Here is a 103,511-nt window from a genome sequence, read left to right as displayed (position 1 = left end):
GTGAATGATCGGCGCTTGCGGGGTGGCATATGGACATCCTTCCAGCGAGACCGGAATCCCGCCAATTCGGTGTCCACATTCCGGGGGAAACCTCAACTCGCGCCATCGCTTCTTTGAACAGTTGTGCGTCCATTGTTTCCTCTGCCTCCATGTGTGGTCCTCGTCCAGGCCGTCCGTGCCCCGGCTCGGGGGCCGGTATGGGCTCGGCGACTGGCGTGGACGCTAGTGAACGGTGACGAGCGGCAGGTTGTGGGTTCCGGAGAACACCACGCACTCGGTGTGATTCATCATTCGGGTGGGATCGGCCATCCCGACCAAGTCGGCGAACAGGGCGCCGGGCGGCAGTCCCGTTCGCCGGGTCAGATCCAGCGCGATTGCCGCCGCACTGTCCCGCATATCGGTATCGCGGTGGTCGACGCAGACCGGGACGAGGTGGCCGGGCCGGGTGAGATCCCCCGGCCCGGTTACCGGATCCACCAGGGCGCGGGCAGTGGTGGCCCGGTCGGCGGCGGAGATACCGGTACCTGTCCCTCGTACGGCGTCCACCCCGACGCACATCCGGGCTCCGCCGGTGTCGAACGGGTTCATCGGCGGCAACAGCAACTCCTCACAGCGCCGGCGTGGGAGTGCGATCTGAACGAATCCCGACGAGTGACGGATCACGAAGGCCGCCGCAGTTGTCGACGCATCGTGTGCGGCGACGACGACGAATCCGTGCCGGTGGGGGCGGGACACGACGACGGGTCGTCCCGCCGCAAGATGCCGGGTCACATCGCTGCCCGAATACCCTTGCTGCTCAGGGCCGGACAGGGAGTCCGGCCACGCCAACCGTGTGTCGTCGATGTCGCGCTCCGGGGCTGTCACTGTCATGGGAGTTGCTCCTGCCGTCTCGCTGTTTGTCGTCCGCGCGGGCGCTCAGACGAAGGGGGAGACCTGCTCCTCGATTTCGAGCAGGGCGCGGCCGTAGATCTCCTGGTTGATGTTCACGTTGACGAACGCGTGCCGGGAACTGGTCTCGAGGTCGCGCCAGATCCGCTGCAGCGGGTTGACTTGCGCGAAACTGCCCGCGCCTCCCACATTGAGCAGGGTCTCGACCGCCTCGCGGCAACGCTGGGCCGCGTGGGCGGAATCCATCCTCGCCCGCGCCCGTTCGATCATCGGCATCTGGACAGGGTGGTCACCCAGGCCGTGGAGGCGCAGGAGCGGCCGATTTCCAGCGCCACCTCGAGGAAGGTGCGGAAACCCTCCTCGGAGCCACCGAAGCGGGCCGGTTTGATAATGTCGAACAGGCTGGCATTCCGCAGGGCATCGATGTTTTCCTGCGGAACGCGGCGGTCCTCCTCGGCGCGCGCGGCGTTCGACCGCAGCGGAGGTGAGAGGTCGCGGGCAGCCGCGACGAGGCGTTCGCGTTCGGTGACCGCCGAGGTCGAGAGGGCGGCCGTGTCGGTGAGGGTCATGGTGAATCCTTCGGTCGATGATCCGGATGGGAAAGCCGGCGAACCCGAGTGCACCAGGTCGCGAATAAATCATGCGCCGAGAAGGCCACCGGCCCTCCCCTCCGCCCTGCACAAGCCCAACCACCGACATCCCCAGCATTCCGCGGCCTCACCATTCACACCGGCAGACAATGTCAGAACCTATTAATTAGTGTTAGATATATCGACAACAGTTGAAAGCCTTCGCGCAGTTGATCTGGGAGGTGCGCCGCACCCGCAACTCCCAGGCGGTGTCGGACTTCGTCTGGGCCTGCTGGGAACTGCACGCCTACTTGGCCGGGATCGGTAAGGGACTGCTGCTCGACACCCTGTACCTGAGCATCATGGACGTCGGGGTGTCCTACCTGCGGGCGGTGCTCGAAGCGACGGCACCCGCCGTGCATCTGAACCCCCTCGCGCCGCACCGACCCGGCCATGATCCTCCGCGAGCCCACCGCCCCCTGACACGGATCACCGTGATGTGCGGAGGCGGTCGTCGCCACCTTCAAAGAAAATCGATTTTTATTGCGATAATCGTCGTTATCTGCAATGCTTGTGACGTGGCCCACTCCCCGGCCCTGTTGATGCGAGACCCGGTCGTGACCGAGAAGTTGGAGCGAAATCATGAGTGACGTGCAGGTACCTGTGTTGATCGTCGGCGGCGGCGGCGCCGGTTTGACCTCGTCCATGCTGTTGTCGCGGCTGGGGGTGGACTCACTCCTGGTCTCGGCCTATCCCACGACGTCGGTGCTGCCCAAGGCGCATGTACTCAACCAGAGGACGATGGAGATCTTCCGGGAGGTCGGTGTCGCGGATGCGGTCTACGACCGCGGGACGCCGCCGGAAAACATGCAGGCAACCGGGTGGTACACGGGTTTGACCGGACCGCATGACGGTTACGGCCGTGAGCTCGGCCGCCTCGAGGTGTGGGGTGCCGGCTACACCGATCCCGACTATGTCGCGGCCAGCTCGTGCCGTACCAGCAACCTTCCGCAGATCCGGCTCGAACCCATTCTCCGCGCGCACGCCGAGTCCCTCGCGGGAGCGGAGAAGATCCGGTTCAATCACGAATTCGTCTCTCTGGAACAGGATTCCGACGGTGTGGAGGCCCGGATCCTGAACAAGGACACCGGTGAGCATTACACCGTGCATGCCCAGTACGTGCTCGGGTGCGACGGCGGACGCGCCGTCGGCAAGCAGCTCGGGGTGCAGATGGAGGGCACCCGCGATGTGATGCGGATGGTGTCGGTGCACATGACTGCCGACCTGTCGCAATGGGCTCGCGATCCCGAGGTGCTGATCCGGTGGCTGGTCAACCCCGACTTCGGGGGTTCCTTCAGTGGCGTTCTGGTGCCGATGGGCCCGGATCATTGGGGCCCGGCATCGGAGGAATGGGTCTTCCACATGCAGTACGCGGTCGACGACGCCGCCGCACTCGATCGCACCAAAGTCCTCGACCGGATGCGCGCCACCCTGGGTCTGCCCGACTGCGAGCCCGAGGTCCACAACATCAGCCAATGGATCATGGAGGCCCTGGTGGCCGATAAGTTCCGGGTCGGCCGGGTATTCCTGATCGGCGACGCCGCGCACCGTCACCCACCGACCGGCGGACTGGGGCTCAACAGCGCGGTGCACGATGCACACAACCTGGCCTGGAAGATCGCCGCCGTCCTCACCGGCGCGGCCGGCGAGACGCTGCTCGACACCTACGAGAGCGAACGCAAGCCCGTCGACGCCTACAACGCCCAACGCGCGATGGAAAACGCGTTGAACCACTTCACCATCGATCAGGCGATCGGGTTGTCGCCGGACTTGACGGCCGAGGAGAACTGGGCGCTGCTGCGTCCGATGTGGACGGACATGCCGGGCTCGGCCGAGAAGCGGCACGCTCTCAATACCGCCATCGGTTCGCAGACCGTGGAATTCCGGCATCACCACGTCGAATTCGGTTACACCTACCCCGTCGGGGCGATCGTCTCGGACGGCACCGCCGAACCGGAACCGCTCGACGCGATCCGGCTCTACGAGCCCTCCACCCGGGCCGGGCATCCGCTGCCGCACGCCTTCGTCGAACGCGAAGGTGACCGCCTCTCCCTCGCCGAACTGGCCGGCGACGGCAAATTCCTCCTGATCGCCGGCGAAGACGGACAGGCGTGGTGCGAGGCCGCCGCCAAACTGGCCCTCGAACGCGACATTCCGCTCGACGCGATCCGGGTCGGTGTGCTCACCGGGGACTACATCGACATTCGCTGCGCATGGTTGAAGAACCGCGCCATCGGGTCCCATGGCGCCGTGCTGGTGCGCCCCGACCGCTTCATCGCCTGGCGTTCGCTCGGCGCCGGCGAGGATCCGTACACCGATTTGCAGCGGGTATTCGATCAGCTCCTCACCCCGACACCCTGACAGGTGCCGCGCATCCCACCCTCTACGAGTCGACAGGAGACCGAGATGGCTCAGCCGATCTGGGAACCGACCCCCGGTGACGTCCACGCCGCGCAGATCACGCGTTTCACCAGGTTCGCCGAACAACGCCATCACCTGACGTTGCCGACCTACGGTGACCTGCATCGCTGGTCCGTCGAGAACCTCGGCGATTTCTGGCAGGCGGTCTGGGACCATTTCGATGTCCATTCGACGACCACGCCGGGCCCCGCCTTGACCACATCGGCCATGCCGGGTGCAACCTGGTTCGCCGGATCACAACTCAACTACGCCGAACACCTCCTGCGACAGGGCAACCCGGACTCGGTGGCGATCATCGATGCCGCCGAGCCCGGCGCCCACACCACGACCCTCACCCGGCGGGAGTTGCGCAGGCAGGTAGGAGCGCTGGCACACACCCTGCGCAGCAACGGAATCGGACCCGGTGACCGGGTGGTCGGCTATCTGCCCAACATCGCCGAGGCGGTCGTCGCGTTCCTGGCCACCGCGACGCTCGGCGCGATCTGGGCATCGTGTGGGCAGGACTACGCGGTACCCGCGGCGCACGCCCGGCTCGGGCAACTCGAGCCGGCGGCCTTGATCACCGCCGACGGGTACCGCTTCAACGGACAAGTCCGCGACCGGGCCGACGCCGCAGCCGAGTTGCGGTCCCTGCTCCCGACCGTTCGACTGGCGATCGCGGTCGACCGCGTCGGCGCCGGCGTGGCAGGGATGACCGCGTGGTCGGACGCGACCGACGGAGAGTACCCCCTCGAACCACTGCCGGTTCCGTTCGATCACCCGCTGTGGGTGGTGTTCTCCTCGGGCACCACCGGGGTGCCGAAAGGCATCGTCCACGGCCATGGCGGGGTGCTGCTCGAACAACTCAAAATCACTGCGCTGCACTTCGATCTGGGCGAGCGAGATACCTTCTTCTGGTTCACCACACCGAGCTGGATGATGTGGAACAGCCTCGTCGGTGGCTTGCTGGTGGGGGCGACCATCGTGTGTTACGACGGCAGCCCCACCTTCCCCGCGGTGGACGCGTTGTGGGACATGGCCGACCGGTTCGGTGTCACCCTTCTCGGCACAAGTCCCGGCTACCTCCTCGGGTGCATGAAGGACTCCCCTTCCGATCTACGCGGGCCACGTGCCCTCGACATGCTGCGGGGCGTCGGAGTGACCGGAGCCGCGCTACCGGCCAGCACAGCCGAATGGTTGGCCCACCAACTCGGGCCCCGGGTTCGCATCGCCTCCACGAGCGGCGGCACCGACGTGGTCACCGGATTCGTCGGCAGTGCACCCACCCTGGCGGTCTGGTCCGGAGAGATCTCCGGACCGTGTCTCGCGGTGGCCGTCGATGCCTTCGACCCCGGCGGCCACTCGGTGACCGGGGACGTGGGCGAACTGGTCATCACCGAACCGATGCCCTCGATGCCGATCCGGTTCTGGAACGATCCCGACGGGGACCGATATCGGGAGACGTACTACTCGATGTATCCCGGGGTGTGGCGCCAGGGAGACTGGATCACCATCACCGACCGCGGCAGCGTCGTGATCCACGGTCGCTCGGACTCGACGTTGAACCGGCACGGTGTGCGTATGGGCAGCGCCGACATCTACGACGCCGTCGAGCAGTTGCCCGAGATACAGGAAGCGCTCGTCCTCGGTGTCGAAGACTCCGACGGCGGGTACTGGATGCCGCTGTTCGTCGTCCTCGTCCCGGGGATCCACCTCGACGACGAACTCCGGCACCGGATCGTCGACACCATCCGGGCCAGCGCCTCCCCCCGGCACGTGCCGGACGACATCATCGCCGCACCCGGGGTCCCGCACACGCGGACGGGAAAGAAGCTCGAGATCCCTCTCAAACGGCTCATGCAGGGCGCTTCGCCTGCGGCAGTGGTCGATCCGGCGACCGTCGATGCGCCCGAACTCCTCGACTGGTACATCCAGTTCGCCGCCGCACGCACCGCCCCCGACAACCCGCACCGGGACGCCACCGCAGCCCGGTCCACGACCCCCGCATAGGAGAAACGATGAGTCTGCATCGATTGACCACCATCACCATCGGAGTCCCCGACCCCGGGGCCACCGCCGACTACTACCGCGACTTCGGCCTCACCGACCTGGGCGAGCACCGATTCGGCACCGTCGACGGCGGGGAACAACTGCGCCTGGCGTCGGCGCCGCAACGACGGCTGCTCGAACTCGGCATCGGAGTGCACGACAGCGACGACCTCGCCCGCATCGGATCCCAACTCGACCGCCTCGCCATCGCCTACAAGGCAGAGGAAGGCTCACTCACCGTCGAGGACCCGAACTCCTCCCTGACCGTCGTCGTCGAGATCGCCCCCGAGGTGAAGCAGAAGCCCGCCCCGGCACCACTCACCAACGGACCGGGCCGCCACGACCGGACCGACGAGCGCGCCTCCGCGATCAGCCGCACCGGACCGGTACGACCGCGCAAACTCGGGCACATCGTCATCGGCTCCCTCGACCAGGACGCCAGCCAACGGTTCTTCGCCGAAGGTCTCGGTTTCAAGACGAGCGACCGGGTGCCGGGACTGGCCAGTTTCATGCGCTGCTCGGAAGATCACCACAACGTGTTGATCCAGCAGGCACCGCTGAACTTCCTGCACCACACCGCGTGGGAAGTCGAGGATGTCGACGAGGTCGGACGGGGAGCGACGGCCATGCTCGAAGGCCACCCCGACCGGCATGTCTGGGGCCTCGGCCGCCACCACATCGGGTCCAACTTCTTCTGGTACCTCAAGGACCCGGCCGGCAATTTCGCCGAGTACTACAGCGACCTCGACTGCATCGTCGACGAACAGCTGTGGAAACCGGAGGTCATCGAAGGCGCGAAAGGCCTCTACAACTGGGGCCCGCCACCCCCGCCCTCGTTCCTGGCACCCGAAGACCTCGCCGCACTCATGACCGGCTCCCATTCCGCCGGCTAACCCACGCTTACTCATCTCCACACCGAAACTAGGACGCCACATGCGCATCAGCAGCGTGAACAACCGTTTTCACGTCATCGACGGCGACGTCGCACTCGACATCGAACACGCCAGCAATGGCCGCTTCGCCGCCTCCGGATTCGACATCTACGAACGCTGGAACGAGCTCACCGACTGGGCGCACTCCCTTTCCGCGGACAACTACCGGCCGTTCGACCGTGCGGCAATCGGCGCACCGGTCGCGATGCCCCGGCAGGTGTTCGCGATCGGATTGAACTACCGCGATCACGCCGCCGAATCAGGTCTCGACGAACCGGACGCGCCGCTGGTGTTCACCAAATTCCCCACCTGCATCACCGGCCCGACGGCGCCGATCGCGCTGCCCTCCGACAACGTCGACTGGGAAGTCGAACTGGTCGCCGTCATCGGCAAGAAGGCCGAGCGCGTCTCCGAGGACCGCGGGTGGGAACACATCGCCGGATTGACTGTCGGTCAGGACATTTCCGAACGAGCGATCCAGCTCGCCGGGCCGGCACCGCAATTCGGGTTGGGGAAGTCCTTTCCCGGATTCGGGCCGATCGGTCCCGCCGTCGTCTCGGTCGACGAACTGCCCAACGTCGACGACCTCGAGATCGGATGCTCCCTCGACGACGAAGTGCTGCAGAAGGGCCGCACCAGCGACCTGATCTTTTCCATCCCCGAACTGGTAGCGCGAATCTCCGCGATCTGTCCGCTGCTGCCCGGCGACATCATCTTCACCGGAACACCCGCCGGCGTCGGCGGCGCACGCTCACCGAAGCGGTTCCTCCCCCGCGGGGGGACCCTGGTCAGCTACATCGAAGGCATCGGGGAGCTGCGCAACCCGCTGATCTGATCCGACAGCCGACATCACGGCAGAATCAAGTGTTTTCGGGAGGCGGCGCCCACCCGGGCCGCCTCCCGACAGCACGTACCCGCACAGCCACGGTACGCGCTTTTCGCGGACGAGATCTGCACACTACTCGGACGGCACCCCGAGCTGCGAACAGCCGAGCAACGCGTCGGTTGTTCGGGCGATGTGTTCGGTGAGCAGACGTTGAGCATTCTCCACATCGCCCGACAGCGCAGCCTCCATGATGGCTCGGTGCTCCCCCGCGAGATCCCTCCGGTCGTGGGCGAGAGTGTCCGACCAGACCCGGTACAGCTCGGCACCGTCCCGAAGCGAATTGGCAATCGACTGCAACCGGGGGCTGCCGCAGCCCGCGAGGAGGGCCTGATGGAAGTCGCGGTGCACCTGCAGCCACTGACAATTGATACGGCCATCGGGCAGATGCACCGGTGTCCGCTCGAGGGTGTGATGGGTCGACACCACCAGCGACTCCCACGCCAGCCCGCCGTGCTCGATGGAATCCTTCAGGGCCATCGTCTCGATCTGAATCCGCACATACGTGATGTCCTTCAGATCTTCCGGAGACACGTCCACGACGTTGAATCCTCGCTGCGGATTCGCCACCACCAGCCCCTGCTCACCCAGCCGTGTCAACGCCTCCCGGACCACGGACAGGCTGACCCCGAAACGTGCGCCGAGATCAGCGATCTTCAGCCGAACCCCGGGGCTGACCTCGCCATTGAGGATCTCGGCCCGAACTTCGTCATACACCACCTCGGTCCGCGTGGTCTTCACCCGATCAGCCATATTCCAAACATTACGCTATTTTGACGATTTTTTGCTGAAAGATCGACTTTACTGACGGCCAACGGGGCCCGACGGGCAGAGACCAGGGCGACCGCACGCACGCTTGCTCGAGGGAGCGCATCCCCGTAATCCAGCCTAGGTGACCCATGCGCCGAATCGGTCGGCCGTTCAACAGGGCTACTGAGCCGAGCTGCTTGATACGGCAGGATCAGACAACAGTGAACGGTGTACGAGCCGAACGAGACACCGGCGCGGGCAACCTCGTCGAACACGATGCTGCTGAACCAGAAGCTCTCTTCGATGACGGGGTGACCGTCGGGGCTTGCCGTCGGTCTGCGTCAATACGCCAAGCTTCGGTCCTTACGAGCGTGCTTCATTTCTCGCCCGGTGCGATCCGGACGAGCGACGCGGAATCAGGGTGGGCATCGCACGCCGGATCGGTTCGTCGACGGGGCTGGTGGCGAGCATCAGATCGAGCGCGGTGGCCGCAATCTGGTCGAACGGGGTGCGCACCGAGGTGAGAGGGACCGGAAGACGTTGCGACAGTGGGATGTCGTTGTAGCCGACCAGGGCGACGTCGTCGCCGACGGTCAACAAGCATCGGTGCGCGGCGGCGACGACTCCGAGTGCGAGGTTGTCGTTGGCGGCGAAGACGGCCGTCGGACGGGACGCGGAGCGGAAGAGCCGGTTCCCGGCCTCCTCGCCGTCCTCGATGCCGAACGTCGTTTCGACGATCCACTCGGGCACTTCCGCGATTCCCGCTTCCCGGAGCGCCTTTCGCGCCCCGGCCAGACGACCGACGGCGGTGGACGCGAACAACGGGCCCGACAGGACGGCGATGTCGGTGTGCCCGAGGTCGATCAGATGGCGGGTGGCGAGATAGCCACCGGCCTCGTCGTCGCCGACCGAGGACGGACTGATGCCGTCCGTACGAAGCACAAGCGCGTGGGGCACGCCGCGCTCCCGCAGTTCACCCGGCAAGGGATCGTCTCGCCGGCTCGAGGCGACGATCAGGCCGTCGACGTTCCGGGCGAGCAGCGTCCTCGCCGCGTCGGACTCGTCGGCGGGGTTGTCCCCCGTGGTGGCGACGACCGTGAAGTAGCCGAGGCGGGTCGCGGCCCGGCTGATCGCCTCGTACATCAAGGCCATGACGGTGTCGCTCAACCGTGGGACGAGGACGCCGATCGTCGCGGTCTGCCCGCGGCGCAGGCTCGATGCGAAGGTGTTGCGCCGGTAGCCCAATTGATCGGCGACCGCCCGCACTCGTTCGGCGGTCGCGGAGCGGGACGGCGGCACGCGGTCGTCGAGCACGCGGCTGACGGTCGAGGTGCTCACACCTGCCGCCTCCGCCACTTCACGCAGCGTCACGACGTGCTTACCGTCCCGCGCCCGCTGGGGCGCGCTCCCATTGGCTTCCATGGTCTTCCTCTCTACCGCCTCGGCCCGGTCCTCAGCGCGTGAGGAAGGCCTGATCACATCCGATTCAGCACGTGACCCTTGACACAGCCCCGATCGTATCGCACGATGAAAACGTTCACGGGAACGTTCCCGGGAACGTTTGCACAACGCAGATCCTCCGATGGAAAAGAGCAACCATGAGCACACTCGACCTCCGCGGCCTCACACCGGCGCCGGTGACACCCTTCACCCGTGACGGCGCCGTCGACTACGACGCCATCCAGCGCCTCGGCTCGTGGCTCGGCAGTGTCGACGGTGTCAAAGGCCTGGTCGTACTCGGCCACGCCGGCGAGGGCACCTTCCTCACCCAGGACGAGCAGGTTCGCGTCATCGCCGCTTTCAAGGACTCCGTCGACGGCCGGCTGCCGATCATTGCCGGCATCACTGGCGAAGGCACCGCCGTCTCCGTTGAGGAGGCCCGCCGCGCAGTCGACGCCGGCGCCTCGGCCGGCCTGGTCTACCCCTCCCACGGATGGCTGCGGTTCGGTTACCAGGACGGCGCCCCGCAGGATCGGTACAAGGCGATTCACGAAGGGTCCGGCCTGCCGTTGATCCTGTTCCAGTACCCCGACGCCACCAAGGCCACGTACAACCTGGACACCCAGCTCGAGATCGCCGCCCAGCCCGGTGTGTTCGCCACAAAGAACGGTGTGCGGAACATGCGCCGCTGGGACCGTGAGATCCCGGTCCTGCGCCGCGAGAACCCCGACCTGCAGATCCTGAGCTGCCATGACGAGTATCTGCTGCACACCATGTTCGACGTCGACGGCCTGCTGGTCGGCTACGGCGGACTCGCGCCCGAGCCGCTGGTCGAACTCATCGCAGCAGGCAAGGCCAAGGACTACCCCGCGGCACGGGCCATCCACGACCGCCTCCTGCCGGTGACGGCGAACGTCTACCACCGCGGCTCGCACATGGAAGGCACCGTCGCCCTCAAGGAAGGCCTCGTCGCCCGCGGAATCCTCGAACACGCCACCGTGCGCTCACCGTTGTTGCCGCTGGCCGAGGGCGCAGGTGCCGAAATCGCCGCCGCGCTGCAGTCGGCCGGGCTGACCTCGGTCGTCGCCCACGCCTGACCTCGCTCGAACCGTCACTTCGGATTCACGGAATCCGCCGCACGCGGTGCCACCGCGCCACGTGCCGGTACCGCCGCCCGGCCCGGACACCCCGGGCCGGCCGACACCGCCCGCAACAGACCCGGCCCACTTCTGGCCGCAGGTTCCGTTCGCCCCTTCCGAGCCGGCAGCGTCGGATGACCATCGTCAGTTGCGCCACACTCCTCGTCTGCGGTTCGAACACCAGAAAGTAGGCTCATCGATGAGTCAGCCATCTCGCACATCAGCCGATCCCGTCGGAGGCGATTCAGTGGTCGCAGACACCCCTCCGCCGCCCGGAGGTCGCGTCCGGCCGCAGCGGCGGTACTGGGTTCGGACTCTGGCCATGGCCGGTCCCGCATTCATCGCCGGAGCGTGGCAGTTCGGGCCCGGCAACCTCGCCAGTGCCGTCCAAGCCGGCAGTGAATACAGCTACTCCCTGATCTGGGTGATCGCCGTCTCGACGATCTTCATGCTGGTCTACGCCGACATGAGTGTCCGCCTCGGCATCCGTACCCCAGTATCGATGATCAGCTCGGTCAAAGACGTCCTGGGCCGACGCGTCGGCGTCGGCGCCGGCATCGGCGTCTTCATCATCACCCTGTGTTTCTCCGTGGGCAACGCCGTCGGATCCGGACTGGGACTGTCGATGGTCTTCGGCGGGTCCCCGATAGTGTGGTCCGCCGTCTGCACAGTCTTCGTCGGACTGATCCTGTTGTTCCGCAACGTCTACCGCACCGTCGAACGCGTCCTGCTGGTGATCGTCGCCCTCCTCGCGGCCACCTTCGTCTTCAGTGCCATCATCGCCAAACCGGACTGGTACGAGGCACTCAACGGGGTGGTTCCCAGCATTCCGCCGGGAGGGCAGCTCCTCGTCGTGGCCCTCGTCGGCACAAACTTCTCCCTCAACGCAGCTTTCTTCACCTCGTACGGCACCCACGAACGCAAGCGCACTGCAGCCGAATACCGGCAAACCACCATCGCCGACACCATCCCGGGCATCGTGGCACCCGGCATCATGACTTCCCTCGTGATCATCGTCGCCGCGGCGGTCCTCGGCCAACAGAACACCGAAGCAACCACCCTCGCAGGCCTGGCCAAGATCTTCGAACCCATCGCCGGCCCGATCGGATCGACAATCTTCGCGCTCGGTCTCTCCGGTGCCGCGTTCTCCGCCATGGTCGCCAACGCCACCGCCGGAGGCACCATGCTCTCCGACGCGCTCGGCAAAGGACCGTCGCCCAGCACGCTGACAGCCAAACGCACCAGCGCCGTAATCCTCGCCTTCGGACTCCTGATCACGATCCTGTTCACGAAATCCCCTGTCCAGCTGATCATCTTCGCCCAGGCATTGACCGTCCTGATCGCACCGTTCCTCGGGCTCCTGCTCCTCGTGATGAGCAACAACTCCCAGCTGATGGGCAATCTCCGCAACACCTGGTGGAAAAACATCATCGGCGCCCTGGGATTCATCTCGATCCTGTCCCTGTCCGGCCTGCTGATCTACGAACTGCTCGGCTGACACCGACATGGGGCGGCACACTGCCCACCGCAGTGTGCCGCCTTCGTCCCGTGCAAGGAGACTCAGGTCCTGCGCACCGACTGCTGCATCCACCCCCGAGGAATCAGAAACCATGCCACACTTCGTCGTCGACTACACCTACTCAGCCGAAACCGCGGCTGGCCGTGACACGTACCGATCCGCACACCGAGCATGGCTCGCCGAATTGGTCGTGCACCGGACCGTCATCACCTGCGGCCCCTACGCCGATGACAGCGGTGCCTTCATCCTCGTGGAGTCCGACACAACCGACGCGGTCGCACAACTCTTCACGCACGATCCCTTCGTCATCCACGGCCTCGTACCCGAACATCGAATCGTCGAATGGACGCCGGTGATGGGTCGTCTGTAGAACGACGATTGGCGGCCAGCGGCGACGGGGCACAATCCTGACCGCGCCCCGCCTGATTCAGCGAAATATAGTGCACAGCAATGCCGGACGCTGCGATGAGGCCATCGAGAGCAGGCCGCAGTCGGCGCGGGTCCGGCGTGAGTGCCGATGCAAGCGGGCAACGCCATGCCGCACGTCTCCGATCGGAGCCACCACGCTCATCGCCCCACGACGCAGTCCACGGAACAGCAACAACATGCCCACTCCGGTACCGATCCCCGACCAGACCGGTGGGGCAAGTGAGCGCAATGGTCAACTCACCCCGCCGGCGCGTCGTCTCAGTCTCGCGTGTACACCTCCACGCCCCCGACAAACGTTGATTGGACACCGATCTTCGAGATCTGGTCGTGCGGGACTTCCAGCGGATCCTCTTCCAGAACAACGAAGTCAGCGAGCCGGCCGGCGGCGAGTGTGCCCTTGCGGTCTTCCTCGCCGGTGGCAACCGCTGATCCTGCTGTGTAAATCGCGAGGGCTTCGGTCGGCGAGACACGTTGCGATGACCCGACGAGGGCACCGTCCCACCCGGTTCGAGTCACCATGCTCTGCATCGCCAGGAGGGGTTCGACTGCTCCACAGGGGAAGTCGGAGGACCCCGCCACGGCTACTCCGGCATCGAGGAACGCCCGGTGTGCAAACATCCGCTCTACCCGGTCCTCGCCGTACCAGTCGATGAGATGGCCGCCATGTTGGTGGACGTAGTTGCCGAAGGGGACCGCGATCGCGGAAAGCTCGTTCATGCGTCGCAAGATGTCCTCGTCCACCACACTGCAGTGTTCGATGCGGTGCCGCAGTCCGGGTCGCGGCATTTTCTTTTGCGCGGTTTCTAATTCGTCGAGGACGAGCCGGATGGCGCGGTCGCCGTTGGCGTGGACGCAGACTCGGTTGCCGTCACCGTGCACCTTCTGGACCACCTCGGCGAGCTCCTCACGGGTGAGCACCTGGATGCCGTGATGCCCGGTGTCGTGGTCCGGCTCTTCCAGAAGGAGGGTTCGTCCGCCGACAGCACCGTCGACGAGCGCCTTCACTCCGACAAAGCGCAGGTGGTCGTCGCCGAACCCCGAGCGTAGGCCGAGCCGGTGTACCGAGTCGTAGTGCTCGGCGGCGAGAAGGAATCCGACACGCATCGTCAGCAGGCCCTGCTCGCGAGCTGCCTCGAACAGACGAATGTCCGCGGGCCCGGAAAATGCGTCGCAGACCGATGTCAACCCTGCTGCGTGCCAACGCCGAATCACATTCCCTAGCGCTGTTATCCGTTCGTCGAATCCTAACTCTGGTACGACCGTCCTCCCGTCCACATCACCCTGGGCGTAGGCGAAATCGGTGAGAGCACGCTCATAGAGAATGCCGTTGAGCCGACCAGTTCCGTCCCGTCCGAAGTCACCTCCGCTGGGCGGCTCCGAGTTGTCCGTGATGCCTCCCGCGGCAAGCGCTGCGGAGTTGACCACTCCCCAATGACAGGCGACGTGGAGGACGATCGTGGGAACGTTCCCGGTGACGGTGTCCAGGTCCCAGCGGGTCAGAACGCGCCCTTCGGGCATCTTTGCATCGTCGTAGCCCACCGCGCGGACCCAGCCTTGTGCAGGGTCGTCCTTGGCCGCAGCACCGACTTTATCGAGTAGCTGCGTGAGCGTGGATGCCTGCGAGGGTGACACGTCGAGCTTCAGTTCGTTCTCGGCGGCCATAGCGAGGTGCAGGTGTGCGTCGTGAAATCCGGGTGAGATTACGGTGTCTCCCCTGTCATCGACCCAGGCGGTGGGGAATTGTCGGAGCAGTTCATTGGTGTCGCCGAGCGCAACGATGCGGTCACCGATCATCGCGATCGCGTTGGCGGATTCCGCAGCGGAGGTGAGGATTCGACGTCCGCGAACGATGCGCGGTCGTGCGGGTGTGTCCATGAGATGGTCCTTAGCTCGTGATGGTGATGGTGGTGTTCAGTCGACTTCCGCAACGACATGACGGTCGGCCGAGACGTTGAGGCTGACATCTGTGCGCTCCGAGTGAGGGGCCGGCCGAGTTCGCATTCGCCGGGCGAGCAGGACCACACACGCCAAGGTGAGCAAGGTGAGGGCCACGTGGTACCCCGCCACCATGGCGATGCCACTGCCGGCGAGGAGCCACTGAGCGATGAACGGCACCATTCCGCCGATCAACGTTGCCGACAATTGGTAGGCCAACGAGATACCGGTATAGCGGATCCGGGCGTCGAACGCTTGCGCGAGGAAGCCGGCCAACACCGCAAAGTAGGCCGGACTCGTCAGAGCACCGAGGGCGAGGCCGACGTAGATCAGAGCAATCTCCCCTGTGCTGACCAGCGCATAGACAAGTGGAGTCAAAATCACCGTGGCGACCAGCGCCGTCACCATGATTCGAGTACCCCCGAAGCGATCCGCCAGGAGTGCGCCGATGGGTTGGACGAAGAACTGCACGATCGTTGCCAGCAGCAAGGCCGACAAGATCGTCGATCGGCTGACACCCAGGTCCGTGGTCGTCCACGCAACCATGAACGTGCCCATGAAGTAGGCCCCACCGACACCGATCGCCGCGGCTCCGATTCCGAGAAGGAGCGGGACGGGAGCGGTTCGGATGGTTTCCAGTGCCGGCGCCTCGGAAATCTCCCCATTTTCCCTCGCCGCAAGGAACTCCGGCGATTCCTCCACACCGATTCGAATGATCAACCCGACCAGAAGCAGTACAGCCGAGAAGAGGAATGGGATCCGCCAACCCCAGGCGGCGAAATCGTCCGCCGGGAGTGTGCTGACGCCCAGAAAGGCCAGGGTCGCCAAGATGTTGCCGACGGGCGATCCCTGCTGCGCGAAAGCACCGAACAGCATGCGTCGGCCGGGCGGCGCGTGCTCGGCGGCGATCAACACCGCACCACCCCACTCGCCGCCCAACGCGAGTCCTTGAACCATCCGGAGCAGGATGAGCAGAACGGGGGCGGCGATGCCGATCGACGCATAGCCGGGCAATAGTCCGATGGCGGTACTGGACAGACCCATCAGGACGAGGGTGGTGATCAGCGTCTTCTTCCGGCCGATCCGATCGCCGAGATGGCCGAAGATCACACCCCCGAGGGGGCGAGCCAGAAAACCCGACCAGAACGTCGCGAACGAGGCGAGCAGTCCCACGGTCGGCGATGCCGACGGGAAGAACACATGCCCGAAAGCGAGTGCGGCCGCGGTACCGAAGATGAAGAAGTCGTACCACTCCACCGTGGTGCCGATCAACGCGCCGAAGCCTGCTCTCCGAGCCCCGCGAAGGTTCGGGACGGCCTCGGAACCCGGGCCGGATGTAGCGTTCATGCCTTCTCCTCGAAAGAAATGGAGCCATGAGCCGGCTCACAATCACGTGCGTGGAGATAAGTGTGAAGAGTGCTGCTATAACCGTCCAATATCCATTTCGCAGCAGGCCAATGCCTAGGAGGCATGGTGGAGATTCGTGTACTTCGATATTTCCTTGCCGTCGTCGACCACGGGTCGGTTACGGCGGCCGCCCGCGCGGTGAGAGTGGCGCAACCCTCGCTCTCCCGGCAACTCCACAATTTGCAGCAGAAGCTGGGTGTCGAGTTGTTTCGCCGCGGACCGGGCGCTTTGCGTCTGAGTGTCGCAGGCGAACGTTTCCTGCCGCTCGCGCGCGACCTCGTGGCACGGGCCGACCAAGCGAGCTCGGTACTCAGGCACCTCGCCCGAGGCGACGACATCCCGCTGACGATCGCTGCGCCGGCGACCACCATCGCCGACGTCCTGGGACCGTATCTCGCTGGTCGATACCTGCGGTCAGGACTGAACGACATCATCGAGCGGGATACCCGCACCGTGTACGACGTGGTCCAGCGCGGAGATGCCGATATCGGCATCTCGACGTTCCCTCCACCCGGGTCGATGGAGACCCGTGTCATCGGCCGCGCCCCGGTGTGCGCGCTGGCATCACCGGAACACCCCCTGGCCGGACAGACCCAAGTCCCCTTAGCCGACCTCGTTCAACAATCGCTCATCCTGATGCACCGCAACAACGCCGCCCGACTCGCATTCGATACCGCCACCGCCCGCCAAGGCCTCGCCTACGTCGACCCCCGAGTTGTATCGGTGACATCTGTGGCCAGAGCACTCGCCGCATCGGGCCAGGGGGTTGCCGTACTGACCGACCAACCCCTCTTCAACCTCATCCGTGTGCCGATCCGAGTCCCCGAAGGCATCCTCGCCGTCACCCTCTATGCGGGCTGGGATCCCGAACACTTCGCCGCGCCCGCAGTGTCGGCACTCGTCGATTCGATCTCCGACTATCACCGAAACGTCCTGACGCCGACGGCGGAAATCACCATCGCCGACCTACTGCACACTCCCGACCGACCATGACACCGGCTCTCACAGCGCGAGAAAGTCAGCGAGAGCCTGCGCCACGAGGGCGGGCTCGTCCTCGGTGGGGAAGTGCCCGGTGCCGGGAACGAGCGTCGCTCGCGCGCGGGGATGCGGCGCGCGAGATCGTCGGCGAACGAACGGTGAGGAAGTCGATGTCGATCCGACGAAGGGGCCCCTGGCTAACCTGGCCGTTCGGCCGACCGGTGGTGGCGGTCAGCAGCTGACCACCACCACTGGCGCCGCGGCCATCGTGTGGGAACAGACAGGAGCTGCCTGGGCTCGGGCCGCCGCGCGAGATGCGGTGAATCCGTCGCTCGGCGCGAACCGTTCCAGCACGTCCTCCGCAGGTTCTCCGGCCACGGCGGCGATGAACGCGAGAATGTCCTCCCGGGTGTCGATACCGATCAGCGTGTCGGGTTCGGAGAGGAAACCGAACAGGGCCGCGGCGACGGGTTCGCTGACGGTCGCCGCCGGGAACAGCAATTCGGCGTGGACCGCGTATTTCGGGTCGCCGAGGAACAGGCGGGTGACCTCTGCAGCAGCGTGACCCCTTGTGTGCCAGTGCTTCTCGAACTGCTCGGACAGCCAGCCGGCGGTGAACTCGCCGTCGTGCCCGCGTGCCGCGTCGACGAGCGCGGCCACCTGCACGGCGGTGTTCTGGGCCCCCTGCCCGGCGAGGGGATCGAACGCGATCGCGGTGTCGCCGATCGCCGCGACCACGTGGCCGCTCCTGGTCGTCCCGACCGCGCGCCGCACCGTCGGGGTGACCGCCCCTTTCAGCCACGAATGCGGGTCGGACTCGATCACCTGCAACTGCTCGATCTCGGGGGCGTCGTGCGGGAAATAGTCGCGGTAGAAGTCGACGACGGTCTGCCGCGCGGAGTGCACGTCGGTGACCGCGGCGAACCGCTCCTCCCACGGACTGCCCGGCTTCGCGAAGCCGAGGAAGCTCCACGTGGCGCCGGCGTCCTTGTGCAGGTACGGGCCGAGCCAGGCCTCACCGAAATCGGTGTGCAGGTTGAAGAGATTGTGCGCGCCGCCCGCAGCGGACCGGTAGCCGAAGGTGTCCGGGCCGTGTCCCAGGCCCTGCAACGTCACCAGCAGCAGTCGGCGCTGCGGTTCGCTGTACACGGTCCGTTCGGTGTCGACCGGGAACAACGTGGACAGCCCGCCCTTTCCGGTCGCCACGAGTGTCAGGTCGTGGTCGGCGGCAATCGCATCGAGGTCGTCGGGGTTCACCGCCCGGACCTCGAAGCGGCCGCCGCGGTCCAGGAACCGGCCGAGCCGGTCGTCGGCCCGCAACCGCACGTCGACGCCCTGCGCGACGTACCGGAAGTCGGGGTCGAACTCGAGGACATCGGCGCGGGTGTCGCCCTCCCCCGTGTGCAGACGGGTGCTCATCCCGGTCGAGTGCGGACCGTCGGCGTAGAGGTCCTCGATGATGCGGGCGTCGGCCTCGCGGGACTTGCCGAAGTAGACGGCGGTGCCGGTGGCCGGGACGTCGTTGCGCAAGGCGTCGCGGTCGCGGTCACTGTAGAGGGTGACGGTGAAACCGGCGTCGACGAGGCCGAGCGCGGCGGTGGTGCCGGCCAGTCCGGCTCCGACGACGGCGGCGGCGGTGCGGGGTGTGCTCATGGGTGCTCCCGGTGGTTGTGGTGGTCGTTCAGGAGTTCGTGTACGCGCGGTAGCGGTCGGTCCGCGTCGAGAGGTCGCCGCCGAGGCGGTACCGCGCACCCCGGTGGTCGGTGGGAAGCCGGTCGCCCTTTCCGAACAGCTTGTGGCGCAGGGTCCCGTCGGTGTAACCGGTCGGGTAGGCACCGCGGGCCTGCAGCGCCGGCACGACGTGGGTGACGACGTCCTCGAACGATCCCGGCGTGATCGCGTACGCCAGGTTGAACCCGTCGACGTCGGTGTCGGCCACCCACTCCTGCAACTGCGTCGCGACGGTCTCGCCGGAGCCGACGAACCGCGGCCCGAGGCCGCCGATGCTCGCCCACTCCGCGATGTCGCGGACGGTCCACTCGCGGCCGTCGTCCGCGGCCTCCTGGAATGCGGCAACGGCCGACTGTATGGCATTGCTCTCGACGTTTCCGATCGGGTCGTCGAGGTCGTACCGCGACAGGTCGATCCCCATCCAGCCGGACGTGAAGACCAGCGCGCCCTCGAGGTCGGCGTATCGCCGGTACTCCTCCTGCTTCGCGGCCGCGGCCGCGTCGGTGCTGTCTGTGATGACGGTGGACAGCGCGTAGATCCGCGCCGAATAGGGGTCGCGGCCGGCGTCCACGAGTGCCTGCCGGATCCGTGCGACGGTGTCCTTCAGCACCCGCTTCGACGGCGGCCCCACGAAGATCGCCTCGGCGTTCTCGGCGGCGAACCGGATACCGCGCGGCGATGCCCCCGCCTGGTAGATCACCGGCGACCGCTGCGGCGACGGTTCCGACAGGTGGATGCCCGGGACCGTGAAATGCGTTCCGCGGTGGCCGATGTGGTGCACCTTCTCCGGATCGACGTACACGCCGCGCTCGGTGTCGCGCACAACGGCGTCATCCTCCCACGAGCCTTCCCACAGCTTGTAGAGCACCTCGAGGTACTCGTCGGCCTGGTCGTACCGGGTGTCGTGGTCGAGTTGGTCGGCGTCACCGAAGTTCCGGGCCGCGGACGGCAGGTAGCCCGTCACGACGTTCCACCCGATCCGTCCCCGGGTGAGGTGGTCGAGGGTGGAGAGCCGGCGCGCGAACGGATACGGGTGCTCGAATCCCGTCCCCGTGGTGATGCCGAAACCAAGGTGTTCGGTGACCGCTGCCATGGCCGAGACGAGCAGCAACGGGTCTGCGACCGGGATCTGGGCGCCCTGCCGTAGCGCGGCCTCGTCGGTGCCGCCGTAGACGTCGTAGGTGCCGAGCACGTCGGCGATGAACAGGCCGTCGAACAGCCCGCGTTCGAGGAGCCGGGCGAGGTCGGTCCAGTAGCCGAGGTCGGTGTAGCGGTGCGACTGGTCGGCCGGGTGCCGCCACAGTCCCGGCGACTGGTGGGCGACGCAGTTCATGTCGAACGCGTTGAAGCGGATCTGCCGGGTCATGCCGGCGCGTCCGCGTCGCGCACGCTATGCCGCTGCCCGGCGCTCCAGGCGTACGGCAGCGGATCACCGTTCAGGACGTACGCCCCCACCGACTGCTGCTTGTAGATCAGAGGGTTGTGTGCCGAAATCGTGCGTGCGTTGCGCCAGTGCCGGTCGAGACCGAGTTCCGACGAGGTGACGGACGCGCCCCCCACCTCAAACAACTGCGCGGTCGCGTCGAGGACGAGGCCGATCACCACGGACTGCGCGCGGGCTGCGGCGGCCTCGGCGCGGTCCAGGAGTTCAGGGTCCTCACCGCCGGCGTCGAGCAGGCGGTCGAGTTCGTCGGCGACGGCGAGCACGGTCGCGCGGGCGCCGTAGGCGGCGGCGGACAGCTTGCCGATCACCTGCTGCACGAGCGGGTCGTGCCGAGGCAGGTCGGCAGCCGCGTGGGTGAACGTGCGGGTGCGGGCCCGAACCCACTCCGCCGTGTCCGTCTCCGCGCGGCGGGCGATCCCGGCGAGAACGGCCAATTGCACGAGTTGCAGGTAGGACGTCGCGTAGGTGCGGCCGGGCGCGCCGTATCCGGGCCCGAGGATCCGTTCCTCGGGCACCACGACCCCCGAGAACGTGGTCGTACCGCTTGCGGTGAGCCGCTGTCCGAAACCATCCCAGTCGTCGGTCTGGGTCACGCCCGGAGCGTCCGCGTCCACCAGCACCGACACCCGCTCGCCGTCGCGGTCGGCCGCGACGAGGATGTGATCGGCGTAAAGACTGCCCGTGCTGTAGTACTTCACGCCGTCCAGGACCCAGGTGCCGTCGTCGCCGCGGCGCAGCGTCGTCTGGTACCGGTCGGCGGCTCCTACCCCGGGTTCGGTAATGGCGTTGCCGACCAGTGTTCCCTCCGCGGCCGCACGCAGCCACCGCTCGCGGTTGTCAGTCGGGGCGACGAGACGCTGGTCCTCGACGAAGCTCCAGTGCACCCGAAGCGCCTGGGGCAGATTGGATTCCGCGGCAGCCAGATCGACCAGCAGGCCGAACAGCTGTCGGACCGACGCGCCGAACCCGCCGAACTCGACGGGGACGCGCAGGGCACCGAACCGCGCGTCGCGAAGGAGACCCACCTCGTCGAACGGCAACCGGCGATCCCGTTCCCGCCCCAGCGCGCCCTCGGCGATCCGGTCGAAGATCGGATGGAACCGATCTTCGAGTTCGCGGTCGGTCACTGCCTCGGCCTCGATCGTTGAACTGCTCACGTGCCTGCTCCTCGGTGCGTCGACGATGTCGACACCACGATGGGCGATCCAACCGCATGGGGGCACTACTTACGATCGCGCAGAGTCGAACGCTCGGCACGCGAGGTCTACGGTGCCGCTCTACCCGCACCGCGCACTTCGAGCCAACCGATCATCGAAAGAGGAATCGGTACTCCCGGTGAAATCGGCTGGAGCAGAGGCAATATCCGCAGCTTCGCTAGCTTCCCGACCCGACGTCGATCGGCACACGAGGTGCCGAACGGTGATCACTGGCGATGGTTACCACGCATTCCACTCGCGTGCCGAGAAGTGAACGAACGACGGTGGGCTCTTCCATACTCTCTTCGTCGAGAGTCTCCTCGTCGATGCTCTGCTCGTCGAGCGAACCGTCCTCTTCGGGAACTCCGACGGTTGCCTTCGGTTCGCGCGTCGCCAACCAGCACAGGATTGCCCCGAGGCACACCACAGCAGTTCCCACCCAGAACGTGAGACCGAGTGCCGTGGCCAACATCAACGATGAGAATGCGGCGGACAGTACAGGCGTGAAGTACGAGGCAGCGGCGAGCAAGGTTATGTTTCCGCGCAGGATTCCGACATTCCACAGGGCGTAGCCGAAGCCGATCGCACACGCCGCCACCAACGTCGCCGCGATCGCGGTGAAGCTGAGGTGCATCGGCTCGCGACCGGACAACAGGTACATGCACCAGAACGACACGGCCGTCAGCACGAAGAACGGAGTAATGCCGTTGTTCCCGTTTGCGAACAGCTTGGTGACCGTGCAGTAGCCCGCCCAGATCACTGCGCCGGCGAACGCGAGCGCGTAGCTCAGAGGATTCGAGCGCACGTTGTCGACAGTGCCTGCGACGTCCAGTCCGGCGTCACCGCCGAGAACGACGGCAATGCCGACTACCGATAGCACGATGCCTGGCAGGATCAGGCGCGAAGCCTTCTGTCCGGCGAACACGATCGCGAACACCACCGTCAGGCTCGGCCACAGGTAGTTCACGATTCCGACTTCGATTGCCTGCCTCGGAGTGTCCGCCAGTCCGATTGCGAGGGCAAAGCACACCTCATACGCGGCGAACATCACGGCACCGGTGACGAGATACGTCCGACTGAAGTCTTTGAACTTGGGCCATCCGACAGTCACCGACAGCAGAATCGCACAGCACGAGTAGATCATCGCCGCGCCCCCGATCGCCCCCAGGCTATCGGTGACCAGTCGGATCATTCCGACCATCGAACTCCACAACACAATCGCCAACAGCCCCGCCGCGGTGGCACTTCGGCTCGACTTGGTCACTCTCACAACAACACTCCCCCTTTTCCGTGCTCGTGAACTTTCGGTGAAACCATCGAGTTTCGGGCGTTTTCGCCAGCCGCCGGGACATGAACCACCACCGCAACCGCAGGTCGTGGTGGCACTTCAACGGCACCCGCCCGCCCAACACTGCGGTAACACAAATGTAATCTGTGATCACATATCGGACAAGGTCTTCGTCGAGTGAGACATACCACTGTCGGGGATACGGAACGTTCAGACCGCTTGAACTCGCACAGATTTCACCCTCGAGTGCCCGAAAACCACTGGTCGAGATCCGATCTCACGCGGTGCGCAGTGGACCCCACCTGCCCGACTGCCCTGTCGACCGCTTGGCGGTGCGGCCTGGCGCCCTTGAATCCGGGCGGGCAAGAGTGGCGATTGCCGAAGGCGCGTCCGCGCAGCCGGCGGCAGGCGTCATGGACTGGGCCTTCATATAGGCCCGGCTCATCTCGATCCTCAAATGTTGATATATCAGTCGCATCGTACATGAGTACCAGCATCGTGCGAGGTAGAGAGGTCAAGAGCGGCGGACCCCGAGTACAAATATCACATCAGGGGTTGTGTGATCTGTGATCTCATCCTATTCTGTGTGACGAGACGCACATCGCATCGGTGTGTAATTCCGAACCACGATCGCAGGCTTGGAGGGAGTTCGATCCTCATCGCGTCTCGCGGTGCAGACGCCGCCAGCGCAGGACCGCCGCGTTCGAGGCTCGACTCATCTCTTCTCACACCGAACACCCCGAACACAGCTGTCCTACAGGGGTCTCACGTCAAGCCAGGACCGACTAGAAACGTCAACGAGGAGCTCGATATGGCCACCAATCCACTGGACGACGCGCCACTGTCCAGGTTTCACAAGAAGCTTGCCGTGTTCTCGTCGGGAGGACCGTTCCTGGACGGATTCGTCTTGTCCATCATCGGTGTCGCGATGATCCAGATCGCGGATCAGTGGGGCCTGTCAGCCGTGGAGCAGGGACTGGTCGGCGCATCGTCGCTGATCGGTATTCTCCTCGGTGCATTCGCCGGCGGTTGGTTGACCGACCGTTTCGGGCGAGAAGTCTTGTTCACCGTCGATTTGATCGCGATCGCCGCGTTTTCGGTCGCACAGTTCTTCGTCCAGGACGTGATCTGGCTGATCGTGCTTCGCCTTCTCATCGGCATGGCCGTCGGCGCGGACTACCCGATCGCCACGTCGCTGCTGACGGAGTTCACCCCTCGCAAGTACCGCGGCCCGTTCCTCGGCGCATTCGTCGCCATGTGGTTCGTCGGCGCTGCAGCAGCGTACGTAGTGGGCCAGATACTTGCCGAAACAGGAAACGACAACGCCTGGCGCTGGATGCTTGCCAGCGCCACGGTGCCCGCAGTGCTGATCGTCGTGGCCCGCGTAGGTACTCCCGAGTCGCCGCGTTGGTTGGTGGGCAAGGGCAGGATCGACGAAGCCAACAAGGTGCTGCGTAAGGTGTTCGGCCCCGGCGTCTCCGTCGCCGACCTCCCCGCGGAGGACGAGAACAGCGTCAGCGTCAAGGAGCTCGTCCGTTCCGGATACGGAAAGCGGATGGCGTTCATCACGCTGTTCTGGACCTGCTCGATCGTCCCCCTGTTTGCCGTCTACGCTTTTGCACCTGCCATTCTCGGCGCTCTCAAACTGGAAGAGGACGCGGCGCATATCGGTTCCGCCGTCATCACGATCCTGTTCCTGGTCGGATGCATCATCGCCCTGTTCCTCGTCAACCGCATGGGACGCCGTCCCCTTCTCATTCACAGCTTCCTGTGGGCCGGTCTGGCACTGCTGCTGATGGGAGCGTTCCCCGAGGCACCTACCACGATCATCATGGTTCTCTTCGCCGCGTACGCCGTACTGATCGGCGGCACGCAGATCCTGCAGTGGGTCTACCCGAACGAGCTCTTCCCCACCGAGATCCGTGGCACCGCGGTAGGCATGGCCTCATCTCTGAGTCGCATCGGTGCAGCTGTCGGAACATTCCTCGTACCACTGTCCCTCAGCGGCCTGGGCATCGGCGCGACCATGCTCATCGCAGCCGTGATCACCTTGCTCGGAGCGGTTCTGTCCCACTTCTGGGCACCGGAGACCCGAGGACTGTCCTTGACCGAGAGCGCCTCGCTCGGGATCACCAGCTCACCGGTATCGCCCGCACGAGCGTCCCAGTCGTAACCTCTACCCCTGCTCTCGGTGCTGCGCTTCGAGGAGAGCCCGGATTCGATCCGTCGCATTGACGAGCGAATCGTGGTTGACGCTCGCAGCCGCGACGTCGTCCCCTCGAAGCGCAGCCTCGACCAAGCGCTCTTGGAAGACCGACAACGACTCGACGTTCCCTGAGTCCAGGGTGCCCCGGGCACCGACGATCTTGTATGCCCTGCAGTGGTGCCACAGATTGCGAATCGTGTTGACGAGCACCGGGTTATCACTCGCACGATAGAGAATCGACAGCAGTTCCTCGTCGTGTTCCAACAATTCGACGACGCGGCCCTCGACGATCGCGACCCTCATCGCCTCGAATTCGGTTTTCATTCGCTCGGCGTCGGCGCGGGTGATTCGAGTGGCCCCGAGTCGGGCAGCCTCGACCTCCAACAACAGTCGGACGTCGTAGACATGGACCAGCTCTGCGAAGCTCAGTCCCTTCACGACAGCACCCCGGTGCGGGACCCGCTCCGCGAGACCTGCCTCCTCGAGCCGGCGGATGGCCTCTCGAACCGGCATGACACTCGTGCCGACCTGGGCCGCGAGGTCGCGGATGCGCAATCTCGTCCCGGCAGGCATATCGCCATTCATGATCGATTGATGGATCATCGAGTACACCTGATCCGTCAGGAGAGTCGGCTCGACTTTCTGCGGAACGGTCACGGCTGCGATCCTAGCGGGGCCTGAGCAGGGCTCTCCCGAATGCTGGGTGGAACGGATCGCAGCGCGGTCGCCCTCACGAGTAGCCGGTTCCATCCCAGTCATATGGCTCTCGCCCTTCGCCCTGATCTCGACGTAGCCCCCGACCACTGCTGTCGGGCTCCCGAACAAGATGCGCCTCCGATCACATCAGCGCTTGTGTGATCTGTGATCACATTTTATCCTCATTGGAGCGGGTATGACCGGCATCACTGTTTTATCCCTGACAACGACGCGTCCGGACTGCGTGTTTCCCACGCAACCACTGCACGGCAGGAGTGCGCGTCCCGAATCACGAACTTGCCACGAACCGCCACCACTCCCGGCGAGAGACATGGCCCCAGTGAAGGAGATATCGAAGTGCGAGATGTAGTTGTAGTCGGTGCCGGCCTGGCCGGTCTGTCGGCGGGCTGGCGGTTGCGTCACTGGGACACACTTGTCTTGGAGTCCGATGAGCGCGTCGGTGGACGTATCCGTTCCGAACGTCGCGGGTCGTATTGGCTGAACTGGGGTGGCCACGTCTTCGCCGGCGGTGGATCGTCCACCGAAGCCCTGCTCAACGAGGCCGGGGTGATGTCGGTCGACATCCCCGGGTCGCTGCAGGCCCTCTCGATGAACGGGAAGTTCCTTCGCAAGGGACACATCGCCACCTATCCGTTCCGGATCCCGATGTCGCTATCGGCTCGGGTGGCGACCATGCGCGCCGGTGTGAAGGTCGTTGCGGGCGTCGGAAAGTACACCGGAGTGGTACGCAAGCGCGCCGGTGAGTCCGGAGCGATGCGCCAGCAGCGGATCTACGACTTCGCGAACGACGAATCCTTCCTCGACTTCGTCGGGGACCTGCCGGAGGACGCGGCCGCGCTGTTCAAGACCACCGTCACCCGGTCCGCTGGAAACATGGACCAGATCTCGGCGGGCGCAGGCATCGGATACTTCAGCCTGGTGCTCGGCTTCGGACAGGGCCTCAGCCGCGGCATCGTCGGCGGGCCGTCCACCCTCACCGAAGCCCTAGCCGCGTCGCTGGGCGACCGCGTCCAGCTGGGTGCCGCGGTGCAGGAGGTCGTGCACAAGAAGGACTCGGTGATCGTTCGTTACCGCCAGAACGGACACGACCACGAAGTCGAGGCGCGAACGGTCGTGCTGGCCACGACCGCGGACGTGTCCCACCGGGTCGGTGTCGATCTGCCGCAGGACCTGCGCGATGCGCTCGCTCAGATCAAGTACGGCCCCCACGTCAGCTCGGCGTTTCTCACCGACGAAACGACGAAGCGTCCGTGGGACGACATCTATGCCATCGCCGCCCCCAAGCGTTCGTTCGCCATCGCGCTCAACCAGGGAAGTATCGTCCGCGGCACCGAGTCCGTCCGGCAGCCCGGCGGCAGCTTCATGACGTTCTCGCCTGCGGCGCTGGGCAGCGCACTGCTCGACAAGAGCGACGACGAAGTGGTGAACACTCACCTCGCCGACCTCGAGCAGATCCTCGGGCCCGGGTTCTCCGACACCGTCGTGGAAGCCAAGGCCGCACGGTGGAGGAACGCGTCACCGTACAGCTTCCCCGGTCGCGCAAAGCTTCAGCCCACGCTGACACGCGGAGCCGGCCGAGTCTTCCTGGCCGGCGACTATCTCGGAACGCTCTACACGGAAACCTCGGTCACCTCAGGGTTCTCCGCCGCTCAAGAGGTCGTCAGCGTGCTTGCCACCCACCGTCAGACTCGTCAACCCGAGCTGCTCACCGTGCACCCCGCCAGCGCCTGACATTCCTACCACCAGAACACTTGTCAACGATCTAGGAGTCATTTCATGTCCAAGCAACTCAGCGGTGTCCTCACAGCATTGACCACCCCGTTCGACGCCGACGAGCTCATCGACACGGACAAGCTGAAACTCGTGGTGGACCGCTCGATCAAGGCAGGCGTCGACGGAGTCGTCGCGGCAGGATCGACCGGTGAGGTCGGGGCGCTGTCGTCGGACGAGCGCCGGCGTCTCGTCGACACGGTCATCGAGCACACCGACGGCCGAGTACCCGTCATCGCCCAGACCGGTGCCACGACGACCGCAGAGGCCATCCGGCTCTCTCGCGCCGCCGAAAAGTCGGGCGCCGACGTGCTCATGCTGATCACACCGTTCTACGAGCCGCTCTCGACCGAAGAGACGGTGGCGTACATCAAGGACGTCGCGTCCGCAGTGGAGCTGCCGGTCATGCTGTACAACATCCCCGCGGTCACAGGTGTGAACCTCGACCCGAGCACTGTTCGCTCCCTGGCCGAAGAGGTCGACAACATTCGGTACATCAAGGACTCGAGCGCGAACTGGGAACAGGCACTGCAGCTGATCCACCACCACAGCGACGTGATCGGCACCTTCATCGGCTGGGACTCCTACATCTACAGCGCCCTGGTCGAGGGCGCTGCCGGGGTCATGGCGGGTGCCGCAAATGTCGTTCCGGACGAGATCGTCGCAGTGAACCGGCTCATCGGCGAGGGCGACCTGCACGGGGCGCTCGCCAAGTGGCGCGACCTGTACCCGGTGATCGACGCGATGATCGCCGTTCCCTTCATCTCCGCCGTCAAGGCTGGTCTCGCTCTGCAGGGAGAACCGGTAGGAGCGCCCCGCCGGCCCACCGCAGAACTCCCCGCAGAGCAGGTCGAGAAGATCGGACAGGCACTGAAGGGGCTCGCAGAGGGGACTGCGTAAATCATGGCAGGCCTGGACTGGGCCGAGATGCTCACGACTGTGGCGGACGCCATCTGGGGACCGATGGCCTACGTGGTCCTCGGCCTCGGGGTGGCGTACACCGTCGCCACCAGAGGCATTCAGTTCCGACGCATCCCGGACATGATCCGGCAGCTGAGGGAAACCAGCGAAGGCGAAGGCGGACTGTCCTCCTTCCAGGCGCTTGTCCTCGCGCTCGCCAGCCGTGTGGGTGTCGGGAGCATCGCCGGTGTCGCAACAGCAGTCGGCGGTGGTGGACCGGGTGCCCTGCTGTGGATGGCCGTGACAGGTCTGGTCGGCTGCACCGTCGGGTACGCCGAGGCAACCCTCGCGCAGGTGTTCAAACGTCAGGTCGAGGACGAGGACCGGAAGAAGGCCAACGAGGACATCGGCGGCATGCCGTACTACATCAAGTACGGACTGAAGCTTCCCAAGGTCGCGGGCCTCGTCGCGTTCCTCGGCCTGGTCGGCTACGGCTTCATGTTCCCCGGATTCCAGGTCAGCACCATTGCCTCGAGCGCGGAGCTGGCATTCGGAACACCGACGTGGGTGCCGGCAGTGCTCATCACCGTGCTGATCGCTCTGGTGATCTTCGGAGGCACCACACGCATCGTCAAGGTCACACAGACTCTCGTACCGATTCTCGCAATCGGATACCTGACGTTGGCGTTGGCGGTGATCGCCGCGAACATCGAAAACGTGCCGGAGGCGATCACGCTCATCGTGAACTCGGCGTTCGGTCTCGACCCCGTGCTGGGCGGCATCGCGGGCGCTGCAGTTGCATGGGGCGTGCGCCGGGCAGTCTTCGCATCGGCGAACGGAATCGGTGAGGCGACGTTCGCCGCGGCGGCGGCACGGACGTCTCACCCCGGCAAGCAGGGTCTCGTCCAGACGTTCAGCATCTACATCGACGTGCTGCTGATCTGCATGGCAACAGGGCTGATGATGGTGGTGTCCGGGCAGTACAACGTCTCCGATGGTTCGGGCGGTTACCTCGTCCAGAATCTTCCGGGCGTGCAGGCCGGTCCGAACTGGGTCCAGAAGGCCATCGACACCTTGGTGCCCGGGTGGGGCGCGGCGTTCATCGCAGTAGCCGTGTTCCTGTTCGGTTTCACCTGCCTCATCGTGTACTTCTACGTGGCCAACTCGAACCTGTTGTTCCTGTTGAACGGGCGGAAGGGCCCCGTATCCAAGCTGGTCCTCAAACTCGGCACGCTCGCGATCGTGTTCGTCGGCTCCGTCGTGAACGCAGGACTTGTCTGGGCGATCGGCGATATCGGGCTCGGGCTCATCGCCTGGGTCAACCTCACGTGCCTGGTATTGCTCTTCCCGCTCGTCTACCGGGTCTACCGCGATTACGAACAACAGAAGAAGCGTGGACTCGACCCCACCTTCGATCCCACAGCGCTCGGCATCGACGGAGCCGAGTTCTGGGAATCCAACACCGTCACCGGACATAGAGTCTCTCGTTGAGGCGGTTCCGCAACTGTCCGTCACGCGAAAGCTGACTACCCAGCGCAACCCCGGTGCGGGCCGGCGCTTCTCGCGCCGCCCCGCTACTACCCAGTCGATTTTGGAGGATCATCCAGATGCCCAACACCACCCTCACCGGACATGTCGCCGTCAGCCGAGCACCCGGTGGTTCCCTGAACGTCCGGGACGACCTGCCCCCGACCCAGCACTACATCGCAGGAGCGTTCGACGCCGTCGACAACTTCGGTGCCCGCACCGACATCGTCGACCCGAGTACCGAACAGGTCATCGCCGCGGTACCCCAAGGGACCGCGGCCGACGTCGACCGAGCAGTCGCAGTCGCGGTTGCAGCCAAGAACGACTGGGCCAGACTCGTTCCCAAGGAACGCTCCCTTCTGCTTCACCGCATCGCGGACAGAATCGAGCAGAACGCCGAGGTGCTTGCGCGGCTCGAATCCTCCAACACCGGAAAACCTTTCGAAGTCTCGAACGACGACGTCGCAGGCACCGTCGACACCTTCCGGTTCATGGCAGGCGCACTGCGTGCGACCACGTCGATGGCTGCCGGAGACTACGCCGAAAACCACCTGTCGGTCATCCTGCGTGAACCGATCGGTGTGGTCGGCGTCGTTACCCCGTGGAACTATCCACTGCTGATGGCGGCGTGGAAGATCGCTCCGATCCTCGCGGCCGGAAACACGGTGGTGATCAAGCCGTCCGAGCAGACCCCCTTGACGACACTGAAATTCGCCGAGCTCGTCGGCGACCTGCTTCCCGCGGGCGTGTTCAATGTGGTGTCCGGACTCGGACCGACCGTGGGAGCGCGGCTGACCGAGCATCCCGACGTCGACATGATCGCCCTGACCGGATCCGTCAGCAGCGGCAAAGCCGTCGCACGCGGGGCCGCAGACACGCTCAAGCGCGTCCATCTCGAACTGGGCGGCAAAGCACCCGTGGTGATCTTCGCCGACGCCGATCTCGACGACGCCGCGATTTCGCTGCGTGCGGCGAGCTACTGGAACTCGGGCCAGGAATGTGGCGCAGCATGCCGGATCCTCGTACACGAGTCGGTCGCCGAGGAGTTCACCCGGAAGCTGGTCGAACAGGTGAGCACGTTCGTGGTCGGCGAGCCAGGAGCAGGCGACAACGTGGAAATCGGGCCCCTGGTATCGAAGGCGCACTTCGAGCGGGTCACCGCATATCTGGAACGTGCTGCGCAGCAGGGAATCACCGCCGCAATCGGTGGAGCTGCACTGGACGGACCCGGGTACTTCGTCGCACCGACCGTGCTCGTCAACGTCCCCGATGGCGCCGAATGCGCTCGCGAGGAGATCTTCGGGCCGGTGGTCACCGTCGAGACGTTCACCGACGAGGACGAGGCGATCCGCCGCGCGAACGACGTCCCGTTCGGCCTCTCGGCATCGGTCTGGACCGAGAACGCCAGGCGCAGCCACGAAGTCGCCGCGCGGATCGACGCCGGAACGGTGTGGGTCAACTCCCATCTCGTGCTGGCCAACGAAGTTCCGTGGGGTGGGTTCAAGGGATCCGGTTACGGACGCGACCTGTCGATCTATGCACTCGACGACTACTCGCGAACCAAGCACGTCATGCACAACCACGGTCGATAATTCACACTGTGGCCCGTCCTGCCCGGCGTCGATCGTCCTGCGGCGCCCGCCCTGTTCTCTCCGTGGGGCGGGCGCCGCAGCCGTATGCCCGGCGTAGTCCACCAAGAGGGGGCCGAAGACCATCCGTCGACATTGCTGCCGCTCACACCATCTGGACAAAATCGGAGTAGTCATGAAAACCACCGCTCTGACCACACACCTCTACGCGCCGTCGACCGATCTGTGGGATTGGCAGATGAACGCCACGTGCCGGAGCATGGGAACCGATCTGTTCTTCTCCCCTGAGGGCGAGACGCGGCAGGCCCGCAGATACCGGGAAGACTTCGCTACCCGTATCTGCCAGACCTGCCCGGTCCTCGAAGAATGCCGCACTCACGCGCAGACAGTGCGCGAGCCGTTCGGGATCTGGGGTGGCACCACGGAGTCCGAGCGCCGGTACGGTGGCGACCTCAGGCCTGGATCGGTGAAGGCGGACGCCGCCGCTGGTGGGCGCACAACCCGCCCGGCCGCAGGGCGGCTGACGGTCTCTGGCAGGCACCCCGGGCCGGGAAGACGTCACCCGCAGGCGTCGACGGTCCGATGACCTCTCCGCGCGATCGGAACTGCACTCCCTGAACGCAACGGACAGTCAGGATTCATGCCTCGGTGAGGAGGCGTCAGACGCTGGGGAACAGTCCGAGGAATCTGCCGAGCACCAGACCGATGTGCAGTTCGAGACGATGCGGTAGTTCCTGTGGCAGTGCTGTCCTGCCTCAACACCGGTCTCTACATGTCGTCCAGCATGTTGTTCGCGCTGGCGCGGCAAGGCGACGCTCCACGCGGAGTAGCCCTCCTCGATCGGCGAGGAGTTCCTCGCAATTCGCTCCTGGTCGCACTCGTCGTAGGGTTTGCCTGTGTTGCGCTGGACTACTTCTCTCCCGAATCCGCATTCGCCTTCCTCGTCAATTCCTTGGGTGCCACGATCTTGATGGTCTACTTCATGATTGCCGTCACGCGGATACAGGCTCCGCTCGGGAATGGGATGGGAGCAAGCCGGGAGACTTCGCTTCAAGATGTGGCTATTTCCCTACTGCCGCTCGTTGCTGCCACCGACATCATCGCGGTGCTGGTGTCGATGTTCTCCGTCGACTCCACGCGATCGCAGATCATCTCGAGCCTCGACGCTCTCGGCGTGACTCATCAGGTTTCAGCACGAACGGCATTCCGTCGGGAACAAAAGTGCACTGCAACAGCGTAAGCCCGATTCGTACCAAGATCCTCACCCTCGCGGATGGGCAGCGCGAGCGCGTCGGCGTCAGTGAAGACGATCTCCATGCGGCGGACGTTACTGGCCGCTGAGACAGTGAGACACAATCACCCTGAGCGGATAAGCGTGGCCGATAGAGAGCACACGAGTGGTGGGCGCCACCCCAGCCTGAAGGGTCGCCGATTCGACGCCGATGATCGATGGTGCGTGCGGAGGGCGGGTAGGCAGTCCAGAGGAAAGCCGCCGACACCTTCCCCGGCATCAGCGGCTCCTCATCCCCTCCGAGAACGCTACGCAATTTGGGCCGTAACCGGTCAGGGTGACCGCGCCGCGATATCGCCTCTCGCGGCAGCGGTGCGCAGAATGGCTGATGTGAACACGACCGGGCGGCACGGGATCCACGCATTGCCCAGGCAGGTATGGACCAAATAACTTGGAAGTCATTTGCTTTCGAAATAACGATAACGAATCTTATGCGAACTCATAGATCCGCGAACGGAGGCTTCGCGCTGCAGAAGCCGTCGGAATACAACCCCTCACCGGTGGTGGTTACGCCGCTGTGATGTCAAGCGTTGTAGCGCTCTCACCCTGCGACGGCGACCAGACTGGTCAGGCGCAGAATTCCTTCGGCCCTGCAGACCTACGCCGGCCGCTTTCGCGGAGAGACCAGGCGGTGTCTGGGCATTTCCGTAGGCGCGGTTATGACGTAGCTTCTATCCGGACTGCCTGATAGCCAAGCTCCGGCATCCGGGTAGGTACCGGCTCGCTAATGAGCGTGAGCGCTGTGGAGCCATCGAGGATGGCGTCGAGGCCGACACTGATGATCCCGCGGGCAAGATGCATTCCGACGCACTGATGCCGGCCGACTCCGAAGCCGAGGTGTTGAGCGATGTTGTCTCTATCCAGCGCGAACTCGTGTGGGTTGTCGAACACCGCCGGGTCCCGATTGGCTGCCGCATAGACGAGGGTGACGGGTTCGGCCGGTGTGATCGTTGTCCCCCGGATCGTGGTCTCGCGGCTGACTGTCCGGGCGAAACCGCGATAGGGAGTGAAGAGTCGGATGTATTCCTCCGCTGCTGACGACCTGATTCGGCGGTTGCGGCGAAGTTGTTCCTGCAGTGCGGGTTCGGTGGCCAGGTGTTTAGCCATGGAGCCGATGAGCAGTGGCGGTGCGACCATGCCTACTACCAGCGATTGGCGGATAGCGCCGATGACGAGGTCTGTCTCGAGAGGCTGACCGTCGACGCGTTCGCTCAACAGCGAGCTGGCCGGGTCCGACGTGACGTCCCGGGGGTTGTTGGTTCGGTCGTCGACCAGCCAGCGGGCGACCTGGTACATCTCCTCACTGAATCGGGTGACCCGGTCGGAGTCCTGGTTCCGCCATGCGTCGACCCAGGCCGTCGCTGTTGTGGCAAGCCATTCGACACGCTGCTCGTCGAGGTTCAGCCACGTTGCTGCGGCGTACGCGGGAAGCAGGGTTCCGAAAGATCGGACGATGTCCAGGTCTTGGCCATCGACAAAGTCGGCGAACAGCGCTGCGGCGCGGGGACGAAGGGCCTCGACGATCTGTTCGACCCTCGTGGTGGACAGGGTCCTGAGAAGTGCACGTCGAAACGGGGTGTGTCTGGGTGCGTCGAAGTTGAGGGGTGGTCGTCGGATCCCGCGTGGATCGCTGGGGACGACGGCCTTCACGGAGGAGATGAAGAGATCCGAGTTGACCGCCGCATCGCGTACGTCCTCGTATCGTGTCAGGGCCCAGTATCCGCCGTAATCGGAGGTGTGTGCGACGGGGCAGTTGGCTTGCAGATCCTGATACACCTTGAATACGTGGTCGGGATCATCGTTGCCCTCAATGCTGAAATCGCTCGTGGTTGTGGTTCCCATCCGTTGGTTCCTTAGAGTCCGATGAATTCCAGTGGGACCGAGCGGGTGCCCCACTCCGCCCACATGGCCATGCCAGGTGAGTCCGTGAGGAGGAATTCGGCGCGGGAGAGGGCTTCTTCCAGAGTCACTGTGAGCATGATCCGCGCGAGTGGGGCGCCGGGGCAACTATGGGTTCCTCTGCCAAAGCTGATGTGGTCTTTGATGTTGGAACGGTCGAGGATGAACTCGTCGGGGCGTTCGAAGACACGGGGGTCTCGGTTGGCGGCCGTGTACACCAGGGCTATCGGGTCGTCTTTGAGAATTACTTGGCCGCCGACGGTGGTGGTGTCGCGGGCTGTGCGTGCCATGCCGCGGTACGGGTTGTACAGACGAAGGAATTCTTCGACCGCGGCGGGGATCTTATCCGGGTTGGCACGCAGGAACGACTGCAGGTTGGTATCGCGGCCGAGATGTACGAACATGTTGCCGATGAAGACGCTGGGCGCGACCATTCCAGTCACGATGAGTTGCCTGACGCATCCGAGGATCATCGCGGGCGGGAGGGGTTCGCCGTCGTGGCTGCCGCCGAGGAGGGCTGCGGTGAGGTCTTCATCGGGACTGTACGTCCCACTCGCGCGGTCGTCGATGATGGCCTGGGCGACGTCGTACAGTTCGCGGCTCAGTCGGCGGACGGTGTCGTGATCGAGGATCTGGATGGCGTCGACGTAGGTTCCGCTGATGCGCTTGATCTCGGAGCTCAATTCCACTGAGAGATTGAAGAACTCGGCGAAGACGTGCGCGGGGAGCTTCTGGGAGTATTCGAGTGCTACATCGACTTTTCCCTTGTGGATGAGGGGGTCGAGGAGTTCGGTCGAACAGCGGCGGACCTTCGGTTCGATGTCTCGCATCTTCGGTGGGGTGAAGAACTGGTTGATGATTCTGCGATATGCCATGTGTTCGGGGGGATCCAGGTGGAGCGGTGGGCGGACGCCGGTGAATGCGAAGGACGGGATTGCGTTCTGTTTGGTGGTGGTGAACCGGGAGATGTCGGTGATGACCTCGAGCAGTTCGGGATATCCCAGCATGGCCCAGAAGCCGCCGAATTCTTGGCTGCGGGCGACGGGGCAGCGATTGCGGAGTTCCCGGAACTGCGTGTGCGCGGTGTCGAAGGCCTCGGGCACTTGCGGGTCGAAGTCGTGGTCGTCTCGTCGTGAGTGGCTGGTTGGGGTCGATTCGATGGTCATTAGTTGACTCCCAGTAGTGCGTTGATCTGAGCCGCGTCGGCCAGCTTGATGTTTTCCACCCGCGTGAATCGCTTCGTTCCCTCGGGGTCGTATGGTGAGATGCCGTCGGAGTCGTCGTTGAGCAGATTGTTGCCGGCCTCCGACATCAGGTAGCTGGCGAGAAGCTTGGCGCCGGCGGGGTTGGGCGAGTTCTTGGACAGCGCGAGTGTGGCTTCGGGGCCGGTGGTGGGCGCCAGGCTCACCAATTGAACGGGAGCTCCTTGTTTGGTCAGGTTGTTGACGATCGCGGCGACTCCGGGGAAGCCGACTTGCGCTTCGCCGGCGGCGATTCCCTGTGTGAGCGGGACGGCGCTATTCATGAATTGTGGCTGGTTGGCTGCAATCTGCTCGAGGAAGTCGTCGCCGTACTGCTGTTTCATCAGGCTCCAGAACGCGATGTTGGCGGGTGAGGAGTCCGGCTTCGTCAGCATCAGCTTGCCTTTGAACTGGTTGTCGGCGTAGGCCTTCCAGTCCGATGGAGTTTCCGAGGTCTCGTCGGAGTTGATGACCATCTCGCTGGGGATGAGGGAGACCACCGCGGCGGATCCGTCGTGGGTGAGGTAGTCCTTGGGGAAGGTGTCGGCGGCCGGCGGCAGGTCTTGTTGGGCGATGGGGGTGATCCAGTCCTTGGCGAGGGCATCTGCGAAGAAGCCGGAGTCGGTCAGCAACATGATGTCCGCGGCGCTCTTGCCCGATGAGGCTTCGGCCGAGTAGCGCTGGATGAGATCGGCGGTCACCAGCCGGACGGGTTCGACGCGGACTCCGTAGTTCTTGCCGAAGTCTTCGGAGAGCGCGCGCAAGGTGCTTTCGTCGAGCATGCTGTAGAAGGTGACCGGTCCGGCGTTCTTCGCCTCCGTGACCAGGGCTTGGGTTTCTGCGTCGAGGTTGGCTGCGGTGCCCCCGCTTGCGGAGTCGGTGCCGCCTCCGCCACAGGCGGCCAGCACGGAGGTTGCGCACGCGAGTGCGAGGAGAGTGAGTTTCTTCATGGTCGTTCCCCGTTCACGAGTTGAGGGTCAGTGAGTAGATCGGGATTTGGCGACACCGAATCGTTTCGATGTCCAGATCACCAGCAGCAGAACTGTCCCGGTTACCAGGACGAGGACGGCGGACAGGGCGGCGAGTGTGGCGTACGAGCCCCCGTTGAAAACTTCGAGGATCCGGAAGCCGAGGACGACGTTGTTCGTTCCGGACAAGATCGCCGAAGCCGTGAGGTCACCGACGATGCGGATGAACAGCAGTGCCCATCCACCGACCAGTCCGGGCAGCATGAGGGGTGCGTAGATGCGTAGGAACGTTTTCCAGTCCCTGCCGCCGCTGATCCTGGAGGCCTCGGCGAGTTCGCGGCCGACGACGGCGACTGCCGCGTCGGAGGCGATGGATGCCTGTGGGAGATATATCGCCAGGTATCCCAATAGCAGGATCAGCCAGGTGCCACCGAGGTGGAAGGGTGGGCCACCGAGGAGGAGCAGGATTCCCACGGCGATGACCATGTGGGAGATCGACGAGGGAAGTTTGATGGCGGCGTCCAGGATTTGGGTCGCGCGAGTGCGGCGCTGAGCGATGTAGATGGAAACGATTGCGGCAGCACAGATGCCGATCAGTCCGCCGACGATGCCCAGTCCGAGGCTGTTGGTGAAGGCCTGCTGTGTCTTGGGATCGGCGAACAGCGCGGTGTGGAAGGCTTCGAAGCCGAGCGAGTCCCATTTGATCTTGGGAGTCCAATAGCCGTTGAGGGCTACGAGAAACAGTCCTGCCATCGGCAGTACGGTCGACAGGGTGACGTAGAGCAGAACGACGCCGCGAACGACGGGCCGCCATTTGCCCAGGCGAGTGATCTTGTGGGTGGCGCTCTTGCCGGTCATGCTGCTGAAGCGTGAAGTCTTGAGAATTCTGTACTGGACGAAGTACGAGATCCCGACGAACACCATCACGATTGCGCTCAGCCCGAGTGCGAGGTCTTCTTCCGGGGGGTACGAGAAGGTCAGTAATTGGACGATGCGCACCGCGATGACGTCGATATGTGCGGGGGTTCCGATGATGGCGGCGATCGAGAACATGCCGAATCCGAACCATGTGCAGAGCAGGAAACCGGCACCGATCGAAGGAGCCAGGGCGGGGATGGTGACGCGACGCAAGGTGGTGAGGTAACTGGCGCCGCTCAGTCGCGAGGCTTCCTCGAGGCTGGAGTCGAACGTGGTCATCGCCGCGGAGACGTTCATGTAGACATAGGGCACTGCATAGATGGTGTAGACCATGACCAGTCCGTACCAGGTGTTGATATCGAACGGTCCGCTGTCCAGGTGAATCCCGATGATTTCCAGGCCGTCCCGTATCCATGCGTTGATCAGCCCGGCCTTGGGTGAAAGAAGCATCGTCCATCCCACCGCTCCGGCGATGGGAGGCAGCAGGAACGGCAGGTACGGGAGAACGTCGTTGAGGATTCCCATGCGGGCGTCGGTGCGTTCGTTGGCCCATGCGATGAGGGTGCCGATGATGACGGCCATCAGGCTGCTGGCGGCGACGACGGCGACCGTGTTCAAGATCAATTTTCCGAGGTCGGGAATCGCCAGGGTGCGTCGAATGGCCCCGAAGCTGAGAGTGCCGTTCTGCGAGAACATGTCCACCACCACGTTCATCAGCGGAACGCACACGATGACGATCAGCGCCGCGGCGATCAGGATGGCGACGAGGTTGAAGCTCGAGGGTGCATTGAGTTTGCGTGAATGCGGGTTCTTTGCCGGCAGGTCGTCAGTGGGTGGGAGGGTCTGAGTGGTCGTCACGAGGCGGCCTTCTCGAGCTCGCGTGTATCGGTGGTGGTAGTGCCCGACGTGTTCGGGAAGACCATGACGTCCTCGGGGCGGATACCGATCCAGACGGTGTCGTCGACCTGGAAGCGTCCAGGTTGGCTCGTCCAGACCCTGGATCGCATCTGAGCGGACCGAATGATGTACTCGGTGTGTGTTCCCATGAACAAAGACGCGACGATCCGGCCCTCGAACCCGTTCATGTGGGTCGGCGGCTCGTGAAAGAGGTGACCGGCTTCTGGTCGCCAGAGCAGGGTCGCCTGCTCGGGTGAGCCGGATTCCGGGCCGGTGTGTACCTCCCCGACCTCGGTCGCATACACGGCGGCGGCGCTACCTGTGACCCGGCGACCGGACAGCTCGTTGGTGTTCCCGATGAATTTCGCGACGTATTCGGTCGATGGGTGACTGTAGATTTCGGCCGGCGTGCCGAGCTGCTGCACTCTTCCCTTGTCGAGAACTGCTATTCGAGTCGCCAGCTCCATAGCCTCGGCCTGGTCATGGGTGACGAAGAGGGCGGTGAATCCGAGCCGCCGCTGGGTGGCGAGCAGTTCGATACGTAGTTGCTCACGAACTTTGGCGTCGACGTTGGACAATGGTTCGTCGAAAAGCACGACATCGGAGTCGTTGACAAGCGCGCGGGCAAGTGCGACCCGCTGCTGTTGTCCACCGCTGAGCTGGGCGGGATATTGGTCGCCGAGGTCACCGATACCCACCAGGGTGAGCGCGGCGTCGACCTTGTCCTTCATCGCCGTCCGGGAGGGGCGTCGAGTGCGCTGATTCTCGAGCGGGTATTGGACGTTCTTGCGGGCCGTCATGTGCGGCCAGAGGGCGTACGACTGGAACATCATGCTCAATTGGCGTCGTTCGGGCGGTACGTAGATCCCGTCTGCACCGTTGAAGACGGTTTGGCCGTTTACCTGAATTGTTCCCGAGTCGGGTGTCTCGAGCCCTGCTACCGAGCGCAGCAGGGTGGTCTTGCCGCATCCACTCGGTCCGAGAAGGACGATGAACTCGCCGCGGTCGATGTGGATGGTGGCGTTGTCGATCGCACTGACAACGGCGCCGTCTCGGCGTCGGAACCGTTTCGACAGATTTTCGATGGCCACGGAGTGATTCATGCTTCCTCTTTCCCAGTCCACGCCTGAGTTCGAACCTCCCCTGCCCAACAGGATGAGATCGGCGTCACTGTCCGATGATTGTCGGCGTTTTTGTGACGATCGTCAATCTTTTTCGTTTTATTTGTGCGTCTACGCTAGATTCACAACACCCTCTCCCAAAGGAGTCGCATGGTCAGCCCAGGTCAGCACCACTTTCTCGAGCACATGCGAGTCCGCACCGCCGAAGGGACACGTGCGCGCCAGATGTTGATCACCTTGATGGCCGACTACTGGCTGACGGAGGGAGCGCTTGCGCCGTCCGGTGTATTGGTGGATCTGATGTGCGATTTCGGTGTGTCCGAATCAGGCTGCCGCACCCTGTTGAGCCGACTGACCAAAGAGGGGCGCCTGGTTGTAGTCAAGGAAGGCCGGCGAACGTTCTACTGCCTGTCCGAGCAAGCCAGAGTCCGCCTGGCGTCGGGATTGCGGCGAATTGCCGACTTCGGCCACGCCCGACGTGAGGGCCCGGACCAATGGACGTGCGTCGGCTTCTCGGTCCCCGAGCAACAACGGGCGCTGCGGCAACAACTCCGCAAGGGACTGTCCTGGTTGGGTTTCGCCCCCCTCTACGATGGCCTCTGGATTACACCGAGGCCGGTGGCCCGTGATGCGGCGGCGCTGATCACGAAGTTGGGCATCGAATCCGCCTCGCTTTTCGAAGGAAAAATCGGCGGTATCGGGCTCGGCCACGGTAACCCGACCGACGCCTGGGACCTCACCGTCATCGAGGGGTTGTACCGGGAGTTTCTCAACGGTGCGGAACCGCTGCTCGGGGGACTCGAGGAGGTGAGCCTCGACCCGGCCTCGGCGCTGGTCCTTCGTACCGAACTCGTCAATGTCTGGCGGTCGTTTCCGCGGATCGATCCCGATCTGCCACCGGATCTGCTTCCGGAGGATTGGCCGCGGTCGGACGCCCAAGGCGTGTTCGTCCGTCTCTACGACTCACTCGCCCCAGCCGCGATGCGCCGGGTTCGGGGCGTGCTGGATCGCAACGCCCCGGACTACGGACAGCATGTCTCGGCCCACATCATCGGAACGCGGACCAGCACCTGGCTCGATTAGCGACGGCGGAACCTCTTTGATGTATCGCGAAAAAACGACGTTCGTCTTTATACTGAGATACTTGCGCCACCTCTGGGGAGACGCGCTGGAGGGACGTAGCCGGCCCGTCCTTCATTACTCGGGCCCCGGAAGAAGCTGGGATACCGGTCCTCGAGATTCGGGCAGCAATGCAGGTCCGCGCGCGTTGTCCCCAGGCGTGATCGAACGGCGGATCGAGGAGTTCATCGCGTCTCGTTTCCCGAGGTAGCGTCACGGGGTCGTCGATACCCCGCGGTGGGGCACTTCGATATCCATCAGTTCCACACGGTCTGCCGTGGCGGGATTTTCTTCTGCCAGAAGGGTTCTGAGCCTGGTCAGTGCCAGCGGGCCCAAGCCCCTCCATAGAACTTCGAAAACCTGGCGCGCCTCGCCCTGGGGCCAGTCCGCCGGTAGTAGCTGTTGTGGCAGCGCGGGGTCCAACGCGGCGATTTTGCGCCAGTCTCGCAGCACGGTCGTTCGTAGCACCAACGCCTGGTCCGCGCTCAGTTGTCCGCGGATGATCGCGGCTGCCTCGTCGGCGTGGGTGCCGAGGAAGTTGTCGTACTCCCTACGCACTCCCCGGAGGTCGAAGGCTCGGCTCGGCGCCATCTCGGAGTTGTCGCAAGCGGAGAACTCCCCGCGAAAGAGTGCCAAGTACACACCGAGATCGGACCCGATCCGGGAGGCCGTGCCTCGCCGGTCCCAGGGGCAGACCCAGAGTGCATCTGCAAACATCGCAAACCCGTTGCTCTCGAGCAATGTTCGAAGGCGTTGGCGAAGTATCCGCTGGGTCTCGGGGACCGAGAACACGACCACGGTCCATTGTCCGTCCCAAGGTGGCGCGGGGTTTCCGAACCGCACTACGGCACCGAGCTTCTCGCGGTGGGTCAGCCGGGCCGTGTCGCTGATGTCGTAGGTCACCGTCCGTCCCCGACGATGTGGGACGAGGAGTCCCCGCTTCACGATGCGGCTCAGCGCCGATCGGGCTCCGGAGGAGGATATGCCGAACTCGGCGAGCAACCGCACGACCGCTTCGGACGTCAGCCCGCCCGCGTCCTCGAAGGTGTAGTCCGCCAGTAAGGCTCCCAACAACGCCTGTGAGCTGGACCCGGCCTGTTGCCGTGGCAAATCGACGATCTCCGGGTCGGGCCACCCGCCCTCGTTGACATTCGTCATCTGGGCTTCCTCCTTCTGCTATGCACCATCTTCACAGCCTCCCTCATTGTATTGCACTTAAAAGGACGGTCACATATTGTTGTGCAAACATTTGTCCGGTCATCTACGCGAAAGAGGCCACTCGATGGCAGCAGAGACAATGTGTCACGGCGATTGGGACCCGCTCGCCGCCACCCACGAGACCGATCCCACGGCTGAGCACGCCAGACTCCGGGAACAGTGTCCGGTCGCGCATACAGACCGATTCGGCGGGTTCTGGACCCTCAGCCGATACGAGGACGTGGTCGCGGCGGCGCGGGACACCGAACTTTTCGCCAGCCGTTACAAGACCACCATTCCGGATTCGACGGGGCCCACCCGGCCTCCTCGACCGCCACTGGAATCGGATCCACCCGAGCACCGCCAGTACCGCGACCTATTGAACAAATACTTCTCCCCCCAACGTATTCGAGCCATCGAGCCGACCATTCGGCGAATTGCACGGGATCTATTGGGCTCGGCAGTTGCGGCAGGACGGGCGGAGGTCGTCGAGTCAATCGCCCATCCCCTGCCCGCGCAGGTGTTGTGCACCTTTCTCGGGATCCCCACCGCGGATGCCGCCGGAATCAAGGAGATGGCGAACGCGGTGCTGACCGCGGGCACCCAAGGAGACGCCGCTCGACACAGCCAGGCCAACGACCGGCTCTACGCCTACGTTGAGGCACTCGTGGAGCGGCGCCGACGGCAACCACTCGCCCCGGAGACCGACGTGGCCACCGGCCTTCTGATCGGCGAGATCAACGGCCGTCTGCTGAGCAATGACGAAGTGGTCGCAGTTCTGCGCCTGCTCCTTCAGGCCGGGCACGGCACTACTACGAACGGCATCGGCAGCGTGATCGCCTTCCTCGCCAGCCATCCCGAGGAGCAGCGACATCTGCGGGAGAACCGGGATGCGATCCCGACAGCCATGGAAGAGATCCTGCGCGTGTGGTCACCGGCCAGACTCCTGGCCAGGACTGCCACCCGAGATGTCGATCTCCACGGGCACACCATTCGAGCGGGCGACAAGGTAGCCCTCATGTGGTCCTCTGCGAATCGGGATGCGACGATATTCCAGGACGCCGACCGTTGCGTGATCGACCGCCGCCCGAACCGTCACGTTGCCTTCGGCAACGGTATTCATACCTGCCTGGGCGCACCGTTGGCGCGGGCCGAGTTGCGGATCGTGGTCGAGGAACTGTTTGCGTTGACCGACGAAATTGTTCTCGACGGCGAGCCGGTACAGGCCGGTTGGCCCCATATCGGCCTGTCCACCTTGCCGGTCCGGTTCACCCCGGCATCTCGTCACCGAACACTCGACTATGGGCTCGGTCTCCGTTCGGGCGAACGCATCACCGTCGTCTCGAAGGTGCGAGACGTTGCCGATCGCGTAGTGGAACTGACACTGGCTGATCCCGGCGGGAGAGCACTACCTCGGTGGGAACCTGGCGCGCACATAGAACTGCGCCTGCCCACCGGACTCGCCCGCCAGTACTCGCTGTGCGGAAACCCCGACGAGTCCGACGCATGGACCATCACCGTCCTTCGTGAGGACGACAGCCGCGGCGGTTCGGCGTTCATCCACGAGATGATCAAGGCCGGCGATTCGCTCACCGTGGCAGGCCCGACAAATCATTTTCCGCTGGTCGACGCCGATCGGTACCTGTTCGTTGCCGGAGGGATTGGGGTGACTCCCATGCTCGCCATGGCGCGGCAGGTCCTCGACCGGCGCCGTCCGTTCGAGTTCCATTACATCGGCAAGCAACGCATGTCGATGGCGTATGCCGATGTCGTCGCCGACCTCCCCGCCGCTCGCCTGCACGATTCCGCCGTGTCCGGCCGTCCCAACTTGCTTGCGCTCATTACCGCACAAGAGCCCGGTACGGTCGTATACTCTTGCGGTCCTGCATCTTTGCTTTCCGAACTCGAAGAGGCCTGTACGGCGGCCGGCCTGGAACTGCACGTGGAGTGGTTCTCCCCGAAGCCCGGCTCGAATGTTGCCGGCGACAGCGCGCTCGAATCGTTCAGGGTGCATCTGGAGCGGTCTGACGTACAGGTGACGGTGCTTCCGGGTCAGTCGATCATCGACGCGTGCGCCGAGTCGGGTGTGGTCATTCCTGGATCATGCTTCGAAGGAACATGTGGTTCCTGCGAGACTCGTGTGATTGAAGGAACACCAGATCATCGCGATTCGGTACTCGATCAGTCTCAGCGTGAGTCCGGGCAGGTGATGATGCCGTGTGTGTCCCGTTCATGCACCGAAGCTCTGACTCTCGACGCGTGACCGAGGCTGCAGGATCAGACACGTGCGCAACGACCCTGGCGATCCGACCCGGGGTCGTTGCTGGACTACATCGGCGGCGATTGCGTGGATCCCACAGAGCTCGTGATGATCTCGGCAGAAGCGTTGCCGGCAGTCTCGGCGCGACGCCGCCCGACGCGGTGATGAATGAACCGCCATCAAGGAACTGCGGACACCGGTCTCGGGTGGTGAGCGGCTGCCGTACACTGCGACGTCTACCCGACGCGACCTGCGCTTCAGTGACGCCCGAGTTGCCTTTTGCAGCTTGGAATTCCACGGGAGTCCTAGGTCCTTCTCGAGGGCGTTGACGAGTGGTGCGAACGAAGATCCGAACTCCTCCTAGCCCTCGGACGGAATCGCGGCGAACACGAGTTTGGTGGCGACTCGGCACTGCGTTGGAAGGCGGGCCCGGTCCCGCGGTCGGTCATCAGCGCCACGTCTTCAGCTATTTCCTGGTCCGCAACGTCGCCGATGTCGAACCAGTTGCTGTTCCCGTGCAGACGGCCGCGGCTGCTCCCAGAGTTCATTCCTGCGGCCTCACCCAGCGGTGCACGAGGAAATCGGAATGTCGGTGACGGTATTCCGAGCGACGTGCGTGTCGCCGGCACATCCCCTCACGGTCGCGACCGAAGCGTTCGACCTGCGGGCTCTGGGCGGTTGGTAGAGAAGAATCTGTCGACACCTACCAGCCACTCCGCGAGAGTCTCCGCGGCACGCAGCCCTCCCCCGCTCAGGCTCTCAAACTTCACACCGCCGCCATGGCGGACCGGCGCAACTTCCCCCGACCTGAACCCGAACCTGCCCACTGAGCTGCTGCCACAGGACTGGCCCGGTCATGACACCTGGAATGCCGCTCCAGCATCGATGACAGCCTCGAACCGTTGGCAGAAGAGTGTTCCGCAGCACTATCGCGGAGTTCGATCCTCGTTTGGCGCTGTTGTCCAGCCACCACACGTTCGCGCGGGTGTGCGAGTTGGTCACCCCAAGGTCGCGGTGGGCGCAATGTATTTGACGCAGACCCGTTGGTTACCAGGGCATCACATGCGGGCGAGGGAATCGCACTGATTGCCGGCCTCATGAGCCTGGTCGGCGTCGTTGGGCCCGTGCAGGTCGTCCACATCATGGACGGTCGAGGTCAGGTTCGGGCAGGACGCTTTTCCTCAGTACGGATGCCCGGACGGGTAGTGCGCGGTGCGCGCGCGAGGACCGCGCCACATACCAGACAGGCAAGCGCTCCCGCGGTCATCGCCCAGCGCGCGGAGGCACCGTCGACGATTGACCCGGCGATGATTGCCCCGATGGGCGCGACGCCGACGCTGCTCATCGTGAGCAGAGCCGAGGAACGGCCCAGCAGATGAGAGGGGCTCAGAGTCTGCACAGCATTGCCCAGCGAGCTTTGGAACGCACCCAATCCCAAACCAATCAGGGGTGAAACAACGAGGAATACAGCAACATTCGGTGATATCGCCGCACAGGCCAGTGCAACGCCGAGGACCATGATGGCGAGCGCGACCACGCGCAGACGCACCTCGGCCAGCATCGAGACGACGAGTCCACCCACGACCGCGCCGACCGCGTTGAGTGCGTGCGCGGCACCGAGCTGCGGGGCGCCGGCGTCGAGGCTGATGGTCACCATCGCCGTGACGACCACCATGAAGTTCATCGCCAGCACTGTCGCCGCGACGTTGGTCGCGAACAGTCTCCGCAGCGTCCGGTCGGCCAGCAACGTGCCGACGGCACTCCGCGCTCCGTCCGCATCGGCAGGTCGAACGGGACGCGCCACGAACCGCTTCGCGTTCATCGAACACAACGCCACGATCACGAAGCCGTAGGTCGCGGCGTTGATGCCGAAACACGTGGCCGGCCCGACCACTGCGTACGCGATGCCGGCGATGCCCGGCCCGATCGATCGGGCCGCCGACAGGGCAACGGTATTGAGCGATACCGCCGCCCCGAGTTCGCGTGCTCCGACGAGTTCGAACAGGAATGCATGGCCCGCCGTGCGGTCGAACGCCTGCACCACCCCGGAGAACGCGACGATCGCGAGCAGGACGGGAAGGTGGTCGATACCGGAACTCGCCGCAAGAGCGAGCATCGCCGCGGCGAGCGCCGACAGTGCCGCGGTGACGAACAGGATTGATCGGGGACGGAACGTGTCCGCGGCAGCACCAGCGACGGTGGACAGCAGCAGGATCGGTGCGAACTGGCATACCGTGACGAGGGCGAGTGCGCGGGCGCTCTCGGTTTCCTCGACAATCCACAGGCTCAATGCCAGGTTCTGGAACCAGACACCGGTGTTGGAGGCGATCTGGCCGGTGAAATAGAGGGCGAAGTTGCGCCGACGGAGTGGTGGCGGGACGAGGGAAGGCATCGGGGTCTCAGCCGAGGACTCTCCTCTCGAGAAAGTCGCCGATCGCGTTCTCGACTACCGTGGCCGTGTCGCCGCGCGAATCCGCGTTGCTGGCATTGATTTCGAGGACGGGAATTCCGGCTTGCTCGAGTGCCGCGGTGGTGAAGGTTCCCCCGGGCACGTCGTCGGCCACGAGGTGGACGACCGCGTCGACTCCGTGGGCGAGCGCCTCCTTCACGTACCACTGCGACGACCACGGCGGTGTGTAGAGCTGGTCGGTGAACCCGACGAACCGGGCGGCGAGGGTCCGCATCGGGTCGTCCCCGTAGCGGGGGTAGCCGTCGGCGGCGATGGCCAGGTACATCGACCATACGAAGACGGCCCCGTACTTTTCCTGGAACCGCTGGTACAGACCGAGATCGAACCAGAGACCGCGTCCGATCCACATGAGGCGGAGCTGCTCGTCCGGGCAGACGACCCGGCGATCGTGCACTGCTTGCTCGACCTCGTCGTAGAGGGCGCGCGCCGCGTCGCGGGCCCACACGCTGCCGCGGTGCCACTGCGGGATCATCACGGCCGGGATGCTGTCGTTGATCGATACTGGTGTGGGGCGGGACGACGCGATCAGGTCCCGTGTCCGCCTGTTCCACTCGGCTTGCTCGTTGACCAGGTCCATCACGGCAGCGAGGCGGTCGAGGTCGAACGTCCGCTTCGTGCGTTCGGTGAGGAATTCGACGAGTTGCCAATTCTCGTCGGTCATCAGGTCCAGACGGTCGGCGGCGTACGCCTGATCCCACCGATGCGGGACGAGGTCCCACCAGTTGTCGGGTGCAGTGGTCGCCGAAGATCGCTCGAACGCGAAGAACTCGGTTTTCGGATGCTGCGCCCACAAGTCGAACACCTTCCGGGTAGCGTCCCCACTGCTCTCGGCGATGACGAAGTCCGGTCGGGGCAGCCCACCCCAGGGTGCCTGCTCGGGCGGGAGGTTCATCGAGCCCAGTCCGATCGCGTCGTACTGGTACGAGTCGTCCGGATAGCCCAGCTCGGCGATGGTGTTCAGGCTCGCCGGGCCCAACCGTTTGGCGGCCACGACGGACGCCCACCATTGGTTGACCACGTAGGGGATCCCCATCGCGCGCAGGACCTCCTGGGGTGCGTCCGCGTTGACCAGCGCGAGCGGGGCGCCGGCCGCCACCTCGGCCCGCATCTGCGCGAACCACTCCTTCTGGTAGGCGGTGGCCGCGGTCGCCGCAGCCAGTCGCTCCGGTGAAGCAGCGTGTACTGCGCTCATCGTGCGGATACCTCGCAATCTTTCCTGCTCAGCCTTTGGAGGGCTGCCATCAGTTCCTCATCCGGCCAGGTACGAGCGCCACCGGCCACTTTCGCCGTGCGCACGGCGTCACCGAGTTCCCGGACCAGTACGGGAAAGTCCCAGTCCGGTGCGGGATCGTTGCAGCGGACGAGGGACAGAACCGCATCCGCATCGGCGCGCCGCACACCCTCGGCGCTATAGCCGGCCCGGTCGGCCAACCCCGACGTCTGCGCCATCTCCCCGCAGTACAGGCGATGCGACGCGATTGCGCTGTGGGCGCAGTCGAGGTCGTCACCTGTCGCCGGCACCGGCCACAGGTCCGCCACCGGATCACCCCAGCTGTGGTCGTCACCCACCAACCGCGCGCCCGCCGACTCGAGGGCGCTGTAGGCACGGTCGTGGTCATGTGCGCTGCCCGTGACGAACACACGCGGCCCGGCCGGAATCGGTGACGGGTCCGCGAGCAACGCCTCCGCCAGTGCGATGCACTCGGCGGGTTCCGCGGTCTGGCTGAGTGCGTACAACCGGAGCGCGTCGACACCCGACACGGTCGGAGTGTCCGATCGTCGACGTTCGCGGACCTCGACCAGTCGGCCCCCGACGCGTGCTCGGACATATTGTGCTGCAAACAGATTCGCGAGGGTGTACGACCGACCCGTCCATTGCTCGATGGTCACGGCCAGCGCTCCGATCTGACTCGTGTTGTACCTGCGCGTCGAGTCGCGGCGCAGGTGCAGGGCGTCGAGCAGCTGGACGGGCGGCACCGGACGTCCCTGCGCCGCCAGCGCGCGCAGCACGTAGAACAACCGCAGCGACGCCTGGCTGTCCCGTGACACGACCAGTCCACGCAGGAAGTCGACGTCCCCGGCGAGGATCTGGTCGAGGATCGAGTACACAGTCGCGTCGACGGCGCCCCCGAGCAGTGTGATGGCTTCGGGGCTAGGCGACCGGTCGATGCTGGACAGTCGGTATGCGAGCGCACCGCAGGACTCGAGGATTTCGGGCGGCACGTCGGATCCGACGACCCCGATCACCACGGTCCCGTCGGCCGCGGCCGTACGCGCTCGATCGAGTCGGCTGTCGTAGTGGCTGCGCAGCCGCTCCGATGCGGACGGTGTCGAAGACGCGGAGGACGTCGTCACAGCGCTTTGCTCTCGACGAGGTCGGCGATGTGCGGCTCGTCGTACCCGAGCAGATCTGCCAGGACCTGGGTCGTGTGTTCACCGAGCGCGGGCGCGGGACGGTCGAGCGTGGTGTCGCTGCCGGACATCGTGATCGGCAGTCCGCTTCCGAACAACTCGACCACGTTTCCGTAGGTCGGGTGTGTCAGAGGTACCACCTCACCGCGTTCGACGACGATGGGGTCGCGCACTGCGTCGCGGGGCGAGCGAACCTCCGCGCATGGCGCACCGTGACTTTCGAGGTCCGTGATCACCTTTGCAAGTGGCTTGTCGGCCGCCCACTGTCCGATCATCGCGTGGAGTTCGTCGGCGTTGTGGACGCGGCCGTCGCGCCGGGCGAATTTGGGATCGGTGATCAGGTCGGGGCGCCCGATCGCCGTCAGGACTCCGTGCGCGAATCCGTCTGTAGGAGCGCAGATGGCGAAGTAGCCGTCCTCCGCCTCGAAGGTGCCGAAGGGGGCGAGCCGCGGCACGAGTGCGCCGGTGCGGGTGGGCAGCCCGATCATCTCGAAGGCGTCGAAGGGTTCCGCGGCCACCATGGAGGTCAGCGCACCGAGCATCGAGACGTCGACGTGCTGTCCACGGCCGGTGCTCTCGGCCTGGATGACGGCGGAGAGGGTGCCGATGACGGCGAACAGGGGCGCGACGAGGTCGCCGATGGGCAGGCCGAAGCGGATGGGGGCGTCGCCGGGGCTGCCTGCGGTCATCATCACGCCGCTGAGCGCCTGGATGATGGTGTCCATGGCTTTGCCGGTGCCGGGGCCGCCCTGACTGCCGAACCCGCTGATGGAGGTGTAGACCAGTCTCGGGTTGGCGGCGGAGACGGCCGCGTAGTCGATTCCCAGTCGAGCGGTGACACCGGCACTGTAGTTCTCGACGACGATGTCCGCCTGCGTTGCGAGGTCGAGGAAGACCTGCTTGCCGTGAGGGTTCTTGAGGTCGAGGGTCATCGACTCCTTGTTGCGTCCCCGAGACAGCATCGACACCGACATGTCGTCCGCGCCGGTGCGTTGCACCGACAGCCCGTCCGGCGTGACGTATGGCGAATTGTTGCGCGCGGCATCCCCACCGCGCTCGGGGTTCTCGATCTTGATCACACGGGCACCGAGACCGGCGAGGAGCAGAGTCGCGTACGGCCCGGCCAGTGCGGTGGTGAGGTCGAGGACGACCTTTCCTTCGAGGGGTCGCTGAGCCATTATCGGATCCTTTGCTGTGCAGTGGGTGCGGTGACCATCACGAGGTCACCGTCGCGGCAGAAGTCGGTGTCGAAACCGGCTGCGCGGGTGATCGTCTCGATGTATTCGACGACGCCCTCGGTGCGGGAATCGTCGGCGGTGAGTGGCACCGGTCGCGCGTCGTCGTCGATCCAGCACGGAACGAGGCCGGCGGCGACCAGGCCGTCGGCGTCGAAGGTGCACGTCGCGACGGCGGTGTTGCGGCTCTCGGGGTGGAAGGGATAGGACGGCATCGCCGGATCGGGGCTGAAACCGAACATTTCCTGTCGGCGGGCGGCCCACGCGCGGCGTTCGGCGGAGTCTCCGCCGACCGGGGTGAGCGCATGGGTGACTGTGACGAAGTTGCCGAGCCCGTGGAAGATCGGCTTTCCGCGGTAGAACTCGATGCCGCGCATGATGTGGGCGTGATGCCCGATCACCAGGTCGGCGCCTGCGTCGATCGCTGCGTAGGACACCGGGGACTCGTAGTCGGCGAGGACCGCCGGGGTATGCCCGATTCCCTTGTGCAGTGCGACGACGAGGACGTCGACCTGGGGTCGCAACGCGGAGATGCCCGCCTTCATCTGGGCGAGACTGTCCGGTGCCGCGAACGTGTAGACGGTCGGTGGTCCACCCGGGGTGGCGGAGTCGAGTTCGTAGTGGGTGAGCACCTTCACGTACGCGGCACCCGCCTTCTGGGACGCCGCCCAGGACTCGCGCTGTCCGACGCAGTTGTAGCTGAGTACCCCGACGCGCAGTCCGGCCGCCTCGATGATGGCCGGTTCCCGCGCCTCGGCGAGGTTCGCTCCCCCACCCGCGGTCCGCAATCCGGCCTTGCGCGAGTAGGCGATGGTGTCGAGCACACCTTCGGTACCGACGTCGTAGAAGTGGTTCCCCGCGAGGGTGGCGACATCGAAACCCGCCTCTGCCACCGCCTCGAGCGCCTGCGGGTCTGCCGGCGGTGCCGGCACGTCGGTGCTCGCCTGCACGGTGCTGGTCGAGTGCGGCACCTCGATGTGCCCGATGGCCACGTCTGCCGACCGGAACAGGTGTGCGCTCGGCGCGAAGTAGAAGGCGGGGTCGGGCTCGTCGAGGACGAGGTCACCGACCGCCATGACGGTGCAGGTCTGGCTCACTGCGATTCCTTCACGAGTTCACGCTCACGGCTTGCTGTCAGCGACTGGGTGAATCGGCTCAGGAATCGCTGCAGGCGTTCGGTTTGCGGGCGTTCGAAGAACTCGTCGGTGGTGTTTTGCTCCACCACCTTGCCCGCGACCATGAACACGCAGCGGTCAGCGACCTGGCGAGCAAATTCCATCTCGTGGGTGACAACGATCATCGTCAGCCCGCCTCGGGCGAGATCCTTGATGACACCGAGCACTTCGTCGACCAGCTCGGGATCGAGTGCGCTGGTCGGCTCGTCGAACAGCAACACTCGCGGACGGGTGGCCACCGCCCGCGCGATCGCGACCCGCTGCTGCTGCCCGCCCGACAGTTGCCGAGGGTGGGCCTGCGCCTTGTCGGGCAGTCCGACCTTCTCGAGCAACGTCTCGGCACGGACCCGGGCGTCCTCACGCGAGAATCCGTGGACCGCGACGGCCGCCTCGGTGATGTTGCGCAGCACGGTCCAGTGCGGGAAGAGGTTGAACTGTTGGAACACCATTCCCATGCGTCGTCGTTGCTGGGCGACCTGTTCGTCGGTGAGTGGGCGCAGGGCTCCGTGCCGCTGCGCGAAACCCAGCAGTTCGCCGTCGAGGTACATGGCGCCGCCGTCGATCTTCTCGAGTTGGTCGATGCAGCGGACCAGGGTCGACTTACCGGAGCCGGAGGGGCCGAGGATCACCACGACCTCACCTTCGGCTACCTCGAGGTCCACTCCGTCGAGCGCGGTCGTGCCGTGATAGGTCTTGCGTAGGTTTGTCACCCGGACGACGGGGGTAGTTCGGTCGGTCATCGCGAGGCCCTTCCTCGAAGAAACGTGGTGCGCCAGGGGGTGGTACCGCCCTCGTCACGGCGCTGCCCCTTGCCGTACCGGCGTTCGAGTCGGCGTTGCACGAAAGTGAGCAGCGAGACGACGACCAGGTACCAGATGCAGGCCACCAGTAGCAGCGGAACCACCTGGTACGTGCGGTTGTAGATCAGCTGCACGGAGAAGAGGAGGTCGGTCATGGCGATCACCGAGACCAGGGACGTGCCTTTGAGTAGCGAGATGAACTGGTTGCCGGTCGGGGGAACGATGACGCGCATGGCCTGCGGAAGGATGATGCGAGAGAAGGTCCGCCACTGGGTGAAGCCCATGGCGCGTGCGGCGTCGCGCTGGCCGGCATCGACCGCGCCGAGCCCTGACCGGATGATCTCGGACATGTACGCGGCCTCGTGCAGGCTCAGGCCGATCAGGGCTGCGGTGAGCGGACTGATCAGTGCGGTCGACGACCACGACCCGAACGTGGGTCCGAACGGGATTCCCAGGGAAATTTCCGGCAGAAGATAGGCCAGGTTGAACCAGAAGATCAACTGCACCAGCGGCGGAATGCCGCGGAAGACGCCGACATAGGCCTGGCACACGATTCGTACGGGCCAGAAGTCACTGGCATGGCCGGCCGCGAGGGCGATGCCCAACAGCGATCCGACCGTCATGCCGACGATGGTGATGAACACCGACATCGCGAGACCCTGCAGCACCGTCGGGTAGAACAGGTAGCCCCAGACAATGTCCCAGGCGAACCGTTCGTTGGTCACCACGAAGTTGACGAATTGTGCGGCCAGAACCAGGAGGATCACCGAGATGATCCACCGGGCGGGGCGCAGGCGTGGCCGGGCCCGGGCGACGTCGGTCTCGTCGGGTCTCGGTCCGGTGTGAGGTTCCGCGGAAACTGGGGCGGTCATCGAGTTTCCCTGCTCTTCGGACATGACGGGGGCAGACAGGCGCGGGTTCATGCGGCCGGCGTGGGGTTGAGAACCGGAGCGGGAATGGCGATGTCCTCGAGCTGCCACTTCTTCACCAGCTCCTGGTACTGACCGTCCTCGAACAACAACTTGAACGCCTCGTAGAAGACCGGCCCGAGCTCGTTGGTCTTCGGCGCCAGGAGAACGAGCTGGTCGGCGAGTGCGCCCTGCTCCTCGGTCTGAGCGACGGTACGCCAGGTGTTCGGTTGTGCTGCGGCGGTATCGATCGCGCCGCTCTGTGTCAGTGCCGCCGAATCGGCCCGGCCGGATTGCACCGCCAGCAGCGTCGCGTTGGTGTCGGCAAGACCGACGAATTCCACCCCCGGCTGCCGCTTGGCAGCGCACCAATCGGACAGCTTGTGGACCTGTTCCTCGGTGATGGATCCGACGACCCCTGCGGACCGGGTTCCGCAGAGCGCGTCGGCGTTCTCGGCATCGATGCCCCCATTCATCGGGATGAGGTAGGAGGTGCGGCTGGTCAGCCACTGGACACCGTCGAATTGTGCGAGCCGGTCCGGTGTCGCCTTCACAGGGCCGTTGAAGGCGTCATACCGGCCGGCGAGCATCCCGGACAGCATGGCGGGAAGACCGCTGGTGATCTCCGTCCGGACGGGAATTCCCAGCACTCCCGACAGCGCCTGCTGGACGTCGGGGTCCATCCCGGTGACTGTCTTGCCGTCCGGTCCGACGGTCCGGTACGGCGGGTGCGAGTCGCCGGCGAAGACGATTTCGCCCTTGTTCTTGATCGATTGCGGCAGTTGGTCGTACAGGACGCCGGCGTTGGCGCCCGGTCCCGACAGCTTCTCGGTGTCGGCGGTCTTCTGATCGATCGACGTACAACCGGCCAGCGCCAGCACCGACAACGCGGCGGCAGCGCAGAAGGTCTTCGAACGAGTGAGCCTCATTGGTCCCTCACTTGATGGTCGAGAGGCCCCGAGACCCAACAGTCCCTGAAGCCGAAAAGTGATGCGTGCAACAGGGATGAAGTTAGTTCAATACTAGACTTCCGTCAATAATCTGACGAAAGTTCTCACACCGCGATGTTTGCGGTCCGCAGATCGAGGCGTTCTCCGGCCTCCACCCGGGCTACCGGGTCGAGCTGGTCGTGCAACGCACGGAACAGACGCTGCGCCGGCGCCGCGGGCCAGTCCGTGGGCAGGTGCGCGAGCGGCAACCGCGGGTCCTGACGAATCACCTCGAGCCACTCGGTGACCAGCAGCAACTGTGTGGCCAGCGCGCCGTCCACACGACTGCCCGGATCGTCCCACCGGTTGAGGAACTGCGCATAGCGATCCGCGATTCCTGCTATGTCCCATGCGTCACGCAGCATCGCGGGCACATCCATTCCGGACTCGGCGCGGCTGTAGAACACGCGCACCTTGTCGCCACCCTCGACCCCGTCGAGAACGTCGGTGACGTCACGCGTGGAAGGCGAAATCCACAGCCCCCCTTGAAGGAAGCCAAACCCTGCCCATTGCAGGCGCGCCCGAAGCTCGTGGCGCTGCTTCTGCCAGGAATCGGGGAAACTGAAGCTGAGGAGGGTCCATGTTCCGTCCCAATCATTTCCGACGGCCCCGGTGCGCCAGATCCGGATGTGACCGTCCTGCAGGATCACTTCCGCGCGCGAGGTGAGTCCGACATACGTGCGCCGTCCGTGGCGATGCTTTGTCAGGAGACCGCGTTTGACCATCCGGTCGAGCGCGGAGCGGGTGGCATGTTCGCCGACGCCCACTGAGGACAGGACATCGAGGACGCTCGACGTACCGACGAGGACGTCGCGGCCGAGCACGTAGCGGCCGAGGACCGTCAGCAGGACGCTCTGCGCCTTCACTCCAGCGGCAGAGTCATCATGCAGATTCGTTGCGCTCGTCATTGAAATGACAATACTCCGCATCGCCACGGAAAGTCATCACGGCGCGCGGAAGAACGCCATGCGCTCCACCCATCGGGCTCATGGGTTGGGTCAATCCCACCAAGCGGTAGCTGTGCGGTCGACTCCTTCTTCTCGATGTGCGACAAACCATACACCGAACGGACATTGTTTTGCATTCCTTTTCTCCAGGCCGTTATTGCGCTGACCGGAGTCCCTGAAGCCCACCGCTACTCTGTGACAGTGAGTGACAGCTCTACGCGGCCGCAGTACCAGAATTCCCAGCGACTCCTGACCGCCCTGCTCGGCGACTACTGGTTCTGGCGCCGCGAGCCGCTGCCGTCGCGCGTGTTGGTCGACCTGCTCGCCGAATTCGGGCTGGCCGAACCTGCTGCTCGCGCCGCGATCCGCCGACTTGCCGCTCGCGACCTCGTCACCGTCTCGAAAGTCGGCCGGACCACCTTCTACGGCGTCCCACCCAAGACCGAGGATCTGGCGATGCGTCGGCTCACCCGCATCTTCCGGTTCGGTTCGGGTGACCGCGCGTGGGACGGCCTCTGGACCTTCGTCATGTTCTCGGTGCCGGAGGAACAGCGTGAGCTCCGACGCATCCTCCGCACACGGCTGCGAACCCTCGGCCTCGGCCCCCTCTACGACGGTGTCTGGGTGTCACCGTGGGACCTCACCGAGGAGGCGTGCACTTCCCTGGCAGCCGTCGGCGTCGAGCGTGCGACCGTCAGTCGCGCCCGGATCACCGAGTGCGACACCCTGGACGGAAACCCCGTGACCGCGTGGGATCTCCCCGACCTCGCGCGCGAATACACCAGCTTCGTCGAGGACGCCACGCAGTTGCGCGCGCGTATCGCGGAGCACCGGACCACCCCCGCCGACGCATTGATCATCAGAACGAAGGTGATGGCGCGGTGGCGAAGCTTCCTCGACATCGATCCCGATCTACCGGCCGAAGTGCTTCCCGGTCCGTGGCCGCGGGACGAGGCTCGGCGCAACTTCGTAGACATCTACGACAAGCTCGGTCCCCTGGCTGAGACACGGATGCGGGAGATCGTCAAGCGACATGCGCCGGAACTCGCCGATCTTGCTGTGCACCGCACGAGTACCAATTTGCAGCGTGGCGCGCGGATCGCTGAACGGACGAATGGCGAAGATTCGCACCGACGTATCCAGTGATGCCGGTACTGAGCGAAGGAGTGTCGGCTCTGCGCTCCCTCACAGACGCCGACGACGAGACGTGGAGGCAAGATCAGGGTGATGCCACGCCTCATCCTGTGGGCTGACACGGGTACCTGGAGAAACAATCTCGTCGATGAGGTTGAGGAGTTCTTCCGGCACGGTCAGATCGGCGGCGCGGATGTAGCCGTGCAGTTGCTCACATAAAAATGCACCGGGTACGACAACCACCAGCCGAACAGGCCGGTACACACCAAGCCCGCCCCGAGCCCGAGAGCCGTTCCGACCAGTATCAGTGTCCGCACAAGATCAACTTTCGCGATCACCAGCTGTTCCGTTACCGCGGCCTACCCGTCCGGACGTCGCCCGGTGCCGTCTCATCAGGCCTTTTCCTCGCCATGTGCATGAACCCGTAGGTCGAAGCAATCGATCGCCATCTGCAGAGCAAGATCGGCTTGTCGGGATGTCGATAGATCGCGTCACCGAATGTCGGTGCACAGAAACCAAGCCGTTGCACACCCTCATATGTCGAACGATGATGGAACCGTGATCATCGAACGCAGCTCGGTCGTCGGCGCACCGATCGGAGAGGTGTGGGCGAGGGTCGTCGATCCGGAGGGAATCAACGACGAAATGCGTCCGTGGATGACGATGAGCATCCCGCGGGGTCGGGAGTCGATCACCATCGACTCCGTTCCGGTCGGTGAACCGCTCGGGCGGGCGTGGCTGCGGCTGTTCGGGCTCGTCCCGTTCGACTACGACGATCTGACCATCGCCGAACTCGAACCGTGCCGGCGGTTCCACGAGAAGTCGACGATGCTCAGCATGCGCCGGTGGGAGCACGAACGCACGCTCAGGCCCTTCGACGACGGGAGCACCGGCGTCCACGACCGGATCACGTTCGAGCCGCGGCTCCCGCTGGTGCCGCTGACGCCGGTGCTCGCCCGCGTCCTCGGCGCGTTCTTCGCGCACCGGCATCGCCGGCTGGTGCGGCACTTCGGCTGACGGCACTCGCCCAATGTCACACCGGTACAGTCAGACTGAACCAGTGCGACATTGGGCGCGGCGAAGCGAGGAAAGACAGCTCAGTGCGCCGTGTACCCACCGTCGACGACGAGTTCGGTGCCGGTGGTGAAGCCGGACTCGTCCGAGGCGAGGTAGAGCACCCCGTAGGCGATCTCGTCGGGTTCCCCCTGCCGCGGGAGGGGGTTGCCCGACACGAGCTGGCGGTAATACTCCTCCGGTCCGATCGCGCTGCCCTCGGCCGACCGTTGACTCATCGCCGTCCGCATCGACCCGGGGTGGATCGAGTTGACGCGAATTCCGTGCGGCCCGTAGGTGACGGCGTCCGCCTTGCTGAGCAGCCGCACAGCACCTTTCGACGCGTGGTACAGCGGGACGTTGGAGCCTCCGGTCAGCCCGTGGATCGACGAGAAGTTCACGATGCTGCCCTTCTTCCGGCCGATCATGTGGGGCACGACGTGCTTGGTCGTCAACCAGACACCCTTGACGTTGACGTCGAAGATCTGGTCGAACTCGGCGACCGACGCCTCGTGCGACGGCGCGGGCCGCCCGATGATGCCGGCGCAGTTGACCAGGATGTCGGGAACACCCACGGTCTCCACCACTGCCGCGACGGCCTCGGCGACGCTGGTCTCGTCGGTGACGTCGACCGCGAACGACGTGATCGCCGTCGAATCCCACGGCGCATCCGGCACTTTGAGGTCGAGGGCCGCGACCAGCGCCCCCTCTTGTGCGAGCATCCGCGCGGTCGCGCCGCCCAGGTCACCGTTCGCCCCCGTGACGACGGCGACCTTCCCTGCCACTCGACCCGTCATGACCTACCTCCCACTGCTGCGACCGCCCACGGGCCGATCATCGGAATCCATTCGGTGATGTCGTGCGACGCGACGAACCCGCGCGTCAGGAACGGGTCGCCCTCGACGACGTCGACGACGTCCTGCCTGTCCGCGGCCTCGTAGATCATCGCCGCGCCGGGTGCTTCTCCTGCCGCGAACGGTCCGGACCCGAGGATCAGTCCGCGGTCGGCGGCGGCCTGCAGGTGGCTTTTGTGTTCGGGACGGTGCTGGTCCCGGCCGGCCGTGTCGCCGGTGTATGTGTAGCGGACGAGGAAGAACGGCACGTCAGACCTCTTCCAGGACGGTCGGCTCGACGGATTCGCTGCGCAGCGACGCAAGGATCTCGGCGTCCCGGCCGATGGTGTACCCGAAGACGAGGGCGGGCCCGATGTTGGCGCCGTAGCCCGGGTAGCCGCCGCCGAAGATGCTGACGGCCGCGGAACCGGCGGCGAAGAGACCGGGGATCGGCTGGTTGTCGTCGTCGAGTACCTGGCTGTGCCGGTCGACGGCGAGGCCGGAGTAGGCGCCGAGGTCGCCCATCTCGATCTTCGCGGCGTAGTACGGTCCCTTGTCGAGCGGCTCGAGGTTCGGGTTGGGCTGGTGTTCCATGTCGCCCTTGAAGTGGTGGAACCAGTTGGACCCACGATTGAACTTCGGGTCCTCCCCCTTGGCGGCTCCCGCGTTGAACTCGGACAGGGTCTTCTTCAGCCCGGCGGCGTCGACACCGATCCTGCGGGCGAGTTCGTCGACCGTGTCGGCCTTGTGGAGGAATCCGGTCTTCTTGAAGTATCCCTGCGGAATCGGCCACGGCTTGGCGTAGCCGATTCCATACTTGTTCATGGCTTTCGAGTCGGCGATGATGTAGCCGAAGGTCTCGTCCTGGCCGGCGTTCTCCTGAATCATCGCCATGCCGAAGTCGTGGTACGAGCTCGACTCGTTGGCGAATCGTTCGCCCTTGCGGTTCACGGCGATCAATCCGGGGAGCCCGAACGCCCGCAAGTGCGGGAAGATCCGCTGCTGCCCGCGCAGACCGGTGAACACCGTCACGGGGGCCCACGCGGCCGGCTCGTGGACGTCCGTGTCGACGTGCCCGCCGAGCGGCGAGGCCAGGCGCACGTTGTCGCCGTCGTGCCCGACCGTGGGAGTGAAGTGGTTGTCGCCGTGCGGATCATGACCCCAGTACTCGGCTCGCAGTGCCGGATCCGAGGAGTAGCCGCCGGCCGCGATGACGACACCGAGCCGCGCCTCCACCGTTCCCGCGTGCACACCCCCGAGTACCGCCCCGGTGACGATGCCGTTCTCCGACTGCAGAATCTTCGTCACCGGCGTCTCGGTCCACATCCTGATGCCGAGTTTCGCGGCGGACGACACCATCCGAACCATCAGCGAATTGCCGTTGGTCCGGTCGAACGATCGGCGGCAAAGCACCGTCTCGACCCACGTCTTGAGGAGCTTCTTCGACACGTAAGCAAACGATTTCAACGACTGGTTGGCGTGGAGGAACTGCGCGATGTCGGGTCCGACCTCCGGCATGTAACCGAACACGGTGTAGGTGTCGAGGTAGGGGCGCAACCGCAACCGGTTCTCGCCGAGGGTGCGGGCGTCGACGACCTTGCCCGAGATCGCGCGTCCCGACGGCTTCGCGCCCGGCGCGTCCATCTGGTAGTCCGGAGCCATTTCCGGGTAGACGAATTCGACGTCGGTGTCGCGCTCGAGCCAGTCGATGGCCTCGGGCACCTCGTCGAGGAACGTGTCGACCATCTCGGCCTTGTAGCAGTCCTTGGCGAGTGCGCGGATGTAGGTTTCGATCTCCTGACGGGTGTCACCCTGCGCAAGGCCCTGCTTGTTGCCCGGCACCCACGCCCAGCCGCCCGAGATCGCGGTGGTGCCGCCGAGCCACTGCGACTTCTCGGCGACGATGACGCTGTGCCCCTCGCTCGCCGCCTTGAGTGCCGCGGCCATGCCTGCGGCCCCGGATCCGATGACCAACAGGTCGCATTTGACAGTTTTCGAGCTCATGCTTGGACCTTCCCTGGAGTGTCGGCACTCGATCGGACATCGGCGAAAGCACTGGTGTGTAGTGTTTTTCGGCTCGCAATGCGTGATCGGTGACGGTGTGTTCGTGACAACCACTCTGACCGATCCGAGAGCCGAGTCACAGCGCGACTTCAATGGATGGAAAGGGACTCTGTCAGTGCCGCGATCCGCGCGTCATCGCCCGGGTGATGCCGCGCGACGCCGTCGTCAGCGCCGCGACCACCGACTGCGGGTTGGCCTGATCGTGCGGTATGACGACGGACAGGGCGGCGATCACCCTGCCACCGTCGCTGTCGCGCACGGGCACAGCGACTCCCGTCGCACCCGGGGTGATGAGACCGGCGGCCACCGCGAAGTGCTGGTGCCGGACCTCGGCGAGGAGACGTCGCATCTGGTCGGGATCGGTGACGGTGGCGTCGGTGTAGCGTTCGAGCGGCTGCGACAGCAAATTGTCCTGCACGTCGCGGGAGGCGTTGGCCATCAGGACCAGACCGGACGAGCAGGCGTGCACCGGAAGACGTCCGGCGATCTTGGTGACGTTGACGACGGACCCGCGGGTGGAGAGCCGTTCGACGAACAGCACCTCGTTGCCGTCGAGGATGCCCAACTGGGTGTGTTGCTTGATCGCGGCGTTCACGTCCTCCATGAACGGCATCGCGGCTTCGCGCAGGCTCAGGGTGTGTGAGCCGCGGGAGCCCAGTTCCCACATCCGCACGCCAATGCTGATACGGGTGTCGTTGCGTTCGAGGAGGCGGTACTTCACGAGTTCCCCGACGATACGGTGCGCCGTCGCGACGGGAAGGTCGGACCGACGCGCGATATCGGACACCGACAGGGACGGTGTGTCCGCGTCGAAGGAGGACAGAACCCTCACGACGCGGGCAGTGACCGATTCTCCTGTCGGTGTCCGTGACATCGCCCTATTGTCCTCCGGCTACTCCTGAGGAGTAGCCGGACGCCCGAGTTCGGCCAGCGGCACCCGGTACGTCTCGCGGGCGGTGAAGGCGGCGACGGATGAGACCAGCATGCAGAGCGCCGTGAACACTGCGACGGGGATCCACGCGTTCACTCCGGTGCCCAGCAGTGCCCAGCCGATCGCCGGGGCGAAGCCGGCGATGAGGAAGCCGATCTGCGTACCGACCGCGAAACCGGAGTAGCGCACCGGCGCCGCGAACATCTCGGTGAAGAAGCTGGGCCACAGGCCGTTCACCATCGAGTAGAACAGCGTCATCGTGAACAGCGCGGCGACGAAGATCAGCGGAATGGAGCCGACCGAGATGGCCCAGAAGTACCCGAAGATCGTCACGGCGCACCCGAGGGCACCGGTGATCCAGACGGGGCGGCGTCCGACGCGGTCCGACAGTTTGGCGAGCAGCGGGATCGCGACGATGGAGCCCGCGATCGACACCGACGACGCCCACAGCATCGTGGTGCGGTCGATGCCGACGTCGGGTCCGGTGGCGTAGGCGAGCCCGAAGACCGTGAACACGGTCTGCCCGACCGCGAACAGCGAACACAGCGCGATCCGCAGGACGTCACGCCACTGGGTGGTCAGGACGGCGACGACGGGCAGCTTCTGAACTTCTTCCTGCTCGCGTGACTCCTCGAACACCGGAGTTTCGTCGAGCTTGGTGCGGACGAAGTAGGCCACCACGAGCATCACCGCGCTGCACCAGAACGGAATTCGCCAGCCCCAGCTGTCGAGTTGGTCTTTCGGCAAGGCGGCAACGGGGATGAAGACGAGGGTCGCGAGGACCATCCCGGCGGCGTATCCGGTCATCGTGAAGCTGGTGAAGAACGCCCGTCGTCCCTCCGGTGAGTGCTCGAGCGTGAGGGTGCTGGCGCCGGCGGCCTCACCACCCGCGGAGAATCCCTGCGCGAGGCGGCACAGCACGAGGAGGATCGGGGCGGCGATGCCGATCTGCTCGTACGTGGGCAGGAATCCGATCGCGAGACTGGACAGGCCCATGATGAGCAGGGTCAGCAGCAGAATCTTCTTGCGGCCCAGCTTGTCTCCGAAGTGGCCGAGCACGATTCCGCCGACGGGCCGGGCCACGTAGCCCACGCCGAACGTCGCGAGCGCGGCGACCGTGCCGATCGCGTCGTTGCCGGCCGGGAAGAACGTGTGCCCGAAGACGAGGGCGGCGGCGGATCCGTAGATGAAGAAGTCGTAGTACTCGAGCGCACTTCCGAGGAACGACGCGAGCGCCGCCTTCTTCGGCGTCTTCGCGACCTCGGTGGGTGTCGCGGTCGTCGGGCTGTCGTGCGTGACGGCGGATACGTTCATCGACTCTCCTGCGATCGGGCCTGGCGTGGTGTGACACAACGTGCCAACCGCGCCCACGCGTGCGCAACGTCACATCCATCCATTGGAAAGTCGGCATCGTGCCCCGCCTACGGCTGCGCCGGGGACAACTCCCAGCCGGCGCTCATGTCGCGGGCGAGGTCGGGTACCCGCCGCAGCACCCGCTGGCTCTCCACGAAGTCGCGGAACGGGATCGCGAGCAGGGCCCGCAACTCTCCCGGACGGCCCTCGGCGAGCCGCTGGTAGGACGACGCGATGTCACCGACGATGTACTGCCAGCGCGGTTCGCGATCGGCCCAGTTGAAGCCGGGCAGGGGCGTGCGGAGACGATAGGCCGAGCCGTTCACGTCGCCCGCCACCGACATCGGCGAAACCTGTCCCGGTGCGCGCGAACCGGGAACCGAGGGTTGCGCCGCGAGGGTGGTGGCGTAGGTGAGTGCGCGGCCGACGCCGTCGCGGGCTGCCGCGGTGACGTCCCACTGATCGGCGATGATCTGATTCTGCTCACGCGACGCCATCCGGAACAGGGCGTCCGCGTAGCCCGCCGGAGAGCCGGAGAAGATGCCGTTCCAGGCGATCTCGGCGTTCTCGTCGAGCAGTCCGGCGGCGGCCATCTCCTCGACGGCGGCCCGGCCCTCGTTCAGGTACGCCTCGTGCATGGGCACCATGTCGAAGTAGATGTGCTTCTGCATCATCAGCAGGCGCTTCTGGTACCAGTCCATGTCGTCGGCGGTCATCGCCGGGCCGACGGTGGCGAGCGTTCTCGGGTCCGTCGGCAGGAGTGTCATCGCCTCGCCGGGCAACCCACGGACCGTGGACGCGAAGGCGTTGCCCAGGGTGTGGACGGCGTCGACTCCGAGCACGCTGCGGCCGAGGTCGAGGTCCCAGAAGCCCGCGGCGAACGACCCTCCCGCCAGCCCGGCCATCCCGGACCAGTAGAGCTCGGCGCGTTGAAGTTGGTACCGGCCGTAGTTCTCGTACACCCGGTCGACCACCGCAGCATTGGCAATCAGTCCGGCGTTCGGATCCCACGCGGCCAGGTCGATGCCGGACGCCTCGGATCCGCGGGACAACCAATACTGTTGCAGCAAAGACGAATACCGCGCCGGCGCGACGCCGTCGGAGCGGGCGGCCGCCAGCGCGGCACCGAGTACGGCGGAGTCGGTGGGCAGCCGGGGGTCGAGTCCGCCGATCGACTCCGCCGCCGCGTTCGCCGGCGTGATGTCGAGCAGGCCGTCGTAGCCGGCGGCGTGCGCGACGATCGGAGTCGGCGTAGCGAGCGCGACCACCCCGAGCAACGCGATGAGCACCGCGCGGATCGTCGTATTGCGGACCCACCGTGATTGGCAGTGCACAGCACCGGACATGTCAGGTATTTAACAACATATATGTGATGCCGTCAGGGGTTTGCCCGGATTCCCACCGGCGCACGCAATCCCAGGTCAGCGCACGTGAGTGGCAAAGCGTGCGCCCGGACGCCGCGCCACTCACATGGGCGGGGTACCGAGTTGCCCCAGGACGGCCGAGAGGATGGTGTGCGCGCTGCCGATGACGGACTCGATCGGCTGCGGGTTCTCCGCCAGCACCCACTGCTGGGCGATCATCAGCACGGCTCCCACCAGGCCGGTCGCGAGGGTGCGCAGGTGGAAGTCGGGAAATGCGGTCCGGTCGACGGCCGGACCGATGACGACGAGAACGGCGTCCACGAACGACAGGGTGACGCGGCGGTAGGCGTTGTCGACCTCAGGCCCGACGCCGAGGACTTCCTGGAATGCGATCCGCGGGATCCGCGGGTCGTCGGCGACGGATCGGAAGAAGGCGGTGAGTGCACCGCGAACCCGCGCGTCGAGATCGGCGCCGCCGGCCCCCGCTCCGTGCAGGACGCTGTCCCGCAGGCGGTCGGTCACGCTTGCGTACGCGGCCAGGAGGAGGGCCTCGCTGTCGTCGAAGGACTCGTAGAAGTAGCGCTTGGTGAGCCCGGCGGTCGAACAGATCTTCTCCACCGTCGCGGACCGGTATCCGCTGGTCCCGAACACTTCGACGGCCGCGTCGACGAGGCGCACGCGACGCTCTTCCTGACGCTGGCGCGGACCCGCACCGCGGTAGGTGCGGCCCGTTTCGTCGAGCTTGGGCGAACTCACGCCCCCATATTGACACCGCACAGTTCCAGATACAAACTGACACCAAACGGTGCCAGATCACACGCCAGGAGATCCCATGCCCACGCTCAGGAACAAAGTCGCTCTCGTCACCGGGGCAGCGCGTGGCATCGGAGCCGAGACGTCCCGCGCCCTCGCCCGCAAGGGCGTCAAACTGGTTCTGATCGATCTGGACGCCGAGCCGCTGAACGCCCTCGCCGCCGAACTCGGTGACGACGTCGCGATCGCCGTAGCCGCGGACGTCTGCGACCTTGCCGCCGTACAGAAGGCCGTCGACGACGGTGTTGCGAAGTTCGGCGGCATCGACCTCGTTGTCGCGAATGCCGGCATCGCAAGCTACGGCTCGGTGATGCAGGTCGATCCAGCCAGGTTCAAACGGGTCATCGACGTCAACATCCTCGGCGTCTTCTACACCGTCCGCGCTGCGCTTCCGTCCGTGATCGAGCGCAAGGGCTACATACTGATCGTCTCGTCGCTCGCCGCGTTCGCACCCGCGCCCGGTCTGGCCGCGTACTGCGCGAGCAAGGCCGGCGTCGAGCATTTCGCCAACGTCCTGCGTCTCGAAGTCGCGCACCGCGGTGTCGCCGTGGGCTCGGCCCACATGTCGTGGATCGACACCCCGCTCGTCCAGGACGCGAAAGCCGACCTCACGGCGTTCAACCAACTTCTCGCGGTCCTGCCGGGACCGGTCGGCAAGACGTCGTCGGTGGGTCCCTGCGTCGACGCATTCGTCGATGCCCTGGCCAAGCGGAAACGCCGGGTCTATGCGCCGCGGTGGGTCGCGCTCGCCGGCTGGCTGAAGTCGGTGGTGACCTCGCGCGTCGGCGATCGCAACACGCTGCCCCACGTCCCCCGCATTCTTCCGCTGATGGACGAGGAGGTCGCGAAACTCGGCCGGTCCACCAGCGCACGTAATGTCGCTCTCGACGACGTCGCCGTAGACCCGAAGTAACCCCCCTTCCCAGCCAGCGAGAGAGTGTTCATGTCACACACCGAGACCGCCGCCGAGACCACCGCGGCCAAGGCGCCCGTCGAACACGTCGACGTGCTGATCATCGGGGCCGGACTGTCCGGGATCGGTGCCGCGTACCACCTGCAGGACAACTTTCCCCGCCGGACGTACGCAATCCTGGAGAGCCGCGAATCGATCGGTGGCACGTGGGACCTGTTCCGCTACCCCGGCATTCGCTCCGATTCCGACATGTACACCCTCGGCTACCGGTTCCGCCCGTGGGAGAACGACAAGTCGATCGCCGACGGGCCGTCGATCCTCGAGTACGTCAAGGACACGGCGGCTGAGCACGGGATCGACCGGAACATCCGGTTCCGGCATCGGGTGATCCGCTCCGAGTGGTCCACCGCCGACTCGCACTGGACCGTCGACGCCGAGCGCACCGACAGCGGTGAGAAGGTCCGGTTCACCGCCGATTTCCTGATGTCCTGCAGCGGCTACTACCGCTACGACGAGGGCTACACTCCCGAGTTCCCCGGAATCGACCGGTTCGGTGGTCGCGTCGTCCACCCGCAGCAGTGGCCCGAGGACCTCGACTACGGGGGCAAGCGGGTCGTCATCATCGGCAGCGGAGCCACCGCGGTGACGCTGGCGCCGTCCATGGCTGCCGACGCCGCACACGTGACCATGCTGCAGCGCTCGCCCACCTACATCATCTCGATGCCGGCCAAGGACAAGCTGGCCAACAAGCTGCGGCGGCACCTGCCCGCCAAGCTCGCCTACGGCCTCACCCGCCTGAAGAACGCATCGGTGGCAACCGCGATCTATCAACTGTGCCAGCGATACCCGGAATTCATGAAGGGTCGCATCCGGCAACTCCAGGAGAAGTGGCTGCCGAAGGGGTACGACATCGACACCCACTTCACGCCCCGCTACAACCCGTGGGATCAGCGACTATGCCTGGTGCCCAACGGGGATCTGTTCCGCTCCATTCGGAACGACGAGGTGTCGATCGTGACCGATCACATCGACACCTTCACCGAAACCGGTATCACGCTGAAGTCCGGCGACGAGCTGCGCGCCGATGTCGTCGTCACCGCAACAGGTTTGAACCTGCTCGCGTTCGGCGGGATGACGCTCGCCGTCGACGGCCACGACATCGACCTCACCGAAACCATGGCGTACAAGGGGATGATGCTCAGCGGGGTGCCCAACTTCGCGTTCGTCATCGGGTACACCAACGCGTCGTGGACGCTCAAGGCCGACCTGGTGTGCGAGTACGTCTGCCGTCTGCTCGCGCACATGGACGCGAACGGGTTCGCGCAGTGCGCCCCGGAGCGCGACAGTTCGGTCGAGGAGGAGCCGTTCCTCGACTTCGCCGCCGGGTACGTGTTGCGGTCGGTGGAGTCGTTCCCGAAGCAGGGTTCGAAAGCGCCGTGGCGGCTGCGGATGAACTACTTCCGCGACCTGGTGACACTGCGGCACGGCAAGATCGTGGACGATGCCATGACGTTCAGCGGGTTGCGGCTCCGCCGCCCGTGAGTACTTGTTAACCACGGGCGGTTAATAAGTACTCACGGGCCCGGAGGGCACACGGCTTCGACGTCGGACGTATCGCCGTCACTCTCGCGTAGCGCCTTGCCCTGCTGCACGTACTGCTCGTACTTCTCCGCGTTCTTGTCGGAGACCCGTGTATCGCGAGGCGGCAATTGCAGTTCGTCTTCGGCCGGCATGCCGGCCTGCAACTCCCGTCCGCGTTCGAGTTCGGCATCCAGTTCCGCGCCGAAGAGCAACGCCAGATTGGTGATCCAGAGCCAGAGCAGGAACACGATCACGCCGGCCAGGGAGCCGTAGGTCTTGTTGTAGCTGCCGAAGTTGGCGACGTACAGACCGAACAAGACCGACGCCAGGATCCACGTGACGATGGCGAGGAACGCGCCGGCGCTGATCCAGCGAAACTTCGGTTGCTTCACGTTGGGCGTGACGTAGTAGAGGATGGCCACGGCTACCACGACGATGCCGAGGACGAACGGCCAACGCGCGATGTTCCAGACGGTCAGGGCGGTATCGCCGAATCCGATCGCGTCACCCAGCGAGCGGGCGACGGGGCCGCTCAGAGCGAGCATCGCCGCTGCGGCGGCCACCAGCACCAGACCGACGACGGTGACGGCCAGCATCAGGGGCCGGAGCTTCCACACGGGACGCCCCTCCTCGACTTCGTACATGCGGTTCATCGCGCGTCCGAACGCCCCGATGTAGCCGGACGCCGACCACACCGCACCCAGCAGGCCGAGAACGAGGGCCATTCCCGCGGTCGGCGTCGCGACCAGTTGCGCGATGGGGTCGCGCAACGTGTCCACGGCGGAGGACGGCCCGAGATCGTCGACCATCTGCAGGACCGCATCGGTGGTGCGCTGCCCTTGACCGAACACACCCAGCAACGAGACCAGCGCCAGCAGCGCAGGGAACAGGGAGAGGACCGCGTAGTACGTCAGTGCGGCGGCCAGGTCGGTGCACTGATCGCGCGTGAACTCGTGCGCCGTCTTCCTGATGACGTACCACCAGGAAGGCTTAGTCAGGTCCGCAGGCGAATCCGGCTTACGCGGATCGTCGGGTTCCGGTTCGGCGTGCTGATGATCGTCGTTCATCGGTCACGCCTACCCGAAACGCGCCTCAGGGAAACTGCGGCTCTATTTGCGGTCGGTGCCCGCGGCGAAGTTCGCGACCACCTCCGCCGCGATTTCCCGAAGTTTGACGTTGCGATTCTGCGAATACGACGAGAGCTTGTCGAAGGCGGTGTCGGCGTCGCACTGGAAGGCGGCCATGGTCAGCCCGACCGCTTGGCTGAGGGTTGTCCGCGTATCCAGCGCCGTGCGCAGTTGTTTCGACTCGAGCTCACTGTCCGTGATCAGAGTTTCACGAAGCCACGACATTTCGAGATGAACACGCACCCGCGCGACGAGTTCGTTCGGCTGAAACGGTTTGACGATGTAGTCGTCGGCTCCGTGGTTCAGCCCGTCGACGGTCGACTCCGTTCCCGCCCGGGCGGTGAGCAGAACGACCGGTAGCCGTGCCGTCGACTGCTCCGATCGCAGCTCCCGCAGGAAGTCGATGCCGTCGCGACCGGGCAGCATGATGTCGCTGAGCACGAGATGCGGCGGACGGGCGGCGACGTGCTTCAGCGCGGACTCCGCGTCGGCGACGGGGTCGACGTCCCAGCCCTGCTCCTGCAGCAATCGGGTGAGGTACGCCCGCAGGTCCGGGTGGTCTTCGACGAGCAGGATGCGGCGGCGGTCCGCCCCACGTTCGTTCGATACCGCGACCTCGGCGGACGGTTCCCGCTGGTCGACGTCGCCGAAGGGCGTCACCGCGCCGACGGGTCGGTCGGTCGCGCGCGGGGTCACGCCGTCGGGCGCCGGGATCCGCGGTATGCGGACGGTGAAGGTGCTGCCCCGGCCCGGTGCGCTGTCGAGATCGACGGAACCGCCGAGCGCAGCGGCGAAATCGGCCACCAGGGAAAGTCCGATGCCGACGCCGCCACTGCCCGACCCGCGGGCCTCGACGCGATAGAACCTGTGGAATACGCGTTCCTGTTCCTCGGCCGGAATTCCGACACCCGTGTCGGTCACGCTCAGCACCAGCCGGCCGGTGTCCTGGCGGAGCGCGACGGACACGGATCCGGACCGGGTGTACTTGACCGCGTTCGACACGAGGTTCAGCACGATCCTCACCCACATCTCGCGGTCCAATTCGACCGGACCGGAGCCTTCGTCGATATCGGCCCGGAGTGCGAGTCCGGCCTGCACGGCGGCGGAATCGAACATGCTCACGCAGTCGGCCGTCAACCGGCCGACATCGGTCGGCTCCGCGCGCGGCAGAAGCTGGCCGGCTTCCGCCTTCGACAGATCGAGCAGGTCGTCGACGAGCTGCTGCAGCCGGACCGCTGCCCGGTAGGCGGCCGCGATCGCGTCGCGCTGATCTGCGGGCGACTCGTCCCCGGTCCGCTCGCGCAATGCCTCGAGGGGTCCGAGCAACAGGGTCAGCGGGGTACGGAACTCGTGACTGACGTTCTCGAAGAACCGCGTCTTCGCCGCGTCGAGTTCCGCCAGCGCAGCGGCGCGGTCGCGTTCGAACTCGTAGGCCAGGGCGTCCGAGATCAGGGTCGACACCTTCGCCGTGACCAACTCGGCGAAGCCCCGATATGCGTCGTCGAACGCGCGATACGGACTGATCCCGAGCACCAGCACACCCACCGGTTCCGCGTGACCCGTCACGATCAACGGGCACAGCCTCACCTCCGTCACCGCCTTGGTCGCGGCGGGCTCGAGCTCACCCGGCGCCCGGCCACGGTGGCGGGTGACGTCGGTCGCTGGGATCCGGGCGGGCCTGAACTCGCCGTCGTCGTCCACCCCCACGGCACCGACGAGCACGAGGTCTTCGGCGGCGTCGTCACCCGAGCCGCCGACGACCTCGCGACGGAGATAGATCGCGGCCAGCGGAACGTCTCGTCCGCTGTCGCCGAGTACCCGCACGACCGCACGGCAGGCATCGACGAGCGGATCGTCGCCGCCTGCGGTGGAAACGGTGCCCAGTTGCCGCAGAGTCTCCAGTCGACGCTCGCCGAGCACGGTCGCGGTCACGTCGGTCGTCGCCACGAAGACCCCGGCGACATTCCCGTCCTCGTCCTGCACGGGACTGTAGGAGAACGTCCAGTACGTCTCCTCGAGGTACCCGTGCCGCAGCAGGTACAGCGGCTGATTCTCCGTATAGGTCGCCGCACCACCCGACATCACCTGCTCGGCGAGCGGACCCACCTCGTCCCAGATCTCCGCCCAGCACTGCGCACCGGGTTCACCGATCGCGGCCGGGTACTTGGCGCCGAGGACCCGGGTGTACGAGTCGTTGAAGATCTGCACGAGCTCAGGCCCCCACCAGAGCAACATCGGAACCTCGGAGGGCAGCACGGTCCGTACTGCCGCCCGCAACTCGACAGACCAGGTCTCGACGGGCCCCAGCGGCGTGGCCGCCCAATCGGTGCGGCGTAGCCGCTCCCGTGTCTCGCCCGGCCCGGCGAACAACCGATCCGCCGACCAGGAATTACCGAAACCCGAGCCAGTCACATCCATGGACCTTTCGCCCACTGCCGGTCGCCCGGAGTCTTCCAGTTGTCAACAGGGAAATCATGGCCCAGTACCGCATCCAACCGCTACTTCTCGTATTCCGACATTCGGAAGCGAAGTTGGAAACGAGTGACCTGTCCGCCACGGTAGGTGAGTCGTGAGCCACATCACAGCCCACCTCCGAGGAAGAGCAGGTCCAGCGCATGCAATTCGACCTTCGCGAACGCATCGACAGCAGCCCGATGACGCGCTACCAATGGGGCGCCATCGCCATCTGCGGTCTACTCAACGTGCTCGACGGTTTCGACGTCCTCGTCATGGCGTTCACCGCGCAGTCGGTGTCGCAGGAGTGGGATCTGTCCGGCTCGGTCGTCGGCCTCCTGCTCAGCGCCGGACTGTTCGGCATGGCAGCGGGGTCGCTGTTCCTGGCGCCATGGGCTGACACCATCGGACGCCGCGCGATGATCCTGCTGTGTCTGGCACTCGCGTCGACGGGCATGCTGCTGTCGGCGGTCAGCCAGAACGCAATGCAGCTCGGCCTGCTCCGGGCCCTCACCGGCGTCGGCATCGGCGGAATCCTCGCCAGCAGCAACGTCATCGCCAGTGAGTACGCGTCGAACCGCTGGCGCGGGCTCGCCGTGAGCCTCAATTCCACCGGTTACGCCGTCGGCGCCACCCTCGGCGGAATCATCGCGGTCGTCCTGCAGAACTCGCTCGGCTGGCGCTCGGTGTTCCTGTTCGGCGGGCTGTGCACGGCGGTGATCATCCCCGTCGTCTACGCCCGGCTCCCCGAATCGATCGACTTCCTGCTCGTCCGGCGGCCGGCCAACGCACTCGACCGGATCAACGCCTTCGCCCAGCGGGTCGGTCAGCCGCGACTCGACGAACTGCCCGCACCGCGCGCCGCCGCCACCGGGGACGCCGGATTCGCGATGCGCGTCCTGCTGTCCCCGCAGCGCCGCCGCAGCACGCTTCTGGTCTGGTTCGCGTTCTTCATGGCGATGTTCGGCTTCTACTTCGTCACCAGTTGGACCCCGAAACTGCTGGTCGAGGCCGGCATGTCCGCGAACCAGGGCGTCACCGGCGGAGTGCTCCTCAACCTCGGCGGCATCTTCGGCGCCACCCTGCTCGGGGCGCTGTCCGCGCGCTTCGCCCTGAAGCGGGTGCTCATCGCCTACATGGCGATCGCGGGCGTGCTGCTCGTCGTCTTCGTCCCCGCCACCGCGTCCATCGTCATCGCGTTCGGGCTCGGCGCCCTGATCGGCGTCTTCGCAAACGGCTGCATCGCCGGGCTGTACGCAATCACGCCGTCGGTCTACTCGCCTGCCGTCCGGGCCACCGGTGTCGGCTGGGGAATCGGCATCGGCCGCGTCGGGGCCATCGCGTCCCCGATCGTCGCGGGCGCCCTCCTGGACCGCGACTGGTCGCCCACCCAGCTGTACATCCTCGTGGCCGCGTCCTTCGTCCTCGCCGGAATCGCCGTGTCGCGACTGCGATTCGAGAAGACCAGCGTGGACGCCACCGCGGACGCACCGCTGTCTACCCACTGAGGCGGCTCCGCCACCCGTGCGCCTTTGTGGTTGCTGGAACAACCAGAAAGGCGCACGGGCCCGGAGGGCCTAGGCTCAGCCGTGGACGTGGAGTGGCTTGCCGGCCACTGCCATCAGCGCCTCACCGAGCGCCTCACCCTGCGTGGGGTGGGCGTGCACGAACTTCGCGGCCTGCGCGGCGCCGACCTCGAAGTTGTAGAGCAGCTGCGCCTCGCCGATCAGCTCGCCGACTCGGTCGCCGACCATGTGCACGCCGACGACCACCCCGGTCGGCGCCACCACGAGTTTGACCGCCCCCGACGTCTTCAGGATCTGACTCTTGCCGTTGCCGGCGAGGTCGTAGGTGACGGTCTCGACGTTCTCGCCGAACTTCTCCCGCGCCGCGGTCTCGGTCAACCCGACGGACGCGACCTCGGGGTGGGAGTACGTGACGCGGGGGATGCCGGTCTCGTCGATGACGTCCGGACGGAGCCCGGCGATCTCCTCGGCCACGAAGATGCCCTGCTGGAAGCCGCGGTGGGCCAACTGGAGCCCGGGGACGATGTCGCCGACCGCGAAGACATTGGGCACCGTGGTGCGCAGTCGATCGCTGGTCACCACGAATCCCCTCTCCAGCATCACCCCGGTCTCCTCGAACCCCATGGACGCGGTGTTGGGGCCGCGCCCCACCGCGACCAGCACGACGTCGGCGTCGAGCACGTCGCCGGAGTCGAGGGTGACGGACACCGCATCCTCGTCCTGCGTCACCTCCGTCACCCGCACACCTGTCTTCGCGGCGATCTTGCGGCGACGGAAAGCCCGTTCGAGGTACTTGGAGATCGTCTCGTCCTCGTTCGGCACCAGCCGCGGCATCGCCTCGACGATCGTCACCGACGCACCGAACGAGGCCCAGACACTGGCGAATTCGACGCCGATGACACCGCCGCCCAGGATGATCGCCTTCTTCGGGACCGACGGCAGCACGAGCGCCTCATCGCTGGTGACGACCCGGCCGCCGATGCTGATGCCGGGCAGCGTCTTCGGCGACGACCCCGTCGCCAGGACGACGGCGCCGCCCGTGATCAACTCGCCGTCGACCTCCACCCCGTTGGGTCCGACCAACCGTCCGCGCCCGTTGACGATGGTGATGCCGTACGAGTCGACGAGTCCCTGCAGCCCCTTGTGCAGTCGGGTGACGATGGTGTTCTTGTAGCTCAGGACCTTCTCGAGGTCGACACCGTCGAACGTGACGTCGACACCGAACTGCGAAGCGGTGCGGGCACTGTCCGCGACCTCGGCGCAGTGCAGCAGCGCCTTCGTCGGAATGCACCCCTGATGCAGGCACGTGCCGCCGAGTTCGTTCTCCTCGACGAGAATGACCGAACGGCCCAGTTCGGCCGAACGGATGGCGGCCGCGTAGCCACCCGAACCGCCGCCGAGGATGACGACATCTGCAGATCGCGTAGACATGGGAACTCCTTGCTGGAACGGAAGAAAATCGGGATCAGTGAACTGCGGTCGCGGCGAGGGCCTCGGCGTGCAGGCGGCCGGCCCGGTAGGACGAGCGCACGAGCGGACCGGACAGGACGCCGAGGAATCCGATCTCGCGGGCGATCCCGTCGAGCATGACGAACTCGTCCGGCTTCGCCCACCGCGACACCGGATGGTGCCGGGCCGACGGACGCAGATACTGCGTGATCGTGATCAACTGGCAGCCGGCGGTGTGCAGGTCCCGGAGTGCCTGAATCACCTCGTCCGTGGTCTCCCCCATCCCGAGGATCAGGTTCGACTTGGTGATCAGACCGTCCTCCCGAGCCCGCGTGATCACCTCGAGGGAACGCTCGTAGGTGAAGGCGGGGCGGATACGACGGAATATCCGGGGAACGGTCTCCACATTGTGCGCCAGTACTTCCGGGCGGGTGCCGAACACCTCACGTAGCTGCCCGGGGTCGGCATTGAAGTCGGGGATCAGCAGTTCGACGCCGGTGCCCGGGCACAGTTCGTGAATTTGCCGCACCGTCTCTGCGTACAGCCAGGCGCCGCCGTCCGGCAGGTCGTCGCGGGCCACGCCGGTGACGGTGGCGTACCGAAGGCCCATCGTCTGCACCGACTCCGCGACCCGCCTGGGCTCGCCCCGATCGAGTGCGGCGGGACGGCCGGTGTCGATCTGGCAGAAGTCACATCGCCGGGTGCACTGGCTTCCGCCGATGAGGAACGTCGCCTCACGGTCCTCCCAGCATTCGAAGATGTTGGGACAGCCCGCTTCCTGACAGACGGTGTGCAGGTTCTCGCGTTCGACGAGGGCGGCGAGGTCCCGGTATTCGGGCCCCGTCCGCATCTGCACCTTCATCCACGACGGTTTGCGTTCGACCGGGGTCTGGGTGTTGCGGACTTCGAGGCGGAGCAGTCGGCGGCCGTCAGGGGCGAGCGGAGCGACGGGGGGTGGCTCAGGGTGTGCAGTCATGTGGGGAACTCCTATGACCGGTCGAAACCGGTCGGTATGCGACGTCGAGGCGCGCGGTCGGCAGCGCGGCACCGGGAAGGGTGAGTGTGAGCGGGGAGAGCGAGCATGCATCGACAACCGTTGCGGCTGCGGGTATCTGGGCTCCCATCGCCCGGCGTGTGCGGTCACGTCCGAGCGAGGATCCATCGAGGATGCCAAACGACGAGGACTTTTGGCAAGACCGTCGGTCCGAGGAGACAAACCCGCGGCGCCTGTGTACTGTTTGGCAAACCACAACTGAAGACGCCGTTGACGCGCAGCGGGAGAACCTCCTTTCGGAGGCGCCGTAGGAGCAACTTCCTCCCCGGGAATCTCTCAGGCCCCAGTACCGCAGCGCAGAGGCAACTCTGGAGAAAGCGTCGGCCTCAGGGCCGGAACTTACCGAAGGTGAAGAGCACGCCGCAGTTGCGGTGCGCCCAAACTCTCAGGTTTCAGGACAGAGCGGGGAGGTGCCCCTTGTCGATGTCCGGTGCGGTCCGGACTCAACGAAACCGGAGTCACCTCGTGCCAGCAGAAACCCGCACCGCCACCCACGGCGTGCCCCTCACCAGCGACTTTCCGTCCCGCCACATCGGTCCCGATGCCTCCGCGTCCCGGCGCATGCTCGGCGCCCTCGGTTACGACACCCTCGCGAACCTGATCGACAGCGCAGTGCCGGAGCAGATCCGCAGCTCACAGCCCTTGAATCTGCCCACCGCGCGGTCCGAGCAGCAGGTTCTCGCCGACCTGCGGGCACTGTCGGAGCGCAACGAGACCCGCGTCCAGATGATCGGCCTCGGATACTCCGACACCATCACTCCCGCAGTGTTGCGCCGGAACATGCTCGAGTCCCCGGCCTGGTACACCGCCTACACCCCGTACCAGCCGGAGATTTCCCAGGGCCGGCTGGAGGCGCTGCTGACGTTCCAGACCGTCATCGAGGATCTGACCGCCCTTCCCCTGGCCGGCGCCTCGCTGCTCGACGAGGCGACCGCCGTGATGGAGGCGGTGCTGCTGATGCGGCGCGCGAACAAGTCGAAGTCCGGCACCAACCGCGTCGTCCTCGACGCGGACTGCCTGCCGCAGACGCTGGCCGTCGTCCGGGGACGAGCAAAGGCGGTGGGCATCGAGGTGGTGGTCGCGGAGCTGTCGGGGGAACTGCCCGACGGTGACATGTTCGGGGTGGTCTTCCAGGCGCCCGGCGCGAGCGGAGCGGTGCGCGACCTGGCTCCGATGATCGCCGACGCCAAGGCGCGCGGCGCGCTGACCACCGTCGCGGCGGATCTGCTGTCGCTGACGATCCTGACGCCACCCGGCGAGCAGGGCGCCGACATCGCGGTCGGGTCGGCCCAGCGTTTCGGTGTGCCGCTGTTCTTCGGCGGACCGCACGCCGGCTACATGGCCGTCCGCAGCGGGCTCGAGCGCATGCTGCCCGGCCGCCTCGTCGGAGTGTCCGTCGACGTCGACGGGAAGACCGCCTACCGGCTGGCTCTGCAGACCCGCGAACAGCACATTCGGCGTGACAAGGCGACCAGCAACATCTGCACCGCGCAGGCACTGCTCGCCAACGTCGCCGCGATGTACGCCGCCTACCACGGACCGGAAGGGTTGCGTGCCATCGCGAACCGGGTACACGCCCACGCGTCGACCATCGCCGCAAGCCTGCGCGCCGCCGGTCACACGATCGTCCACGACAGCTTCTTCGACACGGTTCTCGTGCGGGTCCCGGCGGGTGCCGGGGCGATTGTGGAATCGGCCGATCGCGACGGCATCAACCTCCGCCTCGTCGACGCCGATCACGTTGCGATCGCCTGCGACGAGTGCACCACCGACGACATCGTCCGGCGCGTGGTCGCCGTGTTCGGCGCGCAGACCACGACCCTCGCGGTGCCCGAAATGCCGTCGACACTCGCCAGGACATCGAACTACCTGCAGCACGGCGTGTTCCACGAACATCGCTCGGAAACCGCGATGCTCCGCTTCCTGCGCACACTGTCGGACAAGGACCTCGCCCTCGACCGCACCATGATCCCGCTCGGATCGTGCACCATGAAACTGAACTCGGCTGTCGAGATGGAACCGATCAGCTGGCCCGGGTTCGCGTCCATCCACCCGTACGCCCCGGTCGCACAGACAGCCGGCTACCTCGAACTCGTCGCCGACCTGGAACGGTGGCTCGGCGAGATCACCGGCTACGATCGAGTGTCGTTGCAGCCCAACGCCGGATCGCAGGGTGAGCTGGCCGGGCTGCTCGCGATCCACGGCTATCACGAATCCCGTGGCGACTTCGGACGTAACGTCTGCCTCATCCCCCAGTCCGCGCACGGAACGAACGCCGCATCCGCGGTTCTCGCGGGCATGAAGGTCGTCGTCGTCGCGACAGCGGAGAACGGCAACATCGACTTGAGCGACCTGCGCGCCAAGATCGCGGCGCACGAGGGTGCGGTGGCCGCCATCATGCTGACCTACCCGTCCACGCACGGCGTGTACGAGAACGACGTGCGGACGGTCTGCGATCTGGTTCACGAGGCCGGCGGGCAGGTGTACGTCGACGGCGCGAACCTCAATGCGCTGGTCGGTCTCGCACAGCCCGGCAAGTTCGGTGGCGACGTCTCACACCTGAACCTGCACAAAACGTTCTGCATCCCGCACGGCGGCGGCGGTCCCGGTGTGGGGCCCGTCGCGGTGCGCGAGCATCTCGCTCCGTTCCTGCCCGGCAATCCGCTGGGCGGCGACGACCTCGGCACCCCGGTGTCGGCGGCCAACTACGGATCTGCCGGAATCCTCCCGATCACCTGGGCGTACATCGCGCTGATGGGTCCGGACGGGCTGACGAGTGCCACCGAAACCGCGGTGCTCGCAGCCAATTACGTAGCCAGATCGCTCGATCAGCACTTCCCCGTCCTCTACACGGGACCGTCCGGTCTGGTGGCACACGAGTGCATCCTCGACCTCCGGCCGGTCACCAAGGCGACCGGCGTCACCGCCGAGGATGTGGCAAAGCGATTGATCGACTACGGCTTCCACGCACCCACCCTGTCGTTCCCCGTCAACGGGACGCTGATGGTGGAGCCGACCGAGTCGGAGGACCTGGCCGAACTCGACCGTTTCATCGAGGCGATGATCTCGATCCGCCGCGAGATCGACCTGGTCGGGGACGGCGTGTGGCCGCTCGAGCGCAGCCCGCTGCGTCAGGCCCCGCACACCGCCGAACAGGTGACCGCCGACAATTGGGATCTGCCCTACCCGCGCCACCTCGCCGCCTACCCCGTCGCGTCGCTTCGCGCCACCAAGTACTGGCCCCCGGTGCGTCGCATCGACGGCGTCCACGGCGACCGCAACCTCGTGTGCTCGTGCCCCGCGCCCGAGGCCTTCGAGAACACCACCGACACCGACACTTCGGCCATCGCCGAGACCCCCGAGGAGGCCTTCGCATGACCCTCACCACGACGCCCGCATCCCCGCTGCTCGGCGAGCACGGCGCGCTCGGAGCCCATTTCACCGACTTCGCGGGCTGGCAGATGCCGCTGAAGTACGACAGCGAACTCGCCGAACACCGCGCCGTCCGGACCGCGGCGGGGCTGTTCGACCTCTCGCACATGGGCGAGATCGCAGTCACCGGCCCCGAGTCCGGAGCGGTCCTGGATTACGCTCTGGCCGGCGAACTCTCGAAGATCGGTGTCGGCCGGGCCAAGTACTCCCTCCTGTGCAACGCGGACGGCGGGGTCATCGACGATCTCGTCGTCTACCGTCTCGCCAACGAGCACTTCCTCGTGGTCGCCAACGCGGCGAACGCGCCGGCGGTGTCCCGCGAAGTGGCGGCACGCGCCGAAGGCTTCTCCGCGAAGGTCGACGATCAATCCTCGGAGACCGCGCTGATCGCGGTGCAGGGACCGGTCGCGCAGGACGTCGTGCAGTCCCTCGTTCCCGCCGAGCAGGTGAAGACGGTGGCGGAGTTGAAGTACTACGCCGTCACGCGCGCAGTGGTCGCCGGCATCGACGTCCTCCTCGCCCGCACCGGTTACACCGGAGAGGACGGCTTCGAGCTCTACGTGCCGAACGACCTGTCCGTGCAGTTGTGGCGCGCACTGCTCGACGCCACCACGGCCCGCGGCGGCGTCCCCGCCGGCCTCGCCTGCCGCGACACCCTCCGCCTCGAGGCCGGAATGGCGTTGTACGGCCACGAACTGAACCTCGAGACGAATCCGTACGAGGCCGGGCTCGGCAAGGTGGTCCGGCTCAACAAGGACTTCATCGGCCGCGATGCCCTGCAGAAGTTGTCGGATCAGGCGCCGCGGCGGGTGCTGGTCGGCCTCGCCGGAACCGGGCGCCGGGCCGCGCGTGCCGAGTACACCGTGTTCGACGCGGCCGGTGAGTCGGCGGTCGGCACCATCACGTCGGGGGCGTTGTCTCCGACGCTCGGGTATCCGATCGCGCTCGCTTTCGTGGACGTCGCGTTCCGCGAATCCGGCACCGAGCTGACCGTGGACATCCGTGGCAAGAAGGAACCGTTCGTGGTCACTCCGTCGCCGTTCTACCGCCGCTCCTGAACCGTTCCCACTCCCTTCAGCCCTGGAAGAGGTACCGCCATGCCTTCAGCAGCTTTCCCCGACGACCGCAGCTACACCGACGACCACGAGTGGGTCCTGATCGAGCCGGGCGCGACGCTCCCCGACGAACCGGTCCGGGTCGGCATCACGTCGGTCGCCGTCAACTCACTCGGCGAGCTCGTCTTCGTCGACCTGCCAGAGGTCGGTTCGACCATCGTCGCCGGTGAATCGTGTGGCGAGGTCGAGTCGACGAAGACCGTGTCCGAGCTGTACCCGCCGGTGAGCGGCCGCGTCACGCTGATCAACACCGCCGCCGTCGACGACCCGGGACTGGTCACCTCGGATCCCTATGGCGAGGGCTGGCTGTTCGCCGTCCAGCCGTCCGCCGCCGGCGAACTCCTCACCGCAGCCGAGTACGCCGAGAAGAACGGGGTGCAGGTATGAGCGTCCTGAACCGCGACCTCGCGGATTTCGATCCGGACGTCGCCGCACTGGTCGGCAAGGAACTCGAGCGTCAGCGCACCGGCCTCGAGATGATCGCGTCGGAGAACCACGCACCGCTCGCGGTCATGCAGGCGCAGGGTTCGGTGCTGACCAACAAGTACGCCGAGGGCTACCCGGGCCGGCGCTACTACGGCGGCTGCGAGCACGTCGACACGATCGAGCAGCTCGCCATCGACCGCGTCAAGGCGCTGTTCGCCGCCGAATACGCCAACGTGCAACCGCATTCCGGTGCCACCGCGAACGCGTCGGTGATGCACGCGCTGATCACACCGGGCGACACGATCCTCGGACTGTCCCTCGCCGACGGCGGCCACCTCACTCACGGCATGCGCCTCAACTTCTCCGGCAAGCTCTACAACGTCGCCGCCTACGGGGTGTCCGAGCAGGACTACCTCATCGACATGGACGAGGTGGCGAAAGCGGCGCGCGAGCACCGGCCGCAACTGATCATCGCTGGCTGGTCGGCCTACCCCCGGCACCTGGACTTCGCCCGCTTCCGGGAGATCGCCGACGAGGTCGGCGCGTACCTGATGGTCGACATGGCCCACTTCGCCGGTCTGGTCGCCACCGGATTCCACCCGTCCCCCGTCCCGCACGCACACGTCGTCACGTCGACGACGCACAAGACGCTCGGCGGGCCCCGCGGCGGCATCATCCTGACCAACGACGCGGCCATCGCGAAGAAGATCAACTCCGCGGTGTTCCCCGGCCAGCAGGGCGGTCCGCTCGAGCACGTGATCGCAGGCAAGGCAACGGCATTCAAGATGGCGGCCGAACCCGAGTTCGCGGAGCGTCAGGAACGCTGCCTCGACGGTGCGAAGGTGCTCGCCGAACGGCTCAGCCGGCCCGACGTCAAGGAAGCCGGAATCAGCGTCCTGACCGGCGGCACGGACGTGCACCTCGTCCTCGTCGACCTGCGGGATGCCGGCATCGACGGGCAGCAGGCCGAGGACCGCCTCGACGCGATCGGAATCACCGTCAACCGCAACGCCGTCCCGTTCGATCCGCGGCCGCCGATGGTGACATCCGGTCTGCGCATCGGCACACCGGCACTCGCCGCCCGCGGCTTCGGCCGGGACGACTTCGTGGCGGTCGCCGACCTGATCGCCCAGGCCCTCGTCGCGCCCGGCGACGCGGACACGTCCGGATTGGCCGCCCAGGTCCGGGCATTGGCCGACAAGTACCCGCTCTACCCGGGCCTGTAATCCCATGACCATCAGTGTGTTCGACCTGTTCTCCGTCGGCATCGGACCCTCCAGTTCGCATACCGTCGGGCCGATGCGGGCGGCGGGCACGTTCGTCGACGACCTCGACACACTCGGCCTCCGCGGGAACGTCGCCGGCGTCCGCGTCGATCTGTACGGATCGCTCGCGGCCACCGGCGCCGGCCACGGCACCATGTCGGCGATCCTCCTCGGCCTCGAAGGATATCGGCCGGAGACCATCGCCACCGAGGAGATGGAGACGCGGCTCGACGAGGTGCGGGCGAGCCGGCGGATCCGCCTCGGCGGGACGGTCGACATCCCACTCGCCGAGGACGAGATGGTGCTGCACCCGTTGACGGTCCTGGACTATCACCCCAACGGCATGACCCTCACCGCCACCGGCATGGACGGTCGCGAACTGCACGCCCAGACGTACTTCTCGATCGGCGGCGGATTCGTCGTCACCGCCGGAGGCGTCCGTCGGCGCCGGCGGGAATTCGCTGTCGTTCGGGTCTGCACGCGAACTGCTCGACCTCAGCGAGCACTACGGGCTCACTATCAGCGAAATCATGCTCGAGCACGAACGCGCCCTCCGGCCCGAACCGGAAGTCCGGGCGCGGCTCCTGCACATCCGGGACGTGATGGTCGAATGTCAGCAACGCGGAATCAGCCGGGACGGGTACCTGCCCGGCAGTCTGCAGGTACGCCGCCGCGCCCGCGGCTGGTACGAGCGGCTGCACGAGGAGGATCCCAGCCGGGACCCCGCGTTCGCCGAGGACTGGGTGAACCTGGTGGCCCTTGCCGTCAACGAGGAAAACGCGTCCGGCGGGCGGATCGTCACCGCCCCCACCAACGGGGCGGCCGGCATCATCCCGGCGGTCCTGCATTACGCACTGCACTACACCCCGGCGGGGAAGGCGGACCCGGACGGCACGGCGGTGCGATTCCTGTTGGCGGCCGGCGCAATCGGATCCCTCTACAAGGAACGGGCCTCGATCTCCGGGGCCGAGGTGGGCTGCCAGGGCGAGGTCGGGTCCGCGGCGTCCATGGCCGCCGCCGGGCTCTCCGAGATCCTCGGCGGCAGCCCCGAGCAGGTGGAGAACTCGGCGGAGATCGCGATGGAACACAGTCTCGGTCTCACATGTGATCCCATCGGCGGCCTCGTGCAGATCCCGTGCATCGAGCGCAACGCCATCTCGGCGGGCAAGGCGATCAACGCCGCCCGGATGGCTCTGCGCGGCGACGGCACCCACCGAGTCAGCCTCGATCAGGTCATCGAGACCATGCGGGCCACCGGCGCCGACATGAGCTCGAAATACAAGGAGACCTCCACCGGTGGTCTCGCCGTCAACGTGTCGGTAAACCTCGTCGAATGCTGACCGCGGTGCCGTGGATCCGATCGGGATCCCCGGCATCGCGTCACGCAGGTGCGGGCTGCAACAGACCGATCCGGTCGAATCGCTCCGCACGGTCGGAGAGTCGCTGGGTGGTGTCTGTCGCATCGAGGAGCGACAGCTCGCGGTGGAGCACCGCACCCACCCGGGTGCAGAATGCCGTTGATTCGTCTGCCGCATCGGGGAATTCGGGGATGACCTCGTCCACGATGCCGCTCGCGAGGAGATCGGACGACCGGATTCCCTGCCGGGCGGCCATGTCCGGTGCGTGCGCGATGTCGTGGTGCAGGATCGCGCTCGCGCCCTCGGGTGGCAGGGGCGACAGCCAGCCGTGCTGGGCCGCGAGCACCCGGTCGGCCGGGATCAACGCCAGCGCGCCGCCGCCGGTGCCCTGCCCGAGCAGCAGGGAGATGGTGGGGACGTCGAGGGAGACCATGTCGGCGATGCAGCGCGCGATCTCGCCGGCGAGACCTCCTTCCTCCGCTTCCTTCGACAATGCCGCTCCCGCGGTGTCGATGACCGTCACCAACGGCAGGTTCAGTTCCGCCGCCAGCCGCATTCCCCGGCGCGCTTCCCGCAGGGCGCCCGGGCCGAGTGGTGACCGCGTGGTCTGCCCTCGACGGTCCTGGCCGAGCAGGACACACGGCATGTCACCGAACCGGACGAGAGCGAGGATCAAACCCGGGTCGACCTCACCCTGACCGGTTCCGTTGAGCGGAAGAACATCCGACGCGGAGTGGAACATCACCTCACGCACCCCGGGCCGGTCCTCGCGACGCGAGGCGACCACCGAATCCCACGCGGGGACGTCCGGCAGAGTCTCGTACACGGGGGCGTCGGCAAGCGACGGCCGGCCGGCACGGCTGGACGTGATGATGCGCAGCGCGCGGTCGACGATCTCGGCGAGCTGATCCGGCGGACGCACCGCGTCGATGAGTCCGTGTGCATGGAGGTTCTCGGCGGTCTGGACACCCGCCGGGAACGGCGCCTCGTACAGCGCCTCGAACACCCGCGGTCCGAGGAAGCCGACGAGCGCTCCCGGTTCCGCGATGGTGACGTGGCCCAGCGATCCCCAGGACGCGAACACACCGCCGGTCGTGGGGCTCCGGAGGTAGACGAGATACGGCAGATGCGCCTCCTTGTGCTTGATCACCGCCGCCGTGATCTTGACCATCTGCAGGAATGCGGTCGTTCCCTCCTGCATTCGCGTGCCACCCGACGTGGGCAGGGCGAGCAACGGAAGGCGTTCGCGCGTGGCGCACCGGATCGCGGCGACCAGACGCTCGCCTGCGGCCACTCCGATGGAGCCGCCGAGAAAACCGAATTCACAGACGAGGATTGCCGTTCGGCGGCCGCGGATGGTGGCCACCCCGGTCAGCACCGCCTCGTCGAGGCCGGTCTTCTCCTGTGCGCGCACAAGTTCGTCGGCGTACTCGGAGTCCGCCGCAACCTGGATCGGGGGCGTGTCCCACGATTCCCAGGTGCCGGCGTCGACCACCAGGTCGAGCAGTTCGGGAGCGGTCAGGCGAGTCATCAGCTGCACTCTTTCAGCCACGACATCACGGTGTCGTTGTCCGCGCCGAGGACCGGCGGTGCGGTGTGCCGGGTCTCGGTGACCTCGGTGCCGTCCGGTTCGAAGAACCGCAGGGGCGGGCCGGGCAGCGTGATGTTGCCGAGGGTGCGGTGGTCGACGTCGACGAGCAGCCCCTGCGACTTGGTCTGCTCCCATTCGTAGACTTCGGAGATCGTCCGAACGCGTCCCGCGGGCACCCCGATGCGGTCGAGTTCGACGAGAAGTTCGTCGCTGGTGTACGCGCCGAACGCATCCTCGACCAGTTCCAGTACCTGCTTGTGGTTCTCGACGCGTTCGGGATTCGTGGCCATACCGGGGGTGTCCGGATCGAGGTGGAAGCCCGCACAGAACCTCTTCCACAGCCCTTCGCTGCCGACGGAGATCTGCACGGCGCCGTCGGCGGTGCGAAACAGCCCGTAGGGCGAGATCGAGGGATGGTGGTTGCCCTGCGCCTCGCCGACCTCGCCGGCGACGGTCCACTTCGTCCCCTGGAAGGCGTGCACGCCGACGACACTGGCCAGCAACGACGTTCGCACGACGCGGCCCCGGCCGGTGCGCTCGCGTTCCTGCAGGGCCGCGACGACACCGAACGCCCCGTACATGCCGGCGAGCAGGTCCGCGATCGGCACGCCCACGCGCTGGACTTCGTCGGGGTTCGGTCCGGTCAGCGACATCAGTCCGGCCTCGCCCTGTGCGATCTGGTCGTATCCCGCGCGTCCGCCTTCGGGTCCGTCGTGCCCGAAACCGCTGATGGACAAGACGACCAGGCGGGGGTTCAGTTCCGCGAGACGTTCGGTGGTGAATCCCAGGCGGTCGAGGACGCCGGTGCGGAAGTTCTCCATGAGTACGTCCGCGCGCCGGACGAGGGACTCGAGGGTGGCCCGTCCGTCTTCGGCCTTGAGGTCGAGGGTGATCGACTTCTTGTTCCGATTCGCCGACAGGAAGTACGTCGATTCCCGCTCTGCGTCGGCCGGCTCCACGAAGGGCGGCCCCCACCCGCGGGTGTCGTCGCCGCCGTGCGGGGTTTCGATCTTGATGACGTCCGCGCCGAGGTCGCCGAGCATCATCGCCGCGTGGGGGCCGGCGAGTGCGCGGGTCAGATCGACGACGACCACTCCTTGCAGCGGACCTGTGCGCTCCATCGTGTTCGTGGACATGTGAAACCACCGTTACTTCCTGGCGAGAGCCGCGAGAGCTGGACTATTGGTGCAGTGACCTAGTGGACTGGCCAATTAAATGAAACATCTGATCCGACCGATGTCAAGAGCTGAAAACGAGATGCCTGGGGCGGGCCGGTCGCCTACCCGCCGACGGTCAGAGCCAGCCGGGCACCACGAGAATCGCCCAGGCCACTAGCGGCCCGATGGCGACGACGAGCGCGCTGTACTTCAGGATCTGCTTGTAGAACCGGTCTCGATCGACGTTCTGCGCATTCGCGAGAACCAACGCGCCGTTGGTCGAGAACGGGCTGACATCCACGATGGTCGAGGAGATGGCGAGGGCGACGATGACTCCCACCGCGCCCACCTCACCGGCGAGAAGGAACGGAACCGCGAGCGGAATGGTCGCGCCCAGAATCGCCGTGGACGAGGCGAAGGCGGAGACGATCGCACCGATATAGCAGAGGAGAAGGGCGACGAGAAGGGGCATACCCAGGCTGGCGACCGCATTTCCGACGTACTCGACCGTGCCCGCCTCCTGAAGGACTCCCACGAAGGTGAGGACGCCGCCGATGAGCAGAACCGTCGACCAGCTGATCTGAGCGATCGCACCCTTCTGCGCCTTCGGCGAGGCGAGCGCCAGGACGACGGCCACCGTCATCGAGATGAATCCGACATCCAGGTCGAGGATCAGCGAGAACACGGCGAGCGCGGCGAGGCCGAGCAGGGTGAGGCCCTGATCGAAGGTGACGCCGGAACGCACGGGCGAGGCCGCGAGGGCCGGCGACGGGCGCACCTTGGTCGCGGTGGCCCCTCCCGATCCCGAGTTACCGCCGGTCGCGGGCACTCCTCCACCCGAGACGCCACCGCCGGGTTCGGCCACGCCCTGGGGGCCGTCGTCGTGGACGCTGCGCCCGATCAGGTCGCGGCCGCCCAGGAAGACGAACAGGAGCACGCCGATCGCGGCGTTGAACAGGAGACTGCCGAGGAAAAGTGTGAGCGGGCTGTTGGTGAGCCCCGCCTTGGACGCGATGTCGTTGACCGTGACGCCGTAGATGCTGATCGGCGAGAATCCGCCGGCCTGCGCTCCGTGCACGACCATCATGCCCATCAGGAGAGCGTTGATCTTGTAGCGGGCGGCGAAGCCGAGTGCGATCGGCGCGACGATCGCGACGGCGGCGGGACCGAGCGCACCGATCGAGGTGAGGACTGCGGTGATCCCGAACATCACCCAGGGGATCAGCGCGACACGACCGCGGACCAGCCGGACCGCCCCGCGGACCATGAGGTCGACGGTCCCGTTGTTCTGGGCGATCGCGAAGAGGTAGGTGATGCCGACCAGCGTCAGGAACAGGCTGCTGGGGAATCCGGCGATGATGTCGTCGCTGCTCATGTGCAGCGACAAGGTTCCGACGAAGAAGGCGGCAACGAAGCCGAGAGCGCCCATGTTCACAGGCAGCACGGTCGCGGCCAGGAACATGACAGCTAGCGCAAGTATGGGAATCAGCTCGGTCGACATGAAAGTCTCCGGTTCTGTGGCAGTGGCAACTGGTCTCGACCGCCGCCGGCGAGCAAATTGACTCAGTGGCAGATTGGCCTAGCCACTTCATACAAGCAGTGTCGCGGATCACTGTCAACAGGAACTGTGGGTGCGGTTACATGCCTAGGCGAGATACCGTGGAGTAGTTTCAGTGGAATGGAGAGTAGGTGGCCCAGTGGCTGAGCAACTGCGTCCGGTAGCGCGACCGCGGCTGTACGAGGTGATCGTCGAGCAGCTCTGCGCCCATATCGCCGACCACGAGATGACGCCGGGCGACCGCCTCCCCGCCGAGCGTGAACTCGCAGCTCAACTGTGCGTGAGTCGCGCTTCCCTGAGCCAGGCGCTCGTCGCCCTCGAGGTGCAGGGCGTGGTGTCGGTCCGGCACGGGGACGGTGCCGTGCTCGTCCGCCGCCCCATCGAGGAACGAGCCGTCAAGGCGTTGCGGGAACACGCCGACCGTCTCCCCGAGGTGATCGAGGCCCGCGAGGCACTCGAGGTCAAACTTGCCGGGCTGGCCGCCGAGCGCCGGAGCGACGAGGAGATGGCGGCCATCGATTCCGCCCTCGCGACGATGGAGGCCGAGATCGCCGCGGGCGATCGCGGCGTCGTCGGCGACGAGCGGTTCCACGAGGCCATCACCGTAGCGGCGCACTCGTCACTGCTGGCCAAGCTGATGCACGAGATTTCCGGGCTGATCCGGGAGACCCGGATCGAATCCCTCTCCCAGGCCGAACGCCCGCGGGCCTCGCTCGAAGGGCACCGGCGCATTGCGACGGCGATTCGAGACCAGGACTCCGCGGGCGCCTCCCGTGCGATGGCCGATCACATCCGGATGGTGTCCGACGTCGCGCTGCTGCGCGAGGGCGGGTAACCGGGTCTACCCACCGACCACCGACTGCGGCCGATGGGCACCGAGGATCGCGTCGGTGTCGGCGCCGAGTACCGGCGGTGCGGACGTCAGATGCGGGCGCTCGCCTGCGAAACTGACCGGGAACGCGATCTGCTGCAGGCTGCCCAGCGTCGGATGGTCGACCGTGCCGATCATTCCGAGTGCGGCAGTGTGCGGGTCGGCGTAGATCTCGTCGAGGTGCCGGATCGGTGACACGGGCACGGCGTGCGCGGTGAGCGTGTCACACCATTGCTCGACTGTGCCCGACGCGAAGGCCGCCGACAGTTCCCGCTCGAGATCGCCGCGATTCGCGACGCGGTCACGGTTGCGCTCGAATCGCGGATCGTTCGTCAAATCCTCGCGTGCGATCGCCGAGCACAGCCTCCCCCACTGGCTGTCGTTGCCCACCGCGACGACGAAGTATCCGTCGCTCGCGGGAAACGCTTGATAGGGAGCGAGATTCGGGTGGCCGGATCCGAGCGCGCCGGGACGCTCGCCGGTGGCGAAATAGTTGGTCGCCCAGTTCACGTGCAGCGCCAGCTGGCACTCGAACAGCGACGTCGTCACGTACTGCCCTCGGCCGGTCCGCGACCGCTCCACGAGGGCGGCGAGCACGCCGATCAGACCGAAGAGCGCCGCCCCCAGATCGCCCATCGCGAATCCGGCCTTCATCGGCGCCCCGCCCGGCTCACCGGTGAGCGACATCAGTCCGCCGGCGGCCTGCGCGATCATGTCGTAGCCGGGTTCGTCGCGCAGCGGACCCTCCTCCCCGAACGCCGAGATGTGCAAGACGACCAGATGCGGATACCGCTCGGACAGCGTCCGGTAATCGAAGATCCGCTGCAATCCGCTGCCGGGCTTGAAGTTCTCGACGACGACGTCGGTCTCCTCCAGAATGCGATGGATGACGTCCTGTCCCTCTTCCGATTTGAGGTCGACGGTCACGGACTTCTTGCCCCGGTTGATCGCGAGGTAGTACGTGGCGTCGGGGCCGACGAACGGCGGACCCCACGACCGTGTCGGGTCGCCGCCGTCCGGGTGTTCGACCTTGGTGACGTCGGCGCCGAGGTCCGCGAGCGACATGGTGGCGTACGGTCCGGCGAGGATCTTGGAGAGGTCCAGCACCCGCACACCCGCGAGGGGCGCCGGTCCGGTGGAGGTGGGGTTCACAGGAGAACTCCTGTCGCAGAATCGGATCGGGGTGCCGTGGCCCGCGCCGAGCCCGCGGCGACGTCGGTGCCGTCGACGACGGCCGCGAGGTGGTCGAGGGCAGCCCCCGGGAGGTGTCCGGTGTCGCCGGACAGGTAGGCGTTCGCGACGAGCAGCGACCGGTGGCCGCTGCCCGAGGTGATCGCGAAGTCGGCGAGGTCGTAGAGCAGGGTGGCCATCGCCGCGCGGGCCAGCTCGTTCGCGTAGCGCGCGCACCCGGCCTGCGCGGTGGCGTCGTCCCCGGCGACCAGTAGGTCGCCTTCCTCGACCAGGTCGTCCCACCGTCGGCGGAGAATCTCGGCGCCGGGACCGCAGTCCGGTCCGAGGCCGGCGAGGATGCCCCGCATCGTGTCCGCCAGCCGGTGATGCGCACCGAGTTTGCGCATGCACCGCAGCACGTCCAGGGCGATGACGTTGCTCGAGCCCTCCCAGATCGACCCCAGGTGGGCGTCGCGGACCAGGCGGGCGTGGGCCCATTCCTCGATGTAACCGTTGCCGCCGCGTACCTCCATGGCCTCGCCGGTGACCACCCGCGCCCGCTTGCAGATGTAATGCTTCGCGAGCGGGGTGAGGACCCGGATCAGGGCACGTGCGGAGTCGTCGCCGGCGTCCGCCGCCTGCAGGCACTGCGCGCTGTACGCCACCAGGGCGAGCGCCGCCTCGGCGTCGAGCGCGAGCGGCAGCAGGGTTGCGCGCATCAGGGGCTGGTCGAACAGGGCCTTGCCGAACACGACCCGCTCCCGGGTGTGGTCGACAGCGTCGCGCACGGCGCGTCGCATCAGGGCACTCGACCGCATCGCGTTCGACAGCCGCGACGTGTTCACCATCTCGGCCATCTGCCGGAACCCGCGGTCGAGTTCGCCGACCTGTTGGGCGTACGCACCGGTCAGCGACACCTCGCCGCTGGGCATCGAGCGGGTGCCGAGCTTGTCCTTCAGCCTGTCGATCGTGTAGCTGTTGCGCTCGCCGTTCGCCAGAACCTTGGGCACCATGAACATTCCGACGCCGCGGGTGGACTGGTCGTCGCCGCCGGGGAACCGGGCCAGGGTCACGATGACGTCGGCGTCGGGATTGGACGCGAACCACTTCTTCCCGGTCAACCGCCACCCGTCGCCGTCACGCTCGGCCCGGGTCTCCGTGCGGGCGATGTCGGTGCCGGCCTGCGGTTCGGTCATGAACATCGCGCCGGTCATCGCGCCGTCGGGGTCCGTCGACGTCAGTGCGTCGATCCACGGTCCGAACACGTCCGGGTCACCGAACATGCGCAGGGTGCGGGCGGCGGCATCCGTCATCGACACGGGGCACGCCAGCCCGAACTCGGCCTGCACGAACACATACGACGCCAGGTACTTCACCAGGTGCGGCGGGACTGCGTCCCAGCCGTGCAGGCCGCCGCGGTGCGACAGTGCGGACAGCCCGTATTCGCTGTATGCGGCTCGGCACAGTTCCTGGTAGGAGGGGTGATACGCGATCCGGTCGATGCGTTCGCCATCCCGGTCGAACTGCTGCAGCACCGGCGGATTCTTGTCGGCGGTGGCGGCTAGGGCGTCGAGCCGGTCGCCGGCGTCGGCGCCCAGCCGGTCGAGCAGGATGTTCAGCTTGTCGCGGTCCGACGGTGCGGTCCACCGGTCGACGACGGCGCGCAGGGCGGGATCGGTGTGAGCGAAATTCATGAGTGAGCAACATCTTTCCGGGTCGAGGTGTGTTCGGGACGGGGCTCGGCGTCGGCCCCGCCCGAGCGGGCTTTGCCGCGGCGGAGCAGCAGGGTCATGCAGGCGAGCGAGAGCACGACGTAGCTGAGCCCGAGGGCGACGACCGGCCAGATCGAGTCGGTGTGGGTGAGCAGGAACTGGCAGAGCATCGGGGCGGTTCCGGCGAAGATCGCCGTCGACAGCTGATACGACAGCGAGATCCCGGTGTAGCGGACATTGGTCGGGAAGATCTGGGCGAGGATGCCGGCGAGCGCGGCGTAGTACATCGCGTGCGGCGCGGTGGCCAGCACCATGCCGAGCATGGCCAACGGCACAGACCCGGTCTGGACGAGAAGGAACATCAACGGCAGCAACACGAGTTCGGGCAGCAGCATCCACCGGACCGCCCGCGACGGATCGATTTTCGTGGCCAGCACGGCGCCGAACGGTTGCACGAGCACCTGCGCGACGAGCGCGATCGTGATCACGAGGAGGAAGTCCCCGCGGTCGAATCCGAGGTCGGCGGTGGCCCACGCGAGTGCGAACGTCGTCTTCACGTAGGTGATGGCGACACCCGCGACCACGGCGCCGACGCCGAGGACGAGTTCGACGGGATGCGAGCGCAGCACCTCGACGAGCGGCATCCGGGTGCGCTCCTGGGCGACGACGGCTTTCTTCATCTCCGGCGTCTCCGAGATCCGCAGCCGGATGTACAGCGCGACGACGACGAGCCCGGCGGACGCGAGGAACGGCAGACGCCAGCCCCACGACTCGAACACGCTGTCCGACAACAATGTCAGTGCCAGGAACGCCAGGGTCGCGAGCAGATTGCCGACAGGAGATCCCTGCTGCGCGAATGCACCGTACAGCACCTTCTTGTTCGGTGGCGCGAATTCGGTGGCGATGAGCACGGCGCCACCCCACTCACCGCCCATCGCGATGCCCTGAACCACGCGGAGCGCGACGAGGAGTATGGGCGCCCAGATCCCGATCTGCGAGTAGGTGGGGAGGCAGCCGACGCCGACCGTTCCGATCCCCATCAAGATCAGCGTGATGATCACGGCGTTCTTGCGTCCGAACTTGTCGCCGAAGTGACCGAACACGATCCCGCCGAGCGGGCGGGCCACGAAGCCGATCGCGAACGTCGCGAACGCGGCGAGGGTGCCCACCGCGGGCGAGGCGTCGGGGAAGAACAGTCGGCCCAGAACCAGCGCGGAGGCGGTGCCGTAGATGTAGAAGTCGAACCACTCGATGGTGGTGCCGACGAAGGCGGTGACACCCGCCTTGCGAGCCTGCTTGGTGCTGTATTCGGGTGGTGCCGCGTCGCGGCCGGGATTCGGGTTCACGGTTCTCCCTGACTTTCGTGCTCGGGCGTCACACCGAGGTAGAGGTGGTGTGCATCACTATGGTCGGGATTCCGTGTAGAGTCCAAGACTTAATTCAGCTTGTTTAGGTGATCCAGACACATAGTCCCGAGGAGGGGTCGTGGAACTCCGTCACCTGCACGCCTTTCTCGCGGTCGCGGAGGAACTGCACTTCGGACGGGCCGCCGAGCGTCTCCATGTGGCGCAGTCCCCGCTCAGCCAGACCGTGCGGGCGCTCGAACGCGAACTGGGCACCGGCCTGTTCGTCCGCACCACCCGTTCCGTCCGGCTCACGGCCGCCGGCGAGGCGCTGGTGGGTCCGGCCCGGACCATCGAGGCGCAGGTCGGGATCGTGCGCGGCATCGCGCAGGCGGCGGCCGCCGGGGAGACGGGCCGCGTGACCGTCGGCTTCGGCGGCGCGGGCGGCTACACGGTGCTGTCCGTTCTCGCCCGCTCCCTCGCCGACGCCTACCCCGGCATCGAACTGGACCTACGCCCGCAGATGTACTCCGGTGAGGTGCTCGACGCCCTCACCCGCGGAACCCTCGACATGGGCATCGTGGGGTTGCCGGTCCCGCGGGGCTTCGCCACCCACACCGTGCGCGAGGAAGCGCTGATGGTCGCGGTCCCGGCCGGGCACCGCCTCGTCGACGCCGGTGCGGTCGCGCCGCAGGAGCTGGCGGGCGAACGGTTCGTGATCTACCCCGCCGAACACGGTTCCGTGGTCCGCGACGCCACGCTCGCGCTGTGCGCGGCAGCAGGATTCGCGCCCCTCGTCGCGCACGAGGCGCCCGACCCGTACAGCCTGCTCGCGATGGTCGGCGCCGGGGTCGGAGTCGCCGTCGTGGTGGATTCGACAGCGCACCTCACGATGGACGGCGTCGAATACCTGCCCATCGCCGGCAACGCCCCCACCCTCCCCATCGCCATGGCCTGGCAGGACTCGAATCCCTCACCCGCGATGCAGACCGTGATCCGGGTACTGCGGGACGTGATCGGGACTGTCGGGTAGCTGGCCGGCCGCCTCGTTACCCTCGATGGATCGACCGACCGAGAAAGCCCCCACTGCCGACAATCTCACACTGAAACCGAGAAGACGTCGGCCAGGTGGGTGATGCGCAGAGCACGGGCGAGTTTGGGGCGATCACTGCCGTCGGCGATGTTCTCGCCCTGCGCGCCGAGGTGTGCGATGACCTCGGCAGCCCAGGCCACGTCGCTCTGCAGCGGGGACAGTTCGCGATTGACGATCGCTGTGTGACCGACATGCATGCACAGCTTGCCGGTCATCCCCATCGACCTGGTGACGGCCAAGGCCTCGGACAGATCGGGTTCGCCGGTCAAGCATGGGCCGTCGATGGGACCGGGGAGGCCGGCGGCTCGACTGGCGACGACGAGTCGTCCCCGCGCGTAGGCCAGCGCGTCGGGGTCGGCACCCGCGTTGGTATCCCGACGGAAGTCGCCGGTGCCGAACGCTATTCGGGTGGTGGCGTCGGCCGAGGCGATGTCGAAGGCGAATTCGACGCCACGCGCCGATTCGACCAAGGCGAGGATCGGGGTGTGAGGCAGCTCGGCAGCCGTGCGATCGATGTGGTCCGCGGATTCGGCCTTGGCGAGCATCACGCCACTCAGCCCCGGGAGCCCCCGGATCGCGTCCAGATCAGCGGTCCAGTCCGCGGTGGTGACGTCGTTGATGCGCACCCACCCGATGCCCCCACCGGCGAGGAAACGCGTGACGGCTTCGCGGGCTTGCATTTTCGAGGACGGAACGACACCATCCTCGAGATCGAAGATCACCGCGTCTGCCGCCGAGTTCGTGGCTGCGGCGAACTCTTCCGGGCGCGAGCCCGCGACCAGAAGCCACGAGCGCGCATGTGTCGCGGGGACTACGACGGCTTGTGCCGACGATGTGAGGGTCATCCGATTCTCGTTTCTCTCGATAGTGCGGGGCGTGATGCGTGGGTCAGTGCGCGGCGACACCGGTGAGATGGTCGAGTGCGGAGAATTCGCGGTCGACGGTGGGCGCGGTGAGCAGGCCTGCGAGTCGCCGGGGGGACAGGATGTCATCGACCTGTGCTCGGGTGAGCAGGCCGTCGTCGACGGCGAGATCGCCGACGTAGGCGCCGGTCTCCAGGGCCCGCTTGGCGATGTCCGCGCTGGCGGTGTACCCGATGAACGGCGAGAGCGCGGTGACGATGCCGATCGAGCGCCGTACACCCTGCTCGAGGTGGTCGCGGTTGGCGGTGATCCCGTCGACGCACTTCACAGCCAGGGTGTCCGCTGCCGCGGCCAGGTGCGTCGTCGAGCGCAGCAAGCTGTAGACGATAACGGGTTCGAAGGCGTTGAGCTGGAGTTGCCCACCCTCGGCGGCCATCGTGACCGTCAGATCGTTGCCGATCACCTCGAACGCGACCTGGTTGACCATTTCGGGGATGACCGGGTTGACCTTGCCGGGCATGATCGACGAACCAGCCTGGGCCGGAGGCAGATTGATCTCGCCGAGCCCGGCGGTCGGTCCGGAGGAGGTAAGCCGCAGATCGTTGCACGTCTTGGACAATTTGACTGCGACACGTTTGAGGATTCCGGAGACCTGAACGAATGCTCCGCAGTCCTGGGTTGCCTCGATCAGATTGCCGGCCGGGACGACCGGTTCACCGGTCAGCTCGCGCAAGTAGTTGCAGGCAAGCGCGGAGTACTCGGGATGGCCGTTGATCCCCGTGCCGATGGCGGTGCCGCCGAGGTTCGATTCCAGCAGCAGAAGCACGCCCTCGGAGAGCCGGGCGCAGTCCTCGTTCAGCATGATCGAGTAGGCGGCGAACTCCTGCCCCAGGGTCATCGGTACCGCGTCCTGAAGCTGGGTGCGACCCATCTTGACGATGTCGTCGAACTCGATCGACTTGCGCTCGAACGACTCCGCGAGCCGACCGAGCGACGCGATCAGCAGTCGGAGATGCTCGACCAGCGCCAGCTTGATCGCGGTCGGATACACGTCGTTGGTGGACTGCCCAAGGTTCACGTGAGTCAGGGGGTCGAGTTCGGCGTAGGCGCCGCGTCCGAACCCCAGAATCTCGAGAGCACGATTCGCGATGACCTCGTTGGCGTTCATGTTCGACGAGGTACCCGCTCCGCCCTGGATCGGGTCGATCGGAAACTGGTCGAGCAGCGCCCCGGCGCGGATTTCCACGCACGCGGCCACAATGACATCGGCGCGCCGGTCATCGAGGAGGCCCAGGTCCCGGTTCGCCTGGCAGGCAGCCTGTTTCACCGTCGCCAACGCCGCGATCAGTGCAGGGTACTGACCGATGGCAGACCCGGTGATCGCGAAATTGTCCATCGCCCGGGCGGTGTGGACGCCGTAGTACGCCCCCGCCGGTACCGCCAGATCTCCGATCGAATCGTGCTCGATCCGCACATCGCTGTCGCTCAACTTTTCCACCAACACCCAATTCGCCGTTCTACTTGACAGGGACTATGACGTCGATCACTGTTGTCGAACAGTACACCACATCCAATATATTGGAGCTGTTGAATGACGACAACCCGAGCCATCCCCGCTGACTCCGCGACAGCACCCGAGGACGCCGATGCGTCTCGCACACCACGCAGGTGGTGGAAATTCTGGAAGCTGCCGATCGGGGTGCAGTCACTGATCGCCGTCGGCGTCGGCGCACTCATCGGCACGTTCGCCCCCGCCGTCGGCGAGCAACTCAAACTGGCCGGCGACGTGTTCCTCAACCTGGTTCAGATGATCGTCGTCCCCTTGGTCTTTCCGCTCATCGTGCTCGGAATCGCGCGCATGGATTCGGCGAAGAAGGTCGGTCGCATGGCCGCCAAGGCGATCCTGTACTTCGAGGTCGTCACCACGATCATCCTGCTGATGGCCGTCGCGCTGGCGAAGCTGCTCGACATAGGTTCCGGCGCCCCTGTCGCCGGCGCTGACGGAGCCTCCGTCGAGACCCTCGAGCAGGGCATCGACTTCCACGAACTACTCCTGCACGCTGTCCCGAAGAACGTCTTCGCCGCCTTCGCGGAGGGGAACCTGCTCGCAGTGATCGTGTTCGCCGGGTTCGTGGGCGTCGCACTCGCCGCGATCGGTGAGCAGTCGAAGCCGATGACGTCCGTGCTCGACTCGCTCGCCAACGCGATGTTCAAGGTGGTCGGATACGTCATTCGCCTTGCGCCCCTCGGGGTCCTGGGCTTCATCAGCTACGACGTCGCGCACTACGGGTTCGGGAACCTGTCGAGCCTGCTCGGCTTCCTCGCCGTCGTCTACGTCGGTATGGCGATCATCCTCGGCGTCATCTTTCCGATCATCGCCGCGATCTTCCGCGTCGAGTACGTCACCATGCTCAAGGCCATCGGAAATCTGGTCGGACTCGCGTTCGTCACCCGCAGCTCCGAGGCAGTGCTCGCGCCGCTGCTGCTCAAGCTCGAGGGGCTCGGCGTCAGCCGCTCGACCACCTCGTTCGTCGTGCCGCTCGGCTACTCGTTCAACACCGACGGCTCCGTGCTCTACCAGGCAGTCGCCCTGGTCTTCCTCGCCAACGCCTACGGCATCGACACGTCGATCCCCACCCTGCTGCTGATGGTCGGCGTGCTGGTCATCTTGTCGAAGGGCATGGCCGGCGTTGCGTCCGCCTCGATCGTGGTGCTCATCGCCGCGGGTAACACCATCGGACTGCCGGCCGAAGCCGTCGCACTCCTGCTGGGGGTGGACTTCATCGCCGACATGGCCCGCACCGCGGTCAACGTCGTCGGAAACTCCCTCGCCGCGTCGGTGATCGACAAGTCCGAGGAGAAAGCCGAGGCCAAGGCCGGTCGGTCCGCCGAAACGCCTGGCGACGAACTCGGCGACAAGGTCCTCGCCGGGCGACTCAACGCGGATGGGTAGTGGGTGCCCGGCCAATGAACAGTCGGTACCCTCGCGACAAGGCGCCAGGCACTCAACCACGCGGCCCCCGGGAGCGTGCGGCGTGCAGAGTACAGTATCCAGTATGTTGCGTGATAATCCGGTGGAGCGCCCCCGCATGAGCGATGTCGCGTTCGAGCGGATCTGCGACGCGATCGTCACCGGTGAGCTCGCGCCCGGATCCAAGGTCAAGGACAGCGAGCTGGCCGAGCATCTGGGCCTGAGCCGCACCCCGGTGCGCGAGGCTCTGACTCGGCTGATCGACACCGGACTCGTCGAGGCCAAACCCGCCGCCTTCACCCGGATCACCCCACTGAACCGGGCCGATGTCGAGGCAACGCTCGCGGTGATGGAGGTCTTGGACCAACTGGCCGTGAAAACGGGGGTGCCCAACCTCACCGACGACATGATCGACGTGATGCGCACCGCCAACGACGACCTTGCGCAGGCGATCAAGACCGACAACATCGGTGCCGCACTCGCCGCGGACGACACCTTCCACGGCGTCATCGTCGACGCCGCCGGCAACCCACTGCTCAAACGGCTCATGCACCAAGTGCACCCGCAGATCCACCGGATCTACTACCGCAAGTTCTCCAGCCTCCGCGGCTGGCAGGACGCCATCGAACACCACGACAACCTGATCACACTGTGCGCGGCCCGGGACGAAGCAGCGGCCGCCGAAATATCTTCGCAGCACCGGCGATTCCTCGGCGGCCTGATCGGCGAGCTCTTCGACATCGACGAGTCCGCCACCTCGTAACCAGCTGCTACGGACCACCGCCGCGGGCATGCTCGGTGAGCACCCGCGGCGGCAGGTCTGGGCATCGACGCGCCCGCGACCTCGGCGGGAGGGCATTTCGCCCCGTCAATACATACGTACGTATGGTCGGCTCCGCTCATGCAAGCCGCACCCGCACGGGCACGGATTCCCACGACCGCAGCGTGTTGTTGAGGTGCCGGTGTACCGGCCCGGCGATCTCCAGTGAGTGCACCCGCGATGCCAGTGCCGTCAGCAGCGCCTCCGATTCGAGGCGGGCGACGTGCTGGCCGACGCACTGGTGAATTCCCATCCCGTACCCCACGTGCCCGGACGGGTTTCGGCCGAGATCGAACGCGTCCGGGTTCTCCCACCTACGGGGGTCCCGGTTCGCTGCGCCGAGGAACATCAGGATCTTCTTGCCGTCCGGGATGGTCGTGCCGCCGATCTCGATGTCGCTGGTGGCGGTGCGGAAGAACGTCTGGACCGGCGACTCCCACCGGACCGCCTCGTCGAATGCGGTCCGGGCCAGCCTGCTGTTCTCCCGCAGCCTCGCCCACTGCTCCGGATGCGTCGCGAACGCGTAGAGCACGGCCGCGAGTCCGTTGACCGTGGTGTCCACCCCCGCAGTCAGCAACGACCGCACGACGAGCGGCGCCTGCTCGTACGTGATGTCGCCGCGGTCCGCCGCCGCCCAGATCTGCGCGCCGAAGCCGTCGCCGGTGAGCGCGTCGCGGGCACATTGCTCGTTGACCCAGCCCAACAGTTCGGCCACCCGCGGCGCCCCCTTCTCCACCAGACTGTTGACGGGACCGAACGCGTTGAATGCGTGGTCCCCGTACGGCAGCAGGTTCTCGCGTCCGGCGTCGGGAATGCCGACGGCATCCGGGAAGACCCGCAGCGGGAATGCGGCGGCGAGGTCGGTGGCCGCGTCGAATTCGGTTGTGTTCGCGAGCAACTGGTCGACGAGGACCTCCGCGTCCTGGATCCACGACACCCTGAGTTTCTGCAGCGCGCGGGGGCCGAGAATCTTGCTCAGCACCGCCCGTGGAGCGTCGTGGTGCGGCGGGTCGGCCTCGAGCAGGACACTCGGGGGACGCCACGGGGTCTCGTCCCGGAAGTTGCTCAGGCCGACCCCGGCGGCGGATTGGAACGACTGCCAGTCGGTCAGCGCGGCATGGACCTGCTCGTAGCGGCCCAGCGCGAAGACGTCGTATCGCCGCAGGTACACGACGGGGCCGGCGTCCCGCAGTTCGGCCTGGAACGGTAACGGGTCCTGCAGGACGTCGAGGGCGAACGGGTCGGCGTCGCTGACGGGCAACGCGGGAGCGGGGGCGAACATCGTCACGGTGAGTCCCTTCGGGGTGGGGGTGTCAGAGGTCGAGTACGAGGCGGTCGGAGCAGGACCGGGAGACACAGATGAGCATGCAGTCGCCGGCGGACCGCTCCTCGTCGTCGAGGACGGAATCGCGGTGGTCGGGGGCGCCGGCGAGGACGGTGGTCTCGCAGGTCCCGCACGTGCCCTCGCGGCACGAGGACAGGACGTTGACCCCGGCCGCCTGCACGGCGTCGAGGACGCTGGCGCCGGGTGACACCGTCACCGCGAGGCCGGAGCGCGCGAGTTCGACCTCGAACGGTTCGTCGCGCAGCGGCGCGCCGCGAGCCTTCGGCACGAAGCGTTCGGTCCGCAGCATGCCGACGGGCCAGTCCGCGCAACAGTTTTCGACGGCGGCGAGCAATTGTCCGGGCCCGCAGACGTAGACCTTCGCGTCGTCGGCGGCGAGGGACGCCGGCAGGTCGAGGTGGCCCTGCTCGTCCCGAGGCACGACGGACACCCGGTCGCCGTAGGCGGCGAGTTCGTCCTGGAACGCCATGGACGTGCGGGTGCGGCCGCCGTACAGAAGCTGCCAGTCGATTCCCATCAGTTCCGCCTGCCGGACCATGGGCAGTAGCGGGGTGATCCCGATACCGCCGGCGATGAACAGGTACCTCGGTGCGGGGACGAGCGGGAAGTTGTTGCGCGGACCGCCGACCCCGACGAGATCACCCTCCGCGAGTACGTCGTGGACGTACGCCGACCCGCCCCGGCCCGCCGGTTCCCGCAGCACTCCGACCCGGTAGCTGTACGCATCCCACCGGTCGCCGCACAGTGAGTACTGCCGCGTCAGCCCGTTCGGGAGCAGCAGGTCGATGTGGGCTCCCGGTGCCCAGTCCGGTAGGCGCCGCCCGTCGGGGTGACGCAGGGTCAGTGCGACAACACCTTTCGCGACAAGCTCTTTGGCGACAACGTGTAGCGCCGCGTCCGCTGGTGCACCGGAAGAAACCGGGTTCTGTGGCATCTCGACTCCTCGATCTCGCGTTTGTTCGAGGATCTTCCGAGCCGGGGGTGAGCCGCCAGATCATTTTCAATAGTTGAAAGTCGAGATGTAACCGGGGTCACTCAACTGGGGCAGGGGCGGTCCGCCCGCCCGCTCGAGTCCGTCGAGAATCAGGTCGAGCCCGTATTCGTACTCGTCACCGAAGTCGTATCCGGGTGCCATGGCGTGCTGCGTCACGAACTCGGCGAGGTGGGGGTACTCGTCGGCCGGGACACTGCCGAGGATCGATTCCGCCACGTCGGCGAGCTCGTCGGAGGAGCCGAACGGCAGGCTCGTCTCCTGCATCGCAAACCCGTAGATGTAGCTGTCCAGGGCCGAGAAGGCGTGCGCGGCAAGCTCGATGGAGAATCCCGCTGCTCGCAGAATCCCCAGCACCGCGTCGTGGTGGCGCAGCGTCGCGGGGCCGGGGGTTGCCCGCGATTCCATCAGGACGGTTGCCCAACGGTGCCGTGCGAGCACGTTGCGTATGGAGATCGCCCGCCGGCGCATCGCGGACTTCCAGTCGCGACCGTTCGGCGGCAGGTCGATCTCGCCGAAGACGACGTCCACCATGCCGTCGAGGAGGTCGTCCTTGTTCTTCACGTGCCGGTACAGCGACATCGCCTCAACCCCGAGCGTCTGCGCGATCCCGCGCATCGTGAGTGCCTCGACGCCGCTGCCGTCGGCGAGGGTGACGGCGGCGCGCAGGACGCGTTCCCTGCTCAGGGGAACGCGGGGTTCTACCGTCGGGTCGGTCTCGGCCGTCATCGCACATTCTCCACCGGCATAGTTTACGTTGTAAGCAGAGGCTTACGTTGTAAGCGTACGATGTAAGCAGACGTACACCGGAACCCGCCGATCCGCTATCCGAACGGAGTCCGACCATGGAGCCACCGACCGAACCCGACAGCCACACTTCTGCGTTCACGGGCGCACGAGCCACGATGAAGGCCGTCGCCCAGGACCACTACGGCCCGCCCGAGGTCCTCGAACTGCGGGACGTCGAGATACCCGTTCCCGCCGACGACGAGGTCCTGGTCCGAGTGCACGCGGCGGGTGTCGATCGCGGCGTCGCGCACCTCGTCACCGGGCTCCCGTATCCGTTGCGCTTCGCGGGCTACGGCATCCGCCGGCCCAAGTCCGCCGTTCCCGGGATGGATCTGGCCGGGCGCGTCGAAGCGGTCGGTCGTGGCGTCACGGGATTCCGTCCCGGCGACGACGTGTTCGGCATCGGCACCGGGACGTTCGCGGAGTACGCATGCGCACCAGCGGCCAAACTCGCGCTCAAGCCCGCCGGTCTGCCGTTCGTGCAGGCCGCGGCGATCGCGATCTCCGGGCTCACGGCGCTGCAGGGCGTGCGCGACCACGGCAGGGTCACGCCGGGGCAGGCGGTACTGATCATCGGCGCGTCCGGCGGAGTCGGCACGTTCGCCGTGCAGGTGGCCAAGGCGTACGGGGCGGAGGTCACGGGCGTATGCAGCACCGCGAAGGTCGACCTGGTCCGGTCGATCGGCGCCGACCACGTCGTCGACTACACCCGCGAAGACTTCGTTCGCCTCGGGCGGCGCTACGACGTCGTCCTCGACATCGGCGGCAACTCGTCCCTCTCCCGCCTGCGCCGGGTCCTCACACCGCGCGGCAGACTCGTCATCGTCGGCGGCGAAACCGACGGACGGTGGCTCGGGGGCACCGATCGCCAGCTGCGCGCACTCGCGCTGTCCCCCTTCGTGAGTCAGACACTGTGCGTGTTCGTCTCGAAGGAGGACGGTAAAGACCTGCTCGTGCTCCGCGACCTCGTCGAGTCCGGCGCCGTCACACCCGCCATCGACCGGACGTACTCGTTGAGCGAGGCCGCCACGGCACTCCGGCGCCTCGTCGACGGTCAGGTTCGCGGAAAGCTCGTGGTCGAGGTGTCCGCCGGCTGAGTTACGCGGTGTGCGCCCTTCGGCTGATGTCTTTGTCGACCGCGGTGGCGAGGTCGTGGACGAGCCGGGAGTGCCAGAGTTTGTGGGCCTCGAGGTCCGCGGTGAGCGCGTGGCAGTCCGGGCATTCCCGGGGGCTGGGTTGCGAGGTGCTTTCCATGATGCTGCGCTTTCTGGGAGAAGTGGTTCCGATTCCACCGTGGCACGGGCGGGGCGGATAGTCCACCGCGCGCAGCGTCACAGACATTGGTCAGCCGCCCGCGCAATTGCGTCGGATTCCGGCAAATCCGTGGGGCTCTGTCACCTGGCCTTGCCCTATGTCGGCGCCGCCGCCATCACGCGGGTGATGCCCTTCGCGGCCGCCTGGAGCGCGGGGATCTGCGCGTACGCCTTCTCGTCGTTCGGCACGATGACCGACAGCGCGGCGACGACCTTGCCGCCGCCGTCCCGCACCGGGACTGCGACGCCCGTGGTGTCCGGGTAGAGGTGGCCGGCGCAGAGGATGTAGCCGTGCCGGCGCACGTCGGCCAGGACTCCCCTCAGCTGTCGTGCTGTGCGAATCGTGTTGTCGGTGTACACCTTCAACGGCTCGCTCAGGATGCGCTCCTGCAGCTCCGACGGTCCGTGCGCGAGCAGGACCAGCCCGGACGAGGACACGTGGAGCGGCATCCGGCCCGCGATGCGCGTGTAGTTGACGACGGAACCCGGTGCCGTGAGTCGCTCGATGAACAACACCTCGTCACCTTCGAGGACACCGAGCTGAGTGTGCTGCCCGACGACGGCGTGCAGGTCCTCCATGAACGGCATCGCCGCTTCCCTGAGCCCGAGGGTCGGGGACGCCCGCGACGCGACCTCCCACAGGCGGACCCCGATCCGCACCTTCCGGTCCTCACGCTCGAGCCAGCCGCACCCCACCAGTTCGTCGATCAACCGCGACGTCGTGGAGATGTGGAGACCCGACCGTCGGGCGATCTCGGACACCGTGAGCAGCGAATCGTCCGAACGGAACGATTCGACTATCCGCACCGCCCGGGCCAGGACGGACTCGCCGGTGTGCACACGCGCCATGCCTTCAGTGTGCACACCGGCCGGCGCTCAGCGCAGGTCGCGCCGCCGGAACGCCGCCACACCCACCACGACCAGCACCACCGTGATCAGCAGCAGCCACACGATCGGCGTCGCCTCGAATTGCCCACCCGGCAGCTTCGGGGCGTGGCTGAACGGCTCCAGATTCAGCACCGCCTGCGGGAACTGCGCGATCGACCCGACCATGAAGATCAGGAGGAACGCGACCAGCACTCCCCA

General features: G+C 66.1%; 85 protein-coding genes, 1 pseudogene and 1 riboswitch (1 of these 87 only partly in view). Of the genes and pseudogenes, 33 read left to right on the top strand and 53 right to left on the bottom strand.

Going from position 1 to position 103,511, the window contains the following annotated elements; translation table 11 throughout:
- Positions 1-222: 222 nt before the first annotated feature.
- From ACFVJ3_RS02945 to ACFVJ3_RS02935, 3 genes are read right to left on the bottom strand one after another with little or no spacing between them, the layout of a single operon-like run.
- The gene (locus ACFVJ3_RS02945) at positions 223-870 is read right to left on the bottom strand and encodes a 3,4-dihydroxy-2-butanone-4-phosphate synthase (protein ID WP_378450628.1); all 648 of its coding nucleotides are present in this window, start codon (positions 868-870) and stop codon (positions 223-225) included.
- Positions 871-915: 45 nt separating this feature from the next.
- A complete protein-coding gene (locus ACFVJ3_RS02940; protein ID WP_378450627.1) occupies positions 916-1,164 on the bottom strand; it encodes a hypothetical protein in 249 nt (82 codons plus the stop codon).
- Positions 1,155-1,457 carry an acyl-CoA dehydrogenase family protein gene (locus ACFVJ3_RS02935; RefSeq protein ID WP_378450626.1) on the bottom strand — a complete coding sequence of 101 codons (303 nt, stop codon included), beginning with the start codon at positions 1,455-1,457 and terminating at the stop codon, positions 1,155-1,157. Before ACFVJ3_RS02935 ends, ACFVJ3_RS02940 begins: the two co-directional genes overlap by 10 nt.
- 212 nt (positions 1,458-1,669) lie before the next feature.
- Between ACFVJ3_RS02935 and ACFVJ3_RS02930 the strand changes: the two genes are divergently transcribed.
- Genes ACFVJ3_RS02930 through ACFVJ3_RS02910 form a run of 5 tightly spaced genes read left to right on the top strand, consistent with a single transcriptional unit; the run spans position 1,670 to position 7,733 of the window.
- Entirely contained in the window at positions 1,670-2,107 is a 438-nt protein-coding gene (locus ACFVJ3_RS02930; RefSeq protein WP_378450625.1) for a hypothetical protein, read from the top strand.
- A complete protein-coding gene (locus ACFVJ3_RS02925; protein ID WP_378450624.1) occupies positions 2,100-3,878 on the top strand; it encodes an FAD-dependent monooxygenase in 1,779 nt (592 codons plus the stop codon). Before ACFVJ3_RS02930 ends, ACFVJ3_RS02925 begins: the two co-directional genes overlap by 8 nt.
- A gap of 45 nt (positions 3,879-3,923) precedes the next feature.
- A complete protein-coding gene (locus tag ACFVJ3_RS02920) occupies positions 3,924-5,927 on the top strand; it encodes an acetoacetate--CoA ligase (protein ID WP_378450623.1) in 2,004 nt (667 codons plus the stop codon).
- Positions 5,928-5,935: 8 nt separating this feature from the next.
- The gene (locus tag ACFVJ3_RS02915; protein WP_378450622.1) at positions 5,936-6,859 is read left to right on the top strand and encodes a VOC family protein; all 924 of its coding nucleotides are present in this window, start codon (positions 5,936-5,938) and stop codon (positions 6,857-6,859) included.
- 40 nt (positions 6,860-6,899) lie between these two features.
- Positions 6,900-7,733 carry a fumarylacetoacetate hydrolase family protein gene (locus ACFVJ3_RS02910; RefSeq protein WP_378450621.1) on the top strand — a complete coding sequence of 278 codons (834 nt, stop codon included), beginning with the start codon at positions 6,900-6,902 and terminating at the stop codon, positions 7,731-7,733.
- 123 nt (positions 7,734-7,856) lie between these two features.
- On the opposite strand, the gene ACFVJ3_RS02905 is transcribed toward ACFVJ3_RS02910, so the two are convergent.
- Positions 7,857-8,534: a GntR family transcriptional regulator gene (locus ACFVJ3_RS02905; protein WP_378450620.1), complete on the bottom strand. Its 678-nt coding sequence runs from the start codon at positions 8,532-8,534 to the stop codon at positions 7,857-7,859.
- Positions 8,535-8,894: 360 nt separating this feature from the next.
- Complete coding sequence (locus ACFVJ3_RS02900) at positions 8,895-9,953, bottom strand: LacI family DNA-binding transcriptional regulator (RefSeq protein ID WP_378450619.1); 1,059 nt, start codon at positions 9,951-9,953, stop codon at positions 8,895-8,897.
- 176 nt (positions 9,954-10,129) lie between these two features.
- Here ACFVJ3_RS02900 and ACFVJ3_RS02895 point away from each other — a divergent pair, with 176 nt between their 5' ends.
- From ACFVJ3_RS02895 to ACFVJ3_RS02885, 3 genes are all read left to right on the top strand, one after another.
- Positions 10,130-11,068: a dihydrodipicolinate synthase family protein gene (locus tag ACFVJ3_RS02895; protein WP_378450618.1), complete on the top strand. Its 939-nt coding sequence runs from the start codon at positions 10,130-10,132 to the stop codon at positions 11,066-11,068.
- Between the two features lie 364 nt (positions 11,069-11,432).
- Positions 11,433-12,608, top strand: coding sequence for an Nramp family divalent metal transporter (locus tag ACFVJ3_RS02890; RefSeq protein ID WP_378450640.1), 1,176 nt, complete (start codon positions 11,433-11,435; stop codon positions 12,606-12,608).
- A gap of 112 nt (positions 12,609-12,720) precedes the next feature.
- Positions 12,721-12,999: a YciI family protein gene (locus ACFVJ3_RS02885; protein WP_378450617.1), complete on the top strand. Its 279-nt coding sequence runs from the start codon at positions 12,721-12,723 to the stop codon at positions 12,997-12,999.
- 317 nt (positions 13,000-13,316) lie between these two features.
- Here ACFVJ3_RS02885 and ACFVJ3_RS02880 read toward each other — a convergent pair whose 3' ends face one another.
- Together ACFVJ3_RS02880 and ACFVJ3_RS02875 are read right to left on the bottom strand one after the other, a co-directional pair.
- A complete protein-coding gene (locus ACFVJ3_RS02880; RefSeq protein WP_378450616.1) occupies positions 13,317-14,933 on the bottom strand; it encodes an amidohydrolase in 1,617 nt (538 codons plus the stop codon).
- 36 nt (positions 14,934-14,969) lie between these two features.
- Positions 14,970-16,340, bottom strand: coding sequence for an MFS transporter (locus ACFVJ3_RS02875; RefSeq protein ID WP_378450615.1), 1,371 nt, complete (start codon positions 16,338-16,340; stop codon positions 14,970-14,972).
- A gap of 123 nt (positions 16,341-16,463) precedes the next feature.
- Between ACFVJ3_RS02875 and ACFVJ3_RS02870 the strand changes: the two genes are divergently transcribed.
- Entirely contained in the window at positions 16,464-17,393 is a 930-nt protein-coding gene (locus tag ACFVJ3_RS02870; protein WP_378450614.1) for a LysR family transcriptional regulator, read from the top strand.
- A gap of 216 nt (positions 17,394-17,609) precedes the next feature.
- On the opposite strand, the gene ACFVJ3_RS02865 is transcribed toward ACFVJ3_RS02870, so the two are convergent.
- From ACFVJ3_RS02865 to yddG, 4 genes are all read right to left on the bottom strand, one after another.
- Positions 17,610-19,031 carry a styrene monooxygenase/indole monooxygenase family protein gene (locus ACFVJ3_RS02865; protein WP_378450613.1) on the bottom strand — a complete coding sequence of 474 codons (1,422 nt, stop codon included), beginning with the start codon at positions 19,029-19,031 and terminating at the stop codon, positions 17,610-17,612.
- A 28-nt stretch (positions 19,032-19,059) separates the two neighbouring features.
- Positions 19,060-20,475, bottom strand: a complete 1,416-nt coding sequence (locus tag ACFVJ3_RS02860) for an LLM class flavin-dependent oxidoreductase (protein WP_378450612.1) — start codon at positions 20,473-20,475, stop codon at positions 19,060-19,062.
- The gene (locus ACFVJ3_RS02855; protein WP_378450611.1) at positions 20,472-21,710 is read right to left on the bottom strand and encodes an acyl-CoA dehydrogenase family protein; all 1,239 of its coding nucleotides are present in this window, start codon (positions 21,708-21,710) and stop codon (positions 20,472-20,474) included. The genes ACFVJ3_RS02860 and ACFVJ3_RS02855 overlap by 4 nt, the downstream gene beginning before the upstream one ends.
- 217 nt (positions 21,711-21,927) lie before the next feature.
- Positions 21,928-23,019, bottom strand: coding sequence for an aromatic amino acid DMT transporter YddG (yddG, locus tag ACFVJ3_RS02850; RefSeq protein ID WP_378450610.1), 1,092 nt, complete (start codon positions 23,017-23,019; stop codon positions 21,928-21,930).
- A gap of 829 nt (positions 23,020-23,848) precedes the next feature.
- On the opposite strand from yddG, the gene ACFVJ3_RS02845 reads away from it, so the two are divergent.
- On the top strand, positions 23,849-25,210 hold the full coding sequence (locus tag ACFVJ3_RS02845) for an MFS transporter (RefSeq protein WP_378450609.1): 1,362 nt from the start codon (positions 23,849-23,851) through the stop codon (positions 25,208-25,210).
- A gap of 3 nt (positions 25,211-25,213) precedes the next feature.
- Here the strand turns inward: ACFVJ3_RS02845 and ACFVJ3_RS02840 are convergent, their stop codons facing one another.
- On the bottom strand, positions 25,214-26,002 hold the full coding sequence (locus ACFVJ3_RS02840) for a GntR family transcriptional regulator (RefSeq protein WP_378450608.1): 789 nt from the start codon (positions 26,000-26,002) through the stop codon (positions 25,214-25,216).
- A 294-nt stretch (positions 26,003-26,296) separates the two neighbouring features.
- Between ACFVJ3_RS02840 and ACFVJ3_RS02835 the strand changes: the two genes are divergently transcribed.
- The 6 genes from ACFVJ3_RS02835 (at position 26,297) to ACFVJ3_RS02810 (ending at position 32,986) form a co-directional block, all read left to right on the top strand.
- Positions 26,297-27,691, top strand: coding sequence for a flavin monoamine oxidase family protein (locus ACFVJ3_RS02835; protein ID WP_378450607.1), 1,395 nt, complete (start codon positions 26,297-26,299; stop codon positions 27,689-27,691).
- 45 nt (positions 27,692-27,736) lie between these two features.
- Positions 27,737-28,630, top strand: coding sequence for a 4-hydroxy-tetrahydrodipicolinate synthase (gene dapA, locus ACFVJ3_RS02830; protein ID WP_378450606.1), 894 nt, complete (start codon positions 27,737-27,739; stop codon positions 28,628-28,630).
- A 3-nt stretch (positions 28,631-28,633) separates the two neighbouring features.
- Positions 28,634-30,121 carry an alanine/glycine:cation symporter family protein gene (locus ACFVJ3_RS02825; protein ID WP_378450605.1) on the top strand — a complete coding sequence of 496 codons (1,488 nt, stop codon included), beginning with the start codon at positions 28,634-28,636 and terminating at the stop codon, positions 30,119-30,121.
- 116 nt (positions 30,122-30,237) lie between these two features.
- The gene (locus ACFVJ3_RS02820; protein WP_378450604.1) at positions 30,238-31,749 is read left to right on the top strand and encodes a gamma-aminobutyraldehyde dehydrogenase; all 1,512 of its coding nucleotides are present in this window, start codon (positions 30,238-30,240) and stop codon (positions 31,747-31,749) included.
- 172 nt (positions 31,750-31,921) lie between these two features.
- Entirely contained in the window at positions 31,922-32,332 is a 411-nt protein-coding gene (locus ACFVJ3_RS02815; protein WP_378450603.1) for a WhiB family transcriptional regulator, read from the top strand.
- A gap of 150 nt (positions 32,333-32,482) precedes the next feature.
- Positions 32,483-32,986: a hypothetical protein gene (locus tag ACFVJ3_RS02810; RefSeq protein WP_378450602.1), complete on the top strand. Its 504-nt coding sequence runs from the start codon at positions 32,483-32,485 to the stop codon at positions 32,984-32,986.
- Between the two features lie 708 nt (positions 32,987-33,694).
- Here the strand turns inward: ACFVJ3_RS02810 and ACFVJ3_RS02805 are convergent.
- The 5 genes from ACFVJ3_RS02805 to ACFVJ3_RS02785 are packed head-to-tail and all read right to left on the bottom strand — an operon-like array spanning position 33,695 to position 40,063.
- On the bottom strand, positions 33,695-34,879 hold the full coding sequence (locus ACFVJ3_RS02805) for a cytochrome P450 (RefSeq protein WP_378450601.1): 1,185 nt from the start codon (positions 34,877-34,879) through the stop codon (positions 33,695-33,697).
- A gap of 11 nt (positions 34,880-34,890) precedes the next feature.
- The gene (locus ACFVJ3_RS02800; RefSeq protein WP_378450600.1) at positions 34,891-36,102 is read right to left on the bottom strand and encodes a cytochrome P450; all 1,212 of its coding nucleotides are present in this window, start codon (positions 36,100-36,102) and stop codon (positions 34,891-34,893) included.
- Positions 36,102-37,127, bottom strand: a complete 1,026-nt coding sequence (locus ACFVJ3_RS02795; RefSeq protein ID WP_378450599.1) for an ABC transporter substrate-binding protein — start codon at positions 37,125-37,127, stop codon at positions 36,102-36,104. Before ACFVJ3_RS02795 ends, ACFVJ3_RS02800 begins: the two co-directional genes overlap by 1 nt.
- Positions 37,128-37,154: 27 nt before the next feature.
- The gene (locus ACFVJ3_RS02790; protein WP_378450598.1) at positions 37,155-38,921 is read right to left on the bottom strand and encodes an ABC transporter permease; all 1,767 of its coding nucleotides are present in this window, start codon (positions 38,919-38,921) and stop codon (positions 37,155-37,157) included.
- Positions 38,918-40,063, bottom strand: a complete 1,146-nt coding sequence (locus tag ACFVJ3_RS02785; protein WP_378450597.1) for an ABC transporter ATP-binding protein — start codon at positions 40,061-40,063, stop codon at positions 38,918-38,920. Before ACFVJ3_RS02785 ends, ACFVJ3_RS02790 begins: the two co-directional genes overlap by 4 nt.
- A 168-nt stretch (positions 40,064-40,231) precedes the next feature.
- Between ACFVJ3_RS02785 and ACFVJ3_RS02780 the strand changes: the two genes are divergently transcribed.
- Positions 40,232-41,164 (top strand): PaaX family transcriptional regulator C-terminal domain-containing protein, encoded by a 933-nt coding sequence (locus ACFVJ3_RS02780; protein ID WP_378450596.1) that lies wholly within the window; start codon positions 40,232-40,234, stop codon positions 41,162-41,164.
- A gap of 249 nt (positions 41,165-41,413) precedes the next feature.
- On the opposite strand, the gene ACFVJ3_RS02775 is transcribed toward ACFVJ3_RS02780, so the two are convergent.
- Positions 41,414-42,358, bottom strand: a complete 945-nt coding sequence (locus ACFVJ3_RS02775; RefSeq protein ID WP_378450595.1) for a PaaX family transcriptional regulator C-terminal domain-containing protein — start codon at positions 42,356-42,358, stop codon at positions 41,414-41,416.
- 124 nt (positions 42,359-42,482) lie between these two features.
- Between ACFVJ3_RS02775 and ACFVJ3_RS02770 the strand changes: the two genes are divergently transcribed.
- Entirely contained in the window at positions 42,483-44,660 is a 2,178-nt protein-coding gene (locus ACFVJ3_RS02770; protein WP_378450594.1) for a cytochrome P450, read from the top strand.
- Positions 44,661-45,813: 1,153 nt separating this feature from the next.
- Here ACFVJ3_RS02770 and ACFVJ3_RS02765 read toward each other — a convergent pair.
- The 9 genes from ACFVJ3_RS02765 to ACFVJ3_RS02725 form a co-directional block, all read right to left on the bottom strand.
- Positions 45,814-47,049, bottom strand: coding sequence for an MFS transporter (locus tag ACFVJ3_RS02765; protein ID WP_378450593.1), 1,236 nt, complete (start codon positions 47,047-47,049; stop codon positions 45,814-45,816).
- Positions 47,050-47,056: 7 nt separating this feature from the next.
- A complete protein-coding gene (locus ACFVJ3_RS02760) occupies positions 47,057-48,319 on the bottom strand; it encodes a 2-hydroxyacyl-CoA dehydratase (RefSeq protein ID WP_378450592.1) in 1,263 nt (420 codons plus the stop codon).
- Positions 48,316-49,482: a 2-hydroxyacyl-CoA dehydratase gene (locus ACFVJ3_RS02755; protein WP_378450591.1), complete on the bottom strand. Its 1,167-nt coding sequence runs from the start codon at positions 49,480-49,482 to the stop codon at positions 48,316-48,318. Before ACFVJ3_RS02755 ends, ACFVJ3_RS02760 begins: the two co-directional genes overlap by 4 nt.
- Positions 49,479-50,717, bottom strand: coding sequence for a CaiB/BaiF CoA transferase family protein (locus ACFVJ3_RS02750; protein ID WP_378450590.1), 1,239 nt, complete (start codon positions 50,715-50,717; stop codon positions 49,479-49,481). The genes ACFVJ3_RS02755 and ACFVJ3_RS02750 overlap by 4 nt, the downstream gene beginning before the upstream one ends.
- Positions 50,717-51,871, bottom strand: a complete 1,155-nt coding sequence (locus ACFVJ3_RS02745) for a CapA family protein (protein ID WP_378450589.1) — start codon at positions 51,869-51,871, stop codon at positions 50,717-50,719. The genes ACFVJ3_RS02750 and ACFVJ3_RS02745 overlap by 1 nt, the downstream gene beginning before the upstream one ends.
- Positions 51,868-52,689: an amino acid ABC transporter ATP-binding protein gene (locus ACFVJ3_RS02740; RefSeq protein WP_378450588.1), complete on the bottom strand. Its 822-nt coding sequence runs from the start codon at positions 52,687-52,689 to the stop codon at positions 51,868-51,870. The genes ACFVJ3_RS02745 and ACFVJ3_RS02740 overlap by 4 nt, the downstream gene beginning before the upstream one ends.
- Positions 52,686-53,621 carry an amino acid ABC transporter permease gene (locus ACFVJ3_RS02735; RefSeq protein WP_378450587.1) on the bottom strand — a complete coding sequence of 312 codons (936 nt, stop codon included), beginning with the start codon at positions 53,619-53,621 and terminating at the stop codon, positions 52,686-52,688. The genes ACFVJ3_RS02740 and ACFVJ3_RS02735 overlap by 4 nt, the downstream gene beginning before the upstream one ends.
- A 47-nt stretch (positions 53,622-53,668) precedes the next feature.
- Entirely contained in the window at positions 53,669-54,586 is a 918-nt protein-coding gene (locus ACFVJ3_RS02730) for a transporter substrate-binding domain-containing protein (RefSeq protein WP_378450586.1), read from the bottom strand.
- 125 nt (positions 54,587-54,711) lie between these two features.
- Entirely contained in the window at positions 54,712-55,554 is an 843-nt protein-coding gene (locus ACFVJ3_RS02725; RefSeq protein ID WP_378450585.1) for a PaaX family transcriptional regulator C-terminal domain-containing protein, read from the bottom strand.
- Positions 55,555-55,794: 240 nt separating this feature from the next.
- Here ACFVJ3_RS02725 and ACFVJ3_RS02720 point away from each other — a divergent pair, with 240 nt between their 5' ends.
- Positions 55,795-56,739, top strand: coding sequence for a PaaX family transcriptional regulator C-terminal domain-containing protein (locus ACFVJ3_RS02720; protein ID WP_378450584.1), 945 nt, complete (start codon positions 55,795-55,797; stop codon positions 56,737-56,739).
- A 39-nt stretch (positions 56,740-56,778) separates the two neighbouring features.
- Here the strand turns inward: ACFVJ3_RS02720 and ACFVJ3_RS02715 are convergent, their stop codons facing one another.
- Entirely contained in the window at positions 56,779-56,970 is a 192-nt protein-coding gene (locus ACFVJ3_RS02715; RefSeq protein ID WP_378450583.1) for a hypothetical protein, read from the bottom strand.
- Positions 56,971-57,285: 315 nt separating this feature from the next.
- Between ACFVJ3_RS02715 and ACFVJ3_RS02710 the strand changes: the two genes are divergently transcribed.
- Positions 57,286-57,744, top strand: coding sequence for a hypothetical protein (locus ACFVJ3_RS02710; RefSeq protein ID WP_378450639.1), 459 nt, complete (start codon positions 57,286-57,288; stop codon positions 57,742-57,744).
- Positions 57,745-57,824: 80 nt separating this feature from the next.
- On the opposite strand, the gene ACFVJ3_RS02705 is transcribed toward ACFVJ3_RS02710, so the two are convergent.
- From ACFVJ3_RS02705 to ACFVJ3_RS02675, 7 genes are all read right to left on the bottom strand, one after another.
- The gene (locus tag ACFVJ3_RS02705; protein ID WP_378450582.1) at positions 57,825-58,577 is read right to left on the bottom strand and encodes an SDR family NAD(P)-dependent oxidoreductase; all 753 of its coding nucleotides are present in this window, start codon (positions 58,575-58,577) and stop codon (positions 57,825-57,827) included.
- The gene (locus ACFVJ3_RS02700) at positions 58,574-58,882 is read right to left on the bottom strand and encodes a YciI family protein (protein WP_378450581.1); all 309 of its coding nucleotides are present in this window, start codon (positions 58,880-58,882) and stop codon (positions 58,574-58,576) included. Before ACFVJ3_RS02700 ends, ACFVJ3_RS02705 begins: the two co-directional genes overlap by 4 nt.
- 1 nt (position 58,883) lies before the next feature.
- On the bottom strand, positions 58,884-60,617 hold the full coding sequence (locus tag ACFVJ3_RS02695; protein WP_378450580.1) for an FAD-dependent oxidoreductase: 1,734 nt from the start codon (positions 60,615-60,617) through the stop codon (positions 58,884-58,886).
- 172 nt (positions 60,618-60,789) lie between these two features.
- Positions 60,790-61,551 (bottom strand): IclR family transcriptional regulator, encoded by a 762-nt coding sequence (locus tag ACFVJ3_RS02690; RefSeq protein WP_378450579.1) that lies wholly within the window; start codon positions 61,549-61,551, stop codon positions 60,790-60,792.
- Between the two features lie 18 nt (positions 61,552-61,569).
- Entirely contained in the window at positions 61,570-62,922 is a 1,353-nt protein-coding gene (locus ACFVJ3_RS02685; RefSeq protein ID WP_378450578.1) for an MFS transporter, read from the bottom strand.
- 107 nt (positions 62,923-63,029) lie between these two features.
- Positions 63,030-64,307 (bottom strand): hypothetical protein, encoded by a 1,278-nt coding sequence (locus ACFVJ3_RS02680; RefSeq protein ID WP_378450577.1) that lies wholly within the window; start codon positions 64,305-64,307, stop codon positions 63,030-63,032.
- A gap of 120 nt (positions 64,308-64,427) precedes the next feature.
- Positions 64,428-65,081, bottom strand: a complete 654-nt coding sequence (locus ACFVJ3_RS02675) for a TetR/AcrR family transcriptional regulator (protein WP_378450576.1) — start codon at positions 65,079-65,081, stop codon at positions 64,428-64,430.
- 76 nt (positions 65,082-65,157) lie between these two features.
- Between ACFVJ3_RS02675 and ACFVJ3_RS02670 the strand changes: the two genes are divergently transcribed.
- Positions 65,158-66,051: an SDR family oxidoreductase gene (locus ACFVJ3_RS02670; RefSeq protein ID WP_378450575.1), complete on the top strand. Its 894-nt coding sequence runs from the start codon at positions 65,158-65,160 to the stop codon at positions 66,049-66,051.
- A gap of 30 nt (positions 66,052-66,081) precedes the next feature.
- Positions 66,082-67,593: a flavin-containing monooxygenase gene (locus ACFVJ3_RS02665; protein WP_378450574.1), complete on the top strand. Its 1,512-nt coding sequence runs from the start codon at positions 66,082-66,084 to the stop codon at positions 67,591-67,593.
- Positions 67,594-67,625: 32 nt separating this feature from the next.
- On the opposite strand, the gene ACFVJ3_RS02660 is transcribed toward ACFVJ3_RS02665, so the two are convergent.
- Positions 67,626-68,699: a YihY/virulence factor BrkB family protein gene (locus ACFVJ3_RS02660; RefSeq protein WP_378450573.1), complete on the bottom strand. Its 1,074-nt coding sequence runs from the start codon at positions 68,697-68,699 to the stop codon at positions 67,626-67,628.
- 42 nt (positions 68,700-68,741) lie between these two features.
- Positions 68,742-71,177, bottom strand: coding sequence for a response regulator (locus ACFVJ3_RS02655; RefSeq protein ID WP_378450572.1), 2,436 nt, complete (start codon positions 71,175-71,177; stop codon positions 68,742-68,744).
- Between the two features lie 197 nt (positions 71,178-71,374).
- Here ACFVJ3_RS02655 and ACFVJ3_RS02650 point away from each other — a divergent pair, with 197 nt between their 5' ends.
- Positions 71,375-72,721, top strand: coding sequence for an MFS transporter (locus tag ACFVJ3_RS02650; RefSeq protein ID WP_378450571.1), 1,347 nt, complete (start codon positions 71,375-71,377; stop codon positions 72,719-72,721).
- Positions 72,722-72,796: 75 nt separating this feature from the next.
- On the opposite strand, the gene lpdA is transcribed toward ACFVJ3_RS02650, so the two are convergent.
- Positions 72,797-74,170, bottom strand: a complete 1,374-nt coding sequence (lpdA, locus tag ACFVJ3_RS02645) for a dihydrolipoyl dehydrogenase (RefSeq protein WP_378450570.1) — start codon at positions 74,168-74,170, stop codon at positions 72,797-72,799.
- Positions 74,171-74,204: 34 nt separating this feature from the next.
- Positions 74,205-75,164, bottom strand: coding sequence for a lipoyl synthase (gene lipA / locus ACFVJ3_RS02640; protein ID WP_378450569.1), 960 nt, complete (start codon positions 75,162-75,164; stop codon positions 74,205-74,207).
- A 289-nt stretch (positions 75,165-75,453) separates the two neighbouring features.
- Positions 75,454-75,544: riboswitch (glycine riboswitch) on the top strand.
- Positions 75,545-75,740: 196 nt separating this feature from the next.
- Between lipA and gcvP the strand changes: the two genes are divergently transcribed.
- From gcvP to ACFVJ3_RS02615, 5 genes and pseudogenes are all read left to right on the top strand, one after another.
- On the top strand, positions 75,741-78,620 hold the full coding sequence (gene gcvP, locus ACFVJ3_RS02635) for an aminomethyl-transferring glycine dehydrogenase (protein WP_378450638.1): 2,880 nt from the start codon (positions 75,741-75,743) through the stop codon (positions 78,618-78,620).
- Entirely contained in the window at positions 78,617-79,732 is a 1,116-nt protein-coding gene (gene gcvT / locus ACFVJ3_RS02630; RefSeq protein WP_378450568.1) for a glycine cleavage system aminomethyltransferase GcvT, read from the top strand. The genes gcvP and gcvT overlap by 4 nt, the downstream gene beginning before the upstream one ends.
- Positions 79,733-79,771: 39 nt before the next feature.
- Entirely contained in the window at positions 79,772-80,176 is a 405-nt protein-coding gene (gene gcvH, locus ACFVJ3_RS02625) for a glycine cleavage system protein GcvH (RefSeq protein ID WP_378450567.1), read from the top strand.
- Complete coding sequence (glyA, locus tag ACFVJ3_RS02620) at positions 80,173-81,441, top strand: serine hydroxymethyltransferase (RefSeq protein WP_378450566.1); 1,269 nt, start codon at positions 80,173-80,175, stop codon at positions 81,439-81,441. Before gcvH ends, glyA begins: the two co-directional genes overlap by 4 nt.
- 4 nt (positions 81,442-81,445) lie before the next feature.
- Positions 81,446-82,820, top strand: a pseudogene (locus ACFVJ3_RS02615) (L-serine ammonia-lyase).
- A gap of 40 nt (positions 82,821-82,860) precedes the next feature.
- Here the strand turns inward: ACFVJ3_RS02615 and ACFVJ3_RS02610 are convergent.
- The 3 genes from ACFVJ3_RS02610 to ACFVJ3_RS02600 form a co-directional block, all read right to left on the bottom strand.
- Positions 82,861-84,369: a carboxyl transferase domain-containing protein gene (locus ACFVJ3_RS02610; RefSeq protein ID WP_378450637.1), complete on the bottom strand. Its 1,509-nt coding sequence runs from the start codon at positions 84,367-84,369 to the stop codon at positions 82,861-82,863.
- Positions 84,369-85,565 carry a CaiB/BaiF CoA transferase family protein gene (locus ACFVJ3_RS02605; RefSeq protein ID WP_378450565.1) on the bottom strand — a complete coding sequence of 399 codons (1,197 nt, stop codon included), beginning with the start codon at positions 85,563-85,565 and terminating at the stop codon, positions 84,369-84,371. Before ACFVJ3_RS02605 ends, ACFVJ3_RS02610 begins: the two co-directional genes overlap by 1 nt.
- A 157-nt stretch (positions 85,566-85,722) precedes the next feature.
- The gene (locus ACFVJ3_RS02600) at positions 85,723-87,087 is read right to left on the bottom strand and encodes an SLC13 family permease (protein ID WP_378450564.1); all 1,365 of its coding nucleotides are present in this window, start codon (positions 87,085-87,087) and stop codon (positions 85,723-85,725) included.
- 196 nt (positions 87,088-87,283) lie between these two features.
- Here ACFVJ3_RS02600 and ACFVJ3_RS02595 point away from each other — a divergent pair, with 196 nt between their 5' ends.
- Complete coding sequence (locus ACFVJ3_RS02595) at positions 87,284-87,979, top strand: FadR/GntR family transcriptional regulator (RefSeq protein ID WP_378450563.1); 696 nt, start codon at positions 87,284-87,286, stop codon at positions 87,977-87,979.
- Positions 87,980-87,985: 6 nt separating this feature from the next.
- On the opposite strand, the gene ACFVJ3_RS02590 is transcribed toward ACFVJ3_RS02595, so the two are convergent.
- The 3 genes from ACFVJ3_RS02590 to ACFVJ3_RS02580 are packed head-to-tail and all read right to left on the bottom strand — an operon-like array spanning position 87,986 to position 92,243.
- Positions 87,986-89,167 carry a CaiB/BaiF CoA transferase family protein gene (locus tag ACFVJ3_RS02590; protein WP_378450562.1) on the bottom strand — a complete coding sequence of 394 codons (1,182 nt, stop codon included), beginning with the start codon at positions 89,165-89,167 and terminating at the stop codon, positions 87,986-87,988.
- The gene (locus ACFVJ3_RS02585; protein ID WP_378450561.1) at positions 89,164-90,879 is read right to left on the bottom strand and encodes an acyl-CoA dehydrogenase family protein; all 1,716 of its coding nucleotides are present in this window, start codon (positions 90,877-90,879) and stop codon (positions 89,164-89,166) included. The genes ACFVJ3_RS02590 and ACFVJ3_RS02585 overlap by 4 nt, the downstream gene beginning before the upstream one ends.
- A complete protein-coding gene (locus tag ACFVJ3_RS02580) occupies positions 90,876-92,243 on the bottom strand; it encodes an MFS transporter (protein WP_378450560.1) in 1,368 nt (455 codons plus the stop codon). Before ACFVJ3_RS02580 ends, ACFVJ3_RS02585 begins: the two co-directional genes overlap by 4 nt.
- 139 nt (positions 92,244-92,382) lie before the next feature.
- Between ACFVJ3_RS02580 and ACFVJ3_RS02575 the strand changes: the two genes are divergently transcribed.
- On the top strand, positions 92,383-93,273 hold the full coding sequence (locus ACFVJ3_RS02575) for a LysR substrate-binding domain-containing protein (protein WP_378450559.1): 891 nt from the start codon (positions 92,383-92,385) through the stop codon (positions 93,271-93,273).
- Between the two features lie 65 nt (positions 93,274-93,338).
- Here ACFVJ3_RS02575 and ACFVJ3_RS02570 read toward each other — a convergent pair whose 3' ends face one another.
- Positions 93,339-94,178 (bottom strand): HpcH/HpaI aldolase/citrate lyase family protein, encoded by an 840-nt coding sequence (locus ACFVJ3_RS02570; RefSeq protein WP_378450558.1) that lies wholly within the window; start codon positions 94,176-94,178, stop codon positions 93,339-93,341.
- A gap of 43 nt (positions 94,179-94,221) precedes the next feature.
- Positions 94,222-95,670, bottom strand: a complete 1,449-nt coding sequence (locus ACFVJ3_RS02565; protein ID WP_378450636.1) for an aspartate ammonia-lyase — start codon at positions 95,668-95,670, stop codon at positions 94,222-94,224.
- Between the two features lie 117 nt (positions 95,671-95,787).
- On the opposite strand from ACFVJ3_RS02565, the gene ACFVJ3_RS02560 reads away from it, so the two are divergent.
- Positions 95,788-97,149: a dicarboxylate/amino acid:cation symporter gene (locus tag ACFVJ3_RS02560; RefSeq protein WP_378450557.1), complete on the top strand. Its 1,362-nt coding sequence runs from the start codon at positions 95,788-95,790 to the stop codon at positions 97,147-97,149.
- Positions 97,150-97,285: 136 nt separating this feature from the next.
- Complete coding sequence (locus ACFVJ3_RS02555; protein WP_378450556.1) at positions 97,286-97,930, top strand: GntR family transcriptional regulator; 645 nt, start codon at positions 97,286-97,288, stop codon at positions 97,928-97,930.
- Between the two features lie 136 nt (positions 97,931-98,066).
- Here ACFVJ3_RS02555 and ACFVJ3_RS02550 read toward each other — a convergent pair whose 3' ends face one another.
- The 3 genes from ACFVJ3_RS02550 to ACFVJ3_RS02540 all read right to left on the bottom strand — a co-directional run bounded on the left by ACFVJ3_RS02550 (position 98,067) and on the right by ACFVJ3_RS02540 (position 101,052).
- Entirely contained in the window at positions 98,067-99,269 is a 1,203-nt protein-coding gene (locus tag ACFVJ3_RS02550; RefSeq protein WP_378450635.1) for a cytochrome P450, read from the bottom strand.
- A gap of 31 nt (positions 99,270-99,300) precedes the next feature.
- The gene (locus tag ACFVJ3_RS02545) at positions 99,301-100,266 is read right to left on the bottom strand and encodes a PDR/VanB family oxidoreductase (RefSeq protein ID WP_378450555.1); all 966 of its coding nucleotides are present in this window, start codon (positions 100,264-100,266) and stop codon (positions 99,301-99,303) included.
- Between the two features lie 66 nt (positions 100,267-100,332).
- Positions 100,333-101,052 carry a TetR/AcrR family transcriptional regulator gene (locus ACFVJ3_RS02540; protein ID WP_378450554.1) on the bottom strand — a complete coding sequence of 240 codons (720 nt, stop codon included), beginning with the start codon at positions 101,050-101,052 and terminating at the stop codon, positions 100,333-100,335.
- A gap of 116 nt (positions 101,053-101,168) precedes the next feature.
- Here ACFVJ3_RS02540 and ACFVJ3_RS02535 point away from each other — a divergent pair, with 116 nt between their 5' ends.
- Complete coding sequence (locus ACFVJ3_RS02535) at positions 101,169-102,209, top strand: NAD(P)-dependent alcohol dehydrogenase (RefSeq protein ID WP_378450553.1); 1,041 nt, start codon at positions 101,169-101,171, stop codon at positions 102,207-102,209.
- Position 102,210: 1 nt separating this feature from the next.
- Here the strand turns inward: ACFVJ3_RS02535 and ACFVJ3_RS02530 are convergent, their stop codons facing one another.
- The 3 genes from ACFVJ3_RS02530 to ACFVJ3_RS02520 form a co-directional block, all read right to left on the bottom strand.
- Positions 102,211-102,366 (bottom strand): hypothetical protein, encoded by a 156-nt coding sequence (locus tag ACFVJ3_RS02530; RefSeq protein WP_378450552.1) that lies wholly within the window; start codon positions 102,364-102,366, stop codon positions 102,211-102,213.
- Positions 102,367-102,521: 155 nt separating this feature from the next.
- Positions 102,522-103,274, bottom strand: a complete 753-nt coding sequence (locus ACFVJ3_RS02525) for an IclR family transcriptional regulator (protein WP_378450551.1) — start codon at positions 103,272-103,274, stop codon at positions 102,522-102,524.
- 27 nt (positions 103,275-103,301) lie between these two features.
- Positions 103,302-103,511, bottom strand: the 3' end of a protein-coding gene (locus tag ACFVJ3_RS02520) for an ABC transporter permease (protein WP_378450550.1). 1,428 nt of this gene lie beyond the right edge of the window; only the last 210 of its 1,638 coding nucleotides appear in the window; the start codon falls outside the window, past its right edge; it ends in the stop codon at positions 103,302-103,304.

This window comes from Rhodococcus sp. NPDC127593 (assembly GCF_042671975.1).
GTDB lineage: Bacteria > Actinomycetota > Actinomycetes > Mycobacteriales > Mycobacteriaceae > Rhodococcus_F.
Note: the sequence above shows the minus strand (reverse complement) of the source record. Positions and strands in the feature narration are given on the sequence as shown.

Coding starts and splice junctions, on each gene's coding strand:
- ACFVJ3_RS02865 (WP_378450613.1), bottom strand. CDS start 19,031: ATGAGCACACCCCGCACCGCCGCCGCCGTCGTCGGAGCCGGACTGGCC.
- ACFVJ3_RS02605 (WP_378450565.1), bottom strand. CDS start 85,565: ATGTCCACGAACACGATGGAGCGCACAGGTCCGCTGCAAGGAGTGGTC.
- ACFVJ3_RS02860 (WP_378450612.1), bottom strand. CDS start 20,475: ATGACCCGGCAGATCCGCTTCAACGCGTTCGACATGAACTGCGTCGCC.
- ACFVJ3_RS02760 (WP_378450592.1), bottom strand. CDS start 48,319: ATGAGCGCAGTACACGCTGCTTCACCGGAGCGACTGGCTGCGGCGACC.
- ACFVJ3_RS02555 (WP_378450556.1), top strand. CDS start 97,286: ATGAGCGATGTCGCGTTCGAGCGGATCTGCGACGCGATCGTCACCGGT.
- ACFVJ3_RS02845 (WP_378450609.1), top strand. CDS start 23,849: ATGGCCACCAATCCACTGGACGACGCGCCACTGTCCAGGTTTCACAAG.
- ACFVJ3_RS02805 (WP_378450601.1), bottom strand. CDS start 34,879: ATGGGAACCACAACCACGAGCGATTTCAGCATTGAGGGCAACGATGAT.
- ACFVJ3_RS02750 (WP_378450590.1), bottom strand. CDS start 50,717: ATGGCTCAGCGACCCCTCGAAGGAAAGGTCGTCCTCGACCTCACCACC.
- ACFVJ3_RS02875 (WP_378450615.1), bottom strand. CDS start 16,340: ATGAACGCTACATCCGGCCCGGGTTCCGAGGCCGTCCCGAACCTTCGC.
- ACFVJ3_RS02560 (WP_378450557.1), top strand. CDS start 95,788: ATGACGACAACCCGAGCCATCCCCGCTGACTCCGCGACAGCACCCGAG.
- ACFVJ3_RS02585 (WP_378450561.1), bottom strand. CDS start 90,879: ATGAATTTCGCTCACACCGATCCCGCCCTGCGCGCCGTCGTCGACCGG.
- ACFVJ3_RS02650 (WP_378450571.1), top strand. CDS start 71,375: ATGCAATTCGACCTTCGCGAACGCATCGACAGCAGCCCGATGACGCGC.
- ACFVJ3_RS02780 (WP_378450596.1), top strand. CDS start 40,232: ATGGTCAGCCCAGGTCAGCACCACTTTCTCGAGCACATGCGAGTCCGC.
- lpdA (WP_378450570.1), bottom strand. CDS start 74,170: ATGTCTACGCGATCTGCAGATGTCGTCATCCTCGGCGGCGGTTCGGGT.
- ACFVJ3_RS02825 (WP_378450605.1), top strand. CDS start 28,634: ATGGCAGGCCTGGACTGGGCCGAGATGCTCACGACTGTGGCGGACGCC.
- ACFVJ3_RS02680 (WP_378450577.1), bottom strand. CDS start 64,307: ATGTCCGGTGCTGTGCACTGCCAATCACGGTGGGTCCGCAATACGACG.
- ACFVJ3_RS02935 (WP_378450626.1), bottom strand. CDS start 1,457: ATGACCCTCACCGACACGGCCGCCCTCTCGACCTCGGCGGTCACCGAA.
- ACFVJ3_RS02570 (WP_378450558.1), bottom strand. CDS start 94,178: ATGACCCTCACATCGTCGGCACAAGCCGTCGTAGTCCCCGCGACACAT.
- ACFVJ3_RS02820 (WP_378450604.1), top strand. CDS start 30,238: ATGCCCAACACCACCCTCACCGGACATGTCGCCGTCAGCCGAGCACCC.
- ACFVJ3_RS02690 (WP_378450579.1), bottom strand. CDS start 61,551: ATGTCACGGACACCGACAGGAGAATCGGTCACTGCCCGCGTCGTGAGG.
- ACFVJ3_RS02885 (WP_378450617.1), top strand. CDS start 12,721: ATGCCACACTTCGTCGTCGACTACACCTACTCAGCCGAAACCGCGGCT.
- ACFVJ3_RS02940 (WP_378450627.1), bottom strand. CDS start 1,164: ATGCCGATGATCGAACGGGCGCGGGCGAGGATGGATTCCGCCCACGCG.
- ACFVJ3_RS02705 (WP_378450582.1), bottom strand. CDS start 58,577: ATGACGGGTCGAGTGGCAGGGAAGGTCGCCGTCGTCACGGGGGCGAAC.
- ACFVJ3_RS02665 (WP_378450574.1), top strand. CDS start 66,082: ATGTCACACACCGAGACCGCCGCCGAGACCACCGCGGCCAAGGCGCCC.
- ACFVJ3_RS02740 (WP_378450588.1), bottom strand. CDS start 52,689: ATGACCGACCGAACTACCCCCGTCGTCCGGGTGACAAACCTACGCAAG.
- ACFVJ3_RS02870 (WP_378450614.1), top strand. CDS start 16,464: ATGGTGGAGATTCGTGTACTTCGATATTTCCTTGCCGTCGTCGACCAC.
- ACFVJ3_RS02900 (WP_378450619.1), bottom strand. CDS start 9,953: ATGGAAGCCAATGGGAGCGCGCCCCAGCGGGCGCGGGACGGTAAGCAC.
- glyA (WP_378450566.1), top strand. CDS start 80,173: ATGAGCGTCCTGAACCGCGACCTCGCGGATTTCGATCCGGACGTCGCC.
- ACFVJ3_RS02920 (WP_378450623.1), top strand. CDS start 3,924: ATGGCTCAGCCGATCTGGGAACCGACCCCCGGTGACGTCCACGCCGCG.
- ACFVJ3_RS02770 (WP_378450594.1), top strand. CDS start 42,483: ATGGCAGCAGAGACAATGTGTCACGGCGATTGGGACCCGCTCGCCGCC.
- ACFVJ3_RS02905 (WP_378450620.1), bottom strand. CDS start 8,534: ATGGCTGATCGGGTGAAGACCACGCGGACCGAGGTGGTGTATGACGAA.
- gcvH (WP_378450567.1), top strand. CDS start 79,772: ATGCCTTCAGCAGCTTTCCCCGACGACCGCAGCTACACCGACGACCAC.
- ACFVJ3_RS02915 (WP_378450622.1), top strand. CDS start 5,936: ATGAGTCTGCATCGATTGACCACCATCACCATCGGAGTCCCCGACCCC.
- ACFVJ3_RS02550 (WP_378450635.1), bottom strand. CDS start 99,269: ATGTTCGCCCCCGCTCCCGCGTTGCCCGTCAGCGACGCCGACCCGTTC.
- ACFVJ3_RS02735 (WP_378450587.1), bottom strand. CDS start 53,621: ATGACCGCCCCAGTTTCCGCGGAACCTCACACCGGACCGAGACCCGAC.
- ACFVJ3_RS02540 (WP_378450554.1), bottom strand. CDS start 101,052: ATGACGGCCGAGACCGACCCGACGGTAGAACCCCGCGTTCCCCTGAGC.
- gcvT (WP_378450568.1), top strand. CDS start 78,617: ATGACCCTCACCACGACGCCCGCATCCCCGCTGCTCGGCGAGCACGGC.
- ACFVJ3_RS02945 (WP_378450628.1), bottom strand. CDS start 870: ATGACAGTGACAGCCCCGGAGCGCGACATCGACGACACACGGTTGGCG.
- dapA (WP_378450606.1), top strand. CDS start 27,737: ATGTCCAAGCAACTCAGCGGTGTCCTCACAGCATTGACCACCCCGTTC.
- ACFVJ3_RS02890 (WP_378450640.1), top strand. CDS start 11,433: ATGGCCGGTCCCGCATTCATCGCCGGAGCGTGGCAGTTCGGGCCCGGC.
- ACFVJ3_RS02795 (WP_378450599.1), bottom strand. CDS start 37,127: ATGAAGAAACTCACTCTCCTCGCACTCGCGTGCGCAACCTCCGTGCTG.
- ACFVJ3_RS02695 (WP_378450580.1), bottom strand. CDS start 60,617: ATGAGCTCGAAAACTGTCAAATGCGACCTGTTGGTCATCGGATCCGGG.
- ACFVJ3_RS02880 (WP_378450616.1), bottom strand. CDS start 14,933: ATGGACACACCCGCACGACCGCGCATCGTTCGCGGACGTCGAATCCTC.
- ACFVJ3_RS02765 (WP_378450593.1), bottom strand. CDS start 47,049: ATGCCTTCCCTCGTCCCGCCACCACTCCGTCGGCGCAACTTCGCCCTC.
- ACFVJ3_RS02600 (WP_378450564.1), bottom strand. CDS start 87,087: ATGTCGACCGAGCTGATTCCCATACTTGCGCTAGCTGTCATGTTCCTG.
- ACFVJ3_RS02730 (WP_378450586.1), bottom strand. CDS start 54,586: ATGAGGCTCACTCGTTCGAAGACCTTCTGCGCTGCCGCCGCGTTGTCG.
- ACFVJ3_RS02725 (WP_378450585.1), bottom strand. CDS start 55,554: ATGACGAGCGCAACGAATCTGCATGATGACTCTGCCGCTGGAGTGAAG.
- ACFVJ3_RS02670 (WP_378450575.1), top strand. CDS start 65,158: ATGCCCACGCTCAGGAACAAAGTCGCTCTCGTCACCGGGGCAGCGCGT.
- ACFVJ3_RS02815 (WP_378450603.1), top strand. CDS start 31,922: ATGAAAACCACCGCTCTGACCACACACCTCTACGCGCCGTCGACCGAT.
- ACFVJ3_RS02660 (WP_378450573.1), bottom strand. CDS start 68,699: ATGAACGACGATCATCAGCACGCCGAACCGGAACCCGACGATCCGCGT.
- ACFVJ3_RS02775 (WP_378450595.1), bottom strand. CDS start 42,358: ATGACGAATGTCAACGAGGGCGGGTGGCCCGACCCGGAGATCGTCGAT.
- ACFVJ3_RS02655 (WP_378450572.1), bottom strand. CDS start 71,177: ATGGATGTGACTGGCTCGGGTTTCGGTAATTCCTGGTCGGCGGATCGG.
- ACFVJ3_RS02685 (WP_378450578.1), bottom strand. CDS start 62,922: ATGAACGTATCCGCCGTCACGCACGACAGCCCGACGACCGCGACACCC.
- ACFVJ3_RS02925 (WP_378450624.1), top strand. CDS start 2,100: ATGAGTGACGTGCAGGTACCTGTGTTGATCGTCGGCGGCGGCGGCGCC.
- ACFVJ3_RS02610 (WP_378450637.1), bottom strand. CDS start 84,369: ATGACTCGCCTGACCGCTCCCGAACTGCTCGACCTGGTGGTCGACGCC.
- ACFVJ3_RS02895 (WP_378450618.1), top strand. CDS start 10,130: ATGAGCACACTCGACCTCCGCGGCCTCACACCGGCGCCGGTGACACCC.
- ACFVJ3_RS02530 (WP_378450552.1), bottom strand. CDS start 102,366: ATGGAAAGCACCTCGCAACCCAGCCCCCGGGAATGCCCGGACTGCCAC.
- ACFVJ3_RS02840 (WP_378450608.1), bottom strand. CDS start 26,002: ATGACTGGGATGGAACCGGCTACTCGTGAGGGCGACCGCGCTGCGATC.
- lipA (WP_378450569.1), bottom strand. CDS start 75,164: ATGACTGCACACCCTGAGCCACCCCCCGTCGCTCCGCTCGCCCCTGAC.
- ACFVJ3_RS02535 (WP_378450553.1), top strand. CDS start 101,169: ATGGAGCCACCGACCGAACCCGACAGCCACACTTCTGCGTTCACGGGC.
- ACFVJ3_RS02910 (WP_378450621.1), top strand. CDS start 6,900: ATGCGCATCAGCAGCGTGAACAACCGTTTTCACGTCATCGACGGCGAC.
- ACFVJ3_RS02525 (WP_378450551.1), bottom strand. CDS start 103,274: ATGGCGCGTGTGCACACCGGCGAGTCCGTCCTGGCCCGGGCGGTGCGG.
- ACFVJ3_RS02785 (WP_378450597.1), bottom strand. CDS start 40,063: ATGAATCACTCCGTGGCCATCGAAAATCTGTCGAAACGGTTCCGACGC.
- ACFVJ3_RS02545 (WP_378450555.1), bottom strand. CDS start 100,266: ATGCCACAGAACCCGGTTTCTTCCGGTGCACCAGCGGACGCGGCGCTA.
- ACFVJ3_RS02800 (WP_378450600.1), bottom strand. CDS start 36,102: ATGACCATCGAATCGACCCCAACCAGCCACTCACGACGAGACGACCAC.